Source organism: Streptococcus sanguinis, from assembly GCF_001078705.1.
Lineage (GTDB): Bacteria > Bacillota > Bacilli > Lactobacillales > Streptococcaceae > Streptococcus > Streptococcus sanguinis_D.
This window is the reverse complement of sequence record NZ_CDMW01000001.1, coordinates 251802-367144: the sequence shown is the minus strand read 5'-3', so window position 1 is coordinate 367144 and position 115343 is coordinate 251802. Positions and strand designations below refer to the sequence as shown.

Below are 115343 nucleotides of genomic sequence, written 5' to 3'. Positions count from 1 at the left end.
AGCTTCATAGATGGGCTCGGATGGCAGGAACGAGGCAGACAAAGGTCAAACACGACCGCACCCGCCTTAAGCAGGGAGGAAAAGATAATGTATTCTTCCGTTTTAACCGCCGAAAAAACCACATCTGCATCCGCCAGCACCGCTTCCAATTCATCCCAGCCATGGGCAGACACCCTGTCCTCTGTCAGAAAAGGCTGGGCCTTGCTGACTGTCCGATTGAGCAGCATGACGGAGTCGAATGGACGCTGGAGTGCATACTTAGTCACCAGCTGACCAATCTCTCCCAGACCTATGACAACTACCTTTTTAGTGCTGTAATCCAGCCCCAATCGGTCCAATTCTTGGATGGCAGTCAGGCCGATAGAAATAGGACGGTCATTGATTCGATAAGAATCATGCATGCGCTTGGCAAAGGTCAGCGCCTGCTTGAAAGCCTGATTGAGGACAATTCCAGTCGTACCAGCATCTTGCGCTGTCAGAAAAGCCTGCTTGAGCTGGCCCAAGACCTGACTTTCACCGACAATCTTGGATTCCAATCCGATAGAGACCCGCAGCAGATGCCGCAAGGCCTCATCCCCTTCACGAAAGACTAAATACTCTTCCAGCTCCTTGACAGGAATTTGAAACCAGTCTGCCAAAAAATGCTTGGAATAGTAGCGGCCAGTGTGCAGCTGGTCCACCACTAGATAGAGCTCGGTCCGATTGCAGGTGGACAGGATGATATTTTCCAAGATACTTTTTTCTCTTTTCAGGAGCTTCAGAGCTTTGAGCCCCTCCTGATCTGAAAAATGCGCTTTTTCCAAAATTGGCAGCGGTGTTTCCCGATGGGTCAAACCCACATATAATAGGTGCATGCTTCTTTCCTTCTTTTAAAGTTGGTCTAAAATTGCTTCTATCTTCTTGCGAATCTCCTTGGAGCGACTAGGCGAGAGACCATTGGTCGAGATCATGACAGATACGTCCTTCTTTCGCGCAATGGCTACATTATAAAAGTCAGAGAAGGTCTTGTCGCCCGTATTGTTCACCAGCTGACTGGGTGCCGCCTCCTCCATAATCTGACGGTTGACTTCCTCCTGATCGGTACAGGCAAAGACTAGCTTCGCGCCTTTCAAATCGCCTGTCTGATAGGGTCTAGCTAGCCATTGGACCTCCGCCTGCGGAATGTCAGCATGCAGAGTCGGACTGACCACTGTCACAGCAGCCTGCTCAGCCAACAGGGTCTTAATCTTCCGCGCTGCGACCTTGCCGCCTCCCACTACCACGACTTTCTTCTCTCTGATATTAATCATGACTGGATACATGCTAGCTTCTCCTATTTCTTTTCCCGAAAGATTTTCGCGCTGCGTTTGTAGACTGTATCCGGCTCCTCTAGACGGTCATTGACCAAGCGAGCCAGCACAAAAAAGTAATCCGACAGGCGGTTGATATAGATCAAGCCGATCTCATTGACTGCTTCTTCTGCCTCTATAACAGCTACCATACGGCGCTCCAGACGTCTGGTCATGGTACGGGCCACATGCAGGAGACTGGCAATCCGATGGCCGCCCGGAATGATAAAGCGGTCGATTTTCGGAGGAATATGCATATATTCATCCATCCGCTCCTCCAGCCAGCTGACATTGGCTGGCTCTTGCTTGTAGGGGCGCAATTCCCTCGGTGTCGCCAAGTCGCTGCCACAGTCAAATAGATGCTGCTGGATTTCCTCGCATTCCAGACGCAGGTCATCCAAGATGGGATAGTCGCGCATCTCAGATACGACATAGCCTAGATGAGAGCATAGCTCATCCATCGTTCCATAAGCTTCGACCCGAATATGAGTCTTGGATACTCGATCCCCACCGTAGAGCCGTGTAAAGCCCTTGTCTCCGTATTTCGTATAAATTCTCATTTTTCTTCTCTGTTGATGATTTGATAAATTTGCTCCATGTCCAAAGACTGGCGCAGGACGTCTGCTAACTTATCATACTCCCTGTCTTTAAAGTCTTTGATACTGATAAGCTGGTCCTCTAGCGGCTCTAAGCCCTTAGCCAGACGAAGTTCATTCAGATATTGACGAGTCCATTCTAGATTGTCAAAGACCCCATGCAGATAGGTTCCTTGGACCTGGCCATCATAAGCTACTGCTCCATCTAGACGTTCAGTCGCTTCACCATTTTGCTCCTTGATGATGGAAAATGGCTCCAGACTATCCGCCAGCTGGGTTTCCCCCATGTGAATCTCGTAACCCTCTAGCTCTTGCCCCTCATGCAGGGCTCTGACCTGAGTCGTCCTCTTGACCGGCTGAAGCACCGTCTCTGTCTCTAAAATACCTAGACCGCTAATCTCTTCTAAGTCGGACTCTAGGTGCAGCGGGTCACTAATCTTCTGCCCCAGCAGCTGATAGCCGCCACAGATACCAAAGATTCGCACGCCCTGCTCCAAACACTCGAGAATCTCGGCTTCAAGACCAGACTCTCTCAGATAGTTCATGTCTTCGATGGTGTTTTTACTGCCCGGTAGAATCAAGAGATCCGGCCGACCAATCGCATCACCAGGCTGGACATAGCGGACAGAAACATCCGGCTGGATTTCTAGACTATGAAAATCCGTAAAGTTGGACAGGCGCTTGAGGCTGACAACTGCGATATCCAGACTCTTTCTGCTATCAAAGCGCCGGCTTTTCTGCACCAATGCGACGCTGTCTTCGCTGTCAATATCCAGCTGGGCATAAGGCACGACTCCGATAACTGGCACCTGAGTCAGCTCCTCAATCATGTCAATACCAGACTGCAGCAAGGCCACATCGCCGCGGAATTTATTGATAATAACACCCTTGATCCGCTTGCGGTCCTCAGGCGGCATGAGCTCAATCGTTCCGTAGATAGAGGCAAAGACGCCTCCCTTATCAATATCGGCCACTAAAATCACTGGCGCATCGACCAGCTTGGCCATGCCCATATTGACAATGTCTCGGTCATTGAGATTGATTTCAGCTGGACTGCCAGCACCCTCGATGACGATGATATCATTTTCAGCACCCAACTCCTCATAGACTTCCTTAATCTTAGGCAGGAGTTGCTGCTTGTATTCGTGGTATTCGACGGCATCCATATCCCGCAGTACCCGACCTAGAAAAACGACCTGAGACTTGCGGTCAGACGTGGGCTTGAGCAGGACTGGATTCATGCGGACATCCGGCTCTTTGCCAGCTGCCTCAGCCTGAACGACCTGAGCCCGGCCCATTTCATCTCCTTTTTTGGTGATAAAGGAATTGAGCGCCATATTCTGCGACTTAAAAGGCACCACTTCTAGGCCATCCTGCTTAAAAATCCGGCAGAGCCCCGCCGCAATAATGCTCTTTCCAGCATCTGAGGCAGTTCCCTGTACCATCAATGATTTGACCATTTTACATTTCCTCCTAGCTGCTCAAAGAAAGCAGCTTCATTTTCTGCCAGTGGCGTCTGGATAGTCTGATGAAGCTTGACAATCCAAGGTACAGCTAGGCCTGCCTCTACTAGCAGATCTCCCTGCTGGAAGAAATCAAACTTGCTGCCCTCCGCAATCAAATGCCCCTTCTGCAGCAGATAGGCATAGTCACAGCAGTCATACATCAGATCCATGTCATGGCTGGATACGATGATGTTGGTCCCAGCCTGAACTAGCTTTTTCATAGTCGCTGCCATCTGATCCCGCCCTTTTGGATCCAGTCCTGCAGTAGGCTCATCAAGCAGCAGATACTTGGGCTGCAGGGCCAGCATACCGGCAATAGCCACCCGTTTTTTCTGGCCATAGCTCAGATACTGCAAGGGTCTGTCCTGCAGATGGGAAATGTCCATCATCTCTAAAGCCGTCGCTACTCTGCTTGCAATCTCGTCTTCTTCATAGCCTAAGTTTTCCAAGGCCATGCCAATATCGTCCTTCACAATGGTATAAAAGAGCTGCTGCTCTGGATTCTGAAAGACCATATTGACATGCTGCCGATACTGGAACAAGGCCTTCTTAGAATCGCCCACAGGCTGACCATCATATAAAAGACTCCCCTTCTGCGGTTTGAGCAGGCGGGTGATGATTTTCATGATGGTAGACTTACCTGAGCCGTTAACGCCCAAAATACCTGTAATCCGGCCCTCTTCGAAGTCCATAGAAATATTGTGCAGCGTTGGATTTTCGTCATAGGCAAAGGAAATATTCTTTACTTGTAACATCTGAGTTTCCTATCTACTTTCCATTATAGTATAAAAGCAGTCTTCTTGTAAATGCGCTTCCATTATTCACTGTGCTCTGCATCAAATCTTAGCGTCAGCACCTCATTTAAATGCTGATTATCATCCAGCAGTTTGACAAAGAGAGTATTGGCTAATCTACCCCAAGCCTGGTGTTGCTTCCTTTTATTGTAAAAGGAGAATTTCAAGTCCAAGGTATCCCGAATGGTCACAAACTCATAGAAGACCAGGAAAATGAAGCGATACATGAGGACAATCAAGTCTAGCAGTACCCGCGGGACGTGCATGGCTTTAAAAAGCCGCAGCATCTGCGCAAAAGGCACTGTCAGGACAAAGAAATAAGTCGAAACCAAGGATGAATAGATGCGCAAAAGGATAAAAATGGTCTGTTGAACAGAGGATTGGCTGATGCCCAGATAGCCCTGACCTAAAGGTAAGGCCAGCAAGAGCTGTTCCTGACTATTCTGATAGGTCAAAACAAAGGTCAAGAGACTAATCAGGATAAAGATACTGGCATGCAGATACCACTTCAGATAGCGCAGCCACGGAAGCCGAGCCACATAGCAAGTCAGAGGCGCCACCAAGATAATGAGCCCGAGCTGCAGACTCCTGACACCAGAAAAGCTGACAGCTAACAAGAGCACATAAATGACAAATTTATAAGCAACCGGCAGATTTTTCAGCCGATTTTGATAGGCGTATTTATCAATCGCAAACAAGAGGAGACTCTCCTTTCTAGCTATGTTTTGCAATACCACAGTAGAGAGCAACTCCGGTTCCAGACAAGCTTAATCGCTATCAAGAACCAGAGCTCGCTCTTACTATTGAAGACTTTTATTTATGTTCAGAGTTTTCCTTTTGTTGGCCCTGTTTTTTTCCTTTGTGGTAGCCAATGACATAGAAGATGATACCCGCTCCGATACTGCCTTGCAGGGTGAAGAGCAGACTTTCTACTTCTGGCCCAGCTGGCTCAAAAATCGGTGAAAACCAAGGCTCGTAGTCCTTTTGGATAGAGCTGATGGCCTGCTCAGCAGCGTCATCTGTTCCACTGTATTCCACACCCTTAGGGGCAAAGACAAAGGCAGCAAGAGTGATGGCTACTGCAGCCAAGATCAAGATGAGATTCTTATATTTTTTCATTTGAACAGACCTGCTCTTTCTTTGATATTTTCTGAGATCAAGTTATAGAGGACAACTGTCAGCAATCCTTCTACGATAGCAATCGGGATTTGAGTGGTCAAAAAGACACCCATGAATTTCATCGCAGAACCAACAAAACCGCTGTTAGCATCTGGGAAGACCAAACCGAGCTGGATAGAAGTTGTCGCATAGGTCGCCAAGTCCGCAATCACAGCACAGATAAAGATAGAAACCGGTGTAGATAGCTTAAGCGATTTAGCAAATTTGTAGACAAAATAACCGACAAATGGACCAACCACGGCCATTGAGAAGGCATTGGCACCCAGAGTTGTCAAGCCGCCGTGAGCCAAGAGGAGGGCTTGGAAGAGCAAGCAGATGGTACCCAAAACGCTGATAACGGACGGACCAAACATAGCTGTCCCCAGACCAACCCCGGTCGGATGCGAGCTAGATCCTGTAACAGAGGGAATCTTCAAAGAAGACAGGATAAAGATAAAGGCACCGGACAAGGCCAGCATGGTCTTGGAATTTGGATCCTCTGCAACGATTTTCTTGATGCGCATCAACCCTACGACAAAGAAAGGCAGGAAAACGGCGAACCAGAAGATACACCAAAAGAGTGGAAGATAGCCTTCCATGATATGCATAGCTGACACAGACTGGGTACTCAGTACCGCTAAAATAGCCAGCAAGGCAACAAAAGTTACTTTTTTATTTTTCAATAGTTTCATGTTTTTTTCCTTTACTAAGAACCTAAGCTCAAAAGGATGAATGTTTATCCACGAACATGGGCTCTGATATTAAAAAATATTCTTTTTCACGAGGAAAGTGGTAAAATAAGGCAGCTTGGTTTCTGGTGTGATTCCTTCGAGTCCCAGCAGGGTCTGCTGCTTATCCGTCGAAGAATTACTAACCATAAAAGTCTGCTGCAAGAGACCGAGCTTTTCTAGCAGGGGCAGGACGGTATCCAGATGATTGGCCACTTTCATCAGCACAATCGAGTCATGCAGCTCAAGCGCCGCCTCAATCTTCTCAGCAGAAGCCGTAGCCGGCATGACCGCCAGAGACTCCTCATCCATAGTCAGGGGCTGACCTAACTCAGAAGCCATGCTACAGAAAGAGGTGATACCAGGGATGGTCTGACAGTCGATTTCCTTTTCCAGCAGGGCCAGCAGATAACTGTAAGTGCTGTAGACCATGGGGTCACCCAGTGTGATAAAACCGACATTCTTGCCAGTCTTGACATCCTCTGCGATTTCAGCAGAGATGGCCTGCCACTGGACTTCTTTGGTCGAATTGGAACGAACCATAGGGAAATGCCGCTGCTTGATTTCCAGATGCTCTTTCAGGTAGGGCTCTGCAATACCTAATGCAAAGCTCTTGCTTCCCTTCTTAGCTTCCGGTGTATAGAGAATATCTAAGTCTTCCAAAAGCCGACTAGCCTTGATAGTCACTAGCTCGCTATCACCCGGTCCCACACCAATTCCGTAAAATTTTGCCATTCCTTCCTCCTATTCGATGATTTCTTCTAAATGCTGGATGTAGAGCTGCTGAACCTCAGGGTATTCGCCCAGACCAACCAGATGGGCCTTAACCTCATATCCCCGCTCCTTGAAGAAGTGATACCAAGACCCTTCCTCATCCGAGCTCATATCATTAGTCGCATGGTCGCCTGCTACCAGCATGAAAGGTGCTAAATGAACTTCTCGAACACCCTTTTCTTTTAGTTCCTGGGCAATCAGCTCAACCGGAGGATAGCTTTCTACACAACCGATATAGACTGAGCTTCCCTTCATCATATGATCCAAGGCCGCATAAGCTGTAAAGGCATAATGCTGACTGCCGTGCCCCATCAGAACTGTTGCTGCATCCTGACCTTCATGGCCATATCGTTCCAGCAGAATATCCTTGACAGCCTCATAGTCTTCCTGACTGTTTAGCAGAGGCTTGGCAACGACCAGCTTTTTAAAAGCCGATTCAAACTCTTTGGCTTGGGCGAGAATCTTTTCATACTCGCTGCCCAAAATGACATGGAGAGGCTGGATATAGACCTCTTCAGTGCCCTCTTCCAAGAGCTGATCCAAAACCTCTTTGACCGTAGGAATATCTAGTCCTTCCTGCTTCTTAATCCGCCGTCTAACGACATTGGATGTAAAAGCTCGGTGGACCGGATAGTCTGGAAAATGTTCCTGAATAGCCTGCTCACAAGCCTCAATTGTTTTGCGTCTAGTCTCGGGATAGGTCGTTCCGAAACTGACTACTACTATAGCTTTACTCATGACCTGTATCCTTTCAGAGAATTTCCCGACATTTATCAATGATGGAAGCGATAGTCGCTTCATCTGTCTCAACAATATTGCTAAAGCCTGCTTCCTCTAAAACAGCCCGCGTACTAGCACCCATGACAACGATAGGGACATCTGTCCAGTCAAATCCAGCTTCCTGACTGGCTGCAACAAAGTTCATAGCCGCAGCTGAGTTCGGAAGACAGACCACTTCAATCTCTGACCAATTGTCACTGTTAATCTGACTGTTAAAGGCCAGCCTGTGGCTAGCAAGAATTGGCAACGAATAGAGTTCTGCCAGACTGGCTTTCTTATGCTCAGCTGTCAGAATATACCAGTTGCCGCCTTCTTTTTCCAGAGCAGCTGCAAAATCCGCATCCGACTGCTGAGGTGTCATCCGATCCAGCACAATACCGCTCACTTCGATAGACTTAGCCGTATGATGACCAATAGCTGCAAAGCGGATGTGCGGCAGACTGCGCAAGTCTTTGCCTGCCTTGCGGAGAGCTTTCAAGAAGAGCGGCCAGCTCTGCATATCTGCAAAGAGGAGACCGTCTACCTGCTCCAAATCCGGCAGCTGCAACTCTAACTCTTCAACCAAATCTCGAGCAGGGAAAGTAGTCAGTGCAGCTCCAGCATCCCTCAGCAAGCGAGGAAGTCTGCCCGTCTCTGACTGCTGGATGAAGATTTTACGGCCGAAAAGCGGCAGATTCTCATGGAAATTCAGCTGCTGTCTATAGGCCACGACATCACCTACCACGATGACACTCGGTGCCTTAAAGTCCGCAGCTTCTGCTAGTTCTACTATGTTACCCAAGGTTCCATCCACTGAACGCTGCTGAGGATGGGTTCCCCATTCAACGATGGCGGCCGGCTTGTCCTTGCCATAGCCTCTAGCCGTCAGCTCTTGGACGATGGAAGGCAGATTTTTCATGCCCATGAGGAAGACTAAAGTTCCTTTGAGCTCAGAAATTGCTTCCCAGTTGAGCATTTCTGTCTCATCCTTGAGATGGGCTGTAAAGACATGGAAGCTAGTCGCTACATCACGATAAGTCATAGGAATACCTGCATAGGTCAGACCAGCCACAGCAGAAGTGATACCTGGCACCACTTCAAAGTCCACACCAGCTTCCACCAGCTTGACTCCTTCTTCTCCGCCTCGGCCAAAGATATAGGGATCACCGCTCTTGAGGCGGACTACCCGCTTTCCCTGACGGGCTTTTTCGATGAGAATCTTTTCAATCTCTTCCTGTCGGATGCAGGGCTGGCCTGGCTTTTTGCCGACATCTATCTTTTCGCAGTCAGACTTTAGATGCTGAAAGAGCTCCTGATTGACCAAGCGGTCAAAGACCAAGACATCTGCTTCTTGAAGCCGTCTCTTACCTTTGAGGGTCAACAGCTCCGCATCGCCTGGGCCTGCTCCCAGTAATGTTACTAAACCGGACATTTTTTCTCCTTTTATTAGCTATTTTGTCAGATAAGCCTCTAGCTCTTCTAAGTTAGAAACCATCTGCGGATAGGCCACAATTGGCCGAGAGATGATAATGCAGTCCATCCCCAGCTCTTGACAGCCATCAATCTTTTCACGAATACCACCGACGGTACCGCTCTCCTTGGAAACAAAGACATCTGCTCCCGAGCGCAGCAAGAGCTCTTTATTACACTCTTTGGAAAATGGAGCTTTGATCGCATCAATCTGATCCGCTACCAGTCCCAGACTTTCGCAGGCCAGAAGCACCTCTGAAGTCGGCAGAACGCGAACGACAATCCGCTGCTCTGGCAGACCCTTGACAAAGAGTGGCAAGGTCTTGCTGCCCGTACCCAGATAGACGGTCTTGTAGCCGCGCTTGGCAATCTCATCAATGGCTTCTTGGGTCGAATGCACCACGATGGCCCCGCTCAAATCCAAGGTAGCCTGACGCTCAAAGCGCAGGTAAGATACACCGGCCATCTCTGCCGCCCGAATGGCTTCCTTGGAAACGATGTCCGCAAAAGGATGGGTTGCATCAATGATTTCATCCACATTATTCTCTTTGATAAAGTCAACCATGTCCTCAGCTGTCAGCCGGCCTTGAATGACCGGCTGGCCAAACTTGGAAGCCAAGTGCCGGCCGTAGTCTGTGACAACAGAGCTGGTCACATCAATCTTTAATCGGTCAAGCACTTCTAAAATAGCGGTGCTGTCAGATGTCCCTCCCAGCAGTAATTTCATCATAAAGTATATCCTCGAGGTGTGATCATGCGTCCGTTTTTAACATAAGTTTCTTTGTTACCAACGATAACGATTGTCGTCATATCTACCAAAGTCTCATCCAGGTCTTTGATAGTCGTCAAGATAATTTCCTCATCCTTGCGGCCAATGTCCTTACCGATACCGACAATAGTATCCTCTGACTTGTACTCAGACATGATAGAAAGTGCTTTTGTCAGATGGTCTGGACGTCCCTTACTCCGAGGGTTGTAGAGGCAGACTACAAAGTCCCCTTGAGCTGCGGCATGCAGACGCTTCTCAATCATTTCCCAAGGCGTCATCAAGTCACTCAAACTGATATGACAGAAGTCGTTCATGAGGGGAGCACCCATAACTGCAGCAGCACCCAGACTAGCTGTGATACCTGGAACCACTTTAACTTCTACATCACTGGCATCTCCCAGCAATTCTAAAATCAAGCCAGCCATACCATAGACTCCGGCATCTCCACTGGAAACAACTCCAACATTTTTGCCGGTCTCTCTAGCCAAATCAATAGCCTTTTGGCAACGGTCGATTTCCTGGCGCATACCATTCGCTACGAGCTCCTTGTCCTTGACCAAATCAAGAATCAACCGCATATAAGTTGAGTAGCCGACGATAATTTCACAATCGGCTATAGCAGCCAATGCTTCTTGTGACATCAATTCTTTTTTACCTGGGCCTAATCCGATAACGTATAACATATATTTTTTCTCCTTTATGGGTATGATAAAACTTTATAAGGGCAGTTGGTTCATAAGACCGTCTGCTTTTTATTTTGATTTACTTTTTGGTTATTGCTTTTGCAAGCGCATAGGTACAGCCGTTCTTGGCAAAGCGCTCAGTCAGGACTTGACCCTGACTGGCCAGATCTGCGCTGGCCAAGGCGACACTGCCGACTCCGACTGTCTTTTTGACAAATTCTGACTGAGGATAGCGGTCTGCTACGACAGACAGTTCTTCCTTACTAAAGGTCTCAAAGGGACAGCCCAATTCCTCAGCCAAGGCCAGAATAGCAGCTTCATCCTTCTTGACATCAATGCTGACGATTTTGGAAATCTCGCTGGCAGAAATCCCCTGCTGCTGACAAAATTCCTCAAAGCCTTCTCGGAAGACAGCAGGAGCCACATCCTTTCTAGCACCAACTCCTAAGATATAGGGTTGAGGATAGATGAGAGCCAGATTGTCTCTTTGAATGTCCTTTTTTTCTGTAGTCAGGAGAATCAGCGGTTCCGTTCCCTTGAGAACAGCCGCCAGCTCCTCCTCATCCACCAAAGTCAAACCGCGAAGGTCTGTGACCCAGTCCTTTTCCTGATAGAAATAGACTGTTCGGCCGCTGCCTAGATAGCTGTTGAAAGGTTTGATGAACTCTCTTAATTCCGGCCGCCAGCCATTGACCGACTGAGCCAGATTGTCCAGAGCTGTTACATTCTGCACATCTGTCGCTGTCGTGATAACAGGATTGGAACCGAGCAATTCTGCGATGTCTAGCGTCACTTGATTGGCTCCGCCTAGATGTCCGCTCAGCAGGCTGATGACATTGGTCGCTTTCTCATCCATGACTACCACAGCTGGGTCAGTCGCCTTGTCTTTCAAGACTGGTGCAATAGCTCGCACAACTGCCCCGATAGCCATGATACAAATGAGGACATCCACTTCCTGAAAGAGCTGACCAAGCGCCTCAATCACTCGTCCTTCGATGGCAATGACTCTATCATCTGCCAATCGAGGTGTCGTATAGATAGGGATTTCCTTGCCTAGCTTTTCTCGCAGAGTTAGTGCCAAGTCCTTGCCGACTGCTGTCACTGTCGCGATTGCGTAGCGGGCTTGAGAATTACTTGGCATGGCTGCTTTTCCCCCGTCTGAACTCATGCTGAAAATCCGCATGGTAGAGCTTAGAATAGTAGAATTCCTGACCTAAAAAGTCACCGACCAAAATCAAAGCTGTCTTTCTAATCTTAGCTTCCTTGACTTTCTCAGCAATGTTAGTCAAATCGCCAAAGACCTTCTTTTCATCCGGCCAAGTCGCCTTGTAAATGACAGCCACAGGCGTTTCTGGAGGATAGCCACCCTCGATCAGCTCGCTGACAACCTTTTCGATGCCTTGAACGGACAGGAAGATGGCCATAGAGGTCCGGTGCTGTGCATAGCTTTTCAGGGATTCCCGATCTGGCACAGGCGTCCGGCCAGCCATCCGAGTGATGATGAGGCTTTGAGAAACCTCTGGCACGGTATACTCTGCCCCGATACTGGAAGCAGCTCCCAGAAAAGAGCTGACGCCCGGCGTACAGTCAAACTCAATGCCCCGCTTCTTCATCTCTTCGATCTGCTCTCGAATGGAGCCATAAATGGAGAAATCTCCCGTCTGCAGGCGGACTACATCTTTACCAGCCTTGACTCCAGCTTCCATGACATCGATGATTTCCATCAAGTGCATGCTGGCGCTGTCGTGAATCTCAGCTCCTTCCTTACAGTAGTTGAGCAGGTCTGGATTGACCAAGGAGCCTGTATAAATGACCACATCAGCCTCAGACAGCTGCTTGTAACCTTTGAGCGTAATCAGCTCCACATCACCTGGGCCAGCTCCAACAAAATGTACTTTGGACATCAATTAGCCTCTCTTTCTTTTTTCTTGCAGGAAACGATAATAGTCGGATTCTGAGGCTTGAAGTAGTGCCCCTTGCCTATAGCTGTCCAGCGGCTAGCCTGAACCGAGACAATCTCTAGATCCTCCCAGTCCATCTGCTCCGCTATTTGAGCCGCTTCCAGAGCGTTTTCCAGCAGGATAAAGTTCAAGACCAGCCGACCTCCCGGCTCCATGAGTTCGGCACACCAGTCGAAAATCTCCTGCATATTGCCCCCAGTCCCTCCGACAAAAATGGCATCAAAGCTGCCTTCCAGCTCAATCGGAGCCAGTCCTTGATAGAGACGGACATTGTGGCAGCCAAAGTGCTGGATATTCTCCTGCGTCAAGGCCACCGCGTCTTCATTTCGCTCCACTGCCACCACTTCCAGTTCTGGATAGGTTCGGGCTGCCTGAATCGTGACACTGCCAGTGCCAGAGCCGACATCCAGCATGCGCTTGGCCCGATGCAGCTCCAACTTATCCAAACTGATGGCTCTGACTTCTTCCTTAGTCATAGGGACTTTAGCCCTGATAAATTCCGAATCCCTCATCTAATACCACCACCACATTCATTTCATATTCTCTGTCTTCTACCTCATTCGCAGGCAGAATAGTAATGCGCTCATCTTCATAACTCAGCTGCTCGCCGATAACTAATACTTTATCCAAGCCTCTTTTAACAGCCTCTTGAGCAATCTCGTAGGGGCCAACTTTCTGATCGGTCACCATAAAGACTTTTGACAGACTCATAATCAAGTCAAAGTTAGGCGCCTTAGCATGGCTGCTGGTCAGATAAGCATCATTCATAGGCAGAGCAATCCTGCTTGCCAAATACTGCATAGCGCTGATACCCGGTGAAATGACCACGCGCCCTTTGAACTTCTCTGACAGCCACTTACCCAAGCCGTAAATCAGCGGATCGCCTGAGGCCAGATATAGAATTTCTTCATCCTCACCAAAACTCTCCAGCAATTCTGCCAGCGCGGCTAATTTTTTAGGAGGAACCAAGCCCTTATCCTTATAAGCCGGCGGCAAAATTTCCAGATGGCGTTCACTGCCCAAAATACGGTCTGCCTTCTCAAAATAGGCTTCCTGTCCCAGAAGACCATAGCTCGGATCTCCCGGACCAATTCCGATAACATAAATCATATCCATTCCTCCTTTATCTGCTCTAAAGGCTGGGTTGATGCCAAATAGCCTTCCTCAGTCCCAAAGACGACCACTTCAATACTGACTTCTGGCTTACGATAGCGGAGCAGGCGCTCACTTCTAGCCTTAATCTTATCCGCCAAGACCTGATAGACACCCTCATAAGAAAATTCTTTAATGGCTGTACCAGCCGCCTCGGTCGTCAAGCACTTGTCAACCTTTTCCAGCAGCTCCATGGGCGCCCCCATCAAGGCTAGATTAGCCACCAGCGTTTCCATACGGGCATCCGAGTCCTTACTGTGGGTAGAGAAAATCCCAGCCGCCACTTTGACAAACTTGCCCATGTGGCCAATCATCAAAACCTTGGTAAAGCCAATCCGCTGAACTTCTTTGAGGACATGGCCGACAAAGTTACTCATATTGACAATGCGCCCAGCTGGAATACCGATGCTGTTGGTCGCAAAATCCTCACCATAGTTCCCCGGTACCAAGACGACTGAACGATGTCCTTGATTATAGAGCATGGTTAACTCGATCGTTATGGACGCCTTCCAGCTATCCTCGGACATAGGATTGACAATCCCTGTCGTTCCCAAGATTGAAATGCCGCCGACAATGCCTAATCTGGAATTGTAGGTCAGCTTGGCCGTTTCTTCACCGCCAGGAACGGAAATGATAACCCGCGCCCCACAGTTGGGACCAATAATCTCGCGGACATGCTGCTCAATCATCCGTCTAGGAGTCGGATTGATGGCTGCCATGCCGACATCACAGGCCAGCCCCTTCTCAGTCACGCGCCCGACGCCCTGACCGCCGTCAATCTCGATTTCCGTCTGATCTGGTAAAAGAGTCACGGTCGAATAGATCAAGAGGCCATGCGTCGCATCCGCATCATCGCCGCCATCTTTTTCAATGGCCGCTGTCGCTTCTTCTGGTCCAAAGGAAGGATTGTGAACATCCATGGTCACTTCCACACCTGAAGCCGTATGAACAGTAACCTTTTCTTCTCTTTCCTGATTTAAGATCATGCTCAAGGCTGCAACGGTCGCCGCTGTCGCACAAGTGCCAGTCGTAAAACCTTTTCTTAATTTCTTTCCATTGACATAAGCGTATTCATCCATCATCAGCCCTCTCCTTTCTCCGGAGCCTGCTGTTTATCTGAAACACTGTAACGCTCATAGTCTGTAGTGCCTAGCTTGAGCTGGTAGAGAATGGCATTGATGACCGCTGCTGCGATAGTACTGCCGCCTTTTTGCCCCAGTGCCGCGATAGAAGGCACCGAACTTTCATGCAGTTTGAGCTTGGATTCTGCCGCTCCGACAAAGCCAACTGGAACCCCGACAACCGCATCCGGCTGCAAGCTTCCCTCTTCGACCATATCTAAAACCTTAAAGATGGACGTTGGAGCATTCCCAAAGACAAATAGCTTTGGACCGTCCACTTTAGCCGAATATTCTACAGCGGCCATGGAGCGAGTAATTCCCTTTTCCTTAGCTTCCTTAAAGATTGCTGGCTCATTGACCAGACAGCGATAGGAAACACCTAGGTCATCCAGCAATTTCTTATTAAAACCACCCAAGACCATGGTCGTATCGGTAAAAATCGTACCCTTGTTTCGGAAGACGTAGAGGATTTTCTCAATAACCTGATTGGAAAACTTGATATTGTAGAGGTAGTCAAAGTCTGCACTGGTAAAGACCACGCGCTTGAGCACCGCTTCCTCGAAAGGATCTGAAAAATGAATATCTGGATGCTCTTGGTCAATAATTTCCTGAATTTTTCTGAAACTAGCTTCTTCAATCTTGTGCGCTGCTTTTAGATAGGACATCTAGTTCTTTCCTCCTTCTTTACTGGATGGTGTAGAGTAGCGGACATAGTCATCCGTTACGACTTCTCTTAACTGGTAGATAATGGCATTGATAATGGCTACAACAATCGTACTGCCACCTTTTCTGCCGACATTGACAAGGGCAGGAAGACCTGACTGAAGCAGCTCCTCTTTGGATTCTTCAACATTGATAAAGCCGACCGGAACCCCAATCACAGCGTCTGGCTCTACCAGTCCCTGCTCTGCTAGCTCAATCAGATAAGACAAGGCAGTCGGAGCACCACCAAAGGCAAATACTTTAGGACCTTCAATCTTGGCAGCTATCTCAACAGCCGCCATAGCTCTGGTAATCTGCTTTTCCTTAGCCAGCGCAACCACTTCTTCATCGCTGATCAAACAGCGGTAGCTCACACCCAGCTGGTCAAGCACGCGCTTGTTAATCCCATTGAGAGAGATATTAGAGTCCAAGAGAATAGTCCCCTTAGCTCTAATGACCTCTTCTATTTTTTCAAGGACATTATGCTCAAATCGCATAGTATAGAGATAATCGAAATCTCCCGTCGTATGGATAGCCCTCTTAATAATGGATTCTTCCATTTCCGAATGGAAGACATAATCAGGATCTTTTTCAGTAATCATAGACTGAATAATTTGAAAACTCTTTTCCTCAATAGAGGAAGGGTTTTGAATATATGTCATAGTATACTCCTAGAAATATGCTTGCTTTACTAAATAAAAAAGAGTGAACAAGATTAAACCTGTCATGGTGCTTGTATAAAGGAGAGAGATAGCCGTCTGAATATCATCCGCCTCAACCAATCTGGAAGCCTCTCCAATGGTCGGCTTCTCGATCAGCTCTCCGTGATAGACATGCGGTCCGCCCAGCTGAATGCCCAAAGCCCCAGCCACAACTGCCTCCGAAAAAGCACTGTTGGGACTGGCATGCTGATAGCGATCCCGCCAACCAATCCGCAGAGCCCCCTTGAAATCCAGCAGTAAAATCTGACTGCTGAGAATCAAGAAAAGCCAAGTCAAACGCGCAGGAATCAGATTGGCCAGATCGTCCATCTTGGCAGATATCAAGCCAATTTTGCGGTATTTCTCCGTCTTATAGCCCACCATGGAGTCCAAGGTATTGATGGCCTTGTATGTCATGGCTAAGATGGGGCCACCTAGAAAGAGGCAGAGCAGCGGTCCAATAACCCCGTCGCTAGTATTTTCAGCCACCGTCTCAATCGTCGCCTTGCTGATTTCCTCTGGTGTCAGCTGAGAAGTTTCACGGCCGACAATCATGCCAACTTGCTTTCTAGCTTCTTCCAAAGTACCAAACTTGAGCGTATGGTAAACTTTTTGGGCCTCAAAAGCTAGACTCTTAGTCGCCAGACTGGCATAGGCCAGATAGATCCAGACGATCCAGTAGAGGACAGGATGAACCAAACCAGCCAACCAAAGCAGCCCGTAGCTAACTCCCAGCGCCAGTCCAACTGTTGTCAGCCAGAGGAAAAAGCCAAATAGATAGGGCGGAAACTGCTTTTTCTCCTGCAAACGCATACACAGATAAATATAGGAACCCATCCACTTGACCGGATGAGGCCAGCTATAGGGGTCGCCAATCAGCCAGTCCAGTAAGACGGCCAAAAAAATTGCAATGAGTGTCATATCAGTTCGCCTCTTTGATATAGTTCAGCCAGTTGGCCAACAGCTGCTCATCCTGATAAAAATGAACATGCAGGTAGCTGGCAAAGGTTCGGCCCTTTTGATAACCGCCTGTCCAGGCAGCTACGACCTGACCGTCTCTGACCTTCTCCAGCTTGAGGACAGTATCTTCCTCCGTCTCAAAGACCGAATGGTGAAACTCATGTCCCCTGACAGCTGTACCTTTAGGACCAAAAAGACTGTCTATCTGCGTTTCTGCTTGACAGTAGCCAAAGCTTTTCAGGCCGGGGGTCATCAGGCTCTTGCCCTTGAAAATACCGACCATTTCATAGACCTGACCCTCTACTTCCAGCAGTTCTCCCAGATACATGAGTCCGCCGCATTCTGCGTAGATTGGCCGTCCCTGCTCATGAGCCTTCAGGACTGAAGCCCGGAAAGTCGCATTTGCCATCAGCTCCTGAGCGTAAACTTCTGGAAAACCGCCGCCAAAATAATAAGCATCTGCAGCTGGGAGTTCCTTATCTTTCAGAGGGCTGAAAGGCACTAACTGGACATTGAGCTCTCTTAAAAAGTCTAGATTATCTTCATAGTAAAAGTGGAAAGCATCATCCAAAGCATAAGCCAAAGTCAAGGGCTGATCATTATGGATATGAAAAGGATTTGTCATCCGCTTATCGGGAAGTTCTGCCTTTTCCAGCAGCCTGTCTAGATTTATATGCTTGGCTGCTGCCGCTCCCAACTCCTCAAATCGACGATCCAAATCATCCATTTCTACGTCAGGGATTAGACCCAGATGACGCGATGGCAGCTCTGCTGTTGCATTCTTAGGCAGATAGCCCAGCACTTCCACATCCATGTAACGCTCAATAGCTCCCTTAATGAGTTCATAGTGGTTCTGAGAAGCCACCCGATTGATAATGACCCCAGCAATATCCAAATCTGGATCAAAAGTCGTAAAGCCATGGACCATAGCAGCTGCCGAGGTAGATGTCGCCTTCCCATCGATAATCAAGACAACCGGAATACCCAACTTCTTAGCAACAGAAGCAGAGGACGCACAGTCCTTGTCCGTTCCCAGACCATCAAAGAGCCCCATGACTCCTTCAACTACTGCCACATCCGCGTCTCCATGCCATTTGTAGTAGGACCAAGCCAGACTCTGATCGTCCGGTATCATAAAGCTGTCCACATTCCGTGAAGGCCGCTTGGTAATCCGACTATGATAAGCTGTATCAATATAATCAGGTCCTACCTTATAAGGCTGGACCTGATAACCTCTGTCTGCCAGAGCTTTCAAAATCCCTAGGGTAACTGTGGTCTTTCCAACACCGCTGGAAACACCAGCCAGCATAAATTGCTTCATTACTTTACTCCAGATTTGCTGATAAAAAAAGTACTACAAAAAAATAAGGAATTTTTATTTTTTTGTAGCACCGTTGCTCACTTATATGTAGAACAAACACCCCGTTGTGTTCGCTTTCAGTTCTTATATTAAATTTATTTTAATATAAAGCGTAAAAACTGTCAAGTTTTTGATAGAGCATCTATGAAAAAAGTCAGGATTTAAGCGCTTTTCCACTGAAAAGTGAGCATTTTTAAAATTCTGTTAAATTTAAAAAAACATCAGGAAAAGGAACATTCCTGATGTTTTATTTGAGCATCAACCTGCATCTTCCTCTACAAACTGACTATTTACAAACTGACTATTATAGAGGTCCGCATAAAAGCCATTCTGAGCCATGAGTTCATCGTGGTTGCCTTGCTCGATGATATTTCCATCGCGCATGACCAAGATAAGATCTGCATTTCGGATAGTGGACAGGCGGTGGGCAATGACAAAGGAAGTCCGGCCTTCCATGAGTTTGTCCATGGCCTTTTGAATCAGCTCCTCCGTCCGCGTATCGACTGACGAAGTTGCCTCATCCAAGATCAAGAGCGGCGCATCTTTCAGCAGAGCACGAGCGATTGTCAACAGCTGCTTCTGACCAACCGATAAGTTGACCGTGTCATCCAGCACCGTACCATAGCCCTGCGGCAGAGTCATGATAAAGTGATGGACACCGACCGCCTTCGCTGCAGCAATAACTGCTTCATCTGTCACATGCTCTTGATTGTAAATCAAGTTTTCTCGAATCGTCCCCTCAAAGAGCCAGGTATCCTGTAAGACCATTGAAAAGGCATCGTGAACCTCAGAGCGTTTCATATCCTTAATATCTATACCATCAATGCTGATACGCCCTTTATTAATTTCATAGAACTTCATGAGCAGATTCACGATAGTTGTCTTACCAGCACCCGTCGGGCCGACAATGGCAATCTTCTGTCCGGCTTTGGCACGGGCTGAGAAATCATGAATAATTGTCTGGTCTGGCTTGTAGCCAAAGAAGACATCTTCAAAGGCAACATCTCCCTTGACAGTAGTAAGCTGCTGCTCTTTATGCCGGTCGTCTTCCATCTCAGGCTCAGCTAGAAATTCAAAGACACGAACCAGTGCTGCACCAGCCTGCTGCAAGACGGTGATACCTTGGGCAATCTGTGACAATGGCTGAGAGAAGGTCCGCACATAAACCATAAAGGCGACGATAATTCCGATGCTAATAGATCCATTAATCGCCAGAGCGGCACCAACTAAAATAACCAGCACATAGGCCAAATTCCCCGTAAAGAACATGAGCGGCATCATCATGCTAGAGATAAATTGAGACTTCCAAATACTGTTATAGAGATTATGATTGAGAACCGCAAAGCGCTCCTTTGACTGCTCAATGGCATTATAGCTGGTAACAACATTATGACCGGAGTACATCTCCTCCACATAACCGTTTACCGCAGCCAGATCGTTTTGCTGGGCGGTGAAATAACCCTGAGACTTGCCCATGATGAGACCGACAAAGACAAAGCCGACTACAGTAGCCAAGATGGTTACCAAGGCCAAAATCCAGTTCATGAAGAACATGGTCAAAACCACAGCCACCAAGAGCAGGCTGGCAGAGATAACATTTCCCAGACTCTGGTTGAGGGATTGGCCGACCGTATCTACATCATTAGTCACGCGCGACAGAGTATCCCCCTGAGAATGACCATCGAAATAGCCCAACGGCAGCTTGTTAATCTTCTCCGCAATGGCCGTCCGCAGCCGCTTAGAGAAATACTGGATAACTGTACTGATGATAAAGGACTGACCATAGTTGAGCAGGGCTCCGACTGCATAGAGCACGGTTAGCAGAAGGGCAATCTGAGACACAGCTTTCAAATCAATGCTGGTAGCCAGACCATCAGAAATGAGATTGGTAATTTCTTTTAGTTTATTTGGCCCATAGACCGTGATAATGTTTGACAAGACAGCTCCCACAAATGCCAAAGCAAGAGGAAGCTGGAAGCCTTTGAGATAAGGCCGTATCTGGCTAAATAATGAAGGCTTCTTATTTTCCATTTTCTAATTCCTCCTTGGATAGTTGTGAGTAGGCAATTTCTTGATAGACTTCGTTGCTGGCCAAGAGCTCTCTGTGGGTCCCTTGACCGACTACCTTACCAGCATCCAAGACCAAGATTTGATCCGCATCCATGATGGTAGAGATCCGCTGTGCTACGATCAGCTTGGTCATATCCTGCGTCCGCTCAGCCAGTTCCTTACGCAAAATGTGGTCTGTCTTATAGTCTAGCGCTGAGAAAGAGTCGTCAAAGATGAGGATTTCTGGCTTACGAGCCAAAGCCCTGGCAATAGCCAAACGCTGACGCTGGCCACCAGAGAAGTTGGTTCCGCTTTGAGCCACTTCAGCTTTAAGCCCCTTTTCCTTCTCTTGGACAAAGGGCTTAGCCTGTGCTAGGTCAAGAGCCTCCCACATTTTCTGCTCATCCAGCGGGTTTTCTTGGCTTTGACCGAAGTCCAGATTGCTCTCGATATCGCCAGAGAAAAGCACAGCCTTTTGCGGGATGTAGCCGACCTTATTATGCAAGTCTTCCAGCTGGTAATCCTGAACATTGACACCATCTACCAGAATCTCTCCTTCAGTTACATCGTAGAAACGAGGAATGAGATTGACCAGCGTGGATTTCCCTGAACCGGTTGAACCGATAAAGGCTACGGTATCACCAGCCTGCGCTGTAAAGCTAACATGCTCAATGACTGCTTCGGAATTCTTGGAATAGCGGAAGGACACATCTCGAAAGACCACCTCTCCCTTGCTATCCGCTGCTGCCTTAGGCTGTTCCGGACTGATGATAGAAGAATGCAGGTCCAGTACTTCATTAATCCGGCCAGCCGATACAATGGTCCGAGGCAGGACGATGAAGAGGGCCCCCATGAGCAAGAATCCAATCACAATCTGCATAGCATAGGACATAAAGACGACCATATCACTGAAGAGTGGGAGACGCTCCTGCAGCCCAGCCTCCTGAATCAAATAAGCTCCAATCCAGTAAATAGCCAGTGTCAAGCCGCTGGAAATCCCCATCATAACTGGATTCATCATGGCCATCAGACGACCGATGAAAAGATTGAGCCGGGTTACTTCATTATTGGCTGCCGCAAACTTCTTATCCTGATAGTCCTCAGCATTGTAAGCCCGGACCACGCGAATCCCAGTCAGACTCTCTCTAGTGACGCTGTTTAGCTTATCTACCAGGCGCTGCGCAACCGACTGCTTGGGAAAGGCCAATGTCACCAAAACTACTGTCAGCAGGATATTGACTATAACAGCAATAAGAACTGCTGTCAGCCAGTTCTCAGACTTACCGATAATCTTAGTCATAGCCCAAATCGCCATAATCGGTCCCCTAGTCACCACCTGCAGCCCCATGGTAATTAAGGTCTGTACCTGGGTAATGTCATTCGTTGTCCGAGTCAGCAGACTAGGGATTGAAAATTTCTTAATCTCCGTCTGCGAATAGTCTAGCACACGGTTGAAAATATCGCTCCGCAAACTCTGAGTAAAGCTGGCTGCTATACGAGCGGCAAAAAAGCCAACCACAATAGCTGACAGCAAGCTAGCAAAAGACAGGCCGATCATTTTCAGACCTGGCTCCCACAAATCTGCCAAACCAGTCCCCGGCGTTTGCAATAGCTCTGTAATCGTCGAAATATAGGTCGGAACTTCTAATTCCAAATATACCGTCAGGAAGGTGAAGAGCACACTGAGAACAATCATGCTCACTTCCCTTGCCGTCAGCCGTTTAAATAACTTAAACATCTTTGCCTCCATTTTCTAAACTTTCGATATTCTGATAAAACTTAGCCATGACTTGAGAAAAAGTCAGCAGTTCCTGCTCAGAAACACCATTTAAAATAGAACGGTTCATTTCATCAAAAAAGTCACGGATTTTCTTCATTCTTTCCTGCGACTGCGGAGTAAGACGGATATACTTGGCCCGCTTGTCCGTCTTGCTCATTTCCAGCTGGATAAAGCCATTCTTCTCCATCCTTTTCATTAAGTTAGAGGCCACCGATTTGGAAATATCCAACTCTTGCTCAATATCCTTGATAAGGGTATCCTTCCCCTCTTCCATACGGCAGGCGACAATATGCAAGACCTGCCCCTGCGGCCCAGCCATGGATTCAATCCCTTGCTCCTTGGCAAGCTTTTCCACTATAAGGTGAATTTTTCGTCCAAAACGCTTCATTTCTAATAAAGGCTTTTCCATCAAAACTTCCTTCCTAGATTGGTTCTCGTGAGAACTAATTAGTTTTCATGAGAACTATTTTACCACATAGAAGAAAGATGTCAAGCAAAAAGTTTCTATGAGAACTATTTTTTCAATCAAAAAATTCAGCCCTTCTCAGGCTGAATTACTTCATCAAATCAAGATTCCTTCCAAATGGTCCAATTCGTGTTGGCAGATTTGGGCAGGCAGTCCTTTCAAAGTCATAGTCTGCTGCTGCCAATTTTTGTCCAGATAATCGACTGTGATTTCCTGATAACGTTGGGTAGGACAACTTCCAGTCAAGGACAAGCAGCCCTCTTCCGTCTGATAAGGCCCTGATTTAGAGCGCAGCACCGGATTAAACATGACTACTGGCACCAAGCCATATAGAAAGATAATGACTCGCTTACGCACGCCAATCATATTGGCTGCGAGCCCTATACAATTTTCTCGATTGGCCTGCAGAGTATCTTGCAAGTCTTGAGCCAGATAAAGGTCTTCTCTACTTGCTTGCTCTGATGGTTGCCGCAGGAAGAAAATATCTTTGACAATTGCTTTTTCCATTACTTTTCCTCATAGAGAAGAGCCTGATAAATCAGACCCTATAAGCTTATTTTGCATGGCGCTCACTAACTTCTTTAGCCAGTACAAAGTTGCCCAGCGTTGCGGAGCCATTTCCGGCCACAGCCGGTGTCACGATATAGTCACGGACATCAGGAACTGGCAAATAACCATTCAGAAGAACCGTAAATTTCTCACGAACCCGATCCAACATGTGCTGCTGAGCCATAACACCGCCACCAAAGACGATGACATCTGGACGGAAAGTCACTGTCGCCTGAATAGCCGCCTGAGTGATATAGTAAGCTTGAATATCCCAGACGGAACTATTGAGTTTAATATTTTCCCCACGAACTCCGGTCCGCGCCTCTAAGCTTGGCCCAGCCGCCAATCCTTCCAAACAACCATTGTGGAAAGGACAAACGCCATTGAACTCTTTCTCCACATCCATAGGGTGCTTAGCTACATAATAATGCCCCATCTCTGGGTGACCTGTCCCCCCTACAAATTCGCCTCGCTGGATAGCACCAGCACCGATTCCTGTACCAATCGTATAATAGACCAGATTTTCAATACGGCCGCCAGCATTGTTGCGGGCTACCACTTCACCATAAGCTGAACTATTAACATCCGTCGTAAAGTAAATAGGCACATTGAGAGCCCGGCGCAGAGCTCCAACAATATCCACATTAGCCCAGTGTGGCTTAGGTGTAGTCGTGATAAAGCCGTAAGTCTTTGAGTTAGGATCAATATCAATCGGCCCGAAAGATCCTACAGCCAGACCAGCTAGATTGTCAAAACGAGAAAAGAACTCGATCGTCTTGTCTAGTGTTTCGATAGGTGTGGTCGTTGGAAACTGTGTCTTTTCAACAACTTCAAACCGTTCATCACCTACAGCACAGACAAACTTAGTGCCACCCGCTTCCAAACTTCCATACAATTTTGTCATTATAAATCCTCTTTTAAAATTTGATTTCTACTCTATTCATTATAGCATATCTCTTGCAGACTTCTTGCCAAAAATAGTCTTTTTATAGCTTTTTCAACAAGACTGCACTTATTACATAAAAAACGAACAAAAGCTGATTTGTTCGTTTTCTAAATTCCATTAGGCTTTCACTTCGATGATTGCGTCGCCTTTAGCAAGAGCTCCTTCTGCTACTGGAGTGACAGAAGCGTAGTCAGCTGTGTTTGTAACGATGACCATAGTCGTATCATCCAGACCAGCAGCTGCAATTTTCTCAGCTTCAAATGTTCCCAGAACATCACCAGCTTTGACCTTGTCGCCTTGAGCAACTTTTTGGTCAAAGCCTTCGCCGCCCATAGATACTGTGTCGATTCCGACGTGAATCAGAATTTCAGCACCATTAGCTGTCTTCAAACCATAAGCATGGCCAGTCGCGAATGCAATCGTCACTTCAGCATCAGCCGGAGCATAAACCACACCTTCGCTAGGCTTGATAGCAATTCCTCGTCCCATCGCTCCGCTAGAGAAAACAGGATCATCAACATCGCTCAAAGCAACTGCCTGACCAACGATTGGAGCAAGGATTCTCTCGTCTTGGAGAGCAGCTGGCACATTACCAGTTGTTTCTTCTTCAACCAGTTTTTCAGTTACAGCTGCTTCAGTTACAGTTTCTTCATCTTCAAAACCAAACATATAAGTCAATGCAAAACCAAGCGCAAATGATACAGCTACCATGAAGAGATATTGGAAGAGTTGTCCATTACCGATATAAAGCATTGTACCAGGGATGATAGTGATACCATTACCAGTAGCGGCAAGTCCAAGGAGAGATGCCAAGCCACCACCAATTGCACCAGCAATCAATGAAAGGAAGAATGGTTTGCGATAACGCAAGTTAACCCCGAAGATAGCTGGCTCTGTAATACCAAGGAAGGCAGAAAGAGCAGCTGGGAAAGCAAGAGCTTTTAATTTAGGATTTTTCGTTTTGACCGCAACAGCTACAGTAGCTGCACCTTGGGCTGTCATAGCAGCAGTGATAATCGCATTAAATGGATTCACCTTATCAGTAGCGAGTAACTGAATTTCAAGCAAGTTGAAGATATGGTGCACACCTGATACGACGATTAATTGATGAACTCCACCAATAACCAAACCACCTAAACCAAACGGTAAAGCAAGGACTGCTTTTGTTCCAAACAAAATGTAGTTTTCAACAACGTGGAATACTGGTCCAATAACGAAAAGTCCAAGGATAGACATTACTAAAAGTGTAACGAATGGTGTCACCAAGAGATCCAAGACATCTGGCACAACCTTGCGGAGAGCTTTTTCAAACTTAGCTCCAACAACCCCGATAATGAAGGCTGGAAGAACAGAACCTTGCAAACCAACAACTGGGATGAAGCCAAAGAATTTCATGGCAGTCACTTCGCCACCTGATGCTACTGCCCAAGCGTTTGGAAGCGAGCCAGACACCAGCATCATACCAAGGACGATACCAACAGCTGGATTTCCACCAAATACACGGAAGGTTGACCAAACAACCAAACCAGGCAAGATGATGAAGGCTGTATCCGTAAGGATTTCTGTATAGGTCTTCACATCATCTGGAAGCGTCATTCCAAGAGCGTTCAAGAGTCCACGAACACCCATGAAGAGACCTGTTGCTACGATAACTGGGATGATTGGCACAAATACGTCACCAAATGTACGGATGGCACGTTGGAACCAATTTCCTTGCTTAGCAGCTTCTGCTTTCATGTCATCTTTTGATGAAGTTGGCAATCCTAAGGCTACAACTTCGTCGTAGATTTTATTAACCGTACCGGTACCAAAGATAATCTGGTACTGGCCTGAGTTAAAGAAGGCACCCTGAACTTTTTCCAGATTTTCGACAGTATTTTTGTCGATTTTACCTTCATCTTTAACCATCACGCGCAAGCGAGTCGCACAGTGAGCCACACTGTTGACATTCTCACGTCCTCCAAGGGCTTCGATGACTTTTTTTGCAATTTCAGTATTATTCATTTGCAAAAATCTCCTTATAAATATTTTTAACTTTTTGAAAGCGATTTTATCACCTTTACGAATATTATTTTACCATGATTCAAAAATATGTCAAGCGTTTTGCAGAAAAAATATTTTTTTGCTGTTAATTGTTGATTTTTCAGCAGAAAACGTTTACTATAGTAATAAGAAATAATATGATTCGGAGGACAAAAGATTGGCTTGGACGACTGAAAAACGCTACAAACGCTATGAAGACTGGACTCAGGAAGAGCTACAGCACATCAAAGAAAATATCGCTAAATCTCCTTGGCGGGCTAACTACCATGTGGAGCCTCAGACAGGTCTCCTCAATGACCCCAATGGCTTTTCTTATTTTGACGGCAAGTGGGTCGTTTTCTATCAAAACTTTCCTTTCGGAGCAGCTCACGGGCTCAAGTGCTGGGTCCAGATGGAAAGCGATGACCTCGTTCACTTCACGGAAACTGGTCTTCGGGTGCTGCCAGATACTTCTCTGGACAGCCACGGTGCCTACTCGGGCTCTGCCATGCTGTTTGACGACAAGCTCTTTCTCTTCTACACTGGCAATGTTCGTGATGAGAACTGGGTGCGTCACCCCTATCAAATCGGTGCCTTGTTAGATAAATCAGGTAAGCTCGAAAAAATTGACAAGGTCTTGATTGAGCAGCCTGCGGAAGCGACCGACCACTTCCGCGATCCGCAGATTTTTAACTACAAAGGGCAATACTATGCCATTGTCGGTGGGCAAAATCTAGACAAACAAGGCTATGTTAAGCTGTACAAGGCAGTTGATAATGACTATACCAACTGGGAATCCGTCGGTGATTTAGACTTCGCCAATGACAAGACAGCCTATATGATGGAGTGCCCTAATCTAGTCTTTATCAACGACCAACCAGTCTTGCTTTATTGCCCTCAAGGTTTGTCCAAGGACGTACTGGATTATGACAACATCTATCCAAATATGTATAAAATAGGTCAATCGTTTGACACAAGCAAGGCTGCTATGATTGATCCTAGCCCTATCCAGAATTTAGACTATGGCTTCGACTGCTACGCGACCCAAGCCTTTAATGCACCTGACGGTCGCGCACTGGCTGTCAGCTGGCTAGGCTTGCCTGATGTGGAATACCCATCTGACCGCTTCGACCATCAAGGCGCCTTCTCCCTCGTCAAGGAATTGACCCTGAAAGACGGCAAGCTCTACCAGTACCCAGTGCCTGCTATCAAGGATTTGCGAGCAGAAGAACAACCTTTCGCTGCTTTGGCAGAAAGCAAGAACAGCTACGAACTAGAACTGAAGCTTGCTGCGGACACCGAGCATGAAATCGTCCTCTTTGCAGACAAGGATGGCAAGGGGTTACGCATCAATTTTGATCTTAAGGAAGGGCAAGTGACCGTTGACCGCAGCCAAGCGGGTGAGCCATTCGCTCTGGACTTTGGAACCAGCCGAAGCTGCAATATTGACAAAGAAGCTACAAATGCTAGTATATTTATAGATAAATCAATTTTTGAAATTTTCATCAATAAAGGAGAGAAAGTATTTTCCGGCCGTGTCTTCCCGAGAGAAGACCAAACAGGTATTGCTATTACTACGGGCAATCCAACCGGTACTTACTATGAATTAGATTATGGTCGCAAAGCTAACTGATGTAGCAAAACTAGCAGGAGTCAGTCCCACAACTGTTTCCCGCGTCATCAACAGAAAAGGCTACTTGTCTGACAAAACGATTTCGAAGGTTGAGGCAGCCATGCGAGAGCTGGCTTACAAGCCCAATAATCTGGCGCGTAGCCTCCAAGGAAAATCAGCCAAGCTAATTGGACTCATTTTCCCTAATATCAGCAATGTCTTTTATGCAGAATTGATTGACAAGCTGGAGCATGAGCTTTTTAAACAGGGCTATAAAACCATCATCTGCAATAGTGAGCATGACTCTGACAAGGAGCGTGAATACCTTGAGATGCTGGAAGCCAATCAGGTGGACGGCATCATTTCTGGCAGCCACAATCTAGGCATTGAGGACTACAATCGTGTGACCGCACCAATCATTGCCTTTGACCGCAATCTTTCGCCAGATATCCCAGTTGTCTCCTCAGACAACTATGGCGGCGGAGTGCTAGCGGCTCAGACCTTGGTCAAGGCTGGAGCGCAAAACATCATCATGATTACTGGCAATGACAATTCCAACTCACCGACCGGCCTGCGCCATGCTGGCTTTGCTTCCGTCCTGCCGGACGCACCGATTATCAATGTATCCAGTGATTTTTCACCCGTCCGAAAGGAAATGGAAATCAAGCAAATCTTAAACCAAATCAAGCCCGATGCTATTTTTACTTCAGATGATTTGACAGCCATCTTAATTATGAAAGTCGCTCAGGAGCTGGACATCCAGATTCCTGAAGATTTGAAAATCATTGGCTACGACGGCACCTACTTTGTAGAGAACTACTACCCGCAGCTAGCAACTATCAAGCAGCCACTGAAAGATATTGCCTGCCTCTCTGTAGACCTGCTCCTCAAAAAAATTGCTGGCCAAGAAGTCCAAACGACTGGCTATTTCCTGCCAGTCAGTCTCTTGCCTGGTAAGAGTGTTTAACGCAGATATAAAAAAAGCCTGATCGGCTTTTTTTTTATTATATCAAACATCTATCCTTGATTATCACAGCTAATACTTCAATCATCTTCGTGAGGCTAGGACTATTTAAAAGCTATGGAAGACCTTTTAGATCTGATCCTAGAAACAAGGATTACGAAGCTACAAATATTCAATGTTTAGTTCTGTCCCACCGTCCTGACAAATTCGACAATATGGCCGCCACAATTATGAATCAGCTCATAGTCGTGTGTCACCAAAATGACTAGTTTGCCTGCTTGAGCCATCTGATGTAGGTCCTTGATCATCTGATCCATCTGAGGGCGACAGAGGCCACTGGTTGGCTCATCTAAGATGACAATAGGCTTATCTGAAACCTTGGCCATCGCAAAGAGAAGCCGTTGCTTTTCACCACCCGACAAACTCTGAGGATGGCGGTCTTTCTTATCCAATACCCCGGCCTGAGCCAAGGCCGCTTGCTTAGCAGTAGCATCATCGCTGACTATAGAAATTTCCGACCAGACCGACTCAGTGAAGAGCTGGTAGTTGACATCTTGCATGACCATACCGATCCAATCATAGCTAGGCTTGACAACCTGCCCATGAAAGAAGGTCTGCCCCTTGAAAGACTTGATTAAACCACAAAGCGAGCGTAGAAAGGTACTCTTGCCCACCCCGTTTTGCCCGATGATAAAGTGAATCCCCTGATTTAGAGAAAGATTCATATCAAAAATCTGCTTTCGGCCATAACTGTAAAGATAGTCTTGAGCCACTAGTGCCTGATTCGAGTCAAAATTCTTATCTGTCATCTGTTTGACCTGATAGTCCAATGCTTGCAAGTCTGCTTTTTCAATCCTGCTCAGACTGCGCAGCCGATGCTGGCCAATAAAAGCAGCATCCAGCTCCTCTGGCAGGTAGCTTGTTGCCCGATTCCCCTCTAGCAAAACAAACTGATCCATTATCTCCCGCAGGTAATATAGCCGATGCTCAGCGATAATAATAGTCTTACCCAGAGACTTAAGCTTAAGCAGGACTTCCTTCAGTCTCTCAATAGCATCGCGATCCAGAGAGGAGGACGGCTCATCAAACATATAGATAGCATTGTCCATACAGGCTACGCTGGTAATGGCTAAGAGCTGTTTCTCTCCGCCTGACAGCGTGAAAACATCTCGATCCAGTAACTGTTTCATCCCCAACAGTTCCGTATAATAATCAATCCGCTCCAAGATTTCCTCGCGCGGCAGATTACGATTTTCCAAGGCAAAGGCCATCTCATCGGTCGAGTTGGTCGCATAAAACTGGGTCTTGGGATTCTGAAAAACGGTCGAAATGAAACGGCTGCGCTGAGCCAAATCCAACTCCTGCAACTCCTGTCCCTTGTAAATCAGACTGCCCATTAGCTCTGCTGGCTGAAAATGCGGAATAATGCCATTGATTGCCTTGAGCAAGCTGCTCTTACCACTGCCAGAAGCTCCGCTGATCACCGTTAACTGCCCTGGCTCAAACCGCAGATTGACCTCCTCCAAAATTGGCCCGTCATAAGAAATAGTAAACTCTTTAAACTCAAGCATAGCGACTCCAAATATCTAAGGCTAAAACTGCCAACATCAGACTCAGACATAGATAATCCTGTATGTGCAGCTTAGTCTGGGACAGGCTAGAACGCTGACCGCCGACAATCAAACCTCGCGTCATGGCTGACACGGCCACATCATCTGCCGTCCGTGTCAGACACATAAGGAGGGGAACATAGCGGTATTCTATCATTCGGACTGGCTGGCTGAAAAAGGTTTTGCCGGTCAGTCCATGTAGATACATGGCATCCTTGACCTGATGATAGTCTTCCTTGACAGTGTAGAAGAAACGAAACATGACCGAAATCGGAATAATCAGACTATCAGACAGCTTCATCCTCTGCAAGGACGCCACCAAATCACTCATAGAAGTAGTCAAAAGACTATAGCGCCCCATCATCACTCCCGGTGCCATCCGCAAGACCACCATGCTCATAAAGAGAAAAATAGCTTCTAAAACTGAAGAAGACAGCCGGTGCAACAGAAAGAGCTGCATCAGGATAGCAATCCCTAGCAAGACCAAACCTTTGAGAGCTTCCACATACTTTCTCTCCAGCAAGAGCAAGAGATAAGGCAAAGCAGATAGAAAGACCACGACTGGAAAGTAGCGATGGTGCAGATTTCCCAGCAGCAAGATATAGGAAATCACCACTGTCATGGCTATTTTGCTTCTAAAATCCAGATTCATCGGCGCCCCCTATGCCATCCCAGATTGACTGAAATGCTTTTTCAGCATCTTAATGCCAATCGTGCAGCCCAGATAAGCACCCAAGGCACCTAAAAGCAAAACCGGAAAGAATGACCAATCTGGCAAGACACTAAACATCTGCTCTGCAAATTCCTTGCCATAGCCTTGATCGATAACCTTTTGCATGTAGGCATCACGCGTCAAATAGATGGGTAGGAGATTAGCACAGGAAGAAAGACTATAGGCAACATAGGCCCAACGGGCATGCTTGATACTGCGATAGTTACCGCGCTTCAGGATGTACTCACCTAAGAGAGCAGCTAGGACCGTTCCCAGCACAATCAAAATCGTGTGCCCCGTTGCTACAAAGACTAGAGCCGACACCAACCCCATGACCAGTACCATGCCAAAACGACGAATCTTGGTACTGTAAAGCATGAAAAGCGGACCGGACATCAGGGCACCGAAAAAGGGAACAATCGGCATAGTAATGGGTAAAAAACCAATCATACCAGATACAAAGCTCACGATAACAATGAGCAAGGAAAAGAGACCAGCATTGACCAGATCCTTTACAGAAAAAGATGCTTGTTTCATTAGGAAAACCTCGGTGTTTCATTAAAAAGCGTGCTTGTACTTAAAGTTCTCAATCAACTGCGCCGTTTCTACCAGCTCTTGGTATACACTGGAGACCTGCAGCAGTTCATCATGACGGCCAATGCCATCCACCTGACCGTCTTTTAAAACGACAATCTTATCCGCATTCTCGACAGACTTGAGGCGATGGGAGATGATGATGACCGTCTTGTCTTTCAACAGAAGACTGAGACTTTCTTGAATTAATTTTTCGTTTTCAATATCGAGTGGTGAGGTGATTTCATCCAAAATCACAATAGGCGCTTGCTTGAGCAAGGCACGCGCAATCGAAATCCGCTGGCGCTCGCCGCCTGATAGCTTGGCTCCATTTTCGCCAATTAGACTGTCATAACCTTGCGGCAGCTGCTCGATAAAGCCCTGACAGTTGGCCATGCGAGCGGCTTCTTTGACCTCCTCATCCGTAGCCGTTGGCCGACCAAGGCGGATATTCTCCAAGACAGAAGCATCGAAAAGAATAACATCCTGAAAGACTATCGAGATCGAATCAAAGAGCGATTGGGTGCTGATATCCTGTAGCTCCTGACCATCGATATAAATATGCCCTTCTTGGTAATCATAGAGTCGGGAGATGAGCCGTAGCAAACTGGTTTTTCCGCAGCCAGACGGCCCAACCAAGGCCGTGATTTCATTTTGCTTGGCAGTGAAGCTGACCTTTTGTAGAACAGGCTGATCCGGCTTGTAGGCAAAGCCAACATCTACTAGCTCGATATCAAAGTTCTTAAGTTCCTGCTCTCTTCCTGCCTGCTTGGATGCTGTATGCAGCTCCTTGATCCGCTTAACAGCGGAGTCAATATAGAGAATCTCTGCCACATTCATATAGAGGCCTTCCATACCATCAATAATCTTAATAGTAGCCAGAAGGTAGCCCAGAAAATAAAGTAATGGAAGCCGGCCTTGCGCTAAAAGATAAGAACCAACCAAGACGACCAATCCCAAGGTCAGGCGCAACCCTACTCCAGCTACTAGGATTGGCAAACCTTGCAGAATCTCTGTCTTTAAGTGGATACGCTCACCCTCTTCCATCTGCCTGTAAAGTTTTTGGCTCAGCGATGGACCAAGATTGTAAGCCTTAATCTCCTCCTGTAGCTCAATCGCCTCCTGAAAACTCTCTGAATTGTCCCGCAGCTGCTGCCAGTAACGGCCCGAAGCCCGCTTGGGCAGCTCCTTAGATAACCAAATCATAGCCGCAATCAAGAGCAGTGGAAGAATGATGCAAAGTCCCATTATCGGATTGCCTAGAAGCATCATCAAGCTAGCTAGGACAAAGAAGAAGACAAAACCAATTGTTTTGGAAATCGCATGACTCAGGGCGTGTTCCAGTCGCTCTACATCACTCATGATAGTCTGAGAAACATCGGACAGGTCATGACTGGAAAAGTAGTATAAGGGCAGACTTTGCAGACTTTCCGCAATATCTGTCCGAATATTGGCGCTTTCCTTGTAGGTCGTGGTATAGGTAGCATTGTAATCCAGATAGATAATACTATAAAGGACCAAGACAATCACTAAACCTCCTTGCAAGAAGATCCATGGCGAGGCCAGCCGCCCAGTCAAAACTCCCTGCAAGTAAAACATAAAGAAGAACATTGGCAGCATTTGAGCACAAAAGCCAAAAAAGGAAACCAGACAAGCCCTGAAAAGGTGCTTGGCACCGGACGGTGTTAGGGAAAATAAATTTTGCAATTTTTCCATCAAGAGACCCTCCATTCGTCAGCGCTGGCGTAGAGTTCTTTCAGATGCTGATAGAGACTGCCCTTGACAGAGAGTTCCTCATCCTTACCCCGCTCGATAATCTTGCCCTTCTCAATGACTAAAATTTCGTCCACTCCCTTGATAGAGCTCAGACGATGAGCAATGATGATGACCGTCTTATGCTCTATTAGATGCGCAAAGGCCTGCTGAATCTGGTATTCATTATTGACATCTGTAGAGGCCGATGCCTCATCCAAAATAATCAACTGAGCATCCTTGAGAATGGCTCGAGCAATAGCCAGCCGCTGCATTTCGCCACCCGATAAATGGACGCCTTTGGAGCCGATAATGGTCTGCTCCCGCTCAGAAAATTTATCCAGAATATCTTGGCAGCAGGCCAATTCCAGAGCCCGCATGACTTCCTGATTGCTGGCTGCAGGATTACCTAGCTTTACATTATCAAAAATAGACTTCTTAAAAAGCTTAGACTGCTGAAATACAAAGGCAATCTGCTGCATGGCCGCTTCCTGACTGTAGGACTCTAAAGGCTTGTGCCCCAGCAGAATCTGGCCGTTAGAAGGCTTATAAAAACCGGCAATGAGCTTAGCAATCGTTGACTTACCGCTACCGCTGGCTCCCACCAAAGCATAGACCTTATTTGACTCCAAATGAAAAGATAGTTTCTCCAAAATTAACTGGTCTTCCTCATAGCCAAAGGATACCTCTTTGAACTCCACACTGGAATCCAGCAATTGGCTCTCCTGTCCCTGATAAACCTTGCTATCGGTCATCTCAGTATAAAGATGCTCGATCTTATCAATCACCTGGATGGCCTTGTACTGGTACATGCCCAGATACATGATCCGCATAAAGCAAGTAAACAGCAGACCAATGACTGAAAAGAGAAATAGAAAAGCAGGTAGCAGACTGAGATGCTGACTAGCAGGCAGAAAAAAGACAAAACCCGTAATCAGAAATAAAATATAAGAAGCAAAGAGCACCTGAAAGCTGACGTATGCCTGACGGCAGGTAAAAGAATAATCTAACGCCGTGTCTGAATACTCTCGGATAGCTTGGGACAAAGCTTTAAAAGAGTCAACTGAAGTCTTGAAAATCTTAATCACCTGCATACCACGAACGTATTCGACAGTGGCGCTGTTTAGATTTTCCAGCTTCTCCGAATAAAGCTGCATGAGCTCCTCCTCCCCAATCATGCCCTTGACCAGCCAAGCTCCAATAGCAATCAAAACAAGTAGCAGCAAACCCAGCAGCGGATGTACCGCAAAGCTCAGACCGATAATCATCAAAGGCGTCACCACCACTCCGACATTATCAGGTATGAGATGAGCAACAATCGTATGCGTCTCCGCTGCATTATCATCAATAATCTTACGAATTTTTCCCGAGCTGGATTGGTCAAAAAAGGAAAAGTTAGAATCCATGAGGCCATCAATGCCCCGCTTGCGCAGATTGGTCTCTAAACGAAAAGCCACCACGTGAGCAAGAAGGCCTGATCCTGTATATAGGAACGAAGCGACCAACATCATAGACACTACCGTAACGGCTGTCGGAAGGCTAGCTTCGGTCTCTTGAAAACGAATAACCTTCTCCAAAAACTGATAAAGCACATAAAGCGAGCCCACCATCAGCACAGAAGACAAGGTCGAACAAATGATAGCAAGATAAGCCAGACCTTTCCGCTCTGGAATGTAAAAAAATAGTTTCTTATACACTGAAAACATCGAAATCACCTTCTCCTACTTGTCAAAACAAAGTCAATCATATATACTGAAATTACTACTAATATTTTACCATTCTTAAAAATGAACAACAATCAATATTAAATTTTATGACGAATTGTAGTATTTGGCTAATCGTGGTAAGGAAGGGCATTTGATGAGCAAAGATTTTGAGAGCATTTTATCGTATAGCAACTACACTCTACTAGAAAACTGCCAGCGTTTCTCCTCCCACGGCAAGACCTACTTTGTTGATAAGGAAGAGATGGACGGATTTTACTGGAATTACGAAACAGACTATTTCCGCATCAACATTCATGATTCCTTTATCAAAAGAGACACTTTTTTCACCATGGATTTGAAGGAATTCCCAGATTTCTTAGCCTTTTCCTCCTATATGAAAGCTGCCCATGGAGAGTGCTTGTCTCCCTACAAAGCTCTGCGCAGCAAATCTAGCTTTATCATTCTCAATCAAAAGCAGTCTGTCCGCTTCTTGCTAAATGGCCAAACTCCTTTTCAAACGGTGGAAATTGACTTTAAACGTCAGATGATTGAAGACTACCTGATGACCCAGTACCAGCTAGACCTAAGGGAAATCAGTGATATTTTCACAGAATCTCACAAGTTCAATGCTGGAAAGCTGGAAAAAATCGCAGACGAGCTCTTGCATTACCATGTCAACTCTATCGGAAGTGAACTTTTCTATGAGATTAAGGCCAAGGAATGGCTCAGTGTCATTATCAATGAGTACTACAACCATCAGACAGCAAGCCCTCTGAATGCTGAAGACGATCTGGCTCTCGGCAATGTCAGCAGCTATATTGATGACCATTATGCATCCAATATCCCGCAAGACCTGTTGGCCAAAATTGCCATGATGAGCAAGACAAAGCTGAAAAATGCTTTTAAGCTAAAATACAATATGACCATCACTGAGTACACCCAGCGCCGGCGTATGAGTATGGCCGAGCAGCTTTTGAAAACGCCCCATCTCAGTATCAAGGATGTCGCTCTCACCGTTGGCTACCAGTCACACAGCCGCTTTTCCTCCCTCTTCAAAAAATATATGGGCATCTACCCATACGAGATCCGAAACCGGCACCAACCAACCAACGAGAAAAGCTGTGCCCAATGTCAGCACACACTCTGTATACACAAGACTGAGTAAGGGAATGGTCCTTTAATTCAATTTTTTCCTTTGTTGACTTGAAACTAAAGGACTTAACCGCTGACAAAGTTGAGCAGAAAATAAAAATTTGAATCCATTTATGATGACACTCTGCATTAAAAAACGCATAAAATCATAAAAGTGTTGATTCTATGCGTTTTTGCTATCTAAATTTTTTATCTATCCCTTTTATCTACAGCCTCCAAAAGCTCCGGAGAGACATCGAATCTGATGTGATTTGAGGTGTATCAGATAAAAAGCAGAACTCCTTACTGTTTCTTTCTGAGAATCAGCACTCCTGCTAGGAAAGCAAGGAAGCCACCTAAAAGTGCCAGCAGGGAAGTGCTTGTTCCCGTTTTTGGCAAGGTTTTTTCTGTTTGGCTAGCCGTTTCTTTTACTGCTGAATCCTGAGGTTTGTGCCCATCCAAGGATAAAGCCTGAGGCTGAGCCTTGGCTACAGAAGCGACAGACAGCTGCTCTTCTTGAGTTGTTGGATCTTGGGATTTTTCTTCCTGAGCTGGGTTCGCTTTTCGAAGTCGCAAAATTGTCGCTGTGAGCGGAGCTAGGGCTAAACCATTGCTGTTTCTGGTGACACCTGCTGGATTAGAAATGGCTGTCCCCCCTGCCATATTGCCATCTGCCACAACTTCTGCACCTGCTAGATGCTTGTAGGCTTCACCAAAGTTGAATTGTCGTTCCTTGGTGTCTGCATTGACAAAGACTGCATAAATATCGCCATTTGATGCGACCACTTGGTAGCCGAGAACAAGGTCTTCTTTCTCAACACCATCCTTGCCAGGCTGGGTGATGAGGGTCACATTTTGCTCCACTTCATCTTTGGAGCTGCGGGTAAAGGCATCCGTTGACTTCCGCAAGGCAATCAAGCCTTTCATATAGGCACGACTCTTGGCATTTTCAGGGAACTTCTCCGAATCAGTCGCCTTGGTCCAGTCAAAGTGGTTGACCGCGTCGCTCGAATCATAAGAATCATGAATGAAGTACGGATAGTCAAACGGCGTGCCGTCCTCATTGGTCAACAAATGCGCTTTGTTTGGAACCTTGTCTTCGGAGACAGGATATTTATAGGCAGGATCACGGAATTGCTTGGTTCGGCCGTATTCTTGACCAGAGTGGATAAATGGTGTCCCTTGCGAAGTCAAAATCATCAGATTTCCCAGACGCAGGCGACGATGAATCTCCTGATAGTTGGCAGCCACTGCCGGATCTTTCTTGATTGACTGGGCAATGATATCAAAGAGCGTCAGATTATCATGGGCTGCGATGTATTGAATCACATCCCCTGGGCTATCCGCCTCAAAATTAGTTGGCTGCGCCTTGATGTTTTTGAAGACATTTTCCACACTACGCTTGCCACCAGTGATAAAGGCTGGTGTTCCCTCATTTGGATAACCCGATTTCAAGGTATTGCGAATATCATCTGAGAAGACCGCTACCGTGTCTGTTGACTTCATCCAAGATTGGTCAGCAGGCTGGACAGCTTTATTTTCATCACCTGCATAAGTCTTCCAGCCCTCACCCAGCATAATGAGATTTGGGTTAAGCTTCTTGGCTTCTTCGTAGGCTTTTTGGATGGACTCAGCATCATGGTCTCCCATCATATCAAAGCGGAAACCATCTACCTTGTACTGCTCTGTCAGGTACTTGATAGAATCCACCAAGACCCGTCTGCTCATATAGTGAGTAGTACCCAAGCGGCCACCGCCAAAGCTGGATCTCGGTGTACCATCCGCATCCATAAAGTGGTAGTAATTGGGCTCCAAGTCTTCAAAGATAGAGGTCTTAGCCGTATGATTATAGACCACATCCAGGATAACGCCCATTCCACGCTTATGAATTTCGTTGACAAGATTTTTGAATTCCTCAATGCGCTTGGCTGGATCTGTTGGCGCGCTGGAGTACATACCTGTCAGCGAGAAGTAGTTTTGCGGATCATAGCCCCAGTTATAGTTGCTGTTGCTGGAAGCGTACTTGTCCATGCGCTCAGTATTTTTTAGCTCATTTACAAAGTAATAACTTAGAACTGGCAAGAGCTGAACGTGGGTCGCTCCCAAGTCTTTCAAATAATCCAATTTCTCAATGAAAGCTGAGAAAGTTCCAAATTGAGATTTCAAATCTTTTGAAATAGCTGGATCTGAAGTAAAATCACGAACGTGTGTCTCATAAATCAAGGCATCTTCCCGCTTCTTAAAGTTGGGAATAGTAGCATAGGTCAGGTCTTTCGGTCCATATTCACTTGGAACTACAAAGGCTGCCTTGGCAATCTTGTAGGCATCACCCTTGTCCGCATCTTCACTGTTCCAAGCAGCTAAAGACTTGGCATAGGGATCCAGTACAAGAACTTTTTTACCACCGCGAGTAATTTCATAATGATAGAAATACCCTCGATAGTCTGAAATCCCCAGACCGCTCTCAGGTGTTAAGTTGCCAGTCCATGTGCCAGACTCACCTCTCTGCATAGCCAGACGCCCAATGACCTTGTTCTGGTCTTCTTTGTCATAGACTAGCAAATCGACTTGGTCTGCACTTGGTGACCAGAAAGTTAGATCCACTTGTTTGCCCGCTTGAGAAACACGCGCTCCCAACTCACCATCATACTTATAAATACTATCCTTCAGCTGCCAGTTCATGCTGGTTTTGAATTGATCATTGCCATATTTGATAAGATAAGGTGACTGAGCTTGGTTAAAATCACCGATGAATTTGGCGCTTTTGGTCTTAGGATCCAGAACCACATCTTTAACAACGACTTCATTGCCATCTTTGTCCGTAATCTTTAAGTTCTTTAAAATGTCCTCTTTTTTGGCATTTTCTAAGGTAGAAAAGCTGGCCTCAATCTCGGTCAAGCCAATATGCTGGGCTCCCGTCATACGAATATCATTGACAAAGTAAGGGTTGGTATAAACCGTCGGATCCGCATCACGCAAGAAAATTTGGCTGTTTTTCTCCAAATTCGCGAAATTATAATCCTGATTTTGAATCTTCACATCATCTCCTGATTTGCTTTCGTCTAGAAGTAAAAAGCCAATCATCTTAGCAGCATCTTTCAAGGGAACATCTACATAGCGACCGTATTTCCCAGTCTTCTCGAAGTCCACTCCGTCAGGCCAATTCTTGCTTGGACTTTGGACATCTCCCCAGAGCCAGAGCGACTTCTTATCATATTGCCCATCTGTACGATAGTAGTTGATTCGAACCATCCCTTTTTTCAAAGGCTCATAAGTATGAGGTTGATAGTCCGTGTCAAACCAAACCTCATTCATCTGAGGACTGAGCAGCTCAACCGTCTTGTCACCTGTAATATTTTGCCCTGCTGTATTATTGATTAGAAGGCTGATTTTGCTTCTTTTCTCAGCCATTTTAACATCAAGGTAATAACCGTAGTCATCTTCTTTAGCAGTCGCAAAGCTAGTCGCTCCGGTTGGCCAACCTCCCTTTTGGCTAGAAGGTGTCTCGACATCGTCCCAAGTCCACAGGCCCAAGCTGTCTAGATTTTGTGAGGGCAAGGTTTTGAAATGAAAGCGAATATTGCCTTCTTCGATAGTATCTTTTGCCGAACTATCTGATACAGCTGGTTGATTACTTGCTTCTTTCTTCTCTTTTTCAGTGGGAGCAGCGGTTTCCTTTGCTTCTTGCCCAGTTGCTTCTGAACCTGCACCAGCTGGAGCTTGATCTGCTAGCACACCAGTTGGAGCAGCTTGCTCTGAAGCCCCCGCTCCTGAACTATCTGCCTCTCCAGTTTTTTCTTCATCTGCTGACTTAGGTAGGGCGGACGCATTTGCATCAGAGACTGCTTCTGTTACAGGGATGGTAGTTGTGCTCGCCTCATCCGCTCGGACTAATTGGGCGTTTCCCAATAGGAATCCTGAGGCAATGACAACAGAGGCTACTCCTACTTTTAAGCGACGAATGCCGAAATAATGACGCTTTTCGCCCATCCGAGACTGTAGGTGATAGTTATTTTTCATAAACAGAAAACTCCTTTATTTTTTCTTATAGAGAACATCTATGCAAACGTTTTCTGTATTTATTATACCGATTCTTTTCCAAGTTGTAAAGGCTTTCAAGAAGAGTTTTTCTCACTCAGATACTTCATGCTCTCTGTGTGGATTTTGATGATTCGATAAGCTATTTGCGATTCAAACGACAATTGACAAGCAAAAAGGCCAAGACACTTGTCTCGACCTTCATTTTATTCAACGATAAATTGACTCAAAATCCCATTAATAAACTTACTGGACTTTTCGTCAGAGAATTGCTTGGAAAGCTCAATGGCTTCGTTGACTGCTACCAGCTGTGGAGTGTCAAACTCTGTAATCTCAAAGATACCCAGACGCAGGATATTTTTCTCTACTAGCGTCAGACGATCCACTGTCCAGCCCTTTTTGAGGTGCTGGGCAATTTTCTTGTCCAAGTCGTCCTTGGACTGGATCACACCAGAGACCAGATTGAGCAGGAAGGCCGGAATATCAGCTTCCGCCGCTTTGTCAGCCCCTTCGTCCTTATCATAAGAATAGGCAAAGCGACAAGCTTCTACAAGATCCCCTTCATACTCTAGGCTCATCAGGGCCTGAAAAGCCCGCTGGCGCAGACCTCTTCTGGATTCCAACAGTATATCAGTCATTGAGGAAGTCCTCATCAAATAGATCTTTCAAGTCTGGCTTCGGTGCCTTTTCTGGAACAATGCCTGCCACATGGATATTGACCGCAGACAGCTCTACCTCAGCCATATCAAAAACAGCGCTTTTTACAGCCTTCTGGATTGCTACTGCAACAGTTGGAACGCTGACACCGTATTCCAAATACAGGTAGATGTCTACAGTCACATCACCTGTCTCATCGGTATGGAGTGATACTCCGCGACCGAGTGAGCGCATAGAAAGACTGTCTGACATACTCTTATTTGCGAAGGAATAAACACCTTCTACCTTTGCCGTTGCAATGGCAATGATTTTTTCCAAAACACGTGGCGCAATGACGATTTCACCTAATTGTTCAGCTGCCATAGTTATTACCTCTTCTATATTATGCGCGAGAAACGTAAGTTCCTTCTGCTGTGTTGATGATTAATTTTTGTCCAACTTCGATGAAGTCTGGTACGTTAACAACAAGACCTGTCTCAAGTGTAGCTGGCTTACCAGATCCGGTAACTGTAGCTCCCTTGATAGAAGGCTGAGTATCTGTCACGACCAATTCAACTGTTGTCGGTACTGTCACACCAATCACTTCTGTTCCGTAGAACTGGATTTTCACATCAGAGTTTTCAAGGATGAATTTCAATTCTTCTTCTACATTGACTACTGGAATTTCATATTGGTCATAAGTCTCAGTATTCATGAAATAAGCAGTGTCATCCATTTGGTACAAGTATTGAGCTGGAACAGTTTCAATAATGGCTTGTTCAAATTTTTCTTCTGGACGGTAGCTGGTATCAAAAGTAGAGCCAGTACGAACATCGCGCAGCTTCATACGCATAATCGTATTTCCCTTACCTGGTTTGTGGTGGCTCGCTTCCAAAACGCGGATGAGTTTTCCATCAGCTGTTTCGAAGGTCATTCCAGCTTTCAGCTTACTTGCTTCAATCATTCTATATTACCTCTTTTTAAAATTATATTTCTACTTATTCTATCATAAAGCCTGATAATTCTCAAATAACAATCAACTCTTTCGGCGCAAGAGTTAGGACTTCGCAGCCTGTTTCTGTGATGAGGAGATCGTCTTCGATGCGGACGCCGTATTTGCCGTCCAGATAAATACCCGGCTCATCCGTCAAGACCATGCCCGCCTCAATCGGCTCTTCTGACTTGCCAAAGTAAGGAATCTCATGGATGTCCAGTCCGATACCGTGACCAATCCCATGGCTAAAGTAAGGACCGTAGCCAGCATCGTTAATAATCTGCCGCGGAATCCGGTCAAAATCAATCCGGCTAAGCCCAGCCTTGGCTTCTTCTATCAGAGCTTGATTGCTGCGCAGGACAATATCATAAATCTCCCGCTCTTCATCTGACACCTGCCCCACATGAACAGTCCGCGTCATATCACTAACATAGTGATTGTAGTAGCAGCCAAAGTCCATGGTCAGGGTTTCCCCCTTTTGAATGAACTTGTCACTAGCCACGCCATGCGGCATAGCAGAGCGGTAGCCCGAAGCGATGATGAAGTCAAAAGAGGCACCTGAAGCACCTAGCTGGCGCATACGGGCATCTAAAAAGTTCATAACAGCTAGCTCTGTCGTCTCACCAGGCTTGATAAAATCCAGTACATCTAGGAAGGCTTGATCAGAAATCTGACAGGCCTTGCGAATGGTCGCGATTTCTTGCTCATCTTTAATCATGCGCAGATTTTCAATAAAGGCTGTCATGGGAACCAGTTCGTAGGCCGAGAAGACACTTTCCAGCATTTTGAAGTAGGCATAGGAAATTTCATCCTCAAAACCGATTTTTTGCAGCTTGTCGTCCGCAATAATCTTGACAATCTCCCCAATCGCGTCGCGTGTTTCGACAATATCAAAACCTTGGACTACTCCCTTGGCAATCAGCGTATAGCGCGCATCCGTCAGGAAAATGCGGCGTGTTTTGCTGATGAAAACTATCGCTTCTGTCCCGCTGAAACCAGTCAGATAGTAAATATTTTTTAGATTGGTTACTAAAACAGCATCGCATTCTGTCTGAGCCAATGTTGCTTCAAACTTTTCAACTCTTGATAACATGAGGCACCTCCGTGAAATAACTAAGCTTATTATATCAAAAAAACAGTCAAATAGGACATTTTTTTGACAAACCGTATCTAGGACTTAGAATCCAATGAGCATTCTCTGACACGAAAAATCCCTGTTTTTAATATCTAACAGGGATTTGATAAATTATTTCACGTGCAGTTTACCTTTCAAGTACTGGCCGGTATAGCTGGCTGAATTAGCAGCGACTTCTTCTGGCGTACCCGTCGCAATGATTGTACCACCACCGACACCGCCTTCCGGTCCTAAGTCAATGATATGGTCAGCTGTCTTGATAACATCCAGATTGTGCTCGATAACGAGGACTGTATTGCCATCGTCCGCAAAGCGTGATAATACATGAAGGAGCTTGGCAATGTCTTCAGAATGCAGACCTGTGGTCGGCTCATCCAAGATATAGAAAGACTTACCAGTCGAGCGCTTGTGAAGTTCGCTGGCCAGCTTCATCCGCTGAGCTTCACCACCTGACAAGGTAGTGGCTGGCTGCCCCAGAGTCACATAGCCTAGTCCCACATCCTTGATAGTCTGGAGTTTGCGGGCAATCTTGGGAATATGCTGGAAGAAATCTACCGCATCATTGACCGTCATGTCCAGAACCTGAGCGATATTCTTCTCCTTGTAGTGGACTTCCAGAGTTTCACTATTATAGCGGGTGCCGTGACAGACCTCGCAGGCCACATAGACGTCAGGCAGGAAGTGCATCTCAATCTTGATAATCCCATCACCCGAGCAGGCCTCACAGCGGCCACCCTTGACGTTAAAGCTGAAACGGCCCTTCTTGTAGCCGCGAATCTTAGCTTCATTGGTCTTGGCAAACAGATCGCGAATATCGTCAAAAACTCCAGTATAGGTAGCCGGATTAGAGCGCGGTGTCCGACCAATCGGACTTTGGTCGATATCAATCAGTCTGTCCACATGCTCAATACCGCTGATTTTCTTGAACTTACCTGGCTTGGCAGAATTGCGGTTGAGTTTTTGAGCAATGGCCTTTTTAAGGATAGAATTGACCAGCGTTGACTTACCGGATCCAGAAACTCCTGTCACAGCGATAAATTTGCCCAAGGGGAATCTGGCCGTGATATTCTGCAGATTATTTTCCTGAGCACCAGTCACTTCGATAAAGCGTCCATTGCCTACACGGCGGTCCAATGGTACTGGGATCTCGCGCTTACCTGACAGGTATTGGCCTGTGATGGATTTCTTGCTCTTAGCTACTTGCGCAGGAGTGCCGGCTGCGACGATTTCACCGCCGAAAACACCGGCTCCTGGTCCCACATCAATCAGCCAGTCAGCCTCCCGCATGGTGTCCTCATCATGCTCAACTACAATGAGGGTATTGCCCAGGTCGCGCATCTTCTTAAGACTGGCAATCAGGCGGTCATTGTCACGCTGGTGCAAGCCAATAGAGGGCTCGTCCAGAATATAGAGAACGCCGCTTAGGTTTGAGCCAATCTGGGTCGCCAAGCGAATCCGCTGACTCTCACCCCCTGATAGAGTCCCAGCCGAGCGAGACAAAGTCAGGTAATTGAGCCCAACATTATTAAGGAAGGTCAGGCGATCATGAATTTCTTTGAGAATAGGACGCGCAATCGTAGCTTCATTTTCGGTTAGACTTAGCCGATTGAGCTGGACCAGATGATCTGCAATGGACAAGTCTGAAATCTCACCGATGTGCAAGCCAGCTTCGCCGCCAACCTTGACAGACAAGGCCTGAGGACTGAGTCGATAACCGTGACAAGCTGCACAAGTCAGCTCATTCATATAAGCTCGCATCTGCGTCCTAGTAAAATCACTATTGGTTTCATGGTAGCGGCGGTTGATATTGGTGACAACCCCCTCAAAAGGAATGTCAATATCACGCACACCGCCAAATTCATTTTCATAATGGAAATGGAACTCCCGTCCATCTGAGCCGAAGAAAATCAGCTGCTTTTCTTCCTCCGTCAGCTCCTCAAAAGGCTTGTCCATATCAATGCCAAAGGCTGCCATGGCCTGCTCCAGCATCTGCGGATAGTAGTTGGAGGAGATGGGATTCCAGGGTGCTAGCGCTCCTTCGCGTAAGGTCTTGCCAGCTTCTGGCACAACCACATCTAGATCCACCTCCAGCTTAACCCCCAGACCATCACAGTCCGGACAGGAGCCAAAAGGCGCATTGAAAGAGAAGAGACGTGGCTCTAGCTCTGGCACCGTAAAGCCACAGACTGGGCAGGCATAATGCTCAGAAAAGAGAAGCTCTTGACCATCCATGGTATCAATCACCACATAGCCCTCAGCAATCCGCAGAGCAGCTTCAACCGAGTCAAAGAGGCGGCTGCGCACCCCTTCCTTGATAACAATTCTGTCTACAACAACCTCAATATCATGCTGCTTGCTCTTGGACAGCTCTGGTACTTCCGTCACATCGTAAATATCGCCATCCACACACACACGGACATAACCGTCCTTCTGAACCTTGTTAAAAACGGTCTTATGCTGGCCCTTTTTCTTGCGAATGACCGGCGCTAATATCTGCAGCCGCTGACGCTCTGGCAATTCCAAGACCTTGTCAACAATCTGCTCAACAGATGAAGCCGTAATTGCTCCATGACCGTTGATACAGTATGGCGTCCCAACACGAGCATAGAGCAGGCGCAAGTAGTCATTGATTTCGGTAGCTGTTCCCACTGTTGAGCGGGGATTTTTACTAGTCGTCTTCTGGTCGATGGAAATAGCCGGGCTGAGACCATCAATCGAGTCCACATCCGGCTTTTCCATATTGCCCAAAAACTGCCGAGCATAGGCCGACAGACTCTCCACATAGCGGCGCTGCCCCTCAGCATAGAGGGTGTCAAAAGCCAGACTGGACTTGCCCGAACCGGACAGACCGGTCACCACGACCAGCTTGTCCCGCGGAATTTCTACATCAATATTTTTTAAATTATGAGCTCGCGCTCCATGAATCACAATTTTATCTTGCATCTTGACCTCGTTTCACTTATAAACCTTCTCCATTATAACAAATTTTTCTGCAAACTTTTGCCCCAAAAACCCGAATTTGTAGTATAATAGTACGGTATGCAAAAAACACTCTGGAAAGGAAAATGATTATGAAGCAAGTCTTTTTATCAACTACGACAGAATTCAAAGAGATTGATGCGCTCGAATCAGGCACCTGGATCAATCTTGTCAACCCTTCCCAGAGTGAATCAATCGAAATCGCTAACGCCTTTGGCATTGACATCACCGACCTGCGAGCACCGCTCGATGCGGAAGAAATGTCTCGGGTTACTATAGAGGATGAGTACACGCTGATCATCGTTGACGTACCCATCACAGAGGAGCGGAATAACCAGACTTACTATGTCACAATCCCCCTTGGTATTATCATCACGGAAGAGGCTATTATTACCACTTGTTTGGAGAAATTACCTCTGCTGGACATCTTCATTCACAGGCGCCTGCGCAACTTCTATACTTTTATGAAGTCACGTTTCATCTTTCAGATTCTCTACCACAATGCCGAGCTGTATCTGACAGCCCTGCGCTCCATTGACCGCAAGAGTGAGCAGATTGAAAGTCAACTGCACAAGTCCACGCGAAATGAAGAACTGATTGAGCTCATGGAGTTGGAAAAGACCATCGTCTATTTCAAGGCCTCCCTTAAGACAAATGAGCGCGTGATTAAGAAGCTGACCAGCTCTACTAGCAATATCAAGAAATACCTAGAAGACGAGGACTTGCTGGAAGATACACTGATTGAAACCCAACAGGCCATTGAGATGGCTGATATCTACGGCAACATCCTCCACAGTATGACAGAGACCTTTGCCTCCATCATTTCTAATAACCAGAACAATATCATGAAAGCCTTGGCTCTGGTGACCATCGTCATGTCTATCCCGACCATGATTTTCTCGGCCTATGGGATGAACTTCAAAAATAACGAACTGCCTCTCAACGGTGAACCACATGCCTTCTGGATTATCATGTTCATCGCCTTTGCCATGAGTGCTTCGGTCATGGCCTATCTCATGCACAAAAAACTATTTTAACCTTTAGAAAGAACGCCTATGTCACAAGTATCCCTCGACAAACTCAGCAAAAAAAACAAAGAATTTATCCATATCGCGACTAACCAACTCCTACAAGACGGAAAATCCGATCAGGAAATCCAGACTATCTTAGAAGGCATTCTGCCGGAAATCCTGGAAAATCAAACCAAGGGAATCACTGCCCGCGGCCTCTACGGAGCCCCAACCACTTGGGCAGCTTCTCTGACAGCAAAAGAGCGCTTTGATGCCCAGCATCCAAAAGAAAATGACGATCCTAAATGGATGATGCTGGACTCTGTCCTCTTTATCTTTGGTTTCTTTACCCTCCTGACCTCAATCGTCAATCTAGCTTCCTCTCAGCCATCTGTCTATGGACTGACGACTCTCGTACTCGGAAGCATCGTCGGTGGCCTTTCTTTCTATGCCCTCTACCACTTTATCTACCGTTTCTACGGACCAGATAAGGACCGCAGCCAGCGCCCTAAGCTGCTCAAATCCATCCTTACCATGGCAGCGGCTATTCTCCTCTGGAGCATGTCCATCGCCCTGACTAGTCTCCTACCTGAATTCCTCAATCCCCGCCTGTCCAATGTCGTAGTTGCTATTGTTGGCGCTATTACCCTAGCCCTGCGTTTCTATCTCAAAAAACGCTTCAACATCAAGAGCGCGACTATGGGACCGACGAGGTATTAATATCACACAAAAAGAGGTCAGTGACCTCTTTTTGATTTGCTTTGGAAATATTTCCAATAAAGAGAGTAGGGAATGGGCAAACTGAGAATCAACCAAAAGCGATTGACAACAATGTCCGCCTTTCCTGCGCTGTTAAAATGAATGGGCACTTGCTCTGGTAGCAGGCAGATAATCAGAAATAAGGTTACTGCTAAGAGAAACAAAACGAATAAATCTTTCTTTTTCATTAGCCATGGACCTCCTTAAAATATCCTTGTTTTATTAAATGCCTATAAAGGACGGCTGCCAAAAGCAAAAGTCCAAGTGCTGAGATTCGCAGCGAAATCTCCAAGTCCATACCAAACAGTAAGGAAAAGCAAAGAGGGAACACAAGAACCAAGATGCCAATTCCTCCAGACAAGATAGCCGCAAAACTTTGCTTAATAATAATCATTTCATTGTCCCAGATGAACTTAGGATAATGAAAATTGACCACAAGTCCCTGAAGAGCTGTAAACAGTGAATAAGCCAGCGAAATAAGGACCAAATCCACTACTTGCAATCCTCCTAGCGAGAAACGCCAAACCAGAACAGGCAAGCCCAACAGCAAGGCTGTGAAGTGTAAGGACACCGTCAAGGCCAGCTTTGCCATCATTATCTGCCTCATAGAAACCGGGAGCGTCTGAAGCAGCCAAATCTCTTCACCCTCTAAGGAAATACTGACAGCTGCAGGATTGGAAATACTAAGACATCCAGCCAGTAATAGAGGCAAAAATTCTCGGCTATTGCTGAGTCCAATCGAAGAAAAGAGGACATCAGGACTCATAAAACAAAGCGAGATGGCTAAAACGATGATTAAAATGGTTCCCAGTCCGCTATTGAGCATATAAAGATAGGAACTCATAAAATTCGCAATTTCTCTCCTATAGAGAGCCATAAACGGAGACTTCTGCCAGCTTCTATAGACTTTGCTTTCTAACTTCACCCCTGTTATCATCTGATTCATTTTTAAATAATTTCTACTTAAATACCTTAGAAAAAGTCCTGTCAGCGCAAAAGATATAAGCATCAACAGAAGGCTAGCCCACCAAACATGATGAGGGTTAAAAAATAAGCTTGCCGGAGGATAGAGAGAAGTCAACTGCTTGGTAAGCAAGAGACTAACATTTTCCGCTGACATTCCAGCTCTCATAACCCACATACTACCTGTTGCCAGCCCCAAAAGCAAGAGGAGAGAAAAAAGGAAGGCAACTAGATTTTTATGAGGGGTCTTTGAGGCCAAATAGGCTACGTACAAGCCGAGCAAAGAAGCTAAACAGAGAGGTAAAAGAGGAACAAATCCCATTAAAAGCAGATAAAGAAGCAACTCCAACAAGGACGCACCATAGCCAAACCAAACGAGGCCTGCTGGCAGCATGAGAAGAACGGCAAACACACTGTTCAAAAGATAAAGAAAAGCGTATTTCTCATAGACGATTTCTCTAATACTGAGCGGCAATACGATGAGCCTGTCAAGTTCCTCTTGGTCAAACAAGATGCCATTTGACTGCATCAGACTAAAAAAGAAAATAATAAAACTAACCAAGGCAATCATATAGGCTGGAATCAAATTTGCCTGCCCCAACTTGACCAAACTCAAAGCCGTCAAAAGGTTGTAGCCTGAAAATAGCAAAACAAGCAAGAAGAGCAGACCAAGCTTAAAATACCTGCCCACCTCTCCTTTCCTTAAATCATTAAGCGAAAATGTGCTGTATAATTGTACTTTTAAAATCAAAAGAATATTAGTCATCATTCTGTAACTCCATAAATACTTGTTCCAAACTGGATGCCCCCTTAACTTCAGAGGTCCTTCCATTAGCCACCAAACATCCCTTTTGCAGAATTGCAACCTTATTGCAGAGTTCTTCCGCAACCTCTAAAACGTGAGTAGAAAAGAAAATCGCATGCCCTTGACTGGCTAGCTCTCTCATGATTTGCTTAAAATAATATGCGCCTTTCGGATCTAAACCGACAAAAGGTTCATCTAAAATCAACAATTCTGGCTCATGCAGGAGAGCCGCTATTAGTGCCAATCGCTGCTTCATCCCATGCGAATAAGCTGATATCAATTGATCCAAAGACGTATCCAGCTCAAACATTTTAGAATACTTTCCGATAGCCGCTTGCCTTTTTTCCATAGAGACTCTATAAATATCTGCTACAAAGTCCAAAAACTGCCTTGCAGTCAGATTTTTATAAAGGTCTGGGTTATCCGGCAAAAACGCCATCTTTTTCTTACAAAGCAAGGACTCCTTCCTGATAGAGTGCCCGCAGATATAAATCTCTCCTTTATCAAAATCATGAATCCCCACAATCGACTTAATGGTGGATGTTTTACCTGCTCCATTAGCGCCGATGAAGCCATAAATATCCCCAGGCTCCACCATCAGACTAAGATCATCCACTGCCTTTTTACCGTTGCTATATACTTTTGTTAAATGTTCTATTTTTAACATGAATTTCTCCTTTTATTTAAACTGACATTTTGTCAGTATTAATGTAAAATTTTTTAAATATTAAAATCAAAAGATTGAAAATTCTAACTGACAGTTTGTCAGTTTCGTTTCTAAATAAAAGGCAGAAAACTGCCGTCTCTTCTAAAAAATAGATTCTTCTAATCCTAAGCTTCTTTCTAGAATTGCCTGGAAGCTAGTGAGATAATCCTGCAAAGTCTCTGGTTTTTCCTGACTCATCTTGATATCATTGGACACAAAGACGTAGGCAGTCATGAGAAAAGAAGCCGTTTCATGCGGATATTTCAAATGAAAATCTCCAGATTTCTGACCTTCCTCCAAGATATGAGTAAAGAAAACAATCATCCGCTCACATAGTCTATGATAAAAGCGATCCAAAACATAGCGATTGGTCTCTAAATTGACTGTTTCTTGCAAGACTTGATTTTCCTGTGTTCTGCTTTCCTCTGGGATAAGGGTCGCCTCAATAAAGGTTCTGATTTTTTCCTTGGCTCCAACATTTGGCTGATAGCTAATCTGTTCTAGCTTTCTCAGCAATGGTTCAGAGTTCTTTTCAATCAGACAATAGAGAATATCTTCCTTGTCCTTAAAATGATAGTAAAGCAGGCCTCGAGAAATTCCAAGCTTATCAATAATGTCTTGAGTCCTTGTCTTTAGATAGCCCTTTTGGGCAAAGAGCTGCAAGGCTGCAGACATAATCTCCGCCCGCCGCACCTCTACTTCCTTGACATCACGCATGATTTCTGCCTCCTTGTGGTCAGTATAGCACTCCACTGACATTTTGTCAATGATAAAACAAAAAACAGCAAGCTAGAGCCTGCTGTCAATTTAATTAGTCTTCATTTACGAAAGGCATCAAAGCCATTACGCGAGCGCGTTTGATAGCTGTTGTTACTTTACGTTGGTTTTTAGCTGAAGTTCCTGTTACGCGACGAGGAAGGATTTTCCCACGTTCTGAAACGAAACGGCTAAGAAGCTCAGTATCTCTGTAATCAACATATTCAATTTTGTTCGCTGCGATGTAATCAACTTTTTTACGGCGTTTGAATCCGCCACGACGTTGTTGAGCCATGTGTTTTCTCCTTTATATTATAGTTAGATTCGATCCTTAGAAAGGTAGATCGTCGTCTGAGATATCCATCGGGTTAGAATTGCCAAATGGGCTCTCATCACGAGAAAAGTTCGGTACTTGGTTAGACGAGTCTGCACTGCCATAACTTGGAGCAGTGCTGCCGCCGAAGCTGTTCCCACCGTATCCGCCAGATGACTGACCTTCACGATTAGAGCGGCTTTCCAAAAGTTGGAAATTTTCCGCAACAACTTCTGTGACATAGACACGCTGGCCTTGCTGATTCTCGTAGTTACGCGTTTGAATACGGCCTGTAATTCCGATCAGGGCTCCTTTTTTAGCCCAGTTTGCAAGATTTTCTGCCTGCTGGCGCCAGATGACAACATTGATAAAGTCTGCTTCTCGCTCGCCACTTTGATTTTTAAAGTTGCGATTGACAGCCAGAGTAAATGTTGCGACCGCTTGGTTCTGCGGAGTATAGCGAAGCTCGGCATCACGGGTCATGCGACCCACCAGTACAACGTTATTAATCATATTCTACCTTCTTAAGCGTCAAGTTTGACGATCATGTGACGAAGAATGTCAGCGTTGATTTTTGAAAGACGGTCAAACTCTTTAAGAGCTGCATCGTCGTTTGCTTCAACGTTAACGATGTGGTAAAGTCCTTCACGGAAATCTTGGATTTCGTATGCAAGACGACGTTTTTCCCAGTCTTTTGATTCAACAACAGTTGCACCGTTGTCAGTCAAGATAGAGTCAAAGCGTGCTACCAAAGCGTTTTTAGCTTCTTCTTCAATGTTTGGACGAATAATATAAAGAATTTCGTATTTAGCCATTGATTTTTCCTCCTTTTGGTCTAATGACCCCAAGACTTTGCAAGGGGTAAGTGAGGTTTGCTCACAAATAACTATTATAGCAGACTTCCAGCAGAATGGCAAGGAAAAGTTTTGATATAAAGAAAACTCTCCCTGTTACCAAAGAGAGTTCGAAAAATAAGATTCGTTTTTAGAGAGGCTAGACAATTCTACCTTGATCGACGACCAGTTTTCCAGCCTTGTAAACCTGATGGGTCAGGTTAGTCGCAAAGAAATAAAGTGGATAGTCAATATTCTTAGCGTCTAGGATGGTAATGTCAGCCTGCTTGCCAGTATCAAAGCTGCCAATTTTATCTTGACGGTTAACTGAGTAGGCCGCATTGATGGTTACAGCGTTCAGAACTTCTACTGGCGTCAGACGCATCATAAAGCAGCCCAGCTGCATAACAAACTGCAGGTTAGCTGTCGGACAAGAGCCTGGATTGCTGTCGGTGGTCAGGGTGATGGCCATACCAGCTTCCAGCATCTTACGGGCTGGTGCATAGGTATCTTCCATCAGACTGAAGGTAGTCGCTGGCAGGAGATTGCCGATAACCTTGGCTTCCGCCATCTTGCGAATGCCCTCATCGGTCGCTACCATCAAGTGCTCTGCACTAGTTGCTCCCAGTTCAGCTGCTACATCTACTCCACCGATAGACTCGATTTCATCAGCATGGATACGAAGCTTGAAGCCCATTTCCTTAGCCTTAGAAAGCAGGTAGCGCGACTCGTCAGCTGTAAAGACGCCTTTTTCACAGAAAATATCACAGAACTCAGCTAGATTTTCTGCTTTTACCCGAGGCAGCATTTCCTCGACGATAAGCTCCAGATATTCCTGAGAACGTCCCTTGTATTCTGGTGGAACGGCGTGGGCAGCCATAAAGGTCGAAACCAAATCAATATCGTGGTCACGGTCCAAAGCCCCAACGACATCCAGCTGGCGCTTCTCTGTTTCCCAGTCCAAACCATAGCCACTCTTGGCCTCAACAGTCGTCACCCCATGCAGCAGCATATAGTCCAGCAGTCTCTTAGACTTATCATAGAGAGTGTCAAAAGAAGCTTCTCGAGTTGCTCGGACTGTACTGAGAATACCACCGCCATGAGCAAGAATTTCCAGATAAGGGACACCGGCTAACTTCTTAGCAAATTCATGCTCCCGGCTGCCACCGTAGACCAAGTGAGTGTGACAGTCGATCAAGCCAGGTGTAGCAATCTTGCCCTCATAAGACTGAATCTTAGTATCAGGTCCAACCAGACTGGCATCCGGCTCTCCGCTTCCAACTGCTAGGATTTTGCCGTCTTTGACTGCAATGTAGCCGTCTTCCAAAACTTGAGCTTCCTTCATCTCCTCGCCAAAAAGGGGATGGCCAAGATCCTTGGGACAGAAGACTTGATTAAAGTGAGTTAATAGTAAATCAGCAGTCATGCTTGTTCCTCCATTTCATTTTCCGACATATTTGCTTTTCATCATAATACACTATCGTCAAATTATAGTCAAAAGCTTGTAAAAGATAGGAGCCCCGCTTTTTTTACTGTTTTTGTCATTTTCTTGACTCTTTATGGACGGGAGTCTTATAGAATGTAGGAGAAAGATATTTTACACTTGACTAAAAGGAGGATTTTTCATGTCATACTTTAGCGAAAATGAAATTGCAGGAGCAATGACCGTCAAATTAGACGATGTACTGCCTGAAAAAACAGTTTTCCAAGAAGGCATCCGTCGAGCACCTGACCGGGGCTTCCGTTTGACTCAAGCTCAAACCGAAATTGCTCTTAAAAATGCCCTTCGCTATATTCCGAAGAGATTCCATGAGGAAGTGATTCCAGAATTTCTGGAAGAACTGAAAACTCGCGGACGGATTTATGGCTACCGCTGGCGTCCAAAAGAACGCATCTACGGCAAACCAATTGATGAGTATAAAGGGAACTGTACTGCAGCCAAGGCTATGCAGGTTATGATTGACAACAACCTGAGCTTTGAAATCGCACTCTATCCTTATGAATTGGTTACTTATGGTGAAACTGGATCTGTCTGCGCCAACTGGATGCAGTACAACCTCATCATGAAATACTTGGAAATCATGACCGACCATCAAACCTTGGTCGTGGAATCTGGCCACCCACTCGGACTCTTCAAATCTAAACCAGAAGCACCTCGTGTTATCATTACCAATGGCCTCTTGGTCGGTGAGTACGACAACATGAAGGACTGGGAAATTGCTGAAGAAATGGGCGTGACCAACTACGGTCAAATGACAGCTGGCGGCTGGATGTACATTGGCCCTCAAGGTATCGTCCATGGTACTTTCAATACACTTCTTAACGCTGGACGTTTGAAACTAGGTGTAGCTGATGATGGCGACCTGACTGGCAAACTCTTCATCTCTTCTGGTCTGGGCGGCATGAGTGGAGCTCAAGGGAAAGCGGCCGAAATTGCTAAAGCTGTAGCAATCGTGGCAGAGGTAGACTATTCTCGGATTGAAACTCGTCACTCCCAAGGCTGGATTAGCCAGTTAGCCGAAAGTCCGAAAGAAGCTATCGACTTGGCTCAAAAAGCTCTGGAAGCTGGTGAATCAACTTCTATTGCCTATCATGGTAACATCGTAGACCTCTTGGAATATGTCAACGAGAACAATATCCATGTAGATCTGCTGTCTGACCAAACTTCTTGCCACAATGTCTATGACGGCGGCTACTGCCCGGCTGGTATCAGCTTTGAAGAACGGACACGCCTCCTAGCTGAAGACAAGGAAACCTTTGCTAAGTTGGTTGACCAAACCTTGGAACGTCACTTCAAGGCAATCAAGACCTTAACTAGCAACGGTACCTACTTCTTTGACTACGGTAATGCATTTATGAAGGCAGTCTATGACTCTGGCATCAAGGAAATTTCTAAGAATGGCTTTGACGACAAAGACGGCTTCATTTGGCCATCTTATGTCGAAGATATCATGGGCCCAATGCTCTTTGACTATGGTTATGGTCCTTTCCGTTGGGTATGTCTGAGCGGTAAGCACGAAGACCTAGTCGCTACTGACCATGCAGCTATGGAAGTAATCGACCCTAACCGCCGCTACCAAGACCGCGACAACTACAACTGGATTCGCGATGCAGAAAAGAACCAGTTGGTTGTTGGAACTCAGGCTCGCATTCTCTACCAAGACTGTATGGGCCGTGTCAATATCGCCCTCAAGTTCAATGAATTAGTCCGTGAAGGCAAGATTGGTCCTGTCATGATTGGCCGTGACCACCACGACGTATCTGGTACGGACTCTCCATTCCGTGAAACTTCTAATATCAAGGACGGTTCTAATGTAACCTGCGACATGGCTGTGCAATGTTACGCTGGTAACGCAGCTCGCGGTATGAGTCTGGTAGCTCTCCATAATGGTGGCGGAACTGGTATCGGTAAGTCTATCAACGGTGGCTTTGGATTGGTACTGGACGGCAGCGAACGCATTGATGAAATCATCAAATCTGCTATCGCTTGGGATACAATCGGCGGAGTCGCTCGTCGTAACTGGGCTCGCAATGAGCATGCTATCGAAACAGCTATCGAGTACAACCGTCTCCATGAAGGAACAGACCACATCACCATTCCGTACTTAACTGACGAAGATTTGGTCAAAGAATCTGTTAAGAAATTGTTCGAATAGGAAAAACTTGTCCCCCAACTTCTGAACTGAGCTAGATCTCACATCTAGCTCAGCTGGAAGTTCCACTTTATTCACTTTGTAATTTTAATAACATATAACACGAGGTAATATCTTATGGCAAAAATTGTTGAATGTATTCCTAACTTTTCTGAAGGCCGCAACCAAGCGGTCATTGACGGTCTAGTGGAAGTAGCTAAGAGCGTGCCAGGTGTAACACTTCTGGACCACTCTTCTGATGCCAGCCACAACCGCAGCGTCTTTACCTTGGTCGGTGATGATCAAAACATTCAGGAAGTTGCTTTCCGTTTGGTTAAATACGCTTCTGAAAATATTGACTTGACTAAACACCAGGGTGAACACCCTCGTATGGGCGCAACTGATGTCCTGCCTTTTGTACCGATCAAAGACATCACAAGTGAGGAATGCGTAGAAATTGCGAAGACTGTATCTGAGCGGATCAACCGTGAGCTCGGTATCCCTATCTTCCTCTATGAAGATGCAGCGACTCGTCCTGAGCGTAAGAACTTGGCTAAGGTCCGTAAAGGACAATTTGAAGGCATGCCTGAAAAACTCTTGGAAGCTGACTGGGCGCCTGACTACGGTGAAAGAAAGATTCACCCAACTGCTGGTGTCACTGCTGTCGGAGCTAGAATGCCGCTCATTGCCTACAACATAAACTTGGATACAGACAATCTGGAAATTGCCAACAATATTGCCAAAATCATCCGTGGTTCAAGCGGTGGCTACAAATACTGTAAAGCGATTGGCGTTATGCTGGAAGACCGCAACATTGCTCAGGTTTCCATCAACATGGTCAATCTGGAAAAATTCCCACTCTATCGTGTCTTTGAAACTGTTCGCTTTGAAGCTAAGCGCTACGGAGTTGGAATCCTCGGCTCAGAAGTCATTGGTTTGGCGCCAGCTAAGGCTTTGATTGATGCAGCAGAATACTATCTGCAAATCGAAGACTTTGACTACGGCAAGCAAGTTCTGGAAAACCATTTGCTGGGCTAGGAGGACAGAAACCTATGAAATTAGTAGATTTAAGTTTGACAGAATTCGCCCAAGTCCTAGGCTCAGACGCTCCTGCACCAGGAGGCGGCTCTGCCGCTGCTCTTTCAGCAGCGAACGGTATTTCCCTAACCAAAATGGTCTGTGAATTGACCCTTGGCAAGAAAAAATACGCAGAATTTGAAGCAGAAATTGCTCAAGTGCATGCAGAAAGCGCCCGCCTCCAAGAAAGCCTGCTCGCAGCTATTGACAAGGACACTGAAGCCTTTAATCTGGTCTCCGCCGTCTTTGATATGCCTAAGGAAACAGAGGAAGATAAGGCTGCTCGTCGGGAAGCTATGCAGCAAGCCCTCAAGGAAGCGACCAAGTCACCTTATGGCATGATGGAAGACATCTTGGCTGCCCTGCAAACAACTCAAAAGGCTGTTGGCAAGTCCAATACCAATGCTGCCAGCGACCTGGGAGTCGCAGCTCTCAACCTTAAGGCTGGTCTGCAAGGGGCTTGGCTCAATGTCCTCATCAACCTGTCAGGTGTCAAGGATGAAGCATTCGTCGCAGACTATCGCAGCAAGGGTGAAGAGCTCCTACAAAAAGGCTGCTCTCTAGCAGATGATATTTATCAAGAAATTTTGAAAGTTGTCTAATAGATAAACGGAAGAGAAGTCCACTCTTTCCCATGAATGGACTTTCTTTTCTCAAGAGGTAACAATATGGTTTTATCAGATATTGAAATTGCGAATTCGGTTCAAATGAAACCCATCAAAGAGGTGGCAGAAAAGCTAGGAATTGCTGAAGACGCCTTGTCTCTTTATGGAAATTACAAGGCAAAAATCAGTGCCGGCCAACTAGAAGCTTTAAAAGACAAGCCAGACGGCAAACTGATTCTCGTGACAGCTATTTCTCCGACACCAGCAGGAGAAGGTAAGACCACGACTTCTGTCGGATTGGTCGATGCTCTGGCTGCTATCGGTAAAAAAGCCGTTATCGCTCTGCGGGAGCCTTCACTCGGACCTGTCTTTGGTATCAAGGGCGGAGCTGCTGGCGGTGGTCACGCCCAGGTGGTGCCGATGGAGGACATCAACCTCCACTTCACTGGTGACTTTCATGCCATCGGTGTTGCCAACAACCTGCTGGCGGCCCTCATTGACAACCACATCCACCATGGCAATGCCTTAGGCATCGACTCTCGCCGCATCACTTGGAAGCGGGCAGTGGATATGAATGACCGGCAACTACGCCACATCGTAAATGGCTTACAAGGCAAGGTCAATGGTGTTCCACGTGAAGATGGTTTCGACATTACAGTTGCTTCTGAGGTTATGGCTATTCTCTGTCTATCAGAAAATATTACCGATCTCAAGAACCGTTTGGAAAAAATCATCATTGGCTATAGCTTTGAAGGCAAGCCAATAACTGCTAAGGATCTGAAAGCTGGTGGCGCTATGGCTGCTGTCCTCAAAGACGCCATCCATCCAAACTTGGTTCAAACTCTGGAACACACACCAGCCTTGATTCACGGTGGACCTTTTGCTAACATTGCTCATGGCTGTAACAGTGTCCTAGCTACCAAACTAGCTCTCAAATATGGCGACTATGCAGTCACCGAAGCTGGTTTCGGTGCTGACCTGGGTGCTGAAAAATTCATTGATATCAAGTGTCGTACATCTGGCCTTCGTCCATCGGCTGTAGTTCTGGTTGCTACCATCCGCGCTCTCAAGATGCACGGTGGTGTGGCTAAGAGTGATTTGGCTGAAGAAAATGTCCAAGCTGTTGTAGACGGACTGCCGAACTTAGAAAAACATCTGGAAAACATTCAAGATGTTTATGGATTGCCAGCAGTCGTTGCCATCAATAAATTCCCGCTGGATACCGAAGCAGAATTGCAAGCAGTTTATGACGCCTGCCAAAAACGCGGCGTTGACGTAGTGATTTCCGACGTCTGGGCTAATGGCGGAGCCGGCGGTAAAGAGTTAGCTGAAAAAGTTGTTGAATTGGCCGAAGGAGACAATCACTTCCAATTTGTATATAATGAAGAAGACTCCATTGAGACCAAGCTCAACAAAATTGTCACCAAAGTATACGGTGGCAAGGGCGTTCGCCTGACTCCTGCCGCTAAACGCGAGCTCAAACAACTGGAAGAGCTGGGCTTCTCCAACTATCCTATCTGTATGGCTAAGACGCAGTACTCCTTCTCAGACGATGCTAAAAAGCTAGGTGCACCTAAAGACTTTGTTGTGACTATCAGCCAGCTCAAAGTTTCTGCTGGTGCAGGCTTCATCGTTGCTCTGACTGGTGCGATCATGACCATGCCAGGACTGCCTAAAGTACCAGCCAGCGAAAAGATTGATGTTGACAAAGACGGCAATATCAGCGGTTTGTTCTAATAAATACCAAAAATGACACATGTAACCCTTTTAAGAGCAAACGATTTTCAAGTTTCCGATTGGTCGGGGGGAAAGACAAAACAGCTTTATCTTTCCCCGCCAACTGGCCACTATGGCAAGCGTGACTTTGACTATCGACTCTCGACAGCAACTATGGAGTTGGCTGAAAGTCAGTTTTCTGACCTCAGCGGCTTTCACCGCATTCTCATGAGCCTGGACCACACACTTCATCTCCACAATGCCAGTCGGCAGGAGGAAACGGTTCTAGCTCCCTTTACTCCCTATGTATTTGAAGGGAGTGATTCTATCACAAGTCGGGGGACTTGTACCGACTTTAACTTAATCTACAGCAACCATTATCAGGGACAGATGATTGCTATCTCAAATGGGCAAGAGCTTAGCCGAGATGACGAAATTCAATTTATCTATGCCTTAGGTGATTTGACGGTGACGGGAACAAACCTGCCAGCACTTAACCTAGAGACAGAGCAGCTTCTGATAGTGGAAAAAGAGACTCAGGAAACTGAGCTGCAAATAATGTTTTCGAGTAACCAGCCAAAAGGTGCGCCCCTTGCTATATGGGCTGGTTTGACCCACATCCCTACTAGGTAAAGATACCATGATGCCTTGTCACCATTCTATCTTTACTTGGAAAGGATCCCATATCTCTAAAGGAGAAACATTATTATGGACGCAACTAAACTCACTGCACAAGAACAAGAACAGGAAAAAGCGAAATTCAGCTTTTCCGGTGCAACTCTCTACGGTATCAATGCCGTTATCGGTTCAGGGATTTTCCTCCTACCGCAAAAGATTTATAAAGGACTTGGTCCTGCCTCTCTAGCTGTCATGCTTGGAACTGCCCTCCTCGTTATTCTCCTAGCCGTCTGCTTGGCAGAAACTGCTGGTTATTTTAATAAAAACGGCGGAGCTTTCCAATATTCCAAAGCGGCCTTTGGAGACTTTATCGGCTTTAATGTAGGTTTTCTAGGCTGGGTCGTAACCATCATCGCTTGGTCAGCAATGGCTGCCGGTTTTGCCCGACTCTTCGTCATTACCTTCCCAGCTTTTACTCCTTACGAACTAGTTCTTAGTATCACTTTGATTGTCTTGCTTAGCTTGATGAATATTGCTGGTTTGAAGACCTCTAAATTTTTCACACTGGCCGCAACTGTAGCTAAGTTGATTCCAATCATTGCCTTTGCAGCATGTGCCATCTTCTTTATCAAAGGTGGAATAGACAAAGGAAACTTCACTCCTTTCCTACAGCTTGAACCTGGAACCAATGTCATGACTGCTATTGCCAACACAGCCGTTTATATCTTCTATGGCTTCATTGGCTTTGAAACCATGTCTATCGTTGCCGGTGAAATGCGCAACCCAGAAAAGAACGTGCCTCGGGCTATCCTAGGCTCCATTAGTATCGTTTCTGTACTTTATATGCTCATTATCGCTGGAACCATCGCCATGCTGGGTAACCATATTATGCAGACGGATGCTTCTGTACAAGATGCCTTCGTAGCAATGATTGGCCCTGCTGGTGCTTGGATTGTCTCTATTGGTGCCCTTATCTCAATCGCCGGTCTTAATATCGGGGAATCCATCATGGTACCACGTTATGGTGCAGCCATCGCAGATGAAGGCTTGCTCCCTAAGAAAATTTCAGAAACCAACTCTAAAAACGCTCCTGTTGTAGCAATTATCATTTCTGGAGCATGTGCCATCGCCCTACTCTTCTCTGGTAAATTTGAAGAATTGGCAACCCTCAGCGTGGTCTTCCGTTTCTTCCAATACATTCCAACTGCTTTGGCGGTCTTGAAACTCAGAAAAATGTATCCAGAAAAGAAGGTTGTCTTCCGTGTACCATTCGGCCCTATCATCCCAGTCTTAGCTGTTGTTGTCAGCCTGGTTATGATTGTAGCTGATAATCCGATGAACGTAGTCTATGGTGTCATTGGTGCTGCCGTTGCAAGCTTAGTCTACTACTTCATGCACGGTCGAAAACAAGTTCCTACTAACCCTGACTAACTCTAAGCATTATATCCCATAATGGAGGATTTTACATGTCAAAATTGATTCACTTAGACGGAAACAGTCTAACACTTGAAGATGTGATCGAAGTGGCTCGTCATGGAGCCACCTGCGAAATCAACCAAGAAGCAAAGGAAGCTGTGGAGGCTTCTCGTAAAATCGTAGATGACATCGTCCGCGAAAAGCGGGTGGTCTACGGTGTTACAACTGGATTTGGCTCTCTCTGCAATGTCAGCATCTCACCAGAAGATACGACTCAACTGCAAGAAAACCTAATCCGTACGCACTCCTCAGGCTATGGCGATCCCCTGCCTGAAGATGCAGTCCGTGCGATTATGTTAATTCGTATTAATTCCTTGGTCAAAGGCTATTCTGGTATCCGTCTCTCTACTGTTGAAAAACTTCTGGAATTGCTTAATAAAGGTGTCGTGCCTTACATTCCGGAAAAAGGCTCTTTGGGAGCTTCTGGAGATTTAGCACCGCTGGCTCACATGGTTCTGCCTATGCTAGGACTGGGTCGCGCTTACTATCAAGGTGAACTGCTCTCTGGACAAGAAGCTTTGGACAAGGCCGGCATCAAGAGAATCGATCTAGCAGCCAAGGAAGGCCTGGCGCTGATTAACGGAACGACTGTCCTGACAGGTATCGGAGCGCTGGCTACCTACGATGCCATCCAGCTGCTTAAACTTTCAGATGTCGCTGGTGCTCTTTCCATGGAAGTCCACAATGGTATTACCAGTCCTTTCGAAGAAGACTTACATACCATCCGTCCTCAAAGCGGACAGCTGGCTACAGCACGCAATATCCGCAACCTTCTAGAAGGCAGTGGCAACACAACCGTAGCCACTCAACAACGGGTCCAAGACCCTTACACCCTGCGTTGTATTCCGCAGATTCATGGTGCCAGCAAGGACTCTATCGCTTATGTCAAGACCAAGGTTGAGATTGAAATCAACTCTGTTACAGACAACCCTATCATCACCAAGGAAGGGCATGTCATCTCAGGCGGTAACTTCCACGGTGAACCAATGGCTCAGCCATTCGACTTCCTCGGTATCGCTATTTCTGAAATCGGTAATGTATCCGAGCGTCGCGTGGAACGCCTGGTCAACAGCCAACTGAGCAAGCTTCCATCCTTCTTAGTCAAACACCCAGGACTCAACTCTGGCTTTATGATTACCCAGTATGCTTGTGCTTCACTTGCTTCTGAAAACAAAGTTCTATCTCATCCAGCCAGCGTAGACTCTATCCCATCTTGTGAAAACCAAGAAGACTTTGTCAGCATGGGAACTACTGCAGCACGCAAGGCAGCTGAGATTCTCAAGAATTCTCGCCGCATCGTGGCAACAGAAATCATGGCAGCCTGCCAAGCTCTGGATCTGAAACCAGAAAACCATGAACTGGGCAAGGGAACTAAACCGGCCTACGACCTCTTCCGTCAGCATGTCCGCTTTATCGAGTTTGATAAGGACATCGAAATCTATGAAGAGCTCAACAAGGCTTCTGAGCTGATTGAAAACGAAGAATTCCTAGCAGTAGTTGAAAAGGCTGTAGACTTGAGCATTCAGTTCTAAAGCTGGTGGCTCTGTAAAAAAGCTAACATAAGAAGCCCGCTCTCGTTCAGCTGGGCTTCTTTTCCCGCCAAAAGTCATTGACAGGCTTGCGGGAAACTCTTATAATAAAGTCGCAAGTATCGTTATGGAAAAGGACAAAATCATGTTAGAAGATTACTATCAGCTAGATAACAGCTACTATCATAAGAGACTGGATGATGATTTATATGCTGCCAAATGGGGGATGGTTATTGAGTTTTTGGACTTAAATGACCCTAACTTAAAACCCTTTGACGGGGTCAACTTTGCTTTGATTGGCTTCAAGAGTGACAAAGGGGTTTATATCAACCATGGCCGAGTGGGGGCTGTCGAAGGACCACAAGCTATCCGAACCCAGCTGGCCAAGCTTCCTTGGCATCTGGGCAGAAACGTCCGCGTCTTTGATGTTGGCGATATTGACGGTCCTAACCGCTCTCTGGAGCAGTTGCAGCAAAGCTTGGCTCGAGCAGTCAAACGCCTGCGAGAGCTTAATCTCCGGCCTATTGTCCTAGGTGGCGGCCACGAAACAGCCTACGGCCACTATCTGGGACTTAAGTCGTCACTAGCTCCTGACCAAGACTTGGCCGTTATCAATATGGATGCCCATTTTGATTTGCGGCCTTATGACCAGACTGGTCCTAACTCTGGTACCGGTTTTCGCCAGATGTTCGATGACACTCTGGCTCAAAAGCAGGCCTTTAACTACCTTATCCTAGGGATTCAGGAGCATAATAACAATCTCTTTCTCTTTGACTTTGTGGCAAAATCCAAGGCTATCCAGTTTCTGACTGGAATGGATATGTACCAAATGGGTTACAAGGAAGTCTGTAAGGTGGTCGATACCTTTTTGACCGGCAAGGAGCAGGTCTATTTGACCATTGATATTGACTGCTTCGCAGCTGGTGCAGCGCCTGGCGTCAGTGCCATTCAGTCGCTAGGTGTGGATCCCAATCTAGCTGTTTTGGTCTTCCAGCACATCGCTGCCTCAGGCAAACTGATCGGCTTTGATATCGTCGAAGTCTCTCCGCCTCACGATATAGACAACCATACGGCTAATCTGGCAGCCAGCTTTGTCTTTTACCTGACCCAAGTCTGGGCGCAAGCACATGACTGATAGGCATTTAAAAACTTCATTACAAACATCAAAAGAGGATGAACATTGCTTTCATCCTCTTTTATTTTGTGCTTAATGCCTGATACAGACCTTGGCGTAAGTTTTCTAATTCCTTGAGTTGGTGCCGATCTCGGTAGGGATTGAGCTGGCTTTTGGCCGTTTCATAGTAGGTGTCAAAGTCCTGATCCAGCAAGACTTCAAAGCCTGCTTGCTGCAAGCTGCCAGTCAGCAGGCGATACTTAATCACAGCCATCAGATAGTAAATCAACCCCTTGTCCCGCGGATTGCCATAGCGACTAATGAGGCTATCCTTTTTCCGCAGAAGATCAAGCACAGGCAGATAATCTCTCTTCTCACAGCCAATCAAGGCCAAATACACTTCCAACTGGGTCTCTTTCCAAGGGAAGCTGAGAGATTTCAAAGCTGTTTTAGCTTTGAGGAAAATTCGCTCCGCCTGCTCATAATCTTTCAGCTGATAATAGGTCATACCCAAGCCGATGTAGAAAGCAAAAATCGAAGGCTCTGCTGTTTTATTTTCCGTCAGCTTAATGGCCTCCTTCTGATGGGTCAGCGCAGTCGTGAAATTTCCGCGAATCTGCTCAATCTCTGCCAGATAGTCTAGAGCCGCCGCAATCTGAATCGAGTACTTGGAACGCAGCGAAGCCGTCAAGCTGAAACAATCAATAGACTGATAGAGATGGTGAAGCGACTGCTCCTCATCTCCAATCATGAGATGATAGAGCCCCTTGAGCCGGAGGTTGATAGCAATGGCCTCGTGATTGTTGGCCTGGACCGAAGCATCTAGAGCCAGCTCCGTATAGTAGCGCATCTCAGGGATATTCTCCGTCTGGATACAGTAGTAAATCATCTGCCGATAGCCTTCTAGGAGAAAATCCATCTGCTGCAGCTCCTTGGCCGAAATAATCACCTGCTGGATATTGTCCATTCCCTGCTGGTAATTCCCCGTCCGGATAGCATAGCGCCCTTCCAGATAGAGAAAGCGAAGAACCAATAGCTGAAAATCCTTGTGATTCTGGTGTTTTCTCTCTAAGCCCTCTATCTCCCGACGGATACGCTCAAACTGGTCCAAAACTGCAGACTGATTGCTATCATCCGTCTTTTCGATAAAACCAAACTCCCGCGAATAAATTGGAAAGAGCTCGTGATGAAACTGCAGGGTAGCCTCGAGATAATGCAGCTCGTACTCCAGAGACTTAATCGGCTGCTTGGACATCTTGTAGTGATAGGCGATTTCATTGAGCAGCTGGGCATGATGGAGAGAGTCTCCCAGCTGGTCTTCCATGCCTTGGGCAATCTGGTGATGCAGTATTCGCTTCTTGGCAAGTGACAGGCGCTCATAGGCGTAGATTCTCAAAAGCTCCTGACTGAACCGCACTACCAATTCCTCGCCCTGCTCCTCTTCCATCAAGAGCTGCTTCTGTCCAAACTCCTCAGTGATTTCGACCACTTCTTCCATCGGCAGCCCTAATAATCTAGCTAAGAGAGAAACCGACGCAGGAGCCCTAAAGCAAGTCAGATAGTCCACCAACTCTTCCTCTTGACTGCTCAGGTAATCCAGCTTCAGAGACAGCTTGGCCTTGATGGCCGGAGTCAGCGGATGAAACTTCTCTCCTCGCAGGAGCTGCTCAGCATACTCTGATAGGAAGAAAGGGATGCCTTGACTGACCCGATAAATATCCTCAAGGCCTTCTTCAGATATGGCTAACTGACCTGTCTGGGCTTGCAAGTAAGCTGCACTATCCTTAAAATTCAGCGGCTGCAGCTCAATAAAGCCCAGCTTATTGCGTACCAGCAGGTGATTGAAAAAATGTTCCAAATAAGAAGGGGTGCTCAGATGCTTGGTCAGCACAAAGGCCACAGGATAGCCGGTCAAATGATTCATAACCTGCTCCAAGACAGTAACGCTGGACTTATCCATCCAGTGACAGTCCTCAATCAAGACAATCAAAGCTTTTATCTTAGAAATCTTCTGCAGAATATCCACCACAAACTGAGCCAGCTTGTCCGCATCCAACTGAAGACTAGAAGTGCCGCCTGTCAAAATGGGAAAATAACTCTCCAAAATGACCTGCCACTGGCTGATAGAGAGAATCTGGTGCTGAATGACCAAATCCCCCAGACCGTCCAGCAAACCACGCCAAGGCTGCAGCTCTGCTTTCATCTCTTCCTTAAAGCACTCAGCCATGACAATCTGGAAATACTTGGTCTGATTGGCCAGTACTTGACGAGTCACTGTCCGCTTTCCGATACCAGTACCACCGACTAGGACCAGAGCACCCGCTTCCTGAGTCTCTATCACTTTAGAGAAATAAGATTCCAAGCGCTTGATTTCATCGACCCGCCCGAAAAAGTGGTCCGTATTGCGCAGAAACTGCTTGGTCTTACGCTCGCTACGGTCCTTGGCAAGCACCTCATGATATAGTTGCTGGATAGGTTCCGTAGGGCTAATGCCCAGTTCCTTATCCAAAATATTGACCAATTTGTAGTAGGTCTCTATCACCTTGCCAGGCCGATCATTATCCTGATAGAGCTTCATGAGCAGATGGTAGTTCTTCTCATCAAACTCATCAATGCTGATCAAGCGGCGCAAATTCCGCTCAGCCTCTTCCAAATCCAGATGATCTTTTTCTGTTTCCAGCTGTTGGTAGCAGGCTTGGATATAAAGCTGCTCATATCGCGTCCGCATCTTAGACACCCAGTAATCAAAGGCTTCGCTGTCCTTGAGATAGAAGCCCTGCAGAAAATCCCCCTGATAGAGCGACAGATGCTCCGCAGGACGGTCCGTGAAAAGTTCTGCATCACTTTCAATCGCACACTCAGGATTAAGCGACAGAACAGTCCGGTTGGGAGCGACAATCCATTCCCCACCTAGTAGCTTGTTAGCTTGATAAATTGTGTTGCGCAGATTCTTTTTGGCGGTCTGGTTATCCTTGTTTTCCCAGAGGATTCCTGCAATCTCCTCCCGATTGACTGCTCCATTGATGTGGAGATAGTAAAGCAGAGCATTGATTTTAGCAAAAGGAAAAAAGACTTCCTCCTGATTGAGAAAGACACTCGGACTTCCTAGCAATTTCAACCTCAACAGATTTTTCGACATGCAAACGCCTCCAAGAAACCTTATAGAACTAATATAAACAAAAAGAGACAGTTTGGCAAGTAAAGTATTATACTAATCCTTAATTTCCAGTTTTTAAATTGGTTTTATTTAGGATTTTTTTGTTATACTAGGATGAAAATAAAATTTTAGAAAGTTACTTATGAAGAAAAATATTGTTCTTTTCATTTTTCTCCTTCTGAGCGCGATTGGCTTAGAATACGAGACACAAGCCTATACTACTGGCAGTATGTCAGGCACTTCCTATGGGATTGTCGGACTGTCAGCCCTCTTGGCCCTGCTCTATATCGTCCCTGCCCTGCTCTTGATTCGTCAACTGGGAAAAAAATGGCAGACGCCTGCACTTAGCCTTGGGGTAGCTCTGCTAGGCGGCCTTTTCATCTCTGGCTGGACCTCTGGCTTGGCCAACACCTATATCCACGAATGGGTCAGCACCAGCTTCCCAAATACTCTGCTCAGTGACCTAGAAAATGCCATCGCAGCTCCGCTGGTTGAAGAACCCCTCAAGCTGTTGGCAGTTGCCTTCGCTGTCTATCTAGTCCCCGTCAAAAAGCTCAAATCCTTCTTGATGCTGGGTACAACGGCCGGCATGGGCTTTCAGATTAGCGAGGACTTCTCTTATATCCTCTCTGACCTGCCCGAAGGCTTCTCCTTCACTATCTCTGGTATCTTAGGCCGTATCACTGGCGGCGTCGCCTCTCACTGGCTCTACACCGCCCTAACCACTCTCGGTCTAGCTCTCATGCTACGCTATGCCAAAACTCAGAAAAATTATTTCCGAGTGGGGCTCTTCTACTTCCTAGCAGCCTTCGTTCTCCACTTCTTCTGGAACTCACCGCTGACTGCTATCGAAACAGATATCCCAATCATCGTCCCTGCCATGACTGCTCTGGCTGTCTTTATCTTTTACCAAGCCTACCGAACAGCCCATAAAATTGACCAAGAAGAATTGGAAGTGGAGTAATACCCAAAAAACGACCGTTAGGGTCGTTTTTTTGTTGCAGGAAAATATTTTCCCAATATTTATATTTGAATCATAGTAATAGATTGCCAACATTTGAATTTTCTAGTTTTTATAAGTATATACATAAATCACCTTTCATACTCTATAATTCATCCCACAACTTCACCTTACCCCCTCTTCCTATCGCATTTCTACCACATTCTACCCATGCTCTTTCCTTAAAGAAATGTTAACATTTTCTTAAAACTAACTTATATTAGGAATCTTTAAGCCGCAGTCTGTATACTTTCTACAAATCATCTAAGAAAGAGGTATGGATATGGATTTTCTAGTGATTCCGGCCTACGAGCCTGATTATAATCTTATTAAGCTGATAAAAAAAACTCACCATAAAGGTGATTTTCATATCATTGTTATCGATGACGGCAGCTCTTCCAAATGCCAGATAGTCTTTGAGCAGGCAGAGCAGTATGCGACCGTGCTCCGTCATCAGGTCAATCAAGGCAAGGGGCAAGCGCTGAAGACTGCTTTTACCTTTATCCAAGCACTGAAGATCTATGGAACGGTGGTAACAGCAGATGCAGACGGCCAGCATAAGGTCTGGGATATTTTCCGCGTAGCGAGCAAGGCTTCTGAAAATCCCAATCAGCTGATTCTGGGAGCACGCGCTTTTACTGGCAAGGTGCCTCTGCGCAGCCGCTTCGGTAACAGTCTGACTCGGGCTCTCTTCAAAGTCCAAACTGGCGTGAGTGTCTCCGATACTCAGACAGGCTTACGAGCCTTTACGACCAACATGATTCCGTTTATGCTAAAGGTAGAGGGCCAGCGCTATGAGTATGAAATGAACATGCTCTTAGAAGCCAGCAAGGAATATCGCATTTTGGAAGTGCCCATTGAGACGGTCTATATCAATGACAATCAAGGCTCGCACTTCCGACCAATTCGGGATGGGCTCATGATTTATAAAAATATATTCAAATTTGCTCTGACTTCTCTCAGCAGTTTCGTCGTCGACTATATCGTCTACGCACTGGCTCTCTTGTTTTTAGCTGCTGTGCCGACCAGCCTGAGAATTCTTCTCGCAAATGGGATTGCCCGCGTGACCAGCTCAATCTTTAACTATTCGACCAATAAAAGGCTGGTCTTTAAGAACGACGACAGTATACTCAAGACAGGAACTGGCTATTTCAGCCTAGCTGTAGTGCTCTTTATCCTAGACACACTGCTGATTCGCCTCTTCTATGCTGTCTTTGGTCTCAATCTTCTGATTGTCAAAATTATCGCCGGCATCTTACTCTTCACCGTCTCCTGGATGGTGCAAAAGAGATTTATTTTTAAGGAAAGGACACACACCGCATCATGAAATTTTTAAAGAAACGCTATGCCTACGCCTCCATTTTCGGGCTGCTTCTGACAGCTTCTTTCAGCTACTCCATGCTGAAAACCTTCGTCATCGCAGAGACCATTTCCACGGTTTCAAGCGCAAGTTCGTCGTCCAATACCGAGGCTGCCAGCAAGGCTGCGGAAACAGCGACTGTGACGGATACCAGCTATTCAGACGACAACATCTCAGTCACGCTAACTGAAAAGACCGTCAGCAACACCCAAGTCTACATCGCTGACGTGACTGTTAGCTCATCAGAATATCTGAAAACAGCCTTTGCCCAAAACACCTATGGAAACAATGTCACGGCAAAAACCTCGGAAACGGCTGCCAACAACAATGCTATCCTAGCGGTTAACGGTGACTACTATGGAGCCAATACAACCGGCTATGTCATCCGCAATGGCGTCGTCTACCGCGATACCGTCCGAGAAGACTCCAGCAATGGGGATTTAGCTATTTACAAAGACGGCTCCTTCAAGATTATCTATGAAGACCAAGTCTCTGCTGATCAACTGGTCAAAGACGGCGTGGTCAATCTCTTGGCTTTCGGCCCATCTCTTGTAGAAAATGGCGAAATTGTCGTTGATACCAACTCCGAAGTCAGCCAGTCCATGTCTTCCAATCCTCGGACAGCTATCGGTATCATTGACGAAAACCACTACATCATCATCGTCTCAGACGGACGCACCTCAGAAAGCGAGGGACTTTCCCTCTACCTGATGGCAGAAATCATGAAATCTTATGGTGTCAAGACTGCCTATAACCTTGACGGCGGTGGCTCCTCTACACTTTACTTTAACGGTCAGGTCATTAACAAACCTACAACCAACGGAAATACTATCTCAGAAAGGTCGGTGAGTGATATTGTCTACATCGGTTACTAATCCCAGCAAAAAACGTTTTAGAAAAACAGCTCTTATCTACGCACTATTAACTATTTTCTTCTTTGCTTTCAGCAGAATCTATGAATCCTTCAGCTTCGGCGAAACATCTAGCCACATGCACTACCTCTTTGTCATTCCTCTGGTGGGTGGCATCCTCCTCCTGCTCTTTATGAAGGTTATTCCTAATCTCTCTCGGCTCAGCCTCAACCTCTGGAACTCAGCAGTAGCCATCATGACAGCTGGCATGCTCTTCCGTGGCATCGTCAATCTATCTGGCCGCTCCACGACGCTGGATATGCCCTACTGGTACGTAGGATCAACCTTTGCGGCTCTGACACTACTCTCCATGGTCTTTACTCGAAGTGAGTGGAAGGCAGAAGAGCAAGCTCAACCAATACCCTGCAAAAAAGAAGACGCAAAACTAAGTCGTCGTGAAACCTACAGTCAAGTATAAATCATAACCACCCGTTAGACGGGTGGTTATGATTTATTTCCCATCTTATCTACTCATCTTCTGCTTCAAACAGCCAGAGTTTGGAATCAAAGTCATAGCTTGGCTTTTGCTCAGAATCCTCCAGAAGCTGACCGCTGGAAGCGTCCGTGGTGACCAGTCCAACTCGCATAAGCTCAGCCCCAGTATAGACACGCCCCTCTAGTCGATAGACCTTATCCACAGCCAGCCCTTTCAGTTGCAAGCGCTGATGAGAGCGATTGACTTGATTGAGGACCTTGAAAGTGCCTAATAGTGCAGTGTTCTGATCCTGACTGACAACCATCCAAGCTGTCTGCCCCTCTCCCTTAAATGGCGACAGCAGTCGATAAAACGTTCCATTATGAATTAGCTCTCGATGACGCTTGTAAAAAGCTATCTGTTCCCTGACTTCAGCCAATTCTTCTGGGCTTAGCTGATTAAGATCCAGCTCATAGCCAAAGGAACCGAAAAAGGCGACATTCCCCCGCGTCTTCAACGGAGTCAGACGATTGGTCTGGTGATTGGGCACGATGGAGACATGGGCTCCCATGGATGAAAGCGGATAGAGAAGGCTAGTTCCATACTGGATTTTCAAGCGCTCGATCGCATCCGAGTCATCGCTGGTCCAAGCTTGAGGAGCATAGTAGAGCATACCTGGATCAAAGCGGCCTCCACCTGAAGAGCAGGACTCAAATAGCAATCTCGGATAGCGACTGATCAAACGCTCATACAAGTCATAAACACCCAAGACATAGCGGTGAAAAATCTCTCCTTGCTGATCAGCTGGCCAGGCAGCTGAGAAGACATCCGTCAGAGGGCGATTCATATCCCATTTGATATAATCCAGCTGCGCTTCCTCGATAACTGATGACAGCCGCTCAAAGATTTCATCCACCACCTCCGGCCGAGAATAGTCCAAAACAAACTGGTTCCGACCATGGTGGGGCTGTCTATCTGGCACTGCCAGCAACCAGTCAGGATGAGCTCGATAGAGTTGGCTGTCCTTATTGACCATTTCCGGCTCAAACCAAAGACCGAACTTCATACCTAAACCGTGAATTCGCTCTGCTAGCGATCCCAGCCCCTGCGGCAGCCTGTCTGGATTGACAAACCAATCACCCAGCCCAGTGCGATCATTAGTCCGCTGGCCAAACCAGCCATCATCTAACACAAAGAGCTCCACCCCTACTTGCTGAGCCTTTTCAGCAAGCTCCAGCAGCTGATCCTCACTAAAGTCAAAATAGGTAGCTTCCCAGTTATTGATGAGAACAGGACGCACTCGCTCGCGCCAGTAGCCCCTAGCCAGACGTCGACGAAATAGCTGATGAAAGACTTGACTCATGCCATTGAGGCCCTGCTCAGAATATACCAGCAGAGCTTCTGGACTGGTAAAGGACTGGCCCGCAGCCAGCTTCCACTCAAAACCGAGAGGATTGATGCCTATCTGCAGCCGAGTCACATCATAGGTGTCCACCTCAGCCTGAATGAGAAAATTACCTGAATACACCAAGGCCGCTCCTAGCACTGGACCTGAAAACTCAGTCGTTTCCGGTCGCTTAAGAGCTACAAAAGGATTGTGGTGGGGACTGGAAATGCCGCGGGTTGACTCAATAGACTGAATCCCCTGCTGAAGCGGGCGCTCCTTGATATGGCGTTCCCGGGCCCATGCTCCCGATAGCTGCCGCCAGTCATAATCAGCATCTGGCAGATCCAGCGACAGACTAGCTAGGGATTCCAAGTAGCAAGTTTCCCTACCTTGATTAATCACTTTGCTGGAGCGAGCGATAACCGGCCAATCAGCAAAAATCGTATAAAACAGCTGAACTTCAACTTCTGTCAACTCATCTCGCAGGGTCAAGATAAGAGTTTTAGCCTCCGTTTGAGTCTCTGTATAAGTAGCGGGCAGCCCCTCTAAAGCTGGCTTACCATCTACTATCTGATGACTGACATAGACAAAATCAGTAATGCGCGAGCCATTTTCCTGCCGCAGACAGATAGCGGGATGGCGAAAGTCTGTCGTGCCGTATTCTGGAAATTCCTGCCGCACATGCTCCAAAGAATAGCGTAAATCCCCTTCTTTCCGATAGGTCGTCATGGGCCGATGCTGCAGCTCCACCAGATAAGAATAATCCCTCTCTGGTACTGCCGCGCCGTAGTAAAGCTGCAAGAGTTTACCATCCTCCGAAACCCGAAAGATATAAGAAACCTCGTCGTTAGTCAGATGAAATTGCCGACATTCTTCGTTAAACCAAATACTCGCCTTATTCATGATCTTCTCCTTTCGCAGTCTGCAATCATGCTTCTCCTTTCATTATAAAAAAGGCTCCCCTTTTTGGTAAGCCTTTCTTTCTAGTTTTATTTATCCAAATGTGACTTTTTACAGCTCCTGCCCCAGATGAGAGCTAGCCTTGCGAAAGTTCAGGGGCGACTGGCCACGTGCCTTCTTGAAGGCTTTTGAAAAGCTCTGGGTTCCGGCAAAGCCTGTCTTATTGGCAATCTCTTCCACCGAAAGCTGGCTGCTCGTCAGCAAATCAGCTGCCATATTGAGTCGCAAATCATTACTGTACTCCTTAATACCCTTTCCTACTTCATCCTTGAAAAGCCGAGATAGGTAGGAAGGGTGTAGCGCTAATTTCTGCGCCAACTCCTGCACAGATAAACTTTCTGGCAGATGGCTACTCAGCAGTTCCAATACCTGCTGGACATAAGGATTGACTCGACGGCTTTCCGTGATTAAGGATGTCTGCTTAAGACGTTGGGACAAGAGCTCTAAGAATCGATAAACTTGCCTTTGCAGAGCTAGTTCAGCTGTTATTCCGCTGCCTTCGTAAGCCAGACTTTCAAAGACCAAGGCCTTAAATTCCTGCAAAGAAGTCAGCTCAAAAGACCATTGGCCAGACTGTAAGCCCAGAGCCTGCAGATAAGGAGGCAAGAGGCGTCCACCCAATCCCATCCAGACATAAGACCAAGGCTCTTCTCCATCAGCCTGATAAAAGACCGACTGACCCGGTGGCACCACAAAGCCCTGCCCTTCCTGCAAATCATAACGCTGATTGCCAACGGAGTAAGTCCCCCGTCCCTCCAGTACGATATGAATGACATAAACATCCCGAACAGCCGGCCCAAAGCTATGATGGGCTTCCGTTTTTGAATAACCACAGAAGGCAAAAAAACAATCTTCTTGGCCAAACTGCATAGACTTAACCAAGGTCAGCGAATGCTCCATCAGCTTCTCCTTAGATTTAGATAATTTTTTTATCCTTATTATAAAACAAAAACCACTAAACAGCAACTGAATCTGATTAGTGGTTTCTTCATTCATCTTAAAAAGATTGGACGGATGGATTATGATTGAAGAGAGCATGGGTAGCCTTATAGATATGATAGGCTGTTGCAGCATTATTCATAGTGTAAAGGTGTATGCCCGCTACATCTTGGGTCACCAAGTCAACAATTTGGTCCACAGCATAAGCCAAACCAGCTGCTCTCAAAGACTCTGGATCATGTTCGTACTTATCCAGAATAGCCCGGAATTTTCTTGGCAGCTTGATATTCTCACAGGTCTTGAGCAGGCGCAGAGCCTGATTGCGGTTGAGAATCGGCATAATCCCAGCATGAATAGGCACTTCAATACCGGCTAAAATACACTTGTCCTGAAAATCATAGAAGCGCTCATTGTCAAAGAAAAGCTGGGTCACCAAACTAGAACAGCCAGCATCCACCTTTTTCTTCAGATTTTGAATATCCGAAATCTGATTTGGAGAATCCGGATGGCCCTCTGGATAGCAGGCTCCGACGATGTTAAAGTGCGGCGCTTCTGTCTTGATGTATTCAATCAAGTCAGTCGCATAGGTAAAATCATCCTTAGGCGCTACATCTGGAAAAATATCCCCTCGCAAAGCCAAAATCTGATGGACACCAACCCGATCCAAAGACTGCAATATATTGGACACCATGTCCTTGGTTAGATAGACCGCAGGTAGGTGAGCAATCGTCGGAATCTTGAGGTCGTTGGCGATGAACTCCGTCAAACGAACCGTCGTCTCCTCAATGTCAAACTTATTATTGCTGGCTGTCACACTGATAAAGTGAGGAGCCAGATCTTGCATCTCTCTCAACGCCTGAAAAATCTTATCATTGCCTACTGCCGGATTGGGAGGAAATACTTCAAATGAGAGACTGGGTGTATGACGACGAACCATATAACAAAAAGTTCCTTTCAATGATGGTAGTGATAGCCGAGGACAATCCTAAAAGAACAGATTCTGCAGGATTGTCAGCTCTGCTTCAATTTTGGGGTATCCTCCATCAAGATCAACTTTTGAGGTTCCAGGAGGATTATTTTAGGTGTTTTCTAGCTGCTTTGGCTGCTTCTACTAAGCGCACCAAGCTAGCCTTGGTTTCTGGGATACCACGAGTTTTAAGACCACAGTCAGGGTTGATCCAGACCTTGCTGCTTGGCACCTTAGCCAAGATGGCTTCAATCGTATGGTCAATTTCTCCTTCATTTGGCACACGCGGTGAGTGGATATCGTAAACTCCAGGCCCCACTTCTGTCTGGAAGTTCTTAGCCTTGAGCTCGTCCAGGATTTCCAAGTTAGAGCGACTAGCTTCAAAGGAAATCACGTCCGCATCCATGTTGTCGATAGCTGGGATGATATCTGTAAATTCTGAGTAACACATGTGAGTGTGGATTTGCGTATCTGGCGCTACTGTTGAGTGTACTAGACGGAAGGCTGGAATTGCCCAGTCAAGGTAATCTTCGTACCAGTCGCTACGACGGAGTGGTAATTTCTCACGAAGAGCAGCCTCGTCGATTTGGATAATCTTAACACCTGCAGCTTCAAGGTCAAGCACTTCGTCCTTGATTGCCAGGGCGATTTGAAGGGTAGAATCCTTGATAGAGATGTCTTCACGTGGGAATGACCAGTTGAGGATGGTTACAGGTCCAGTCAGCATGCCCTTAACAGGTTTGTCTGTACGGCTTTGTGCATAGCTAGACCATTTAACAGTGATTGGGTTGAGACGAGTCACATCACCCCAGATGATTGGTGGTTTCACCCCACGCATACCGTATGATTGTACCCAACCATTCTTAGAGAAGAGGTAACCTGACAGGTTTTGACCGAAGTACTCAACCATGTCATTACGCTCGAACTCACCATGCACTAGCACGTCAAAGCCGACTTCTTCTTGCCACTTGATCCATTCATCAATTTGCTCAGCCAAGAACTTGTCATAGTCTTCTGCTGACAGCTCGCCCTTGCGGAAAGCCAAGCGTTTGGCACGGACTTCCTTGGTTTGAGGGAAGGAACCAATTGTCGTAGTTGGCAACGGGGGCAGATTGAGTGTCTTGTGCTGGATTTCCTCACGCTCTTCAAAGGCTGGCAAACGAGTGTAGTCTGCATCCGTCAAGCCAGCGATGCGAGCACGAAGTTCTGCATTTTGCCCAACACGTTCAGTCGCAAAGAGTTCTTTGTTGGTAGCAAGTGCTTCTGCACCGCCGCCATTCCGGATAGCATCCAAGTCACGGATTTCATCCAATTTTTCCACCGCAAAGGCAAAGTGGTTCAAGATTGCTGGTTCAAATTCTTCATTAGCAGTCGTAAATGGCACATGGAGCAGCGAACATGAGCTTGTCAAGACGATGTTTTCAGCCGGGATTTGCTCAAGCACCGCCAAGCTCTTTTCGTAGTTGTTGCGCCAGATGTTCTTACCATTGACAATCCCTGCATAAAGTGTCTTATCAGCTGGGAAACCACCTTTGACAAGTTCAAGAGTTTTCTTGCCTTCGACAAAGTCCAGACCAATCGCATCTACTGGCAACTCTATAAGGTCTGCATAGATGTCACGAACGTCACCAAAGTAGGTTTGAATTAAGACTTCCAAGCCTTTCTTGTCCGCCAAAAGCTTCTTATAAAGATCCAAGAAGAGAGCTTTTTCTTCTGCTGACAGATCCTTGACCAGACTTGGCTCATCCAGCTGGATACGCTCTGCACCCAGCTCTGCTAATTTTGCAAAAACTTCTTGATAAGCTGCAGCTAGTGCATCTACAAAGTCAGCCGGAGCCACACCGTCTTCAAAGTCAGATACTTGCAGGAGAGTGAATGGACCGACCACAACAGGACGGGTTACCAAGCCCAACTCTTTAGCTTCTGCAAATTCATCAAAAATCTTATGCCCAGCCAGCTTGACTTGGGTTTCTTTTTCAAATTTAGGAACGATATAATGGTAGTTAGTGTTGAACCATTTCTTCATCGGAAGGGCACGGACATCCCCTTTTTCGCCCTGATAGCCACGAGCCAAGGCAAAATACCGCTCCAAGTCAGTCAACTCCAAGCCTTGCACAGATGACGGCACCACGTTAAAGAGAAAGGCCGCATCCAGCACATTGTCATAATGAGAAAAGTCATTGGACGGAAGCTCTGAAATTCCTTTTTCCTTAACAATATTCCAGTGCTTAGCGCGCAGCTCTTTGGCCGCAGCCAGAAGCTCTTCTGCTGAGATTTCATGTCTAAAGTATTTTTCAGTTGTAAATTTCAATTCGCGGAATTCGCCCAAACGTGGGAAACCAATGATAGTCGTTGACATAAACGTCCTCCAAAATTTTTCTTGATTTTATCTTATCAGAAAATCCCCCCTCTGTATAATTGGAATTTTTCAGAGTTTGATATAGTTTTAAACTATAACACAGTTTTCTCCATAACCGCAAAAGCTTATTTCCCAACTTCCATTGACTGTAATTATTGTTTGCTATAGGTAGAAGTTATGACCTTGAAAAAAGAAAAACCAGCGAGAATAAAATCTCGTTGGTTTCTTTTCATTCTTTAACTGGTTCTTTCTCCTCCTTCTCCACAACAAACTCTCTAACTAAGCGGTAGATAACTGCAAAGATAGGCGTGAAGAAAATCATGCCGACCAAGCCAAAGAGGTTGCCCCCAATCAGGGCGGCGGCTAGGGTAAAGAGAGTTGGGAGACCGACGGACTGGCCCACCACGCGCGGATAGATGACATTCCCCTCAATCAGCTGCACTCCTTGAAAGACTGCGATAGAAAGGAGGGCTTTCCAAGGGCTGTCGGTAAAGATAAAGATAGCTCCCAGAGCACAAGCTGAGAAAGGCCCGATGTAGGGAATGAAAGAGAGCACTCCAGCTAAAACCCCAGTCAGGGCAGCATAAGGCAGGCCTGTCAGAGAGTAGGCGATAAAGACTAAAATCCCAACAATGACGGCCTCTATCATCTGCCCCATCAGAAACTTATCATAGGTCTCAACAATGACAGAACCGACATAGGATAGGCGTTTCACAGCCTTCTCAGGAAGCAGAACCTGTAAGAGACGGCTAGTAATTGTCTGCAAATGCTCCTTGCTGCTCAAGAAAGCAAACATAAGAAAGATAGACATGATGACAGAGAAGAAATTGCCAAAAATGGCAGAGATATTGCCCGTCAGACTGCCCAGAAGAGAGATGGCTCGGTTGACAATGTCGCTGTTTTGCAGCTGCTTGGTCAAATCTTTCAGCTGGCTAGAGGAAAGCAAGCCAGACTGCTGCAGCCACTTGGCTATCTGAGGTGCTACCTTGCCGATTGTTTCGCTCAGCTGATTGACCGCTGTGGTCAGAGTCGGCACGACGATGGAGACAATCCCTGTCATAATGAGAGCTAAAATCAGCACCTCCAAAATCAAGGCCAGACTGCGCTGCAACTTTTGTGGGACTCGGCATTTTTCCAAGAAATCTTCCAGTTTTTTCATTGGAACATTAAAGATAAAGGCTAGGACTCCACCTAGTATAATGGGTGAAAAAACCGAAGTCAGACTCTGCAGACCAGACCAGATGTTCCCGATATAGAGAACCAGAGCCAGAGCGAGCGCCGCAAAGATGATGAGTTTATAGGATTCATTTATTTTTTTCATAAGGCTTCCTTTTAAGGTTTTATCATTTCCTTATTTTATCATAATTTTCGCGGGCTTTCGAGCAGAAGGAAGCAGAGCGACACATAGGTCAGTCAGCTTTGTCTTCACTTTTAATTTTTTGAAAATCTTGAAGATAGAGAAATCCAACCCCTATGGACAGAAGGCCTGCAAAGATAGCTAGAAAAGGAATAAATCCCATGATAGATGCAAAAAGCAGCATCTGATGATTTATCTTATTGACTCTTGAGTCTTCACTATAATGAGCCATTCCAGCTAGGGAAAGACAAAGAAACAGCAAGCTGATCAGTATGATCAGGACGCCCCAGTCAGATTTTTCGACCATTTTGGGAACTAAAGCAACTATTTCCCAGTGCCATCTCTGAGAAGAAGCGTAAAGGATGATGAGGCCTCCTAAAATTCCAGCAATTCCATTTACCAATAACAATTTCTTTGATTTCATAGTAATCTCATTCTTTCATTTTTTAACCTAGTATACCTAGCCACTTTCTAATCTGTCAACCATTATCAAAGAATGACTGTTTCATCCGATAAATCCGTTTTCATTCAAATTATCTTATGATAAAATAAGCTTATGCACAAGAAAACGATTATTGATTTTAAGCAGTTGGGCCAACGCCTGATTTTTACGAATCCCATCAAGGAGCTAAAGACTCGTCGTCTTGACCAAGTAGAGACGCTTTTGACAGAGATTGAGGACTGGCAGAAGAAAGGATACTATGCTGTCGGTTATGTCAGCTATGAAGCAGCTCCAGCTTTTGAGACGAAATTCCAGGTCCATTCGGCTCCGCTCCAGAAGGAATACCTCCTCTACTTTACTATCCACGATAAGGCCCAGCAGGCTTCCATTCCCTTGACTTATGAGGAAGTGGAAATGCCAGCGGCTTGGCAGGGGGTGACTTCTGAGCAAGAGTACCAGAAGGCTATCGAGACCATTCATCATCATATCCGCCAGGGCGATACTTATCAGGTCAACTACACGGTACAGCTGTGCGCGGAGCTCAATCCTGAGGATAGCTTGGCTATTTACAACAGGCTGGTTATTGAGCAAAATGCGGCCTACAATGCTTATGTAGAGCATGACGAGACTGTCATTTTATCCATCAGTCCTGAACTCTTTTTCGAGGAGCAGCGAGGTGAGCTGACAACCCGTCCCATGAAAGGCACGACCAATAGGGGACTGACCTTAGAGCAGGATAGAGAACAGGCTGCCTGGCTGGCTCAAGATGCCAAAAACCGAGCTGAAAATATGATGATTGTCGATTTGCTCCGTAATGACATGAATCGCATTTCTCAAACGGGCAGCGAGCGGGTTGAGCGTCTCTGCAGTGTCGAGCAATACTCTACAGTATGGCAGATGACCTCTACCATCAAAAGCAATCTGCATGAGGGAATTGGGCTGGCAGAGCTTTTCAAGGCGCTCTTTCCTTGCGGATCCATTACAGGTGCTCCTAAGATTTCGACCATGGCGATCATCAAAGCGACAGAAAAAGCTGCCCGCGGGGTCTACTGCGGTACAGTAGGTATCTGCCTGCCAGATCAGAGACGGATTTTTAACGTTGCCATCCGCACCATTCAGCTGGAGGGAAGAAAAGCTATCTACGGCGTTGGCGGCGGCATCACTTGGGACAGCACGTGGAAATCTGAATACATCGAAACCCAACAAAAATCTGCCGTCCTCTATCGGAAAAATCCGCGATTCGACCTGATTTCTACCGGAAAAGTGACGGACGGAAAGCTGACCTTGCAAGAACAACACCTGCAAAGACTGACAGAAGCAGCCGGCTACTTTGCCTATCCTTTTGACCCAAAAAAACTGAAGCAAGAGATAGAAGAAACCTGCGCTCAGCTGGATAAAGGGCAGGATTACAGGCTGCGTATAGCTCTTAAAAAAGGCGGCAACATTGAACTAGAAACGGCTCCCCTGCTACCGCTGACAAAGACTTTCAGAAAGGCAAAACTGGTCGAGCAAACAGCCAATCTAGCCCAGCCTTTCACCTATTTCAAGACCAGCAATCGGCCACATCTGACCTTGGAGCAGCAAGAACAGATTTACTACAATGCACAAGGCCAGCTTCTGGAAACTTCTATCGGCAATCTGCTGCTGGAGATTGACGGCAAGCTCTACACACCTCCAGCTGAACTAGGCCTGCTCAAGGGTATCTACCGCCAGCAGCTACTGGATAAGGGTCAGGCTACTGAGAAAGTTTTAACGCTAGCTGACCTGGCTCAAGCAGAGAAAATCTACGCCTGCAATGCAGTCAGGGGACTGTACGAGCTGGAGATTGAGGATTAAGAGTTCCACAATTTGCCACTTGATTTTAATCCTCATCAAAAACTTTAGAAATATTTGAGAAATTCTTTATAAATATTTGAAAGTTTGGCGCTATACTAATTAATAAGAAGAGGAGTTTTCTCTCCTAAGATCATGAAAAGGAGACTTAATCATGGAAAATGTTTTGGTTTTACAGCAAGTCAGCAAGAAATTCGGTCGGCAGTACGCTCTGACCGATGTGAGTCTGACGATAAAAAAAGGAGATATTTACGGTTTGATTGGCAAGAACGGGGCCGGAAAGACCACTCTGATCAAGGTCATCACCCAGCTTTTGGAAGCAAGCAGTGGCAATGTCTCCCTCTTTGGCTCTCAGAACTATCAAGAATGGACGCAGAGCCTCAAGCGGGTCGGATCGGTTATCGAAACACCGGTCGCTCACAACCACCTGACAGCCTATGAAAATCTCAGCTACTACTGCAAGCTCCGCCATATTCCCTATGCGGATAAGGTCATCCGTGAAACCTTGAAATATGTGGATTTGACGGATACCGGCAAGAAAAAATTCCGCGACTTCTCACTTGGGATGAAACAACGGCTGGGTCTGGCTATCGCGCTTCTTACCAGACCTGACCTGATGATACTGGACGAGCCTATCAATGGCCTGGATCCAGTCGGCATCAAGGAATTCCGCCAGCTGGTGCAGCGGCTCAACGAGGAGTTGGGCATGACCTTTATCATCTCCAGCCATATCCTGTCTGAACTTTACTTGGTGGGTACTCGGTTCGGCATTATCGAGGAAGGGCGACTGATTCGCGAGATTTCAAAAGCGGAGTTTGAAGAACAGAGCGAAGACTATATCGTGCTTAAAACGTCGCAGTTGGAAGAAGCCAGCCGGCTGATTCACGACCAGCTCATGCATCGCATCAAGGTGGTCAATGCTTCTGACGAGATTCATATCTTTACCCATTCGCATGAGATTAGCAAGATTGTCAAGGAACTTGCGGTCGCAGATATACCGGTGCAGGAGATTTACTATGCACGACAAAACCTAGAAAACTTCTTTACAGACTTGGTCAAATGACAAAGGGAGGCTTATCATGATGGATTTCATTAGAGCCGATTTTTACCGGCTCATGCGTTCAAAAGGCTTTTGGATTACTGAGTTTTTATTATTCTGTATCTCAACAACCTTCTTCCATACAAATATTCATTTTGGAGCAAATATTTCCAGAAATGCGGCTGCTAGTCAATCTCTAGGAAAATTAACCGGCCTTCAAGCTCTGGACTATTTTGCAGGCAATACAGACAGTCTGCTCTTTTTCACTATTATTGGTATCAGTATGGTCCTAGGAGTGGACCTGTCTCGGAAACTTTATAAAAACTGCCTGAGCTACGGTATCTCTAAACTCAGCTATTATTTTTCTAAATTCTTTGTCTGCGTTAGCATCGCAGCCTTTCACTTCCTGCTGATTTTATCTATCTCCTTTGTGACCGCTAGTCTGTCCAACGGAATTGGCAGCGCCCCCAGCTCTTTTTTGTCTCAGCTGGGAGCTGCTCTCTTCGTTCAATTTCTCAGCACGATTGCATGGATTGCCATCATTTCTTTTGTACTCTATGCCAGCCACTCGATTGTATCTAGCTTTCTGACCCATTTCCTTGGCGGTACCTTACTGACTATTCCACTCATCTTTTACCCTGACAATGAATGGCTGCTCTATCTGACCATGCGCTTTAACACAAATATGGCAGCAGATGGCGGAGCTGTTATCAAGGCTATCCTGACAGTGGTAACGGTCACCCTAGTCTTTCTGATTAGCGGGCTGATGGTTTTCAAAAAGAAAAATTTATAAAAGCAGGAACAATCTTAAATATTCAGAGGAGATTTCATGTTACATACCATTCAGGCGGAGCTCTACCAGCTTGTCCGCTCCAAGCTTTTTTGGCTAATAGAAGGGCTGCTCTTTTTTCTCATTTTCATCAGCTCTCTTGGTGAAAGCAAGTTTAATTTTTATATCTCTACATCTTCTGAACCAGAAGATGTAGTCATCCAAGGTTGGACAGGATTTGAAGCTCTCGGGCAGCTTGCTAAAGACTTCCTGCCCTTTGTCATGATTACTGTCCTTGCGCTCATCATCTTTCTGTTAGGTCGTGACCTGACTAGAAAACTGTACAACAATATATTAGCCAGCGGGATTTCTCGGAAAGAATTTTACCTATCCAAAATAGCTGTTCTTATCACAATTATCATCTTGCAAATGGCGGCAGCCTTTGCTGTAGCCTTTATCTTTGGAAGCCTCTTCCACGGACTTGGGACTATGCCAAAGAACTTTTTCTGGAGCTTCTCCTTGTCTTTCTTTCGCTCCTTTCTCTTTATTATGACCTGCAGTTCCGTAGTTACCTGTCTCCTCTATCTGACCCGCTCCACCCTAGCCAGCTATCTCGGCTTTTTCGCCCTGATTATGCTTCAGTCTAGCCTCGTCATCGTTTTCCCTCAGTTAAATTCTGAACTATTCTTATTCTTTATCCTAGCTGGTTCTCTCTTAGGTGGTTACCAAGCCTTTCAACACAGAGACTTATAAATTTAAGCAGTCAGCCCTTTGACTGCTTTTTTATTGCTTTTGGATTGGTTCTGCATTTCTTTAGAAATATTTTAGAATTTCTTGAGAAATATTTGAAGTCTAGGCTGTAAACTAAAAGTAAGCACAAAGAAACGGAGTATCACCATGCAGCATATCTTAGAAATTAAACATATTACGAAACAATCCAACCAGCAATACGCCCTTGATCAAGTCAGCCTATCTATCCAAAAAGGCGATATTTATGGACTGATTGGCAAGAAAGGGAGTGAAAAAACTAACCTGATTAAGATGATTTCCCAGCTCATTCATGCCAGCAACGGAACCACTGCCCTCTTTTCCTCTGCTAACAATCAGAAGGAATGGAAGAAGGCGCTCAAGCAAAGCGGAACTATCATCGAAACACCGATTGCCCACGAGCATCTGACAGCCTTTGATAATCTACTCTATTATTGCATTGATCGAAAGGTTGCCAATCCTGATAGGGTTATCCAAGAATGCCTAACTTATACCGGTCTGACCAAGACTGGCAAGAAAACATTCAGTGAATTTTCCCTAGGCATGAAGCAGCGGCTAGGCATCGCTATCGCCCTTATTGATAAGCCAGACCTTCTGATATTGGATGAGCCTTTTAATAATCTGGGACCTATTGATATCAAGGAATTCCACCTCATGATCCAGCGAATCAGCCAAGAACTAGGAACGCCCCTTATCATTTCCAGTCACATCCTATCTGAACTTTCCTTAGTCGCCACCAAATTTGGCATTCTGGAACAAGGCAAGCTTGTCACAGAATTTACCAAAGAAGAATTCGACCCTCAACTTATATCAGAACAGTTTAACTAGCTACAGGTCTAGCAATGACTATTCTTCACTAAGCATTGCTGAAACCTTTGTCGCTTTTGAGAACTCGACATCTTTTAATATAAAAAATAATCACCCCCAGCAGCCAGTCAGCCGATTGGTTGTTCTGCATTTCTTTAGAAATATTTTAGAATTTCTTGAGAAATATTTGAAGTCTAGCTTGTATACTAAAATCAAACCTAAGAAAGCGAGAATATACCATGCAAACTGTTTTAGAAGTAAAGCAAGTTACCAAACAATATGGCCAGCAATATGCCCTTGACCATGTGAGTCTTTCGATTCAGAAAGGCGATATTTATGGACTGATTGGCAAGAACGGGGCTGGCAAGACTACTCTTCTCAAGACCATTAGCCGGCTCATTCATGCCAACAGCGGAACCGTGTCTGTCTTTGGTTCGCAGAACTCTAAGGAATGGAACGAAGCCCTGCGCAAGATAGGAACTGTCATCGAAACACCAGTCGCTTACAATCAAATGACTGCTTATCAAAACCTCAACTACTACTGCAAGGTCCACCAGATTGCCCAGCCCGATCAGCTCATCAAGGAAACCCTGGCCTATGTCGGATTGAGCAATACTGGTAAAAAGAAATTCCGCAACTTTTCGCTAGGAATGAAGCAGCGCTTAGGGATCGCTATTGCACTTATCAGCAAGCCTGAACTCATGATTCTAGACGAGCCCATCAACGGCCTAGATCCGCTTGGCATCAAGGAATTTCGACTGATGATTCAGCGACTCAATCAGGAGTTGGGAATCACTTTTATCATTTCCAGCCACATCTTGTCTGAGCTTTATCTGGTAGCCACCAAGTTTGGAGTGATTGACCAAGGACGGCTTGTTGCAGAATTCACCAAGGACGACTTTGACCGAGCCAGCGAAGATTATATCGTCCTCAAAACCAGCGATAGAGACCAGGCTGCCAATCTCATCCAAGGCAAGCTCCACTATCAGCTCAAGGAAGCTGATAAATCTGACGAGTTGCACATTGTCGCCCAAGAACAGGAACTAAATGACATCAACAGGGAGTTGGTCCTATCCAACATTCATGTCAATGGTATCTATGCAGCTCACAAAGATTTAGAAAAATACTTTACAGATTTAGTCCAGTAAGGAGAAAAAAACATGTTACATACTTTTCAAGCAGATTTTTACCGCTTCTTTCGTTCCAAGGCTGTTTGGATTACCGAATTCATTTTTCTACTGACGACCTTGAGCGCAGTCTTTGGCAAATTAAATGCCGTCCAGCTTATACAAGCGGTGTCCAACGCTATCGGTAATAATACTTTTATCATCATTATCCTCTCTATGGTCGTCATCGGGACAGATCTGAACAAGCAGCTTTACAAGAATACTTTAACCAGCGGCGTTTCCCGTACCAGTTTCTTCGTCTCTAAAGCCCTAGTCATGGTCTGCGTAACGTTGCTGCAGTTGGCTCTCTATTATAGCATCAACTTTATCCTAGCAGCCATTCTAAACGGTATCGGTGATTTATCCGCTACCTTCCTGCTTCAGTTTATTCTTCTATTCTTTGTGCAGTGCCTGACTGTCATTGCTTGGACAGCTATTATTTCCTTTATTCTTTATCTGAGTAAATCTATGATTGCTGCCCTGGGAGGTTACCTTTTCTGCGCATCCTTAACCGGAGCTCTTGCTCAATTTTATCCCAAATCTCTATGGCTGCAGCATTTCACCATGAGCTTTGATTTTGAGACGCTTCAAAGCAGCGGTGTAACCTTGAGAATTGTTCTAATCGCCTTGGTTTTAGGAACAGTCTTCACCGCAGCAAGTCTTTATACTTTCCACAAAAAGGATTTATAGCAGAAAATGAGCCGGTTCTTGACTGGCTCATTTTTATCTTTTCAATTTTAAATTTCTTTAGAAATATTTTAGAATTTCTTGAGAAATATTTGAAATTTAGTTTGTATACTAAAAGTATAAACAAAGTAATTAAAGGAGAAACATCATGCAAAATGTTTTAGAAGTGAAAGGACTCACTAAAAAATACGGTGATCAATATGCTCTGAAAGATGTCAGTCTTTCCATCAAGAAAGGAGAGATCTACGGTCTCATCGGAAAAAACGGTGCTGGTAAGACCACACTGATCAAAATCATCACTCAAGTCATCTATCCTAGCGGAGGGACCGTGTCTGTTCTGGGCTCTCAGAACCAACAAGAATGGACCAGAGCCCTCAGCCATACTGGATCTGTCATCGAATCCCCTGTAGCTCATGCCCACATGTCGGCCTATGAAAATCTGCGCTACTACTGTACCGACCGGGGCATTCCAAATGCTGACAAAGTCATCAAAGAAACCCTGCAATATGTCGGCCTGACCGATACTGGAAAGAAGAAATTCCGCAATTTCTCTCTAGGGATGAAACAACGATTGGGCATTGCCATTGCCATTTTGGCTCGTCCCGACTTGCTCATTCTGGACGAGCCCATCAATGGTTTAGACCCCGTTGGGATTCAGGAATTTAGAGAAATGGTCAAGCGCCTCAATCAAGAACTGGGCATCACCATCATCATTTCCAGCCATATCCTGTCCGAGCTTTATCTAGTAGCAACTCGCTTTGGCTTTATCAATCAAGGGCATTTCATCAAAGATCTGTCTAAAGAAGAATTTGACCGAGAAAGCGGCGACTATATCATCCTCAAAACGGATAATATCAAGCAAGCTGCCCATTTAGCGCAAGACAAGCTCGGCTACCAAATCAAGCCGACCAACAAGGAAGATGAGCTGCATATTTCCGGTAAGGTACAAGAAATTCGCAAGATTGCCAAGGAACTAGTCCTAGCCGACATCCCAATTGGGGAAATCTACTACGCCCACAAAGACTTAGAAAAATACTTTACAGACTTAATCAACCAACAAGGAGGAAACACTCATGTTTAATAGCATCAAGGCGGATTACTACCGTCTCTTCCGCTCCGTAGGATTCTGGGGAGTGCAGGCTTTCTGCATCTTTGGAATTCTTCTCGCCATTTTCACTTCCAAAGTTGTCAGTTCCGACAACGGTATCTTTTTTGCCATAGATCTCGTCTCCTACAACATCGGCATGCTCTTTATTGCCTGCAATGTCATGACTAGCTTGCTTCTCGGTGTTGATCTCAATGACAAACTTTATCACAATAACCTGACTACAGGCAAGACTCGGATCCAGTATTACTTCTCTAAATCACTGGTTATCGGTAGCTTACTGCCTATGCAATTCATACTGCTCTACATTTTAGGTATTGTCATCGAATTTGTCCGAACCGGCGGTAATATGGGAACCCTGCCAGCTAATTTCTGGGGACAATTCGCAATACTCTTTGTCATGCAGGTCATCTGTACCTATGCTTGGTACTGCATTACCAGCTTTGTCCTCTACTTGACTCGAAACTATAGTGTCGTCTTTATCACCTATATCATGACCTACATCTTCCTCAACCTCCCTAGTCAAATGGTCGATGCCAATAATGAATGGTTCAAGGCTATCAAGATGGAGTTCTTCTACGGAGACGCTTCAATACCAGGTGTCATCACCAAAACAGCTATCTTTGCTCTCAGTCTGATCACGGTCTTTACAATAGCAGGACTGGCTACACTGAAGAAAAGAGATTTGTAAAATCAAAAAAGCCAATCCGAAGATTGGTTATTTTTTTGATTTTTTAAAAATTACAAGCTAACCCTTAGTTCAAACCAGTCGTCCTCGGCTTTCATTGTCAAGTCCCCGCCTAGGATTTCGACTAACTGCTGGGTGATGTAGAGCCCTAGCCCTGAAGACTCCTCACTGCTGGATAGATTTTCTGAGTAAAAGCGATTGGTCAGCTTATCCAGATATTGGATAGGCTGTTGGACGATATTTTTAACGGTAAAGATACAATGCTCGCCCTCTTTGTTCAGAGAAATACTTGCGGCCTTACGGCCGTGCTTGAGGACATTGCTTATCATATTTTGGACAATGCGCTCTAAAATTTCTGGGTCTGTCTCTAGCTCTAGACCTTCAGCCAGCTCTACCTGCAGGTCAATCTGGGCTTTCTGGAAGGCATCATAATAAGTAAAAAGCTGCTGGGTTACCAGCTGGGATATATCTGTCGGCTGGACATTGGCCCGAATGGCTCCCTCCATCAGCCGGCGATACTCCATCAAGGCTTCCAGCCGTTTGGATACCATTCCCAGACTATCTGCAATTTTGACTAGCTGCTGACTTTCCTGACTATCATCCTTCAGCAGCTGCTGGGTATAGCCGCTGGCAATGGTCAGAGGGGTGCGGATATCATGGGCGATATTACTGATAGCCATATCCAGCGTCTTCTTTTCCTGCTGGACGACAAAGGTCGTCTTTTCTAGCTCCCTAAAGAGCAACTCTGCTTCCTCTGTCAATTCCAAAATACTGGGGGCATGAGCAGCAGGAGCCAGACGATTCTGGCTCCCTGTCTGCCGCTTCCGACGAATCTGCTGTGCCACATCCTTGACCGCCAGATGATAGCGTATGAAACCAATGGCCAGAAACAGACTGATAAGGGCAAATAAAATCACTAACACCAACATATCAGTCCTCCTTAAGCCGGACACCCAGACCCCAAACAGTCTCTATGTATTCCTCTGTTGGGTCCAACTGAGCCAGTTTCTTGCGCAGGTTACTGAGGTGGGTATTCAGGGTATTATCCCCAGGCAGATAGCTCTCTTCCCAGACCTGCTCAAAGAGCTCTTCCTTGGTGTAGATCTTCTTAGGATGACGAAGCAAGAGCTGGAGGATATGATATTCTTTCTTGCTCAAACGGACGCTTTTCTCACCGCAGACCGCCTCAAAGGTAGACTTGAGCAGACGGATATTTTTAAAGGACTGGCCTTCTTCTTCGCCAGTCAAAGCCTGCTGGCTGCGTAGCTGCACGGTGATACGGGCAAAAACCTCATCCAGATTGAAGGGTTTGACGATATAATCATTAGCACCATTCAGCAGGTACTGGCTAACTAGCGCTTTCTCACCAAGGGCCGTCAGCATAACCACCGGCACCGTAGCATTGCTGCTGCGAATTTCCCTCAACACTTCATCTCCATTCTTCCCCGGCAGCATGATATCCAAAAGGACCAAATCAATCTCCTCCCGCTCAAACAGCGAAATGCCCTCCGTCCCCGAATAGGCGGAATAAACCGTGTGTTCCTTCTGAAAAAGTTCTTTTAGAATTTCATGAATATCACTGTTGTCTTCGATGAGTAAAATATGAGCCATAAACACTCGCCTCCAGAAATTTCCTATCACTAGTGTAGCAAGGATAAGAGGCTAAGTCAATAAAAGATGGACTATTCGAAAAACTTTAGAAATATTTTAGAATTACTTGAAGGATATTTGAGAATCGAACTTTAAAATAGAAAGAAATAAGAAATGTATGTGCTATAAAAAGGAGGCTCAGAATGTTTAAAATTTTTTGCAAAATCATTTTTAGAAGTATTACTTTCGCCCTTGAGGGCTAAGGAAAAAAGGCTGAGACATTCATATCTCAGCCTTTTTCCTATTTCACAGATGATCCGTTAGTCGCGATGACTTCCTTGTACCAGTCAAAGGATTTCTTCTTGGAGCGTTTGAGCGTTCCCTTTGCTTCATTGTCTAGGTCCACGTAGATAAAGCCATAGCGCTTCTTCATCTCGCCAGTGCCGGCTGATACCAGGTCGATACAGCCCCAGGTCGTGTAGCCCCACAGCACCACACCGTCTTCGTTGATGGCTTCCCGCATAGCCTTGACATGGGCCGCCAGGTAGTCAATCCTGTAATCATCAGCCACATAGCCATTTTCATCCGGACTATCCACTGCACCCAGACCATTCTCCACGATAAACATAGGCTTTTGATAACGATCCCAAATGGTATTAAGCGTAATGCGCAAGCCCAACGGATCGATCTGCCAGCCCCACTCAGAAGCTTCCAAATAAGGGTTCTTGAGAGAAGCAAAGATATTGCCCTCGGTCAGCTCATTAACCTTAGGATTGCCCGAAGCCACCCGACTAGCATAGTAAGAGAAGGAAATGAAGTCCACCGTATGCTCCTTGAGCAGCTGCAGGTCCTCTTCTGTCATTTCGACACTAATGCCCTCGCGCTCCCAAGCTTTCTTGGCATAGTTGGGATATTCACCACGCGCCTGCACGTCAATGAAGAAATAGTTTTTCCTGTCTTCCTCCATACCAGCCCATACATCGCATGGATGGCAGGTGTTAGGATAATTTTGACCCGCTGCCAGCATACAGCCAACCTTGTTTTCTGGGTCAATCTCATGAGCCAGCTTGGTAGCAATGGCTGACGCGACCAGCTCATGATGGGCTGCTTGATACTTGACCTGCTCCTCATTTTCGCCTTCTTCAAAGCAGAGCCCAGCCCCCATAAAAGGTGCATGCAGAATCATATTAATTTCATTGAAGGTCAGCCAGTATTTGACCAAGCCCTTGTAGCGAGTGAAGAGAGTGCGGCAGAGACGCTCGTAAAATTCCAGCATCTTACGACTCCGCCAACCACCATATTGCTCAATCAAGTGCATGGGACAGTCAAAGTGAGTAATGGTCACCAAGGGCTCAATGCCATACTTGTGGCATTCCTTAAAGAGGTCTTCGTAAAATTTCAAGCCAGCTTCATTGGGTTCCAGTTCATCCCCCTTAGGGAAAATCCGGCTCCAAGCAATGGACAGACGATAGGTCTTAAAACCCATCTCACCAAAGAGGGCAATGTCCTCCTTGAAGCGATGGTACATGTCAATAGCTTCCTTGGCTGGGTAGAAATAGCCTTCCTCAAAGTCAAACATCTTTTTCTTACCCGTGATGATGGCCAGACGGTCCTCACCAATCGGCACCACATCTACATTGGCCAGTCCGCGACCATCCGCATTATAAGCGCCTTCGCACTGGTTGGCAGCTGTCGCTCCGCCCCACAAAAAACCATCCGGAAAAGTCAGTTTTTCAGTCATCTTTTTGCCTCCTTGTAAATCAAGTGTTTTCTTATATTATAATAAACAATCAGTAAATAAACTTCTAGCATCCTACTAAAAAACTCATACTATTCTAAGGTCTGTGAGGTCTGTGAGGTTCAGCGTTCCCGATACTCTTCAGCTCATGTAGAAGCACATCAAAGCAGGTCAAGACGGTAGGACGTCCAGTTGCTGGTCAATGATGAGGGAGCTGGCATTAGGAGGGGGATCAACTAATCTGTATTTGATTTGTGATGGCATAGATGTCCATTGTCATCTATCAGGAACTGGCTATCATCATGAGGATCCACATAGACTGGGATAGGTCTAGGATTCTGGCTGTAAGAAATAAAATGATGCTCTCTTAAGGGAAGGCAAATGCTGGTTTGATAGGGCACTTGGTTAATATCAAATTCAAGCCAAATCTCATGCAACGGATTATAGTTTCTAAACCGTTCAGCGGGGATAACATCGATAATATAGCCGTCATAGACAGGCCCTAGTCTTCTGGCTTGAGCGAGGCTATTCTTCTTTATCCAAGCAGCAATGATTAAAGATAGACTCTTGCCGACTAGCAGCAGACTGAAGCCAGGAAAAAAGACTAGATAAAAGATATGATAGTTTTCACTGGAAACACTCTGATAGGGATACTCAGGGTTATAGGCAATAGAGATTTGACTTTGAATTTTGGGTTGCGTAAATTTAGCGATAACAGAATGGCCTTCATAAGCCATGCCGTCTACTTGGTATTGGTAGATGCTACTATAAAAACTTAATCCTCTTCTTCCTCTATTATACACATCATAGTCAATGACTTGAGCGGATGTAGTTTTCCAACCATAAAATAAGGCTTTGAATTGCCCTGTTTCAGTAATACAAATATAAGTAAGGACTATCATAACCATGCTTAGGCTAACAAAGGTCACAATGAGATTCTCTTTACGAACCGTTCCCTCAACAATGCTGATGCTTTTTGCCGCCTTGGGTTGCGGCTTTGGCTCCTGTGGGGGATTAAAGGCCTGATAAAGAGAGAGGACAGCCAATGCCATAAATAATAAGAATCCCAGCAATGGCATGAGTACAAGGAGAGGGATTGGGATGTCATTCTTATATTGGCTCTGCTCAGGCGACTTGGGATTATAGAGAATGCTAATGGTTTCCCCAGACTTAGGCACTTCATCTTGATAGAGGTCTGAAAATCCCTGGTAGGTTTGGCCATCAACAATGTAGTGATAAGTAGGGTAGTAAGCGGGTGTAGAGCGTCTTTGCGGACTGGTCGTAAACCCGCTCACCTCAGCCGTTATGGTCTGCCACCCCTGAAATCGACTCTTGTACCAGTTAGTGGACGAGACATCTTTCAGCATCATGAACAGAAACGATAGCCCCAAGACACAGCTTAATAAAGCAAAGAGTAGTTTGTATAATTTGTTTGAACTAGTATTAACTCTTGTCATATCATCCTATTATACCATAGGTCATGGATTTTTAGCCTTTTTATACTCATCCAAAATCAAAGCGCAATTTTTTATAACCACCTTGGTTTAATCGAGCTCACAGCTGAAATAACAAACTCCCAATCTAGCATTTCTCTTCAGACCAGTGATAGATTTTCCTTATCAGTGCGATAAAAAATACATATTACTAAAGGCCTGTTATCTATGCTAAACTAGGAACATCAAGTGTTTAAGGAGTGAGAGCCGTGAACTGGGACGTCGTTAGTGATTACTATCCCCTCTATCAAGAGGCCTTTCTTTTAACCATGTTCATCGCCTTTTGGGGGATTTTGGGATCAATTGCTGTCGGATTCTTAGTCAGTCTGATTCGCTTTTACAAGATTCCAGTTTTGAAGCCGCTAGCAACCGCCTATATCGAGTTTTCCCGCAATACGCCGCTGTTGCTGCAGCTTTTCTTTCTTTTCTTTGGCCTGCCTCGTGTTGGACTCGTTCTGTCCTCTGAGGCTTGTGCAACGATTGGGCTAATCTTTCTGGGCGGTTCCTATATGGCTGAGTCTTTCCGAAGCGGCCTTGAAGCAGTCAGCCGGACGCAGAGGGAAGTCGGACTCTCTATCGGCCTGCGACCAATACAAGTCTTCTACTATGTCATCCTGCCTCAGGCTGCAGCTATTGCCCTGCCTTCCTTTAGTGCCAATGTCATCTTTTTAATCAAGGAAACCTCAGTATTTTCAGCTGTTGCCTTGGCAGACCTAATGTTTGTAGCTAAGGACTTGATTGGTCTTTACTACGAGACAGATACGGCTCTGCTCATGTTGGTCATCGCTTATCTGATTATTTTGTTGCCAATCTCACTTGGCTTTAGCTGGATAGAAAGGAGGCTGCGGCGTGCAGGATTCGGGCATTCAAGTTCTCTTTCAGGGGAATAATTTCTTACGTATCTTACAGGGGCTAGGTGTTACCATTGGTATTTCCATCCTCTCGGTCATCATCTCCCTCATCTTGGGGACTTTTTTTGGCATCATTATGACCTCGCACTCAAAGATTGTGCGCTTTCTGTCCAGAGCCTATCTAGAGTTTATCCGCGTCATGCCCCAGCTGGTTCTGCTCTTTCTGGTTTACTTTGGCCTAGCCAGAAATTTCGACATCAATATCTCTGGTGAGCTTTCAGCCATTATCGTCTTCTCTCTTTGGGGAACGGCGGAGATGGGTGACTTGGTACGGGGTGCCATTACTTCCCTGCCCAAGCATCAGTTTGAGAGCGGTCAGGCATTGGGACTGTCGCAGCGCCAGCTCTATGTCTACATTATCATCCCGCAGGTACTGCGACGGCTTTTGCCGCAGGCGATTAATCTAATCACGCGGATGATTAAGACAACCTCACTCATCGTCCTTATCGGAGTCATCGAGGTCGTCAAGGTCGGCCAGCAGATCATTGACAGCAATCGTCTGTCTATCCCTTCTGCTGCTTTTTGGATTTATGGCTGCATTCTGCTGCTTTACTTCGCAGTCTGCTTTCCTATTTCTAAGCTGTCCTCTTATTTGGAAACCATCTGGAAGGAGTAACGGACATCATGTCGGAAATCATTTTAGAATTACGGGACATTCGCAAGTCTTTCGGCAGCAATGCCATCCTTAAAGGCCTGTCCCTCTCTGTCCAAAAAGGAGAGGTTGTGGTCATCCTAGGATCATCTGGCTGCGGCAAGTCGACCCTGCTTCGCTGCATCAACGGTCTTGAAAGCATCCAATCTGGTGATATTTTACTGGACGGCCAGTCCATCCTCAGCCAGAAAAAGGACTTCCATCTCGTTCGTCAGAAGATTGGCATGGTCTTTCAAAGCTATGAGCTCTTCCCCCATCTGGATGTCCTGCAAAATCTGATTCTTGGTCCCATAAAAGCTCAGGGGCGCAAGAAGGACGAGGTCATTAAGGAAGCTGAAAGTCTGCTGGAGCGGGTCGGCCTGGCGGATAAAAAGCACAGTTTTGCTCGCCAACTGTCTGGCGGCCAAAAGCAGCGGGTGGCAATCGTCCGTTCGCTCCTCATGCACCCGGAAATCATCCTTTTTGATGAGGTGACTGCTTCGCTGGATCCTGAGATGGTCCGTGAAGTGCTAGAACTCATTAATGACCTAGCTGAAGAAGGACGGACCATGCTGATTGTGACCCACGAAATGCAGTTCGCCCGCGCCATTGCCGATCGGATCATCTTCATGGACCAAGGTGGTATCCTCGAGGAAAATACCGCCCAACAGTTCTTCAGCCAACCTAAAACCCAGCGAGCCCAGGAATTTCTCAATGTCTTTGACTTCAGTCATCTAGGCTGACAGTTATGCCTCACCCACCACTGATGTTGCTGCTCTTTGGTAGCTCTGTGTTTTCTTCGCATTCCCATATCTTATAAAGGAGTCTCTTATGAAATTATCTAAAACAATCTTTGCTTTAACAACCCTTACTCTGGCTTTCTTCCTTGTCGCTTGCGGCACTTCCAGCAAGAAAGATGCTGGTAACAAAGACACAGCTTCCAGCAAAACGGTCAAGACCCGCAGCCTAGAGGAAATTAAAAAGAGTGGTAAGCTCCGCATTGCGGTTTTCAGCGACAAGAAACCGTTCGGCTATGTAGATAACAACGGCAAATATCAAGGATATGACATTTATCTGGGCGACCAACTAGCTAAAGATTTAGGTGTTAAGCCAGAGTACGTGCCTGTAGATGCTGCCAACCGGGCTGAATACTTAATCTCCAACAAGGTCGATATTACCCTAGCCAACTTCACTGTCACAGACGAGCGGAAAAAACAAGTTGACTTCGCCCTGCCCTATATGAAAGTATCTCTCGGAGTCGTATCACCAAAAGGCTCAGTTATCACCAAGCCTGAACAGTTGGAAGGTAAGACCCTGATTATCACTAAGGGAACCACAGCTGAAACCTACTTTGAAAAGAACTACCCGAATATCAAGCTGCAAAAGTATGATCAGTACAGCGATGCTTACCAAGCCCTGCTGGACGGCCGCGGCGATGCCTTTTCTACAGACAATACTGAAGTCCTAGCCTGGGCACTGGAAAACAAAGGCTTTGAAGTCGGCATCACTTCGCTAGGTGATCCAGATACCATTGCCCCAGCTGTGCAAAAAGGCAATACCGAGCTGCTCAACTACATCAACGACGAAATCAAGAAACTTGGCAAAGAAAACTTCTTCCACAAGGCCTATGAAGAAACTCTCCACCCAACATACGGCGAAGCTGCTAAGGCCGATGACCTAGTTGTTGAAGGCGGGGAAGTTAAATAAACCTGCAGATATAGAGCAAGAAGTTAGAAAAAACTCAATTTCTAGCCGAAATATAATAATAGTTCACATAAAAACGCATAAAATCAACACTTTTGTAATCAGTTGATTTTATGCGTTTTTTCTATGTTAAACAGACCTATTTCATTCGATAAAAATCAATTACTAGACCAGCAGGTCCTCTAACTAATAAGGACTCTGTTCCCCAATCAGTTACAACTGGGCCGTATAAAATCTCAGCACCAAGCTCTTTCAACCGTTGATAGTTCTGGTCTACATCCTCAACCTCAATATGAAGAATGATGCCTGACTGAAAATTTTCCAAAGGAATCAAATGATTTTGGGACAACATAAGACAATGACTGCCAATCGTGAACTGAGCAAAACTGTCATCAACATAGTCTGCCTTTTTATCCAAAATACGCTCCAAGTCAGCACAGACTTGGGAAACATTTGAAACAATAATATCTAATTGATTTAAATTCATTGACTATTCTCCAGAAAAAGACCAGATTGCTCCGATCTTTTCAAGTTTCGCTCTAAGAAAATCATAGAATGAAATCTATAAGGTTCAAATTTGATTTTCGACGAGAGGAATTATTTAATTGCGCGTGATTGCAAACCTTCTTCTTCCAAGAAGAGGCGGAATGGTACGAGTTCTTCTGCTTCGTATTTTTCCTTGAAGGCTTTGATAGCTTCTTCTGAGTGAAGTTTTGGATCCAATTCAAGTACTTCTACTGGAAGTGGACGGTGTTGCGTGATGCGAGCATCAATGACAACAGTTTTACCTTCTTTGTTGAGCTTCACAGCTTCTGCAACGACTGCGTCGATGTCTTCGATACGGTCTACTGTAAATCCAACAGCACCTTGTGCTTCAGCAATTTTCGCATAGTCAGCGTTAGGGAAGTCAACACCAAACAAGTGTTTGTTTGTGTCTTCGTATTTGTTCTTGATGAAGGCATACTCAGCGTTTGAGAAGACAACATTGATAACCGGAAGATTGTATTGAACGTTCGTGATCACGTCTGGGTAGCACATGTTGAATGCACCGTCACCCATGATGTTCCATACTTGGCGATCTGGATTGTCTTTCTTAGCAGCGATACCACCAGGAAGGGCGATACCCATTGTCGCAAAGAGTGGAGATGTACGCCACATGTTCTTAGGTGTCATGTGAAGGTGACGAGTTGATGTTTGAGTAGAGTTACCTACGTCAATTGAGTAGATAGCATCTTGGTCAGCATATTTGTTAACTGCATTGTAAACTTGGTACAATTGCAATTCACCCTCAGTTTTACCTTCGAGTTTGTTCATGTAATCGCGCCAGTTTTGGTTGTTCTTCACATTGGCACGCCACCATGGAGTAGACTCAACTGGGTTTACTTTGTCAAGGATTGCTTTAGCTGCCTGACCTGCATCTCCAAGGATAGAAGCGTCAAGGGCATGGCGTTTACCAAGTTTGTAAGGGTCGATGTCCACTTGGATGAATTTTTCAGTGTTCTTGAAGGCTTCGTACACTTCAGCAAATGGGAAGTTAGATCCAAGGAAAAGAACTGTGTCTGCTTCGAAGACCACTTCGTTGGCTGGTTTCCAACCAACACGGTAAGCAGAACCTGTCAAACCTTCATAGTTCCATTCAAACGCTTCAAAGTTTTTACCAGTTGTGATGATTGGTGCTTTGATTTTACGTGACAATTCAGTAATCACTTCACCAGCTTTAACACCACCAAATCCAGCGTAGATAACTGGACGTTCAGCATTGTTCAAAATTTCAACAGCTTTGTCGATTTCAGTTTCGTTCAAAGCAGGAGCGATGAATGAACGCTCATAAGAACCTGATCCGTAGTATGAGTTTTCGTCGATCTCTTGGAAACCGAAGTTTACTGGAATTTCAACAACAGCTGGACCTTTTTTAGATACAGCAGCACGGCAAGCTTCGTCAATAACTTTTGGCAATTGCTCTGCGTAAGCTACACGTTTGTTGTATACAGCCACACCGTGGTACATTGGGTTTTGGTTGAGCTCTTGGAAAGCATCCATGTTGAGTTCGTTGACTGGACGTGATCCAAGGATAGCAAGGAATGGAGTGTTGTCCATAGCTGCATCGTAGACACCATTAATCAAGTGAGTCGCACCTGGACCACCTGAACCAACTGCAACCCCGATTGAGCCGCCGAATTTAGCTTGCATCACCGCTGCAAGAGCACCAGTTTCTTCGTGGCGAACTTGCAAGAAGCGGATATCCTTGTCTTCAGCCAAAGCATCCATAAGTGAGCTGAGTGTTCCTGATGGGATACCGTAGATTGTATCTACGCCCCATGTTTTCAATACGTTGAGCATTGCTGCAGATGCAGTAATTTTTCCTTGAGTCATAATAACTCCCCTTCAATAAAATAAATTTTCAGTTGTTGAAAACATTTCCATTTGTGAATGAAAACGCTTCAAGCAACTTTACTCTATCAATTTATCATGTTTTTTCGCTCTTGTATAAGAATATGCTCATAGAGAACACAGAACTATTACATAACACAATGCTCTGATTTTTTTCACAAAGTCCAATGTGTTTTATAATAATTTTCATAATCCCTTTGAAATCAAGCATCATTCAAAGAAAACTTTTGTAAGTTTAAGAAAATAAAAAAGACTCTGTTCCGGCAAAACAGAGCTATATTCTTTCGAAGAAACTACAAATATTCCTGCAAAACCTTGGACAGGGCTCCATAGCCAGCAATGGTCAAATGGAGGCCGTCTGTTGTGTAGTCTGGGCGTAGCTGGCCTTCATCGTCCAGAAAAGCATCGTAGAGATTAATAAACTGGACATTAATATAAGCACTGGCTAGCTGACGATAGGCCTGATTGAGGGCCTGAATCTTTTCATTGCTGCGGACATAGACCGTGCTCTTGTAGGCTGGAGCTTCATTGACCGGCAGGACCGACAGCAACTGGATCTGAGCCAAAGGATAATCACGAGAAATCTCCTGAATAACGGCTTCTAAATTGGCCAGCGTTTCTGTCTGAGGCATCTCCTTGCCGATATCGTTGGTACCGATCAGGATAAAGACCTTATCCAAAGCCTGCCCAAAGAGATGGGTATCTAGGTTTTCTAATAGCAAATCAGTCTTATAACCCCGAATGCCGCGGTTGACCAGTCTTTTATCCGTCTGCAGGAGCTCCTGGAGCGGATAGTATTCTACAATGGAGTCTCCGATAAAGATGATGTCTGGCTCCTTGACGGAGAGTTGATTGAGCTCTCTGTAGTTTTGCTGCAATTTTGCCTGCTCCTTGAGAAGCCATTCCTCTAATAATTGTACTGCCATTATCCTTTTTCCTCTTCTAAGTATTTTTCGATCACCTGTAGAACACCGGCTTCTGTATTGGCCGGCGCTAGGTAATCTGCTACCTTTTTGACCCGCTCATCGCCATTCTCCATGGCATAAGAAATACCTGCTAATTCAAGCATTTCTATGTCATTTTCGCTATCCCCAAAGGCTATGATTTCCGAGCTTTGAATCTGCCACTTAGCCATCAGTTGCTGCAAGCCCCAAGCCTTGTGCATCCCATCTTGGAGGATGTCAATCGCACCGTAACCACTGGCAACAGCGCTCAATCGGCCTGCAAAATGCTGATTAATCAGACGAGCATGCTCTGCTGCTGCAGCCTCTTCTACCATCATACTCATTTTCAAGACCTTGTCAAAGGGATAATCCTGAAGGCTAGGCACAAAGTTCATCCGCTTGTGGAAAAGTTGGGCCATTTCCTTAGTCATAACTTTTTCAATCAAGGGAAACTCTGTCCCCTCCTGGACAAAGCCGCCTCTTTCGGAGGTCACAACCAGCTGAAGCTCCCTTTCATGACCGGAAAAATAAGCTAGCGCATCCCTAATCAATCCAGTTTCCCAGAAGCTGCTCATGCTTAGCTGATTTCCTTCAAAAATTCGAGCTCCGTTTGCAACTACCAAGGTCATGCGTTCTACCAAATCTCCCAATAGCAGGCGCATCCGTGGAATTTCATTGCCAGTAGCTACCACAAAGTGAATGCCTCTCTTCTCCAGCTCATCTAAAATAGTAGCCAGACGCGGCAAATCCAGCTGTCCCTGTCCGTCCAGCAAGGTTCCATCCATGTCTGTCGCTATCATCTTTACAGTCATCTTTTTATCCATTTCTATTTTTAGCATCTGGTTTTTACTGTTCCTTTTCCAGAAAACCTCTGACTTTTAGACATATTATACTACTTAAAAAAGTAAAAAGAAAGGCAAGAAGAGGTGGATAAGATGGTCGATTTTACAAAGGGCACTTTTCAATCCTCCAGTTTTATATTATAATCATAGCTATATTCCTGTCGTAAAATTGGAGGTCCTCATGAGCAAAAAAGAAGTCGCATTCCCACGCTACCAGCAGATTGCCGTCGCCATTGCCGAGCGAATCGTTGACGGCAAATATCCTATCGGCAGCAAGATCTATGCCCGCTCTACCTTAGCCAGCAACTTCAATGTCTCCCCTGAGACAGCCCGCAAGGCTATCAATGTGCTGGTAGATCTGGAAATCATGGAAGTCCGCCATGGCAGTGGAGCCTTCATTTCCTCCAAGGAAAAAGCTCAGCAGTTTCTCGAGACCTATAAAAATGTCAACTCTCTGCAGGATCTCAAAAGCAAGCTCCACCAGAGCATCCAGCGCCAAGAGGAAGAATTTGCCAACTTTTCCCAGCTGCTTAATCAGCTTCTCAGCCGAACCAAAGATGTCCAGCAGCGCTTTCCGTTCAATCCCTACGAGCTCCAGCTCTCAGCAGACGCCATCAACCTAGGAAAATCTATCAATGAACTCAATATCTGGCACTCGACTGGCGCTACCATTGTCGCAGTCCAGCAGGGCGACCAACTCCTAATCTCGCCTGGTCCTTATACCAAGCTGGAAGCCGGCAATACCATCTACTTTGTTGGCAACGAATTATCAGTCGGTTTGATGCATAATTTATTTTTTAATGAAATTGAAACAAACAAGTGAAAGAGCGCTTGTTTTTTCTTTGTCAAAAAAACAGAATAGGTAGGTAAATTCGCTATCTGACAAGGTTTTGCGGCTTTCAGAAATATTCTAGAAAATCATCCTCCTTTTTTATAATAGCCGAAAAAGGCCGGTCTGACGGTCTTTTGGGTTTGACAAAGTGACCACACGATGTTATACTGTGATGGTCTTTTAAGTGACAACTTATCAAAATAAACATGTAGTCACTTTTGCAAAAGGAGAAATACGTTGAATAAACTAGAAGTAAAACATTTGACTAAAATTTTCGGTAAAAGGCAAAAGCAGGCACTAGAAATGGTGCAGCAAGCCAAAAGCAAAACCGAAATTTTAGAAAAAACCGGTGCTACTGTCGGAGTTTACGATGTGAACTTTGAGGTTCAGACCGGAGAAATTTTTGTCATCATGGGACTGTCCGGTAGTGGAAAATCTACCCTTATCCGCCTGCTCAACCGATTGATTGACCCGACATCAGGCGATATTTACATTGACGGCCAGGATGTGGCCAAGATGAACGAAGAGGAACTGCGTGACGTTCGCCGCCACAAGCTCAATATGGTCTTTCAGAACTTCGGCCTCTTCCCGCATCGGACCATTCTAGAAAATACTGAGTTCGGTCTAGAAGTCCGAGGTGTTGATAAGGAAGAGCGCACGCGCCTAGCTGAACAAGCTCTAGACAATGCCGGTCTCCTGTCCTTCAAGGACCAATACCCCGATCAGCTCTCCGGTGGGATGCAGCAGCGGGTTGGCTTAGCTCGAGCTTTGGCCAACAATCCTGATATTCTGCTCATGGACGAGGCCTTCTCAGCTCTAGACCCCCTCATCCGCCGCGAAATGCAGGATGAACTGCTGGATCTGCAGGCAGAGCATGAGCGTACCATTATCTTTATCACCCACGATCTCAATGAGGCTCTGCGTATCGGTGACCGCATTGCCATTATGGCTGACGGTCAGATTATGCAGATTGGCACTGGTGAGGAAATCCTGACCAATCCAGCCAATGACTTCGTTCGAGAGTTTGTCGAGGATGTGGACCGCTCCAAGGTCTTGACTGCCCAGAATATCATGACAACGCCACTGACTACCAACATTGACATCGACGGACCAACAGTTGCTCTCAATCGCATGAAAAAAGAAGAGGTCAGTATGCTGCTGGCTGTGGATAGGAAGCGCCGCCTCAAGGGCAGTCTGACTGCCGAAGCCGCCCGTGATGCCCGCAAGCAGCATCAAGCACTGGCTGACGTCATTGATAAGAACGTCCGCAAGGTCACTCAGGAAACCCTGATTACCGATATTTTCCCGCTGATTTACGATTCACCAGCGCCTCTGGCCGTTGTAGATGATAAGGACAAGTTAGTCGGCGTTATTATCAAAGGTCGAGTCATCGAAGCCTTGGCCAATACTACTGAATCTGAAGAATAAGGGAGGTTCGCATTTTGAATATTTTACAACAGCCAATCCCCGTTTCTCAATGGGTTGAGGCCTTTACTAACTGGGTAACTGATACCTTCTCCGGACTTTTCTCGGTCCTTCAAGCTATTGGAAATGCCATCATGAATGGAATGACAGACACCCTGCTCTTCATTCCGCCCCTGCTCTTTATCGCAGTCATCACTATTTTTACCTATTTGATTTCCAAGCGTAAGCTGGGTCTGCCCCTACTCACCTTCCTAGGCCTGCTCTTTGTTTACAACCAAGGCCTCTGGGAAAATCTCATGAACACTGTGACCTTGGTCATCGTCTCCAGTGCCATTTCCATTATCATCGGTATTCCACTGGGGATTTGGATGGCTAAGAGCAATCGCGTCGAAGCAGTTATCAAGCCCTTGCTGGACTTTATGCAGACCATGCCAGCCTTTGTCTACCTGATACCGGCCGTAGCCTTCTTCGGCATTGGTATGGTGCCTGGGGTCTTTGCCTCTGTCATCTTTGCCCTGCCACCGACTGTCCGCTTTACCAATCTAGCTATTCGTCAGATTCCGACTGAACTGATTGAAGCGTCAGACTCTTTCGGGGGCACTGGCAAGCAGAAGCTCTTCAAAGTCGAGCTGCCTCTGGCTAAAAATACCATCCTAGCTGGGGTCAATCAGACCATCATGTTAGCTCTGTCTATGGTCGTTACTGCCTCTATGATTGGGGCACCAGGACTGGGCCGCGGCGTTCTCTCTGCCCTGCAGCATGCCGACATCGGTTCCGGATTTGTCAATGGGGTGTCGCTGGTTATCCTGGCCATTATCATTGACCGCCTGACTCAGAAGCTCAACCAACCTCTGGCTAAAAAATCACCGGTCACTGCCAAGGAAAAACGCAACAAGATTATGCTCTGGTCTGCTCTGGCTGCTGTCATCCTGACAGCCTTTGTCGGAAATCAAGTGACCAAGCTTCAGCAAAGCAAAAAAGAAAAGGTCAATCTTGCCTATGTTGAATGGGACTCCGAAGTTGCCTCAACCAATGTCGTAGCGGAAGCTCTCAAGGAAATGGGCTACGATGTCACTATCACACCGCTGGACAATGCCGTTATGTGGAAGTCCGTTGCTAATGGCGAAGCCGATGCCATGGTTTCTGCCTGGTTGCCGACTACACACGCTGCTCTCTATGAAGAGTACAAAGACAAGCTGGTGGACTTAGGGCCAAACTTGGAGGGCGTTAAGACAGGGCTAGTCGTACCAAGCTATATGGATGCTGACTCTATCGAAGACCTTTCAGACCAAGCCAAGAAAACCATCACAGGTATTGAGCCCGGCGCTGGTATCATGACCGCGACTGAGAAGACTTTGCAAGAATACAGCAATCTCAGTGGCTGGAATCTTTCTTCTTCCTCAACAGGAGCTATGACCACTGCTCTGGATCAGGCTATTAAGAACAAGGAAGATATCATCGTAACCGGCTGGTCACCTCACTGGATGTTCTCCAAGTACGACCTCAAATACCTCAAGGATCCCAAGGGAACCATGGGCGGCAAGGAAGCTATCCACACTATTACTCGAAAAAATCTAGACAAGGACTTACCAGAAGTCAACAAGGTCCTAGACAACTTCAACTGGACCCAGAAAGACATGGAAGAAGTCATGCTTAAGATTAACGAAGGCAGCTCACCAGAAGCTGCAGCCAAAGAGTGGATTAAAAACCATCAAAAAGAAGTCGAAAGCTGGAAGAAATAAAAGTATAGAAAAAGGGATGAATCAAAAGATTCATCCTTTATTTTATAAGGAGCCATTCTATTTGGTTTAAGTCATTCAATCCTGATAGAGACTGTCTCCATTCGTCGCGATGACTTCTTTGTACCAATCAAAAGATTTTTTCTTGTGGCAGGCTATAGTTCCGCTACTGTCATCGTTGCGGTCAACGTAGATAAAGCCGTAGCGCTTGCTGAGTTCTGCCGTGCTGGCTGAGACCAGACAATAGAAATCCGATAAACCTTGAAGCCCATCTCAGCAAAGAGAGCAACGTCCTCCTTATAGCGATGATAGAAATCAATCCCTTCCAGCTTGAGATTATCTGCTGTCGGCCCCTCAGTAATCAAAGGATTGCGGTCACCTGGCTTGGCTGGCACTCCGCCTTTTGGAGTCACATCCTGAACAGACAGGCCTTTCCCATCCAGATTATAGGCACCTTCATACTGGTTGGCTGCAGTTGCACCACCCCAGAGGAAATTCTGCGGAAATTTACCCATTTGCATTTTCTCGCTTTCGTTTTTTTTATATTTATATTATAATAGTTGTCAAACATATTTTCTAACACAATTATCTTAATAAATTGTACTATTCTATGAAAGAGTGTCCCCATGATTGATTTAGGCCAACTACATAAAAATACCGTTTTTAAAAACCAAGGAACCCCTTATTCTCTGACCCGCACCATCACTGAGAATGGTCATCCAGATATTCTTTTCCACTGGCATACCGATGTTGAAATGATTTATGTCCACGAAGGAAAAGCACAATTTCATATTGACGACGACTACTTTAACAGCGAAAAAGGTGATATTATCCTGATTCGCCCCAATGCCTTGCACTCTATCCACCCCATCAACGACGAGCGCCATTATATGGACGCCATTAATTTTCACCTAGATCTGATGGGCTACTCTGCCATGGATCAGGCCAGCATCAACTATCTGCAGCCACTCTACAATGGTCAGTTGGACTTGACTCATGTGATCAAGCCCAATGATACAGCCTATACGGAGATTCGTCAGTGCCTCTTAGCAGCTATAGAAACAGGCTATTTCCGCAAATCTCACTACGAGTTTCAGCTCAAAGCCCAACTCAACCAGCTCTTCTACCTGCTCTTTGAGAACGGCTATGTCATTTCCAAAGACCTATCACCAGAAGGCTACCGCAAGGAAGAAAAGATTCGCTCCATCATTGACTACATCAATGCCCACTACCAAGAAGACCTGAGTATTGACCAACTGGCTGGCATCTGTGGCTACAGCTCCACCCATTTCATGAACTTCTTCAAGAAGCATCTGGGCGTTTCATGCATTGAGTACCTGATTCAATTCCGCCTGCGCAAAGCAGCCGAACTCCTGCAACACTCCAATCTCTCTGTACTGGAAATCTCCAGCCAAGCTGGCTTTAATAACCTGTCCAACTTCAACCGCCAGTTTAAAAAATACTACCAAATGACACCAAGCCAGTATCGGAAGAAATGAAGCGCTAAATTAGAAAATAAAAAAACGAATACCTGCTAAGCTAAGTGAACTTGGTGGTATTCGTTTTTTGTAATGCTAATATTATAAGAAGGATAGAAACAGCAACATGTTTTGTAAGATATTATTCTAGATCTCGGTCCCTGCCTTCTGAGCCATAGACTCTGTGATAGGCTTTGACATAAAAAGATATGGGTTTATCTGATTCGTTTTGGACAGTGATATCTTGATCACTGTCGCTTACACTAAAAACAAACGCTCTATTTTGGGTAAAGTTGACATCAATGCTATAGCTTTCGTTAAACTCAACACCTAAATCGGATAAAGCCTGTTCGTTTGGGATTGTTATCCCCCCATCCTTTTCATTAGAGTAGTGAACAGACTTTTTTTCTGCATCATAAATATACTCATTTTCACCTATCTGCTCTCTCAAATAAGAATCGTATATTCTAATTTTCCCATCTGTTTTATCTTTAAATTTTAAAACACTGACTCCTGAACCCTTTATTAGGTCAAGATAAGGCTTTTTAATCTTTACATAAACAGCTTCGCCTGGCTTTAATTTGACTAATTGATAGGAGCCGCCATGATCTTCTTCGCCAAAATAAACAAGATTCCAAATCAAAGTTCCCAAAAAGAGTAGACTAATCACTTTCCCATAAATGCTTTTGTAGAAAGGTTTCTTTATACAGATATAAACTATCCATGAAACAATAAAAACAACAAAGATAAACAAGAGTGGTAAAAAGTGAATTAAAAAGTCCATTAAAAGAAAAAGTTGTTCAAAAAAATTCATATTTCGCCTTTCTTTAATTTTCAATCAATGTTTAGTTTTAACCAACAAGGATAAAGCCAGTCCCTGTCATTTCATTTGGATTGTTCTCCTTACCAACTCATCATTTCTATACTAGCAAGTTCAGCAGGAGATTGAAGAGTCCTAACCAAAAGATAGCTAGCAACAAATTGCGTCCCTGCTTTTCCTTGAAGAAATTTCTTCTCAGAAACAGGCAGAAAACCAGCAAGACCAAGGAGCAAACTAGCAACAAAAACAAGATAAACATGGGTATAACATACAAAAGCAGCCACAAACCAAATTGCATTTCATTTTCTTTCTAATAAAATAAGTCAAAATAATAGACGAGCTCGAAGCGGTCAGTTTCATTCATTAACAGTTCTATAATCCTTTTTAATTATAACAAAGTCCTCGACTTTAAAACAGCAAAAACCAGATTGGCAAATCCAATCTGGCTAAACTCATATTCAAGTAATTTATTGCTCCGGCCAATTCAGTCCAACATGAGAATTCATTTCCTGATAGGCGGTATCAATCCGTGCTCTGGTTTCTTGATCCAGTTTGTCTCGATACTTGCCACCTTCGACAAAGTCGTCCAAAATCCAGGTTTGGTAAGTGTATAAAGGTAGACCGTCTGCCGAAGTAGTGCCCTTTTCAACTCGGCTGACCCAGCTCGGATGAGCCTGAGCACTTTTTATCTGCGTGCCCTTTGGTGTCTTTTCAATGGTAACGTCCATCAGCACTCCTCGCTCGGTCCAATGGGCATTTTCAATTTCCTCCATGGTTTCGATGCGCTGATTGGAAATGAAATTCCCCATAGAATACATGATCAGCTTCTTCTGGCCATCTTTCTCTAAAATCTCAGCTGGCTCAACCACATGCGGATGCCCTCCAAAGACGATATCTGCTCCCCAGTCGACCATTTTATGGTAAAGAGTCATCTGCTCCTCTGTCGGCTCCAGCTGGTACTCTACCCCCATCTGAGGCATAACAACCGTGATGTCCGCTTCCTTTTCTGCCCGCTCAATCTCCGCCCGCATCTTTTCTTCATCCAAATCGGACAGGCGATCATCATAATCTTCCTGACTGAGAAGCCCCTCCATGCCATTGTAGCCATAGGAGTAAGCCAGCAGTGCAATCTTAATGCCTTTGACTTCCTTTATCAAGAGCGGTGCCTGACTGCGGCTTTCGTGCGGATAAACACCGATGGGAGTGATTCCATCTTTTTCAAAAGCCTGAGCTGTAGTGAAAACTCCCTCCAAGCCAGAGTCTAAAATATGGTTATGAGCCAGGTCCATCACCTGATAGCCGGTATCCTTGATTGCTGGAACTACGGCTTCCGGAGCATTAAAGAGCGGATAGCCATTTAGGGGATAGTCCGGCCGAATCGTGCCTTCAAAGTCCCCTAAGACCAAATCTCCCCGCCGAAGCCATTCTTTGGCATAGTGGAAATTCTCAGAAAAATCGTAAGAGCCATCTTCTTTCTGAGCACTCAGATAGAGGCCGTCGTGATAAAGCAAATCCCCTGTCGCCATGATACGAACCGTCTGATTCTGAGAGGGATCCGACTGCTGCTTTTTCTTACTAGGCAACAGAAAGGAGAAATCCTGCACATGCTCTGATAAAAGGATTAAGCCAGCCGACAGCCCTACAACTGTCAAAAGCACTCCGACAAACTGCCGATTGCTAAGTTGTTTTTGAAAGAACTTAGGACGAGGAAGCAGCAACTTCTTAATCCAATCCCGCCAGGCTTGGTAGGCATCTGTCAGGAGAGTATGCTCTGCAGCAAAACCCGATATCTTTTTCCAAAGTTCCTGAAAAAAAGTCTGAATCTTCTCCCAAAGAAATTTTTTATCCATCACATCTCTCCGCTTTTTCTTGCTTGACAATAGCGCATCAATCTTTACTATATTGTACTATTTTTATCACCAAAAGGAAAGAAAAGCAAAAAGCAGGAGAGGGAGAAGCATGCTACAATCTTCAAATTGCGGCAATCTCTCCCATTCTCCTGCTTCATTTTCTATTTTTTCAAATCTAAGAGCTGATTGCTGAGATAAAACTCGGCTTTCATTCTTACCCAAAACTTCCTACATCAACGGTCAGCACTTGGCCGTCTCGGACGACCTGCTGTCCTGCAATGTAGACATCCTGAACATCGCTACCTTTGACTGCGTACACTAAATGCGACAGCATATTTTCCAAAGGATAGAGATGAAGTCGTCCCTTAGGCTGAATGACAATGAAATCGGCTTGTTTGCCCGTTTCCAGACTACCGATTTTGTCCTCCAAGCCCAGCGCCTTGGCTCCTTCAATAGTCAAAGCTTTCAAAGCCTGCTCAATCGTAAACTGGGTCGCATCACCTGCCCGCATTTTCTGAAGGAGAGCAGCTGTCCGACCTTCTTCAAACATATCCAGATTATTATTGGAAGCGACAGAGTCCGTCGCTAAGCCAACGGTCACCCCAGCGACTAGTAAGTCTGTCACTGGAGCTACACCAGAAGCCAGCTTGAGGTTACTGATAGGATTGTGGGCGATGCTGACTGGAGAAGCCGCCAAATCCGCAATCTCTGACGGATTGAGCTCAACCCCGTGAGCAAAAATGGCTGGCTGCTCCAAGTAGCCCAGGCATTTTAAGAAAGCTAGAGGCCGTTTACCATAGCGCTCCAGAATGATTTTATTTTCTTCCTGGGTCTCTGCCACATGGATATGAAGCTTCAAATCCAGCTCACGCGCTAACTCAAGACTTCCCTTGAGCAGAGCTTCATCACAGGCATAAGGCGAATGAGGCGCCACCATGACCTGAAAATCTTCATCATTATAGGAAAGGATTTTCTCAATAATGTCCCGAGTACGAACCAGAGTCTCTTCTGCAGTTTCCGCCTCAGAGCTAAAGAGTGTTGGTGAGAAATAGCAACGCATACCAGACTGCCGCACAGTCTGATAAATCCGGTCAATCTCTACTCCCTGAGGATTATACATGTCGTTAAAAGTTGTTGTTCCTGACAGCAGCATTTCAGCCAGAGCCAGCTGGACAGCCTCGGTCGTTAGATTCGATGTGAACTGACTTTCTGCCGGCCAGATATAGTCCTCTAGCCATTCATGCAGATTACTGTCATCACGAATCCCACGCAGCAAGGCCATGGCCGAGTGAGTATGGCAGTTGACTAGCCCTGGCATGATCCAAGCCCCTTCATAATCCACTGTTTCACTGCATTTCCCTAGCCAGGCTTGATCATAGGGACCGCAGTAGGCAATGCGGTCATCTTCCACGACCAACAGCCCTTCCCGGTAAACATGAAATGCGCTGTCACAGGTCACTAGATTGACATTTGTATAAGCTTTCATCCGCCATATCCTCACTTTCCCAACACTTGACTTCAAGAGATTTTAGCTATTATAACAAGCCTAATCTAATTGCGCAAGTCTTTTAATACAATTATGGCATAAAAAAGAGCCCCAGCTGAGGCCCTAGTTGTCAATCATTATCTATGACTAATCTTCCGTGTCAGGAAATCCCCAACAAACTGAATAAAGAAGATGAGCAGCAAAATAAGAATAGTCGCAAGAATGGTCACATCATGGTTGAAACGCTGATAACCATAAGTCAGAGCAACATTTCCCAGTCCACCAGCACCAATCGCTCCCGCCATAGCGGTCTCACCAACCAGAGAGATGAGCGTAACAGTCGTCACCCGAATCAAGTCCGGCAGACCTTCCCGCAGGTAAACACCGACAATGTCCCAGAAAGTTGCTCCACTAGCCTGCGCCGCTTCAATGACTCCTCGGTCCAGTTCGGATAAGACCACCTGAACCTGACGGGCAAAGAAAGGAAAAACAGCCAGCGAAAGAGGCACCAAGGCCGCAGTCGGGCCAATCCCAGTTCCCACAATAATCCGAGTAAAGGGATTAATAAGGGCTAGGAGAATGATGAAAGGAATAGCCCGGAAGATAGAGGTAACCTTGTCTAGGACGAAAAAGACAAGTCTATTTTCCAAAATACCTCTCGGCCCTGTCAAGACGAGCAAGAGACCAGCGATAAAGCCTAGAATCCCTCCGATAAAGAAAGGAATGATGGTCATATACAGGGTCAGGTAAATAGCTGTTCCCCAGCCAGCCTGCCCAGACCAGCCCATTCTATAAACATTGGGCATAAATTGTTGAATCAGCTGTAGCATTAGTTACTCCCTTCTTTCAGAACATGCAGCTCTACTCCTGCTTCGCGCAGACTTTCCTGCACCGCCGCCAGTTGCTTGGTCTCTCCAGATAAGATAACGACCATTTCTCCGACTGGTACATGGTCTAAAATCTCAATATTGGCGTGAAGAATATTGGCAGATATTTGATACTGCTTGTAAATGTCGTTTATAATGGCTGTGTCCGTTACCACACCTGAGTATTTCAAATGTGCCAGAATAGAATTTTCCGGCAGGTTTTGCACAATCTTTTGCTGGTTGATTTTAATCATGGCCTCATTGATACCGGTTGCGGTCGTAATGAAGTCTTGGGTCAGCTCATTCTTGGGATTAGAGAAAATATCCAGAACTGAGCCTTCCTCAATCAGTCGGCCATTCTGCATAACCGCTACCCGGTTGGCAATGTCCTTGACAATCTGCATTTCATGGGTAATGAGGACAATAGTCAGACCCAATTTTTGATTCAAATCCTGCAATAGAGCCAAAATTTGCTTGGTCGTCTTAGGATCCAGAGCAGATGTAGACTCGTCCGAGATTAGGATTTTGGGATCATTGGCCAAGGCTCGTGCAATGGCTACCCGCTGCTTCTGACCACCAGACAGCTGAGCAGGATAGTTATCCGCCCGATCTGCTAAGCCTACCAAGTCTAAAAGCGTATGAACTTTTTTATCTTTTTCAGCGGCTGATAAAGGTGAATGCTTGAGCGCAAAGGCAACATTTTCCTTGGCCGTCATCTGTGCCATGAGGTTAAAATGCTGGAAAATCATCCCGATATCCTTACGCTTTTGGCGCAGCTGCGCTGCAGTAAGTTGAACCTGATGATGATCATAGAAAACCGTATCATCCACCGTAATCTTACCAGCAGACGGCACCTGCAGCAAGTTAATGACACGGACCAGAGTAGATTTCCCGGCACCAGAATAGCCTACAATTCCATAAATATCACCCTGATTAATATGAATGGTCACATCTTCTACAGCCTTAATGTCTTGCTTTTTTTGCTTAAAAACGACATCAATGTGATCCAATTTGATAATTTCTTTGCCCATAATTTCCGATTCACTCCTTGATTTGTCCAATATGTGATGTATCCTCTGTAGCCTTTTAGTTTGATTTCCGTCTGTCACTTGACTAGGGAAATGTGATGCCATAAGCCGCAATCTTTACCGACTTAACCCAAAGCCAGATACTGTTCAAACTAAATGACCATAATAGCAGATAAAGGGCTGGAGAAGCTAATCTCCGCCCTTCTTAATCATTTCATTTATTCAATACAATGACCTTCTGCTGGAAAAAAATTACCAAACTGGCTGATCCATACCATCTGATGATTCTTCAATAACTTTTTTCACTTCATCAGTGTGGTAAGCCTTGATAATTTTTTCAATTGCGTCAGCCTTGTCTGATTTCTTCCAATCTGGTTTCGCTGCAATCAGGTTATACCATTGTTTTGAGTTTTCATTGGCTTCTTCTTTGAAGAGGGCCTTCTTGTAGTCAATACCTGCTTCGCGGACGAAAGTATTATTGACAACTGCAGCATCTGCTGAAGTCAGAGAAGCTGGCGTTTGAGAAGCATCCAACTCAGAAATTGTCAGATTCTTCTTGTTTTCTTTGATGTTGGCAACAGTCGCAAGTTCCTTACCTTTAACATCAAGCTTGATCAAGCCAGCTGATTCAAGAAGATAAAGAGCGCGGCTCTCGTTTGTCGCATCATTTGGAACAGCAATTGTACCATTTTCTGGGATGTCTTTCACATCTGTATATTTATTTTTGCCGTCCTTTGTACCAGAGTAGAGACGAATAGGAGCGATATAGGTATCCGCAACAGACACAAGGTCTGCTCCCTTCTCTTTGTTCCAGTTTTCAAGGAAGTTGTAATGTTGGAAAGCGTTGATATCCACATCACCGTCAAGCAGAGCTTGGTTAGGCTGAGAGTAGTCGGTAAACTGTGTATACTCTAATTTAACGCCTGCATTTTCTTTGTCAAGAATCTCTTGAACCTTGTTCCAGCGCGCTTCTTCTGTATCACTCAGGCTCATTACCCCAACCTTGACGGTTACAGGTCCGTCTGCTGATTTGCTCTCCTTACTAGAAGAGCCTCCGCAAGCTGCCAAACCCAAGGCTGCAAGGCCGACTAAGCCGACTGAAAAGATTTTTTTCAAATTCATCATTTATTCTCCTTTAATGGATAAAATTCTAAATCTTCTATTTTATAAGATTACTTCTCATTTTACCATGTTAAAGGAGACTTGGCTTATATAAATAATTTATCGCCGTGATAAAAAAAATATATGACTGATTGAAGCATTTGAGTTGATTTTATGCCCTTTTACTGCATGAAGGTCAGCAGATAGCCGTATCCTTCTGCCTTCATTTTTTCTTTTGGGATAAATCGCAGAGCTGCTGAGTTGATACAGTAGCGCAAGCCGCCTGCTGCTTCTGGACCGTCAGTGAAGACATGGCCCAGATGGGCATTGCCAGAACGGCTGCGCACTTCGATCCGCTCCATGCCATGACTCTTGTCTTCATAGTATCGCAGAACTTCTCTGGCAATGGGTCGGCTAAAGCTAGGCCAGCCGCAACCAGACTCAAACTTGTCTCCAGCAAAAAAGAGAGGCTCACCAGTCGTCACATCGACATAAATTCCTTCTTCAAAAGTGGCATTGTAAGCATTCTGGAAAGGGCGCTCTGTCGCACTGTTCTGGGTCACTTGGTACTGCTCTTCCGACAGCTGCTCTTTTAGTTCCGCATTTGTAGGTTTCTCATATTGGCCAGGATCGACCAAGGGCTGATAGGCATCATTGACATTGATATGACAGTAGCCACCGGGATTTTTCTTGAGATAATCCTGATGATAGTCCTCAGCTAGGACATAGTGGCGCAAAGGCTCTAGCTCAACAGCAATCTTTTGTCCCAGCTGCTTTTCCTGCTCAGCAAAGACCTGCTCAATGACCGCCTTATCGGCTTGATCCGTATAGTAAACGCCCGTCCGATACTGACGCCCCACATCATTTCCCTGCTTATTGACCGACAGAGGATCAATGACTCGGAAATAATAGAGCAGGATTTCCCGCAGGCTGACCCGCTCTTCATCATAGATTAGATGAACTGTTTCTGCATGGTCCGTCTGGTGAATCAGCTGGTAGTTGGTTGATTCCACCTGCCCATTGGCATAGCCCACTGTCGTTTGCTCCACACCCTCAATGCGGGAGAAGTACTCTTCCAAGCCCCAGAAGCACCCACCTGCTAAATAAATTTCTGCCATAAAAACACCTCATTTCTTTGCGTCTATTTTCTCATAAAAGGAGTAAATTTTATAGTGATTCAACTCAAAAATGATTTCTGCTACTGACTGTAACTACTATTATACAGGCAGAACCTCATCATATTTATTTTTTTGCTCGCCGGCAACTTGCTTCACTTTTTTAGCCATATTAATCTTTTACTTCACCATTAAGAGAATTATCGTTATCTTCAATCATAACCGTCTGCAGATTTTATTCATTCACATATTTTTTTCTCATTTAACGTTTTCCTTTAACAAAGCTGATAATTTAGGTGATACGGTATAGCCATATGTTTCATAGTCCCCATTGTCATTTTTTATCAATCCAAAATGAAAGTCTAATTCTTTATTGTTATTAAAATACAATCGAACCATCAGGCCTCCCGTCGGATTGTATTCTAATGTCTCAGTATCAATTTCATAAGATTGAATAACTCCTTCTCTTGTTAGAGCATTAGGATCATTCGCTCTCATATGTTCTTCATAAACCTTTCTTGCTTCTCTACTAGTCGCAATGCGTATCATCTTTTGCTTCTTCTGGTTTTGATACATACTAAATCCTATGATAATCAGTCCCGTAACTATTAGAATACTGAGCCCACTCCATAAGAATATTTTATTCATCGTAATTTCCCCTTCAAATATCTTATCAATTTATTTTATTTGTAGTATAACACAGTTTTAGGATATCCTTTAAATGGTGGAGGTCAGTAGTTCTCAGATATTATCATCGCTTTCAAAAAAGATTGAAGAAAGATACATCTTTCTTCAATCTGAAACAGTCGTATTTTAATTACTCCTCAATATACTTCAATTTTCCTCGGAAATCTTTCAGACTTTCATAGCCTTTTTCTTCCATAATAGCCTTGAGTTCTGAGGTGATGCGTTCGAAAGCTGCCACTCCTTCTTTATGAAGGGTTGTTCCTACCTGCACCATACTGGCTCCACAGAGGATATGCTCAAAGGCATCACGCCCTGTCAGGACACCACCAGTACCAATGATTTGGATTTCCGGTTTCAGGCGTTGGTAAAAGGCATGGACATTGGCCAGAGCAGTCGGCTTGATATACTGACCTCCGATACCTCCAAAACCATTTTTGGGACGAATGACCACTGACTCATCTTCTATATA

General features: G+C 45.7%; 105 protein-coding genes and 3 pseudogenes (2 of these 108 cut by a window edge). 34 read left to right on the top strand and 74 right to left on the bottom strand.

Features of this window, described 5'->3' with window-relative positions; all coding sequences use genetic code 11:
* The 28 genes from hemA to SSV_RS01845 form a co-directional block, all read right to left on the bottom strand.
* On the bottom strand, positions 1 to 854 hold the 5' portion of the coding sequence (gene hemA, locus SSV_RS01980) for a glutamyl-tRNA reductase (protein ID WP_072073472.1). Its footprint begins 400 nt before the window's first position; 854 of the gene's 1254 nt are visible here — the first part of the coding sequence; its start codon is at positions 852 to 854; its stop codon lies off the left edge, out of view.
* A 15-nt stretch (positions 855 to 869) separates the two neighbouring features.
* Positions 870 to 1301, bottom strand: coding sequence for a precorrin-2 dehydrogenase/sirohydrochlorin ferrochelatase family protein (locus SSV_RS01975; RefSeq protein ID WP_072073471.1), 432 nt, complete (start codon positions 1299 to 1301; stop codon positions 870 to 872).
* Positions 1302 to 1312: 11 nt separating this feature from the next.
* Positions 1313 to 1888, bottom strand: a complete 576-nt coding sequence (locus SSV_RS01970) for a cob(I)yrinic acid a,c-diamide adenosyltransferase (protein WP_002898252.1) — start codon at positions 1886 to 1888, stop codon at positions 1313 to 1315.
* Positions 1885 to 3384, bottom strand: coding sequence for a cobyric acid synthase (locus SSV_RS01965; RefSeq protein ID WP_072073470.1), 1500 nt, complete (start codon positions 3382 to 3384; stop codon positions 1885 to 1887). Before SSV_RS01965 ends, SSV_RS01970 begins: the two co-directional genes overlap by 4 nt.
* The gene (locus SSV_RS01960; RefSeq protein ID WP_072073469.1) at positions 3369 to 4184 is read right to left on the bottom strand and encodes an energy-coupling factor ABC transporter ATP-binding protein; all 816 of its coding nucleotides are present in this window, start codon (positions 4182 to 4184) and stop codon (positions 3369 to 3371) included. Before SSV_RS01960 ends, SSV_RS01965 begins: the two co-directional genes overlap by 16 nt.
* A 62-nt stretch (positions 4185 to 4246) precedes the next feature.
* Positions 4247 to 4921, bottom strand: coding sequence for a CbiQ family ECF transporter T component (locus tag SSV_RS01955; RefSeq protein WP_072073468.1), 675 nt, complete (start codon positions 4919 to 4921; stop codon positions 4247 to 4249).
* Between the two features lie 115 nt (positions 4922 to 5036).
* A complete protein-coding gene (locus SSV_RS01950) occupies positions 5037 to 5342 on the bottom strand; it encodes an energy-coupling factor ABC transporter substrate-binding protein (RefSeq protein ID WP_072073467.1) in 306 nt (101 codons plus the stop codon).
* Entirely contained in the window at positions 5339 to 6073 is a 735-nt protein-coding gene (locus tag SSV_RS01945) for an energy-coupling factor ABC transporter permease (protein WP_176693530.1), read from the bottom strand. The genes SSV_RS01950 and SSV_RS01945 overlap by 4 nt, the downstream gene beginning before the upstream one ends.
* Positions 6074 to 6142: 69 nt before the next feature.
* Positions 6143 to 6844, bottom strand: coding sequence for a cobalt-factor II C(20)-methyltransferase (locus SSV_RS01940; protein ID WP_072073465.1), 702 nt, complete (start codon positions 6842 to 6844; stop codon positions 6143 to 6145).
* Between the two features lie 9 nt (positions 6845 to 6853).
* Positions 6854 to 7621, bottom strand: a complete 768-nt coding sequence (locus SSV_RS01935) for a sirohydrochlorin cobaltochelatase (protein ID WP_072073464.1) — start codon at positions 7619 to 7621, stop codon at positions 6854 to 6856.
* Between the two features lie 13 nt (positions 7622 to 7634).
* The gene (gene cobA / locus SSV_RS01930) at positions 7635 to 9074 is read right to left on the bottom strand and encodes a uroporphyrinogen-III C-methyltransferase (protein ID WP_072073463.1); all 1440 of its coding nucleotides are present in this window, start codon (positions 9072 to 9074) and stop codon (positions 7635 to 7637) included.
* An 18-nt stretch (positions 9075 to 9092) separates the two neighbouring features.
* Complete coding sequence (gene cobK, locus SSV_RS01925; RefSeq protein ID WP_072073462.1) at positions 9093 to 9842, bottom strand: precorrin-6A reductase; 750 nt, start codon at positions 9840 to 9842, stop codon at positions 9093 to 9095.
* On the bottom strand, positions 9839 to 10564 hold the full coding sequence (gene cobJ / locus SSV_RS01920) for a precorrin-3B C(17)-methyltransferase (protein ID WP_004188179.1): 726 nt from the start codon (positions 10562 to 10564) through the stop codon (positions 9839 to 9841). Before cobJ ends, cobK begins: the two co-directional genes overlap by 4 nt.
* A 79-nt stretch (positions 10565 to 10643) precedes the next feature.
* Positions 10644 to 11705 carry a cobalt-precorrin 5A hydrolase gene (gene cbiG, locus SSV_RS01915; protein WP_176693529.1) on the bottom strand — a complete coding sequence of 354 codons (1062 nt, stop codon included), beginning with the start codon at positions 11703 to 11705 and terminating at the stop codon, positions 10644 to 10646.
* On the bottom strand, positions 11695 to 12468 hold the full coding sequence (locus SSV_RS01910; RefSeq protein WP_072073460.1) for a cobalt-precorrin-4 methyltransferase: 774 nt from the start codon (positions 12466 to 12468) through the stop codon (positions 11695 to 11697). The genes cbiG and SSV_RS01910 overlap by 11 nt, the downstream gene beginning before the upstream one ends.
* Complete coding sequence (locus tag SSV_RS01905; RefSeq protein ID WP_072073459.1) at positions 12468 to 13037, bottom strand: decarboxylating cobalt-precorrin-6B (C(15))-methyltransferase; 570 nt, start codon at positions 13035 to 13037, stop codon at positions 12468 to 12470. The genes SSV_RS01910 and SSV_RS01905 overlap by 1 nt, the downstream gene beginning before the upstream one ends.
* Complete coding sequence (locus SSV_RS01900; RefSeq protein WP_002919597.1) at positions 13009 to 13641, bottom strand: cobalt-precorrin-7 (C(5))-methyltransferase; 633 nt, start codon at positions 13639 to 13641, stop codon at positions 13009 to 13011. The genes SSV_RS01905 and SSV_RS01900 overlap by 29 nt, the downstream gene beginning before the upstream one ends.
* Complete coding sequence (gene cbiD / locus SSV_RS01895; protein WP_072073458.1) at positions 13632 to 14759, bottom strand: cobalt-precorrin-5B (C(1))-methyltransferase CbiD; 1128 nt, start codon at positions 14757 to 14759, stop codon at positions 13632 to 13634. Before cbiD ends, SSV_RS01900 begins: the two co-directional genes overlap by 10 nt.
* Positions 14759 to 15463: a cobalt-precorrin-8 methylmutase gene (locus tag SSV_RS01890; RefSeq protein WP_072073457.1), complete on the bottom strand. Its 705-nt coding sequence runs from the start codon at positions 15461 to 15463 to the stop codon at positions 14759 to 14761. The genes cbiD and SSV_RS01890 overlap by 1 nt, the downstream gene beginning before the upstream one ends.
* Positions 15464 to 16162, bottom strand: coding sequence for a cobalt-precorrin-8 methylmutase (locus tag SSV_RS01885; RefSeq protein WP_072073456.1), 699 nt, complete (start codon positions 16160 to 16162; stop codon positions 15464 to 15466).
* Positions 16163 to 16171: 9 nt separating this feature from the next.
* Positions 16172 to 17122: an adenosylcobinamide-phosphate synthase CbiB gene (gene cbiB, locus SSV_RS01880; protein ID WP_072073455.1), complete on the bottom strand. Its 951-nt coding sequence runs from the start codon at positions 17120 to 17122 to the stop codon at positions 16172 to 16174.
* Position 17123: 1 nt separating this feature from the next.
* A complete protein-coding gene (locus tag SSV_RS01875; protein WP_072073454.1) occupies positions 17124 to 18482 on the bottom strand; it encodes a cobyrinic acid a,c-diamide synthase CobB in 1359 nt (452 codons plus the stop codon).
* A 297-nt stretch (positions 18483 to 18779) separates the two neighbouring features.
* Positions 18780 to 20552, bottom strand: coding sequence for an ABC transporter ATP-binding protein (locus SSV_RS01870; RefSeq protein WP_072073453.1), 1773 nt, complete (start codon positions 20550 to 20552; stop codon positions 18780 to 18782).
* The gene (locus SSV_RS01865) at positions 20542 to 22308 is read right to left on the bottom strand and encodes an ABC transporter ATP-binding protein (protein ID WP_072073452.1); all 1767 of its coding nucleotides are present in this window, start codon (positions 22306 to 22308) and stop codon (positions 20542 to 20544) included. Before SSV_RS01865 ends, SSV_RS01870 begins: the two co-directional genes overlap by 11 nt.
* Entirely contained in the window at positions 22301 to 22759 is a 459-nt protein-coding gene (locus SSV_RS01860) for a MarR family winged helix-turn-helix transcriptional regulator (RefSeq protein WP_072073451.1), read from the bottom strand. Before SSV_RS01860 ends, SSV_RS01865 begins: the two co-directional genes overlap by 8 nt.
* Positions 22760 to 22912: 153 nt before the next feature.
* Entirely contained in the window at positions 22913 to 23323 is a 411-nt protein-coding gene (locus tag SSV_RS01855; RefSeq protein WP_072073450.1) for a peptide deformylase, read from the bottom strand.
* Positions 23324 to 23369: 46 nt separating this feature from the next.
* On the bottom strand, positions 23370 to 24269 hold the full coding sequence (gene scrK, locus SSV_RS01850; RefSeq protein ID WP_072073449.1) for a fructokinase ScrK: 900 nt from the start codon (positions 24267 to 24269) through the stop codon (positions 23370 to 23372).
* A 159-nt stretch (positions 24270 to 24428) separates the two neighbouring features.
* Complete coding sequence (locus SSV_RS01845) at positions 24429 to 26315, bottom strand: sucrose-specific PTS transporter subunit IIBC (protein WP_072073448.1); 1887 nt, start codon at positions 26313 to 26315, stop codon at positions 24429 to 24431.
* 196 nt (positions 26316 to 26511) lie between these two features.
* Between SSV_RS01845 and SSV_RS01835 the strand changes: the two genes are divergently transcribed.
* Together SSV_RS01835 and SSV_RS01830 are read left to right on the top strand one after the other, a co-directional pair.
* Positions 26512 to 27966: a sucrose-6-phosphate hydrolase gene (locus SSV_RS01835; RefSeq protein WP_072073447.1), complete on the top strand. Its 1455-nt coding sequence runs from the start codon at positions 26512 to 26514 to the stop codon at positions 27964 to 27966.
* Complete coding sequence (locus SSV_RS01830) at positions 27947 to 28912, top strand: LacI family DNA-binding transcriptional regulator (RefSeq protein WP_072073446.1); 966 nt, start codon at positions 27947 to 27949, stop codon at positions 28910 to 28912. Before SSV_RS01835 ends, SSV_RS01830 begins: the two co-directional genes overlap by 20 nt.
* 176 nt (positions 28913 to 29088) lie before the next feature.
* Here SSV_RS01830 and SSV_RS01825 read toward each other — a convergent pair whose 3' ends face one another.
* The 5 genes from SSV_RS01825 to SSV_RS01805 are packed head-to-tail and all read right to left on the bottom strand — an operon-like array spanning position 29089 to position 35262.
* Positions 29089 to 30480: an ATP-binding cassette domain-containing protein gene (locus SSV_RS01825; protein ID WP_072073445.1), complete on the bottom strand. Its 1392-nt coding sequence runs from the start codon at positions 30478 to 30480 to the stop codon at positions 29089 to 29091.
* Complete coding sequence (locus tag SSV_RS01820) at positions 30473 to 31171, bottom strand: energy-coupling factor transporter transmembrane component T (protein ID WP_072073444.1); 699 nt, start codon at positions 31169 to 31171, stop codon at positions 30473 to 30475. Before SSV_RS01820 ends, SSV_RS01825 begins: the two co-directional genes overlap by 8 nt.
* Before the next feature lie 9 nt (positions 31172 to 31180).
* The gene (locus SSV_RS01815) at positions 31181 to 31768 is read right to left on the bottom strand and encodes an MptD family putative ECF transporter S component (protein ID WP_072073443.1); all 588 of its coding nucleotides are present in this window, start codon (positions 31766 to 31768) and stop codon (positions 31181 to 31183) included.
* Positions 31769 to 31789: 21 nt separating this feature from the next.
* Positions 31790 to 33523, bottom strand: a complete 1734-nt coding sequence (locus SSV_RS01810; RefSeq protein ID WP_441005776.1) for an ABC transporter ATP-binding protein — start codon at positions 33521 to 33523, stop codon at positions 31790 to 31792.
* On the bottom strand, positions 33520 to 35262 hold the full coding sequence (locus SSV_RS01805) for an ABC transporter ATP-binding protein (RefSeq protein WP_072073441.1): 1743 nt from the start codon (positions 35260 to 35262) through the stop codon (positions 33520 to 33522). Before SSV_RS01805 ends, SSV_RS01810 begins: the two co-directional genes overlap by 4 nt.
* A gap of 154 nt (positions 35263 to 35416) precedes the next feature.
* On the opposite strand from SSV_RS01805, the gene SSV_RS01800 reads away from it, so the two are divergent.
* Positions 35417 to 36427, top strand: a complete 1011-nt coding sequence (locus SSV_RS01800; RefSeq protein WP_072073440.1) for an AraC family transcriptional regulator — start codon at positions 35417 to 35419, stop codon at positions 36425 to 36427.
* A gap of 269 nt (positions 36428 to 36696) precedes the next feature.
* On the opposite strand, the gene SSV_RS01795 is transcribed toward SSV_RS01800, so the two are convergent.
* The 6 genes from SSV_RS01795 to uvrA form a co-directional block, all read right to left on the bottom strand.
* Complete coding sequence (locus SSV_RS01795) at positions 36697 to 40413, bottom strand: pullulanase (RefSeq protein ID WP_072073439.1); 3717 nt, start codon at positions 40411 to 40413, stop codon at positions 36697 to 36699.
* 224 nt (positions 40414 to 40637) lie between these two features.
* Complete coding sequence (gene nusB / locus SSV_RS01790; protein ID WP_176693528.1) at positions 40638 to 41069, bottom strand: transcription antitermination factor NusB; 432 nt, start codon at positions 41067 to 41069, stop codon at positions 40638 to 40640.
* Entirely contained in the window at positions 41062 to 41451 is a 390-nt protein-coding gene (locus tag SSV_RS01785; RefSeq protein ID WP_002896484.1) for an Asp23/Gls24 family envelope stress response protein, read from the bottom strand. The genes nusB and SSV_RS01785 overlap by 8 nt, the downstream gene beginning before the upstream one ends.
* Positions 41452 to 41470: 19 nt before the next feature.
* Positions 41471 to 42031, bottom strand: coding sequence for an elongation factor P (efp, locus tag SSV_RS01780; protein ID WP_002896485.1), 561 nt, complete (start codon positions 42029 to 42031; stop codon positions 41471 to 41473).
* Between the two features lie 61 nt (positions 42032 to 42092).
* On the bottom strand, positions 42093 to 43154 hold the full coding sequence (locus SSV_RS01775; protein WP_072073437.1) for a M24 family metallopeptidase: 1062 nt from the start codon (positions 43152 to 43154) through the stop codon (positions 42093 to 42095).
* A gap of 153 nt (positions 43155 to 43307) precedes the next feature.
* A complete protein-coding gene (gene uvrA, locus SSV_RS01770; RefSeq protein WP_072073436.1) occupies positions 43308 to 46139 on the bottom strand; it encodes an excinuclease ABC subunit UvrA in 2832 nt (943 codons plus the stop codon).
* A gap of 128 nt (positions 46140 to 46267) precedes the next feature.
* Here uvrA and SSV_RS01765 point away from each other — a divergent pair, with 128 nt between their 5' ends.
* Together SSV_RS01765 and SSV_RS01760 are read left to right on the top strand one after the other, a co-directional pair.
* Positions 46268 to 47212: a magnesium transporter CorA family protein gene (locus SSV_RS01765; RefSeq protein WP_002896489.1), complete on the top strand. Its 945-nt coding sequence runs from the start codon at positions 46268 to 46270 to the stop codon at positions 47210 to 47212.
* Positions 47213 to 47230: 18 nt separating this feature from the next.
* Positions 47231 to 47905 (top strand): DUF1129 domain-containing protein, encoded by a 675-nt coding sequence (locus tag SSV_RS01760; protein ID WP_072073435.1) that lies wholly within the window; start codon positions 47231 to 47233, stop codon positions 47903 to 47905.
* Positions 47906 to 47922: 17 nt separating this feature from the next.
* Here the strand turns inward: SSV_RS01760 and SSV_RS01755 are convergent, their stop codons facing one another.
* From SSV_RS01755 to hutI, 8 genes are all read right to left on the bottom strand, one after another.
* A complete protein-coding gene (locus tag SSV_RS01755) occupies positions 47923 to 48132 on the bottom strand; it encodes a DUF1648 domain-containing protein (RefSeq protein WP_072073434.1) in 210 nt (69 codons plus the stop codon).
* The gene (locus SSV_RS01750; protein WP_072073433.1) at positions 48132 to 49739 is read right to left on the bottom strand and encodes an ABC transporter permease; all 1608 of its coding nucleotides are present in this window, start codon (positions 49737 to 49739) and stop codon (positions 48132 to 48134) included. Before SSV_RS01750 ends, SSV_RS01755 begins: the two co-directional genes overlap by 1 nt.
* The gene (locus tag SSV_RS01745; protein ID WP_072073432.1) at positions 49666 to 50379 is read right to left on the bottom strand and encodes an ABC transporter ATP-binding protein; all 714 of its coding nucleotides are present in this window, start codon (positions 50377 to 50379) and stop codon (positions 49666 to 49668) included. The genes SSV_RS01750 and SSV_RS01745 overlap by 74 nt, the downstream gene beginning before the upstream one ends.
* A 141-nt stretch (positions 50380 to 50520) precedes the next feature.
* On the bottom strand, positions 50521 to 51177 hold the full coding sequence (locus SSV_RS01740; protein ID WP_176693527.1) for a TetR/AcrR family transcriptional regulator: 657 nt from the start codon (positions 51175 to 51177) through the stop codon (positions 50521 to 50523).
* A 52-nt stretch (positions 51178 to 51229) separates the two neighbouring features.
* Positions 51230 to 51469, bottom strand: coding sequence for a 30S ribosomal protein S18 (rpsR, locus tag SSV_RS01735; RefSeq protein WP_072073430.1), 240 nt, complete (start codon positions 51467 to 51469; stop codon positions 51230 to 51232).
* Positions 51470 to 51505: 36 nt separating this feature from the next.
* The gene (locus SSV_RS01730; protein ID WP_072073429.1) at positions 51506 to 52000 is read right to left on the bottom strand and encodes a single-stranded DNA-binding protein; all 495 of its coding nucleotides are present in this window, start codon (positions 51998 to 52000) and stop codon (positions 51506 to 51508) included.
* An 11-nt stretch (positions 52001 to 52011) separates the two neighbouring features.
* Positions 52012 to 52302: a 30S ribosomal protein S6 gene (rpsF, locus tag SSV_RS01725; protein WP_002896497.1), complete on the bottom strand. Its 291-nt coding sequence runs from the start codon at positions 52300 to 52302 to the stop codon at positions 52012 to 52014.
* 178 nt (positions 52303 to 52480) lie between these two features.
* The gene (gene hutI / locus SSV_RS01720) at positions 52481 to 53746 is read right to left on the bottom strand and encodes an imidazolonepropionase (protein ID WP_072073428.1); all 1266 of its coding nucleotides are present in this window, start codon (positions 53744 to 53746) and stop codon (positions 52481 to 52483) included.
* A 199-nt stretch (positions 53747 to 53945) separates the two neighbouring features.
* Here hutI and SSV_RS01715 point away from each other — a divergent pair, with 199 nt between their 5' ends.
* The 8 genes from SSV_RS01715 (at position 53946) to hutG (ending at position 64108) form a co-directional block, all read left to right on the top strand.
* Positions 53946 to 55976, top strand: a complete 2031-nt coding sequence (locus SSV_RS01715) for a urocanate hydratase (protein WP_072073427.1) — start codon at positions 53946 to 53948, stop codon at positions 55974 to 55976.
* Between the two features lie 114 nt (positions 55977 to 56090).
* Positions 56091 to 56990 carry a glutamate formimidoyltransferase gene (ftcD, locus tag SSV_RS01710; protein ID WP_012130840.1) on the top strand — a complete coding sequence of 300 codons (900 nt, stop codon included), beginning with the start codon at positions 56091 to 56093 and terminating at the stop codon, positions 56988 to 56990.
* Positions 56991 to 57004: 14 nt separating this feature from the next.
* A complete protein-coding gene (locus SSV_RS01705) occupies positions 57005 to 57631 on the top strand; it encodes a cyclodeaminase/cyclohydrolase family protein (RefSeq protein WP_072073426.1) in 627 nt (208 codons plus the stop codon).
* A 66-nt stretch (positions 57632 to 57697) separates the two neighbouring features.
* Positions 57698 to 59371 carry a formate--tetrahydrofolate ligase gene (locus SSV_RS01700; protein ID WP_072073425.1) on the top strand — a complete coding sequence of 558 codons (1674 nt, stop codon included), beginning with the start codon at positions 57698 to 57700 and terminating at the stop codon, positions 59369 to 59371.
* A 12-nt stretch (positions 59372 to 59383) separates the two neighbouring features.
* The gene (locus tag SSV_RS01695; protein WP_072073424.1) at positions 59384 to 59983 is read left to right on the top strand and encodes a HutD/Ves family protein; all 600 of its coding nucleotides are present in this window, start codon (positions 59384 to 59386) and stop codon (positions 59981 to 59983) included.
* Between the two features lie 75 nt (positions 59984 to 60058).
* On the top strand, positions 60059 to 61399 hold the full coding sequence (locus SSV_RS01690; protein ID WP_072073423.1) for an APC family permease: 1341 nt from the start codon (positions 60059 to 60061) through the stop codon (positions 61397 to 61399).
* 35 nt (positions 61400 to 61434) lie between these two features.
* Positions 61435 to 62976: a histidine ammonia-lyase gene (hutH, locus tag SSV_RS01685; protein ID WP_072073422.1), complete on the top strand. Its 1542-nt coding sequence runs from the start codon at positions 61435 to 61437 to the stop codon at positions 62974 to 62976.
* Between the two features lie 142 nt (positions 62977 to 63118).
* Positions 63119 to 64108: a formimidoylglutamase gene (gene hutG, locus SSV_RS01680; protein ID WP_141640123.1), complete on the top strand. Its 990-nt coding sequence runs from the start codon at positions 63119 to 63121 to the stop codon at positions 64106 to 64108.
* Positions 64109 to 64169: 61 nt separating this feature from the next.
* On the opposite strand, the gene SSV_RS01675 is transcribed toward hutG, so the two are convergent.
* Positions 64170 to 67226: an ATP-binding protein gene (locus SSV_RS01675; protein ID WP_072073420.1), complete on the bottom strand. Its 3057-nt coding sequence runs from the start codon at positions 67224 to 67226 to the stop codon at positions 64170 to 64172.
* Positions 67227 to 67386: 160 nt separating this feature from the next.
* Between SSV_RS01675 and SSV_RS01670 the strand changes: the two genes are divergently transcribed.
* The 4 genes from SSV_RS01670 (at position 67387) to SSV_RS01655 (ending at position 70933) form a co-directional block, all read left to right on the top strand.
* Positions 67387 to 68208 (top strand): PrsW family intramembrane metalloprotease, encoded by an 822-nt coding sequence (locus tag SSV_RS01670; protein WP_072073419.1) that lies wholly within the window; start codon positions 67387 to 67389, stop codon positions 68206 to 68208.
* Positions 68209 to 68521: 313 nt separating this feature from the next.
* Positions 68522 to 69571, top strand: coding sequence for a bifunctional glycosyltransferase family 2/GtrA family protein (locus tag SSV_RS01665; RefSeq protein WP_072073418.1), 1050 nt, complete (start codon positions 68522 to 68524; stop codon positions 69569 to 69571).
* On the top strand, positions 69568 to 70479 hold the full coding sequence (locus tag SSV_RS01660; protein ID WP_072073417.1) for a phosphodiester glycosidase family protein: 912 nt from the start codon (positions 69568 to 69570) through the stop codon (positions 70477 to 70479). Before SSV_RS01665 ends, SSV_RS01660 begins: the two co-directional genes overlap by 4 nt.
* Positions 70460 to 70933, top strand: a complete 474-nt coding sequence (locus SSV_RS01655; RefSeq protein ID WP_176693526.1) for a hypothetical protein — start codon at positions 70460 to 70462, stop codon at positions 70931 to 70933. Before SSV_RS01660 ends, SSV_RS01655 begins: the two co-directional genes overlap by 20 nt.
* 49 nt (positions 70934 to 70982) lie before the next feature.
* Here SSV_RS01655 and SSV_RS01650 read toward each other — a convergent pair whose 3' ends face one another.
* The 6 genes from SSV_RS01650 to SSV_RS01625 form a co-directional block, all read right to left on the bottom strand.
* Positions 70983 to 73220 carry an alpha-galactosidase gene (locus SSV_RS01650; RefSeq protein WP_072073415.1) on the bottom strand — a complete coding sequence of 746 codons (2238 nt, stop codon included), beginning with the start codon at positions 73218 to 73220 and terminating at the stop codon, positions 70983 to 70985.
* Between the two features lie 108 nt (positions 73221 to 73328).
* Complete coding sequence (locus SSV_RS01645; protein WP_176693623.1) at positions 73329 to 74273, bottom strand: AraC family transcriptional regulator; 945 nt, start codon at positions 74271 to 74273, stop codon at positions 73329 to 73331.
* Between the two features lies 1 nt (position 74274).
* Positions 74275 to 75153 (bottom strand): methylenetetrahydrofolate reductase [NAD(P)H], encoded by an 879-nt coding sequence (metF, locus tag SSV_RS01640; protein WP_072073413.1) that lies wholly within the window; start codon positions 75151 to 75153, stop codon positions 74275 to 74277.
* Between the two features lie 136 nt (positions 75154 to 75289).
* Complete coding sequence (metE, locus tag SSV_RS01635) at positions 75290 to 77542, bottom strand: 5-methyltetrahydropteroyltriglutamate--homocysteine S-methyltransferase (protein WP_072073412.1); 2253 nt, start codon at positions 77540 to 77542, stop codon at positions 75290 to 75292.
* Positions 77543 to 77771: 229 nt separating this feature from the next.
* On the bottom strand, positions 77772 to 78863 hold the full coding sequence (locus tag SSV_RS01630; protein WP_072073411.1) for an AI-2E family transporter: 1092 nt from the start codon (positions 78861 to 78863) through the stop codon (positions 77772 to 77774).
* Between the two features lie 88 nt (positions 78864 to 78951).
* Positions 78952 to 79323, bottom strand: coding sequence for an insulin activator factor (locus SSV_RS01625; RefSeq protein ID WP_072073410.1), 372 nt, complete (start codon positions 79321 to 79323; stop codon positions 78952 to 78954).
* Between the two features lie 132 nt (positions 79324 to 79455).
* Here SSV_RS01625 and pabB point away from each other — a divergent pair, with 132 nt between their 5' ends.
* The 9 genes and pseudogenes from pabB (at position 79456) to SSV_RS01580 (ending at position 88206) form a co-directional block, all read left to right on the top strand.
* Positions 79456 to 81177, top strand: a complete 1722-nt coding sequence (gene pabB / locus SSV_RS01620) for an aminodeoxychorismate synthase component I (protein ID WP_072073409.1) — start codon at positions 79456 to 79458, stop codon at positions 81175 to 81177.
* A gap of 151 nt (positions 81178 to 81328) precedes the next feature.
* Complete coding sequence (locus SSV_RS01615; protein WP_072073408.1) at positions 81329 to 82237, top strand: ABC transporter ATP-binding protein; 909 nt, start codon at positions 81329 to 81331, stop codon at positions 82235 to 82237.
* A gap of 16 nt (positions 82238 to 82253) precedes the next feature.
* Positions 82254 to 83006, top strand: a complete 753-nt coding sequence (locus tag SSV_RS01610) for an ABC transporter permease (RefSeq protein ID WP_072073407.1) — start codon at positions 82254 to 82256, stop codon at positions 83004 to 83006.
* Between the two features lie 36 nt (positions 83007 to 83042).
* Entirely contained in the window at positions 83043 to 83735 is a 693-nt protein-coding gene (locus SSV_RS01605) for an ABC transporter permease (RefSeq protein WP_072073406.1), read from the top strand.
* Between the two features lie 144 nt (positions 83736 to 83879).
* Positions 83880 to 84548: pseudogene (locus tag SSV_RS01600) on the top strand (ATP-binding cassette domain-containing protein); the annotation flags it as partial.
* A gap of 248 nt (positions 84549 to 84796) precedes the next feature.
* Positions 84797 to 85705 carry an ATP-binding cassette domain-containing protein gene (locus SSV_RS01595; RefSeq protein ID WP_002932109.1) on the top strand — a complete coding sequence of 303 codons (909 nt, stop codon included), beginning with the start codon at positions 84797 to 84799 and terminating at the stop codon, positions 85703 to 85705.
* 12 nt (positions 85706 to 85717) lie between these two features.
* Complete coding sequence (locus tag SSV_RS01590; protein WP_072073404.1) at positions 85718 to 86413, top strand: lantibiotic ABC transporter permease; 696 nt, start codon at positions 85718 to 85720, stop codon at positions 86411 to 86413.
* A 145-nt stretch (positions 86414 to 86558) separates the two neighbouring features.
* On the top strand, positions 86559 to 87491 hold the full coding sequence (locus SSV_RS01585) for an ABC transporter ATP-binding protein (protein ID WP_072073403.1): 933 nt from the start codon (positions 86559 to 86561) through the stop codon (positions 87489 to 87491).
* Positions 87484 to 88206 carry a lantibiotic ABC transporter permease gene (locus tag SSV_RS01580; RefSeq protein ID WP_072073402.1) on the top strand — a complete coding sequence of 241 codons (723 nt, stop codon included), beginning with the start codon at positions 87484 to 87486 and terminating at the stop codon, positions 88204 to 88206. The genes SSV_RS01585 and SSV_RS01580 overlap by 8 nt, the downstream gene beginning before the upstream one ends.
* 50 nt (positions 88207 to 88256) lie before the next feature.
* On the opposite strand, the gene SSV_RS01575 is transcribed toward SSV_RS01580, so the two are convergent.
* From SSV_RS01575 to SSV_RS01560, 4 genes are all read right to left on the bottom strand, one after another.
* Positions 88257 to 89132 carry a sensor histidine kinase gene (locus SSV_RS01575; protein ID WP_072073401.1) on the bottom strand — a complete coding sequence of 292 codons (876 nt, stop codon included), beginning with the start codon at positions 89130 to 89132 and terminating at the stop codon, positions 88257 to 88259.
* 1 nt (position 89133) lies between these two features.
* The gene (locus SSV_RS01570) at positions 89134 to 89814 is read right to left on the bottom strand and encodes a response regulator transcription factor (protein WP_072073400.1); all 681 of its coding nucleotides are present in this window, start codon (positions 89812 to 89814) and stop codon (positions 89134 to 89136) included.
* A 280-nt stretch (positions 89815 to 90094) separates the two neighbouring features.
* Positions 90095 to 91534: a 6-phospho-beta-glucosidase gene (locus tag SSV_RS01565; protein WP_072073399.1), complete on the bottom strand. Its 1440-nt coding sequence runs from the start codon at positions 91532 to 91534 to the stop codon at positions 90095 to 90097.
* A 233-nt stretch (positions 91535 to 91767) separates the two neighbouring features.
* Positions 91768 to 92922: a DUF3592 domain-containing protein gene (locus SSV_RS01560; protein ID WP_255297030.1), complete on the bottom strand. Its 1155-nt coding sequence runs from the start codon at positions 92920 to 92922 to the stop codon at positions 91768 to 91770.
* Positions 92923 to 93233: 311 nt separating this feature from the next.
* Here SSV_RS01560 and SSV_RS01555 point away from each other — a divergent pair, with 311 nt between their 5' ends.
* The 4 genes from SSV_RS01555 (at position 93234) to SSV_RS01540 (ending at position 96273) form a co-directional block, all read left to right on the top strand.
* Complete coding sequence (locus SSV_RS01555) at positions 93234 to 93914, top strand: amino acid ABC transporter permease (protein WP_072073398.1); 681 nt, start codon at positions 93234 to 93236, stop codon at positions 93912 to 93914.
* Positions 93874 to 94551, top strand: a complete 678-nt coding sequence (locus SSV_RS01550) for an amino acid ABC transporter permease (RefSeq protein WP_072073397.1) — start codon at positions 93874 to 93876, stop codon at positions 94549 to 94551. The genes SSV_RS01555 and SSV_RS01550 overlap by 41 nt, the downstream gene beginning before the upstream one ends.
* Positions 94552 to 94559: 8 nt before the next feature.
* Positions 94560 to 95309: an amino acid ABC transporter ATP-binding protein gene (locus tag SSV_RS01545; RefSeq protein ID WP_002907267.1), complete on the top strand. Its 750-nt coding sequence runs from the start codon at positions 94560 to 94562 to the stop codon at positions 95307 to 95309.
* Between the two features lie 88 nt (positions 95310 to 95397).
* Positions 95398 to 96273 carry a cysteine ABC transporter substrate-binding protein gene (locus tag SSV_RS01540; RefSeq protein ID WP_072073396.1) on the top strand — a complete coding sequence of 292 codons (876 nt, stop codon included), beginning with the start codon at positions 95398 to 95400 and terminating at the stop codon, positions 96271 to 96273.
* A 136-nt stretch (positions 96274 to 96409) separates the two neighbouring features.
* On the opposite strand, the gene SSV_RS01535 is transcribed toward SSV_RS01540, so the two are convergent.
* The 4 genes from SSV_RS01535 to SSV_RS01520 form a co-directional block, all read right to left on the bottom strand.
* Complete coding sequence (locus SSV_RS01535) at positions 96410 to 96757, bottom strand: VOC family protein (protein WP_072073395.1); 348 nt, start codon at positions 96755 to 96757, stop codon at positions 96410 to 96412.
* Between the two features lie 110 nt (positions 96758 to 96867).
* Positions 96868 to 98643, bottom strand: coding sequence for a pyruvate oxidase (gene spxB, locus SSV_RS01530; RefSeq protein WP_072073394.1), 1776 nt, complete (start codon positions 98641 to 98643; stop codon positions 96868 to 96870).
* 311 nt (positions 98644 to 98954) lie between these two features.
* Positions 98955 to 99587, bottom strand: coding sequence for an SGNH/GDSL hydrolase family protein (locus tag SSV_RS01525; protein WP_072073393.1), 633 nt, complete (start codon positions 99585 to 99587; stop codon positions 98955 to 98957).
* Positions 99587 to 100444: a Cof-type HAD-IIB family hydrolase gene (locus SSV_RS01520; RefSeq protein ID WP_176693525.1), complete on the bottom strand. Its 858-nt coding sequence runs from the start codon at positions 100442 to 100444 to the stop codon at positions 99587 to 99589. The genes SSV_RS01525 and SSV_RS01520 overlap by 1 nt, the downstream gene beginning before the upstream one ends.
* 184 nt (positions 100445 to 100628) lie before the next feature.
* On the opposite strand from SSV_RS01520, the gene SSV_RS01515 reads away from it, so the two are divergent.
* The 3 genes from SSV_RS01515 to SSV_RS01500 all read left to right on the top strand — a co-directional run bounded on the left by SSV_RS01515 (position 100629) and on the right by SSV_RS01500 (position 104446).
* Positions 100629 to 101270, top strand: coding sequence for a GntR family transcriptional regulator (locus tag SSV_RS01515; protein WP_072073392.1), 642 nt, complete (start codon positions 100629 to 100631; stop codon positions 101268 to 101270).
* Positions 101271 to 101516: 246 nt separating this feature from the next.
* Entirely contained in the window at positions 101517 to 102707 is a 1191-nt protein-coding gene (locus tag SSV_RS01505) for a quaternary amine ABC transporter ATP-binding protein (RefSeq protein WP_072073391.1), read from the top strand.
* A gap of 14 nt (positions 102708 to 102721) precedes the next feature.
* The gene (locus SSV_RS01500) at positions 102722 to 104446 is read left to right on the top strand and encodes an ABC transporter permease/substrate binding protein (RefSeq protein ID WP_072073390.1); all 1725 of its coding nucleotides are present in this window, start codon (positions 102722 to 102724) and stop codon (positions 104444 to 104446) included.
* Positions 104447 to 104521: 75 nt separating this feature from the next.
* On the opposite strand, the pseudogene SSV_RS01495 reads toward SSV_RS01500, so the two are convergent.
* Both SSV_RS01495 and SSV_RS01490 read right to left on the bottom strand, forming a co-directional pair.
* A pseudogene (locus SSV_RS01495) lies at positions 104522 to 104683 on the bottom strand (family 1 glycosylhydrolase); the annotation flags it as partial.
* Positions 104674 to 104964, bottom strand: a pseudogene (locus SSV_RS01490) (family 1 glycosylhydrolase); the annotation flags it as partial. The pseudogenes SSV_RS01490 and SSV_RS01495, both read right to left, overlap by 10 nt.
* A gap of 105 nt (positions 104965 to 105069) precedes the next feature.
* Here SSV_RS01490 and SSV_RS01485 point away from each other — a divergent pair.
* The gene (locus SSV_RS01485; RefSeq protein ID WP_072073389.1) at positions 105070 to 105942 is read left to right on the top strand and encodes an AraC family transcriptional regulator; all 873 of its coding nucleotides are present in this window, start codon (positions 105070 to 105072) and stop codon (positions 105940 to 105942) included.
* Positions 105943 to 106063: 121 nt separating this feature from the next.
* Here the strand turns inward: SSV_RS01485 and SSV_RS01480 are convergent, their stop codons facing one another.
* The 10 genes from SSV_RS01480 to SSV_RS01435 all read right to left on the bottom strand — a co-directional run.
* Positions 106064 to 106735 carry a hypothetical protein gene (locus SSV_RS01480; RefSeq protein WP_072073388.1) on the bottom strand — a complete coding sequence of 224 codons (672 nt, stop codon included), beginning with the start codon at positions 106733 to 106735 and terminating at the stop codon, positions 106064 to 106066.
* Between the two features lie 89 nt (positions 106736 to 106824).
* Positions 106825 to 107025 (bottom strand): RhtB family transporter, encoded by a 201-nt coding sequence (locus SSV_RS12345; RefSeq protein WP_072073387.1) that lies wholly within the window; start codon positions 107023 to 107025, stop codon positions 106825 to 106827.
* A 183-nt stretch (positions 107026 to 107208) separates the two neighbouring features.
* Entirely contained in the window at positions 107209 to 108591 is a 1383-nt protein-coding gene (locus SSV_RS01470; RefSeq protein WP_072073386.1) for a CapA family protein, read from the bottom strand.
* A gap of 214 nt (positions 108592 to 108805) precedes the next feature.
* Complete coding sequence (locus tag SSV_RS01465; RefSeq protein WP_072073385.1) at positions 108806 to 110077, bottom strand: TRZ/ATZ family protein; 1272 nt, start codon at positions 110075 to 110077, stop codon at positions 108806 to 108808.
* A gap of 137 nt (positions 110078 to 110214) precedes the next feature.
* Positions 110215 to 110907, bottom strand: a complete 693-nt coding sequence (locus SSV_RS01460) for a methionine ABC transporter permease (protein ID WP_002898357.1) — start codon at positions 110905 to 110907, stop codon at positions 110215 to 110217.
* The gene (locus SSV_RS01455; protein ID WP_072073384.1) at positions 110907 to 111974 is read right to left on the bottom strand and encodes a methionine ABC transporter ATP-binding protein; all 1068 of its coding nucleotides are present in this window, start codon (positions 111972 to 111974) and stop codon (positions 110907 to 110909) included. The genes SSV_RS01460 and SSV_RS01455 overlap by 1 nt, the downstream gene beginning before the upstream one ends.
* Before the next feature lie 249 nt (positions 111975 to 112223).
* Positions 112224 to 113096, bottom strand: a complete 873-nt coding sequence (locus SSV_RS01450; RefSeq protein WP_002896572.1) for a MetQ/NlpA family ABC transporter substrate-binding protein — start codon at positions 113094 to 113096, stop codon at positions 112224 to 112226.
* Between the two features lie 158 nt (positions 113097 to 113254).
* Entirely contained in the window at positions 113255 to 114190 is a 936-nt protein-coding gene (gene msrB / locus SSV_RS01445; RefSeq protein ID WP_072073383.1) for a peptide-methionine (R)-S-oxide reductase MsrB, read from the bottom strand.
* 255 nt (positions 114191 to 114445) lie between these two features.
* Positions 114446 to 114835, bottom strand: coding sequence for a DUF1310 family protein (locus SSV_RS01440; RefSeq protein WP_072073382.1), 390 nt, complete (start codon positions 114833 to 114835; stop codon positions 114446 to 114448).
* A 169-nt stretch (positions 114836 to 115004) separates the two neighbouring features.
* Positions 115005 to 115343 carry the final stretch of a dihydroorotate oxidase gene (locus tag SSV_RS01435; protein WP_072073381.1) on the bottom strand. It continues 600 nt past the right edge of the window, so the window shows 339 of its 939 coding nt (coding positions 601-939); its start codon lies beyond the right edge, outside the window — the gene reads right to left on this strand; it ends in the stop codon at positions 115005 to 115007.

What these genes read in the sequence shown, in the direction of transcription:
- SSV_RS01975 (WP_072073471.1), bottom strand. Translation starts at nt 1,301, where the DNA reads ATGTATCCAGTCATGATTAATATCAGAGAGAAGAAAGTCGTGGTAGTG.
- SSV_RS01970 (WP_002898252.1), bottom strand. Translation starts at nt 1,888, where the DNA reads ATGAGAATTTATACGAAATACGGAGACAAGGGCTTTACACGGCTCTAC.
- SSV_RS01965 (WP_072073470.1), bottom strand. Translation starts at nt 3,384, where the DNA reads ATGGTCAAATCATTGATGGTACAGGGAACTGCCTCAGATGCTGGAAAG.
- SSV_RS01960 (WP_072073469.1), bottom strand. Translation starts at nt 4,184, where the DNA reads ATGTTACAAGTAAAGAATATTTCCTTTGCCTATGACGAAAATCCAACG.
- SSV_RS01950 (WP_072073467.1), bottom strand. Translation starts at nt 5,342, where the DNA reads ATGAAAAAATATAAGAATCTCATCTTGATCTTGGCTGCAGTAGCCATC.
- SSV_RS01945 (WP_176693530.1), bottom strand. Translation starts at nt 6,073, where the DNA reads ATGAAACTATTGAAAAATAAAAAAGTAACTTTTGTTGCCTTGCTGGCT.
- SSV_RS01940 (WP_072073465.1), bottom strand. Translation starts at nt 6,844, where the DNA reads ATGGCAAAATTTTACGGAATTGGTGTGGGACCGGGTGATAGCGAGCTA.
- SSV_RS01935 (WP_072073464.1), bottom strand. Translation starts at nt 7,621, where the DNA reads ATGAGTAAAGCTATAGTAGTAGTCAGTTTCGGAACGACCTATCCCGAG.
- cobA (WP_072073463.1), bottom strand. Translation starts at nt 9,074, where the DNA reads ATGTCCGGTTTAGTAACATTACTGGGAGCAGGCCCAGGCGATGCGGAG.
- cobK (WP_072073462.1), bottom strand. Translation starts at nt 9,842, where the DNA reads ATGATGAAATTACTGCTGGGAGGGACATCTGACAGCACCGCTATTTTA.
- cobJ (WP_004188179.1), bottom strand. Translation starts at nt 10,564, where the DNA reads ATGTTATACGTTATCGGATTAGGCCCAGGTAAAAAAGAATTGATGTCA.
- cbiG (WP_176693529.1), bottom strand. Translation starts at nt 11,705, where the DNA reads ATGCCAAGTAATTCTCAAGCCCGCTACGCAATCGCGACAGTGACAGCA.
- SSV_RS01910 (WP_072073460.1), bottom strand. Translation starts at nt 12,468, where the DNA reads ATGTCCAAAGTACATTTTGTTGGAGCTGGCCCAGGTGATGTGGAGCTG.
- SSV_RS01905 (WP_072073459.1), bottom strand. Translation starts at nt 13,037, where the DNA reads ATGAGGGATTCGGAATTTATCAGGGCTAAAGTCCCTATGACTAAGGAA.
- SSV_RS01900 (WP_002919597.1), bottom strand. Translation starts at nt 13,641, where the DNA reads ATGGATATGATTTATGTTATCGGAATTGGTCCGGGAGATCCGAGCTAT.
- cbiD (WP_072073458.1), bottom strand. Translation starts at nt 14,759, where the DNA reads ATGATGGATGAATACGCTTATGTCAATGGAAAGAAATTAAGAAAAGGT.
- SSV_RS01890 (WP_072073457.1), bottom strand. Translation starts at nt 15,463, where the DNA reads ATGTCCTATCTAAAAGCAGCGCACAAGATTGAAGAAGCTAGTTTCAGA.
- SSV_RS01885 (WP_072073456.1), bottom strand. Translation starts at nt 16,162, where the DNA reads ATGACATATATTCAAAACCCTTCCTCTATTGAGGAAAAGAGTTTTCAA.
- cbiB (WP_072073455.1), bottom strand. Translation starts at nt 17,122, where the DNA reads ATGACACTCATTGCAATTTTTTTGGCCGTCTTACTGGACTGGCTGATT.
- SSV_RS01875 (WP_072073454.1), bottom strand. Translation starts at nt 18,482, where the DNA reads ATGAAGCAATTTATGCTGGCTGGTGTTTCCAGCGGTGTTGGAAAGACC.
- SSV_RS01870 (WP_072073453.1), bottom strand. Translation starts at nt 20,552, where the DNA reads ATGGAAAATAAGAAGCCTTCATTATTTAGCCAGATACGGCCTTATCTC.
- SSV_RS01865 (WP_072073452.1), bottom strand. Translation starts at nt 22,308, where the DNA reads ATGTTTAAGTTATTTAAACGGCTGACGGCAAGGGAAGTGAGCATGATT.
- SSV_RS01860 (WP_072073451.1), bottom strand. Translation starts at nt 22,759, where the DNA reads ATGGAAAAGCCTTTATTAGAAATGAAGCGTTTTGGACGAAAAATTCAC.
- SSV_RS01855 (WP_072073450.1), bottom strand. Translation starts at nt 23,323, where the DNA reads ATGGAAAAAGCAATTGTCAAAGATATTTTCTTCCTGCGGCAACCATCA.
- scrK (WP_072073449.1), bottom strand. Translation starts at nt 24,269, where the DNA reads ATGACAAAATTGTATGGAAGTTTGGAAGCGGGTGGCACTAAGTTTGTC.
- SSV_RS01845 (WP_072073448.1), bottom strand. Translation starts at nt 26,315, where the DNA reads ATGAATAATACTGAAATTGCAAAAAAAGTCATCGAAGCCCTTGGAGGA.
- SSV_RS01830 (WP_072073446.1), top strand. Translation starts at nt 27,947, where the DNA reads ATGGTCGCAAAGCTAACTGATGTAGCAAAACTAGCAGGAGTCAGTCCC.
- SSV_RS01825 (WP_072073445.1), bottom strand. Translation starts at nt 30,480, where the DNA reads ATGCTTGAGTTTAAAGAGTTTACTATTTCTTATGACGGGCCAATTTTG.
- SSV_RS01820 (WP_072073444.1), bottom strand. Translation starts at nt 31,171, where the DNA reads ATGAATCTGGATTTTAGAAGCAAAATAGCCATGACAGTGGTGATTTCC.
- SSV_RS01815 (WP_072073443.1), bottom strand. Translation starts at nt 31,768, where the DNA reads ATGAAACAAGCATCTTTTTCTGTAAAGGATCTGGTCAATGCTGGTCTC.
- SSV_RS01805 (WP_072073441.1), bottom strand. Translation starts at nt 35,262, where the DNA reads ATGTTTTCAGTGTATAAGAAACTATTTTTTTACATTCCAGAGCGGAAA.
- SSV_RS01800 (WP_072073440.1), top strand. Translation starts at nt 35,417, where the DNA reads ATGAGCAAAGATTTTGAGAGCATTTTATCGTATAGCAACTACACTCTA.
- SSV_RS01795 (WP_072073439.1), bottom strand. Translation starts at nt 40,413, where the DNA reads ATGAAAAATAACTATCACCTACAGTCTCGGATGGGCGAAAAGCGTCAT.
- nusB (WP_176693528.1), bottom strand. Translation starts at nt 41,069, where the DNA reads ATGACTGATATACTGTTGGAATCCAGAAGAGGTCTGCGCCAGCGGGCT.
- SSV_RS01785 (WP_002896484.1), bottom strand. Translation starts at nt 41,451, where the DNA reads ATGGCAGCTGAACAATTAGGTGAAATCGTCATTGCGCCACGTGTTTTG.
- efp (WP_002896485.1), bottom strand. Translation starts at nt 42,031, where the DNA reads ATGATTGAAGCAAGTAAGCTGAAAGCTGGAATGACCTTCGAAACAGCT.
- SSV_RS01775 (WP_072073437.1), bottom strand. Translation starts at nt 43,154, where the DNA reads ATGTTATCAAGAGTTGAAAAGTTTGAAGCAACATTGGCTCAGACAGAA.
- uvrA (WP_072073436.1), bottom strand. Translation starts at nt 46,139, where the DNA reads ATGCAAGATAAAATTGTGATTCATGGAGCGCGAGCTCATAATTTAAAA.
- SSV_RS01765 (WP_002896489.1), top strand. Translation starts at nt 46,268, where the DNA reads ATGAAGCAAGTCTTTTTATCAACTACGACAGAATTCAAAGAGATTGAT.
- SSV_RS01760 (WP_072073435.1), top strand. Translation starts at nt 47,231, where the DNA reads ATGTCACAAGTATCCCTCGACAAACTCAGCAAAAAAAACAAAGAATTT.
- SSV_RS01755 (WP_072073434.1), bottom strand. Translation starts at nt 48,132, where the DNA reads ATGAAAAAGAAAGATTTATTCGTTTTGTTTCTCTTAGCAGTAACCTTA.
- SSV_RS01750 (WP_072073433.1), bottom strand. Translation starts at nt 49,739, where the DNA reads ATGGAAGGACCTCTGAAGTTAAGGGGGCATCCAGTTTGGAACAAGTAT.
- SSV_RS01745 (WP_072073432.1), bottom strand. Translation starts at nt 50,379, where the DNA reads ATGTTAAAAATAGAACATTTAACAAAAGTATATAGCAACGGTAAAAAG.
- SSV_RS01740 (WP_176693527.1), bottom strand. Translation starts at nt 51,177, where the DNA reads ATGTCAGTGGAGTGCTATACTGACCACAAGGAGGCAGAAATCATGCGT.
- rpsR (WP_072073430.1), bottom strand. Translation starts at nt 51,469, where the DNA reads ATGGCTCAACAACGTCGTGGCGGATTCAAACGCCGTAAAAAAGTTGAT.
- SSV_RS01730 (WP_072073429.1), bottom strand. Translation starts at nt 52,000, where the DNA reads ATGATTAATAACGTTGTACTGGTGGGTCGCATGACCCGTGATGCCGAG.
- rpsF (WP_002896497.1), bottom strand. Translation starts at nt 52,302, where the DNA reads ATGGCTAAATACGAAATTCTTTATATTATTCGTCCAAACATTGAAGAA.
- hutI (WP_072073428.1), bottom strand. Translation starts at nt 53,746, where the DNA reads ATGACTGCTGATTTACTATTAACTCACTTTAATCAAGTCTTCTGTCCC.
- SSV_RS01715 (WP_072073427.1), top strand. Translation starts at nt 53,946, where the DNA reads ATGTCATACTTTAGCGAAAATGAAATTGCAGGAGCAATGACCGTCAAA.
- ftcD (WP_012130840.1), top strand. Translation starts at nt 56,091, where the DNA reads ATGGCAAAAATTGTTGAATGTATTCCTAACTTTTCTGAAGGCCGCAAC.
- SSV_RS01705 (WP_072073426.1), top strand. Translation starts at nt 57,005, where the DNA reads ATGAAATTAGTAGATTTAAGTTTGACAGAATTCGCCCAAGTCCTAGGC.
- SSV_RS01700 (WP_072073425.1), top strand. Translation starts at nt 57,698, where the DNA reads ATGGTTTTATCAGATATTGAAATTGCGAATTCGGTTCAAATGAAACCC.
- SSV_RS01695 (WP_072073424.1), top strand. Translation starts at nt 59,384, where the DNA reads ATGACACATGTAACCCTTTTAAGAGCAAACGATTTTCAAGTTTCCGAT.
- SSV_RS01690 (WP_072073423.1), top strand. Translation starts at nt 60,059, where the DNA reads ATGGACGCAACTAAACTCACTGCACAAGAACAAGAACAGGAAAAAGCG.
- hutH (WP_072073422.1), top strand. Translation starts at nt 61,435, where the DNA reads ATGTCAAAATTGATTCACTTAGACGGAAACAGTCTAACACTTGAAGAT.
- hutG (WP_141640123.1), top strand. Translation starts at nt 63,119, where the DNA reads ATGTTAGAAGATTACTATCAGCTAGATAACAGCTACTATCATAAGAGA.
- SSV_RS01675 (WP_072073420.1), bottom strand. Translation starts at nt 67,226, where the DNA reads ATGTCGAAAAATCTGTTGAGGTTGAAATTGCTAGGAAGTCCGAGTGTC.
- SSV_RS01670 (WP_072073419.1), top strand. Translation starts at nt 67,387, where the DNA reads ATGAAGAAAAATATTGTTCTTTTCATTTTTCTCCTTCTGAGCGCGATT.
- SSV_RS01665 (WP_072073418.1), top strand. Translation starts at nt 68,522, where the DNA reads ATGGATATGGATTTTCTAGTGATTCCGGCCTACGAGCCTGATTATAAT.
- SSV_RS01660 (WP_072073417.1), top strand. Translation starts at nt 69,568, where the DNA reads ATGAAATTTTTAAAGAAACGCTATGCCTACGCCTCCATTTTCGGGCTG.
- SSV_RS01650 (WP_072073415.1), bottom strand. Translation starts at nt 73,220, where the DNA reads ATGAATAAGGCGAGTATTTGGTTTAACGAAGAATGTCGGCAATTTCAT.
- SSV_RS01645 (WP_176693623.1), bottom strand. Translation starts at nt 74,273, where the DNA reads ATGAATGAAGAAACCACTAATCAGATTCAGTTGCTGTTTAGTGGTTTT.
- metF (WP_072073413.1), bottom strand. Translation starts at nt 75,153, where the DNA reads ATGGTTCGTCGTCATACACCCAGTCTCTCATTTGAAGTATTTCCTCCC.
- metE (WP_072073412.1), bottom strand. Translation starts at nt 77,542, where the DNA reads ATGTCAACGACTATCATTGGTTTCCCACGTTTGGGCGAATTCCGCGAA.
- SSV_RS01630 (WP_072073411.1), bottom strand. Translation starts at nt 78,863, where the DNA reads ATGAAAAAAATAAATGAATCCTATAAACTCATCATCTTTGCGGCGCTC.
- SSV_RS01625 (WP_072073410.1), bottom strand. Translation starts at nt 79,323, where the DNA reads ATGAAATCAAAGAAATTGTTATTGGTAAATGGAATTGCTGGAATTTTA.
- pabB (WP_072073409.1), top strand. Translation starts at nt 79,456, where the DNA reads ATGCACAAGAAAACGATTATTGATTTTAAGCAGTTGGGCCAACGCCTG.
- SSV_RS01615 (WP_072073408.1), top strand. Translation starts at nt 81,329, where the DNA reads ATGGAAAATGTTTTGGTTTTACAGCAAGTCAGCAAGAAATTCGGTCGG.
- SSV_RS01610 (WP_072073407.1), top strand. Translation starts at nt 82,254, where the DNA reads ATGATGGATTTCATTAGAGCCGATTTTTACCGGCTCATGCGTTCAAAA.
- SSV_RS01605 (WP_072073406.1), top strand. Translation starts at nt 83,043, where the DNA reads ATGTTACATACCATTCAGGCGGAGCTCTACCAGCTTGTCCGCTCCAAG.
- SSV_RS01595 (WP_002932109.1), top strand. Translation starts at nt 84,797, where the DNA reads ATGCAAACTGTTTTAGAAGTAAAGCAAGTTACCAAACAATATGGCCAG.
- SSV_RS01590 (WP_072073404.1), top strand. Translation starts at nt 85,718, where the DNA reads ATGTTACATACTTTTCAAGCAGATTTTTACCGCTTCTTTCGTTCCAAG.
- SSV_RS01585 (WP_072073403.1), top strand. Translation starts at nt 86,559, where the DNA reads ATGCAAAATGTTTTAGAAGTGAAAGGACTCACTAAAAAATACGGTGAT.
- SSV_RS01580 (WP_072073402.1), top strand. Translation starts at nt 87,484, where the DNA reads ATGTTTAATAGCATCAAGGCGGATTACTACCGTCTCTTCCGCTCCGTA.
- SSV_RS01575 (WP_072073401.1), bottom strand. Translation starts at nt 89,132, where the DNA reads ATGTTGGTGTTAGTGATTTTATTTGCCCTTATCAGTCTGTTTCTGGCC.
- SSV_RS01570 (WP_072073400.1), bottom strand. Translation starts at nt 89,814, where the DNA reads ATGGCTCATATTTTACTCATCGAAGACAACAGTGATATTCATGAAATT.
- SSV_RS01565 (WP_072073399.1), bottom strand. Translation starts at nt 91,534, where the DNA reads ATGACTGAAAAACTGACTTTTCCGGATGGTTTTTTGTGGGGCGGAGCG.
- SSV_RS01545 (WP_002907267.1), top strand. Translation starts at nt 94,560, where the DNA reads ATGTCGGAAATCATTTTAGAATTACGGGACATTCGCAAGTCTTTCGGC.
- SSV_RS01540 (WP_072073396.1), top strand. Translation starts at nt 95,398, where the DNA reads ATGAAATTATCTAAAACAATCTTTGCTTTAACAACCCTTACTCTGGCT.
- SSV_RS01535 (WP_072073395.1), bottom strand. Translation starts at nt 96,757, where the DNA reads ATGAATTTAAATCAATTAGATATTATTGTTTCAAATGTTTCCCAAGTC.
- spxB (WP_072073394.1), bottom strand. Translation starts at nt 98,643, where the DNA reads ATGACTCAAGGAAAAATTACTGCATCTGCAGCAATGCTCAACGTATTG.
- SSV_RS01525 (WP_072073393.1), bottom strand. Translation starts at nt 99,587, where the DNA reads ATGGCAGTACAATTATTAGAGGAATGGCTTCTCAAGGAGCAGGCAAAA.
- SSV_RS01520 (WP_176693525.1), bottom strand. Translation starts at nt 100,444, where the DNA reads ATGCTAAAAATAGAAATGGATAAAAAGATGACTGTAAAGATGATAGCG.
- SSV_RS01515 (WP_072073392.1), top strand. Translation starts at nt 100,629, where the DNA reads ATGAGCAAAAAAGAAGTCGCATTCCCACGCTACCAGCAGATTGCCGTC.
- SSV_RS01485 (WP_072073389.1), top strand. Translation starts at nt 105,070, where the DNA reads ATGATTGATTTAGGCCAACTACATAAAAATACCGTTTTTAAAAACCAA.
- SSV_RS01480 (WP_072073388.1), bottom strand. Translation starts at nt 106,735, where the DNA reads ATGAATTTTTTTGAACAACTTTTTCTTTTAATGGACTTTTTAATTCAC.
- SSV_RS01470 (WP_072073386.1), bottom strand. Translation starts at nt 108,591, where the DNA reads ATGGATAAAAAATTTCTTTGGGAGAAGATTCAGACTTTTTTTCAGGAA.
- SSV_RS01465 (WP_072073385.1), bottom strand. Translation starts at nt 110,077, where the DNA reads ATGAAAGCTTATACAAATGTCAATCTAGTGACCTGTGACAGCGCATTT.
- SSV_RS01460 (WP_002898357.1), bottom strand. Translation starts at nt 110,907, where the DNA reads ATGCTACAGCTGATTCAACAATTTATGCCCAATGTTTATAGAATGGGC.
- SSV_RS01455 (WP_072073384.1), bottom strand. Translation starts at nt 111,974, where the DNA reads ATGGGCAAAGAAATTATCAAATTGGATCACATTGATGTCGTTTTTAAG.
- SSV_RS01450 (WP_002896572.1), bottom strand. Translation starts at nt 113,096, where the DNA reads ATGATGAATTTGAAAAAAATCTTTTCAGTCGGCTTAGTCGGCCTTGCA.
- msrB (WP_072073383.1), bottom strand. Translation starts at nt 114,190, where the DNA reads ATGGCAGAAATTTATTTAGCAGGTGGGTGCTTCTGGGGCTTGGAAGAG.
- SSV_RS01440 (WP_072073382.1), bottom strand. Translation starts at nt 114,835, where the DNA reads ATGAATAAAATATTCTTATGGAGTGGGCTCAGTATTCTAATAGTTACG.